The sequence below is a fragment of the Ornithinimicrobium tianjinense genome, assembly GCF_014636495.1.
In the GTDB taxonomy this organism is placed as follows: Bacteria; Actinomycetota; Actinomycetes; order Actinomycetales; family Dermatophilaceae; genus Ornithinicoccus; species Ornithinicoccus tianjinensis.
The window spans coordinates 56518-169518 of the sequence record NZ_BMEM01000003.1 but is presented as its reverse complement, the minus strand read 5'-3'; the positions used below and the strand labels follow the sequence as shown (position 1 = coordinate 169518).

General features: G+C 73.2%; 99 protein-coding genes and 2 tRNA genes (1 of these 101 only partly in view). 50 read left to right on the top strand and 51 right to left on the bottom strand.

The features are described from left to right. Positions 1 to 1914, top strand: the 3' portion of a protein-coding gene (locus IEV65_RS10570) for a cell wall-binding repeat-containing protein (protein ID WP_188430571.1). It extends 93 nt beyond the left edge of the window; only the last 1914 of its 2007 coding nucleotides appear in the window; its start codon lies beyond the left edge, outside the window; the stop codon is at positions 1912 to 1914. Positions 1915 to 1934: 20 nt separating this feature from the next. On the opposite strand, the gene IEV65_RS10565 is transcribed toward IEV65_RS10570, so the two are convergent. The 13 genes from IEV65_RS10565 to dnaA all read right to left on the bottom strand — a co-directional run bounded on the left by IEV65_RS10565 (position 1935) and on the right by dnaA (position 16021). After that, complete coding sequence (locus tag IEV65_RS10565; RefSeq protein WP_188430569.1) at positions 1935 to 2897, bottom strand: L-lactate dehydrogenase; 963 nt, start codon at positions 2895 to 2897, stop codon at positions 1935 to 1937. A 68-nt stretch (positions 2898 to 2965) separates the two neighbouring features. Continuing rightward, positions 2966 to 3038: transfer RNA gene (locus tag IEV65_RS10560), tRNA-Ala, on the bottom strand. 55 nt (positions 3039 to 3093) lie between these two features. Further along, a complete protein-coding gene (locus IEV65_RS15695; RefSeq protein WP_229735179.1) occupies positions 3094 to 3222 on the bottom strand; it encodes a DLW-39 family protein in 129 nt (42 codons plus the stop codon). Between the two features lie 44 nt (positions 3223 to 3266). Next, positions 3267 to 3340: transfer RNA gene (locus IEV65_RS10555), tRNA-Ile, on the bottom strand. Between the two features lie 65 nt (positions 3341 to 3405). Beyond that, on the bottom strand, positions 3406 to 4002 hold the full coding sequence (locus tag IEV65_RS10550) for a helix-turn-helix domain-containing protein (protein ID WP_188430567.1): 597 nt from the start codon (positions 4000 to 4002) through the stop codon (positions 3406 to 3408). 210 nt (positions 4003 to 4212) lie between these two features. After that, on the bottom strand, positions 4213 to 4905 hold the full coding sequence (locus IEV65_RS10545; protein WP_229735178.1) for a DUF3566 domain-containing protein: 693 nt from the start codon (positions 4903 to 4905) through the stop codon (positions 4213 to 4215). After that, on the bottom strand, positions 4902 to 7517 hold the full coding sequence (gyrA, locus tag IEV65_RS10540) for a DNA gyrase subunit A (RefSeq protein WP_188430565.1): 2616 nt from the start codon (positions 7515 to 7517) through the stop codon (positions 4902 to 4904). The genes IEV65_RS10545 and gyrA overlap by 4 nt, the downstream gene beginning before the upstream one ends. A 67-nt stretch (positions 7518 to 7584) precedes the next feature. After that, on the bottom strand, positions 7585 to 9720 hold the full coding sequence (gene gyrB / locus IEV65_RS10535) for a DNA topoisomerase (ATP-hydrolyzing) subunit B (protein ID WP_188430563.1): 2136 nt from the start codon (positions 9718 to 9720) through the stop codon (positions 7585 to 7587). 235 nt (positions 9721 to 9955) lie between these two features. Then, on the bottom strand, positions 9956 to 10471 hold the full coding sequence (locus tag IEV65_RS10530; protein ID WP_188430562.1) for a DciA family protein: 516 nt from the start codon (positions 10469 to 10471) through the stop codon (positions 9956 to 9958). After that, complete coding sequence (locus tag IEV65_RS10525; protein WP_188430560.1) at positions 10468 to 11691, bottom strand: DNA replication/repair protein RecF; 1224 nt, start codon at positions 11689 to 11691, stop codon at positions 10468 to 10470. The genes IEV65_RS10530 and IEV65_RS10525 overlap by 4 nt, the downstream gene beginning before the upstream one ends. A gap of 22 nt (positions 11692 to 11713) precedes the next feature. Continuing rightward, positions 11714 to 12817, bottom strand: coding sequence for a phosphogluconate dehydrogenase (NAD(+)-dependent, decarboxylating) (gene gnd, locus IEV65_RS10520; protein ID WP_188430559.1), 1104 nt, complete (start codon positions 12815 to 12817; stop codon positions 11714 to 11716). Positions 12818 to 12878: 61 nt separating this feature from the next. Beyond that, positions 12879 to 14012: a DNA polymerase III subunit beta gene (gene dnaN, locus IEV65_RS10515; RefSeq protein WP_188430557.1), complete on the bottom strand. Its 1134-nt coding sequence runs from the start codon at positions 14010 to 14012 to the stop codon at positions 12879 to 12881. Between the two features lie 566 nt (positions 14013 to 14578). Next, the gene (gene dnaA / locus IEV65_RS10510) at positions 14579 to 16021 is read right to left on the bottom strand and encodes a chromosomal replication initiator protein DnaA (RefSeq protein ID WP_188430556.1); all 1443 of its coding nucleotides are present in this window, start codon (positions 16019 to 16021) and stop codon (positions 14579 to 14581) included. Between the two features lie 414 nt (positions 16022 to 16435). On the opposite strand from dnaA, the gene rpmH reads away from it, so the two are divergent. Genes rpmH through rsmG form a run of 6 tightly spaced genes read left to right on the top strand, consistent with a single transcriptional unit; the run spans position 16436 to position 19681 of the window. After that, complete coding sequence (rpmH, locus tag IEV65_RS10505) at positions 16436 to 16573, top strand: 50S ribosomal protein L34 (RefSeq protein ID WP_188430554.1); 138 nt, start codon at positions 16436 to 16438, stop codon at positions 16571 to 16573. A 34-nt stretch (positions 16574 to 16607) separates the two neighbouring features. Beyond that, on the top strand, positions 16608 to 16976 hold the full coding sequence (gene rnpA / locus IEV65_RS10500) for a ribonuclease P protein component (RefSeq protein WP_188430552.1): 369 nt from the start codon (positions 16608 to 16610) through the stop codon (positions 16974 to 16976). Continuing rightward, positions 16973 to 17323, top strand: a complete 351-nt coding sequence (yidD, locus tag IEV65_RS10495) for a membrane protein insertion efficiency factor YidD (protein ID WP_229735177.1) — start codon at positions 16973 to 16975, stop codon at positions 17321 to 17323. The genes rnpA and yidD overlap by 4 nt, the downstream gene beginning before the upstream one ends. 7 nt (positions 17324 to 17330) lie before the next feature. After that, a complete protein-coding gene (gene yidC / locus IEV65_RS10490; RefSeq protein ID WP_188430550.1) occupies positions 17331 to 18305 on the top strand; it encodes a membrane protein insertase YidC in 975 nt (324 codons plus the stop codon). A 16-nt stretch (positions 18306 to 18321) separates the two neighbouring features. Continuing rightward, positions 18322 to 18915, top strand: a complete 594-nt coding sequence (locus tag IEV65_RS10485; protein ID WP_188430548.1) for a Jag family protein — start codon at positions 18322 to 18324, stop codon at positions 18913 to 18915. 22 nt (positions 18916 to 18937) lie between these two features. Beyond that, the gene (rsmG, locus tag IEV65_RS10480) at positions 18938 to 19681 is read left to right on the top strand and encodes a 16S rRNA (guanine(527)-N(7))-methyltransferase RsmG (protein ID WP_188430546.1); all 744 of its coding nucleotides are present in this window, start codon (positions 18938 to 18940) and stop codon (positions 19679 to 19681) included. Between the two features lie 71 nt (positions 19682 to 19752). Here the strand turns inward: rsmG and IEV65_RS10475 are convergent, their stop codons facing one another. The 9 genes from IEV65_RS10475 to IEV65_RS10435 form a co-directional block, all read right to left on the bottom strand. Then, complete coding sequence (locus tag IEV65_RS10475; RefSeq protein WP_188430544.1) at positions 19753 to 20835, bottom strand: ParB/RepB/Spo0J family partition protein; 1083 nt, start codon at positions 20833 to 20835, stop codon at positions 19753 to 19755. Then, positions 20832 to 21692: a ParA family protein gene (locus IEV65_RS10470; protein ID WP_308642572.1), complete on the bottom strand. Its 861-nt coding sequence runs from the start codon at positions 21690 to 21692 to the stop codon at positions 20832 to 20834. Before IEV65_RS10470 ends, IEV65_RS10475 begins: the two co-directional genes overlap by 4 nt. A gap of 332 nt (positions 21693 to 22024) precedes the next feature. Further along, positions 22025 to 22348, bottom strand: a complete 324-nt coding sequence (gene trxA / locus IEV65_RS10465; protein WP_188430541.1) for a thioredoxin — start codon at positions 22346 to 22348, stop codon at positions 22025 to 22027. A 48-nt stretch (positions 22349 to 22396) separates the two neighbouring features. Then, positions 22397 to 23428, bottom strand: a complete 1032-nt coding sequence (trxB, locus tag IEV65_RS10460; protein ID WP_188430539.1) for a thioredoxin-disulfide reductase — start codon at positions 23426 to 23428, stop codon at positions 22397 to 22399. Between the two features lie 97 nt (positions 23429 to 23525). Further along, positions 23526 to 24347 (bottom strand): hypothetical protein, encoded by an 822-nt coding sequence (locus tag IEV65_RS10455; RefSeq protein WP_188430537.1) that lies wholly within the window; start codon positions 24345 to 24347, stop codon positions 23526 to 23528. 255 nt (positions 24348 to 24602) lie between these two features. Continuing rightward, on the bottom strand, positions 24603 to 25157 hold the full coding sequence (sigM, locus tag IEV65_RS10450) for an RNA polymerase sigma factor SigM (protein WP_188430535.1): 555 nt from the start codon (positions 25155 to 25157) through the stop codon (positions 24603 to 24605). Positions 25158 to 25162: 5 nt separating this feature from the next. Next, entirely contained in the window at positions 25163 to 28792 is a 3630-nt protein-coding gene (gene murJ, locus IEV65_RS10445) for a murein biosynthesis integral membrane protein MurJ (RefSeq protein WP_188430533.1), read from the bottom strand. Next, complete coding sequence (locus IEV65_RS10440) at positions 28789 to 31203, bottom strand: DUF6049 family protein (RefSeq protein ID WP_188430531.1); 2415 nt, start codon at positions 31201 to 31203, stop codon at positions 28789 to 28791. The genes murJ and IEV65_RS10440 overlap by 4 nt, the downstream gene beginning before the upstream one ends. 7 nt (positions 31204 to 31210) lie before the next feature. Beyond that, positions 31211 to 31693, bottom strand: coding sequence for an NUDIX hydrolase (locus IEV65_RS10435; RefSeq protein WP_188430529.1), 483 nt, complete (start codon positions 31691 to 31693; stop codon positions 31211 to 31213). Between the two features lie 86 nt (positions 31694 to 31779). Between IEV65_RS10435 and IEV65_RS10430 the strand changes: the two genes are divergently transcribed. Genes IEV65_RS10430 through IEV65_RS10420 form a run of 3 tightly spaced genes read left to right on the top strand, consistent with a single transcriptional unit; the run spans position 31780 to position 36087 of the window. After that, a complete protein-coding gene (locus IEV65_RS10430; RefSeq protein ID WP_188430527.1) occupies positions 31780 to 33255 on the top strand; it encodes a CCA tRNA nucleotidyltransferase in 1476 nt (491 codons plus the stop codon). Then, positions 33248 to 33859: a hypothetical protein gene (locus tag IEV65_RS10425; protein ID WP_188430525.1), complete on the top strand. Its 612-nt coding sequence runs from the start codon at positions 33248 to 33250 to the stop codon at positions 33857 to 33859. The genes IEV65_RS10430 and IEV65_RS10425 overlap by 8 nt, the downstream gene beginning before the upstream one ends. Next, entirely contained in the window at positions 33856 to 36087 is a 2232-nt protein-coding gene (locus IEV65_RS10420; protein WP_188430523.1) for an acyltransferase family protein, read from the top strand. The genes IEV65_RS10425 and IEV65_RS10420 overlap by 4 nt, the downstream gene beginning before the upstream one ends. On the opposite strand, the gene IEV65_RS10415 is transcribed toward IEV65_RS10420, so the two are convergent. Next, positions 36084 to 37418: a glycosyltransferase 87 family protein gene (locus IEV65_RS10415; protein WP_188430521.1), complete on the bottom strand. Its 1335-nt coding sequence runs from the start codon at positions 37416 to 37418 to the stop codon at positions 36084 to 36086. The two genes, IEV65_RS10420 and IEV65_RS10415, sit on opposite strands and share 4 nt — an antisense overlap. Before the next feature lie 18 nt (positions 37419 to 37436). After that, positions 37437 to 39629: a transglycosylase domain-containing protein gene (locus IEV65_RS10410; RefSeq protein ID WP_188430519.1), complete on the bottom strand. Its 2193-nt coding sequence runs from the start codon at positions 39627 to 39629 to the stop codon at positions 37437 to 37439. Between the two features lie 126 nt (positions 39630 to 39755). Here IEV65_RS10410 and IEV65_RS10405 point away from each other — a divergent pair, with 126 nt between their 5' ends. Together IEV65_RS10405 and IEV65_RS10400 are read left to right on the top strand one after the other, a co-directional pair. Continuing rightward, a complete protein-coding gene (locus IEV65_RS10405; RefSeq protein WP_188430517.1) occupies positions 39756 to 40823 on the top strand; it encodes an inositol-3-phosphate synthase in 1068 nt (355 codons plus the stop codon). Between the two features lie 21 nt (positions 40824 to 40844). Next, complete coding sequence (locus tag IEV65_RS10400) at positions 40845 to 42914, top strand: glycosyltransferase (RefSeq protein WP_188430516.1); 2070 nt, start codon at positions 40845 to 40847, stop codon at positions 42912 to 42914. On the opposite strand, the gene IEV65_RS10395 is transcribed toward IEV65_RS10400, so the two are convergent. Further along, positions 42911 to 44128 (bottom strand): glycosyltransferase family protein, encoded by a 1218-nt coding sequence (locus IEV65_RS10395; protein ID WP_188430514.1) that lies wholly within the window; start codon positions 44126 to 44128, stop codon positions 42911 to 42913. The two genes, IEV65_RS10400 and IEV65_RS10395, sit on opposite strands and share 4 nt — an antisense overlap. Before the next feature lie 51 nt (positions 44129 to 44179). Here IEV65_RS10395 and IEV65_RS10390 point away from each other — a divergent pair, with 51 nt between their 5' ends. The 3 genes from IEV65_RS10390 to IEV65_RS10380 are packed head-to-tail and all read left to right on the top strand — an operon-like array spanning position 44180 to position 49407. Then, on the top strand, positions 44180 to 46513 hold the full coding sequence (locus IEV65_RS10390) for a glycosyltransferase (protein ID WP_188430512.1): 2334 nt from the start codon (positions 44180 to 44182) through the stop codon (positions 46511 to 46513). 4 nt (positions 46514 to 46517) lie between these two features. Further along, a complete protein-coding gene (locus IEV65_RS10385) occupies positions 46518 to 46877 on the top strand; it encodes a hypothetical protein (protein WP_188430510.1) in 360 nt (119 codons plus the stop codon). Continuing rightward, a complete protein-coding gene (locus IEV65_RS10380; RefSeq protein ID WP_188430508.1) occupies positions 46870 to 49407 on the top strand; it encodes a glycosyltransferase in 2538 nt (845 codons plus the stop codon). The genes IEV65_RS10385 and IEV65_RS10380 overlap by 8 nt, the downstream gene beginning before the upstream one ends. Here the strand turns inward: IEV65_RS10380 and IEV65_RS10375 are convergent. Genes IEV65_RS10375 through IEV65_RS10360 form a run of 4 tightly spaced genes read right to left on the bottom strand, consistent with a single transcriptional unit; the run spans position 49370 to position 54859 of the window. Beyond that, positions 49370 to 52060 (bottom strand): hypothetical protein, encoded by a 2691-nt coding sequence (locus tag IEV65_RS10375; RefSeq protein ID WP_188430506.1) that lies wholly within the window; start codon positions 52058 to 52060, stop codon positions 49370 to 49372. The genes IEV65_RS10380 and IEV65_RS10375 overlap by 38 nt on opposite strands. Further along, positions 52057 to 53163, bottom strand: coding sequence for a non-hydrolyzing UDP-N-acetylglucosamine 2-epimerase (wecB, locus tag IEV65_RS10370; RefSeq protein WP_229735215.1), 1107 nt, complete (start codon positions 53161 to 53163; stop codon positions 52057 to 52059). The genes IEV65_RS10375 and wecB overlap by 4 nt, the downstream gene beginning before the upstream one ends. Positions 53164 to 53168: 5 nt before the next feature. Then, on the bottom strand, positions 53169 to 53795 hold the full coding sequence (locus tag IEV65_RS10365; RefSeq protein WP_188430504.1) for a hypothetical protein: 627 nt from the start codon (positions 53793 to 53795) through the stop codon (positions 53169 to 53171). Continuing rightward, positions 53792 to 54859 carry a glycosyltransferase gene (locus IEV65_RS10360; protein WP_188430502.1) on the bottom strand — a complete coding sequence of 356 codons (1068 nt, stop codon included), beginning with the start codon at positions 54857 to 54859 and terminating at the stop codon, positions 53792 to 53794. Before IEV65_RS10360 ends, IEV65_RS10365 begins: the two co-directional genes overlap by 4 nt. A 116-nt stretch (positions 54860 to 54975) precedes the next feature. On the opposite strand from IEV65_RS10360, the gene IEV65_RS10355 reads away from it, so the two are divergent. Genes IEV65_RS10355 through IEV65_RS10340 form a run of 4 tightly spaced genes read left to right on the top strand, consistent with a single transcriptional unit; the run spans position 54976 to position 59171 of the window. Then, positions 54976 to 56235 (top strand): nucleotide sugar dehydrogenase, encoded by a 1260-nt coding sequence (locus IEV65_RS10355; protein ID WP_188430500.1) that lies wholly within the window; start codon positions 54976 to 54978, stop codon positions 56233 to 56235. Next, positions 56232 to 57146 (top strand): ABC transporter permease, encoded by a 915-nt coding sequence (locus IEV65_RS10350; protein ID WP_188430498.1) that lies wholly within the window; start codon positions 56232 to 56234, stop codon positions 57144 to 57146. Before IEV65_RS10355 ends, IEV65_RS10350 begins: the two co-directional genes overlap by 4 nt. After that, positions 57133 to 58053 carry an ABC transporter ATP-binding protein gene (locus tag IEV65_RS10345; RefSeq protein ID WP_188430496.1) on the top strand — a complete coding sequence of 307 codons (921 nt, stop codon included), beginning with the start codon at positions 57133 to 57135 and terminating at the stop codon, positions 58051 to 58053. Before IEV65_RS10350 ends, IEV65_RS10345 begins: the two co-directional genes overlap by 14 nt. Continuing rightward, positions 58050 to 59171: a glycosyltransferase gene (locus tag IEV65_RS10340; protein WP_188430494.1), complete on the top strand. Its 1122-nt coding sequence runs from the start codon at positions 58050 to 58052 to the stop codon at positions 59169 to 59171. The genes IEV65_RS10345 and IEV65_RS10340 overlap by 4 nt, the downstream gene beginning before the upstream one ends. A gap of 21 nt (positions 59172 to 59192) precedes the next feature. Here the strand turns inward: IEV65_RS10340 and IEV65_RS10335 are convergent, their stop codons facing one another. From IEV65_RS10335 to IEV65_RS10315, 5 genes are all read right to left on the bottom strand, one after another. Beyond that, entirely contained in the window at positions 59193 to 61052 is a 1860-nt protein-coding gene (locus tag IEV65_RS10335; protein ID WP_188430491.1) for an HNH endonuclease signature motif containing protein, read from the bottom strand. A 277-nt stretch (positions 61053 to 61329) separates the two neighbouring features. After that, positions 61330 to 63525 (bottom strand): glycosyltransferase family 4 protein, encoded by a 2196-nt coding sequence (locus tag IEV65_RS10330; RefSeq protein WP_188430489.1) that lies wholly within the window; start codon positions 63523 to 63525, stop codon positions 61330 to 61332. A gap of 17 nt (positions 63526 to 63542) precedes the next feature. Continuing rightward, positions 63543 to 65219, bottom strand: a complete 1677-nt coding sequence (locus IEV65_RS10325) for a glycosyltransferase (protein ID WP_188430487.1) — start codon at positions 65217 to 65219, stop codon at positions 63543 to 63545. A 109-nt stretch (positions 65220 to 65328) separates the two neighbouring features. Beyond that, on the bottom strand, positions 65329 to 67491 hold the full coding sequence (locus tag IEV65_RS10320) for an acyltransferase family protein (protein ID WP_188430485.1): 2163 nt from the start codon (positions 67489 to 67491) through the stop codon (positions 65329 to 65331). Next, positions 67469 to 68635: a nucleotide sugar dehydrogenase gene (locus tag IEV65_RS10315; protein WP_188430484.1), complete on the bottom strand. Its 1167-nt coding sequence runs from the start codon at positions 68633 to 68635 to the stop codon at positions 67469 to 67471. The genes IEV65_RS10320 and IEV65_RS10315 overlap by 23 nt, the downstream gene beginning before the upstream one ends. A gap of 73 nt (positions 68636 to 68708) precedes the next feature. Here IEV65_RS10315 and IEV65_RS10310 point away from each other — a divergent pair, with 73 nt between their 5' ends. The 6 genes from IEV65_RS10310 to IEV65_RS10285 all read left to right on the top strand — a co-directional run bounded on the left by IEV65_RS10310 (position 68709) and on the right by IEV65_RS10285 (position 72292). Then, on the top strand, positions 68709 to 69095 hold the full coding sequence (locus IEV65_RS10310) for a GtrA family protein (protein WP_188430482.1): 387 nt from the start codon (positions 68709 to 68711) through the stop codon (positions 69093 to 69095). Between the two features lie 213 nt (positions 69096 to 69308). Beyond that, positions 69309 to 69596, top strand: coding sequence for a 30S ribosomal protein S6 (rpsF, locus tag IEV65_RS10305; protein ID WP_188430480.1), 288 nt, complete (start codon positions 69309 to 69311; stop codon positions 69594 to 69596). A gap of 40 nt (positions 69597 to 69636) precedes the next feature. After that, on the top strand, positions 69637 to 70257 hold the full coding sequence (locus IEV65_RS10300) for a single-stranded DNA-binding protein (RefSeq protein ID WP_188430478.1): 621 nt from the start codon (positions 69637 to 69639) through the stop codon (positions 70255 to 70257). A 93-nt stretch (positions 70258 to 70350) separates the two neighbouring features. Then, positions 70351 to 70587, top strand: a complete 237-nt coding sequence (rpsR, locus tag IEV65_RS10295) for a 30S ribosomal protein S18 (protein ID WP_097189144.1) — start codon at positions 70351 to 70353, stop codon at positions 70585 to 70587. Between the two features lie 27 nt (positions 70588 to 70614). Beyond that, positions 70615 to 71061 carry a 50S ribosomal protein L9 gene (gene rplI, locus IEV65_RS10290; protein ID WP_188430476.1) on the top strand — a complete coding sequence of 149 codons (447 nt, stop codon included), beginning with the start codon at positions 70615 to 70617 and terminating at the stop codon, positions 71059 to 71061. Between the two features lie 82 nt (positions 71062 to 71143). Next, positions 71144 to 72292, top strand: coding sequence for an ATP-grasp fold amidoligase family protein (locus IEV65_RS10285; RefSeq protein WP_188430474.1), 1149 nt, complete (start codon positions 71144 to 71146; stop codon positions 72290 to 72292). On the opposite strand, the gene IEV65_RS10280 is transcribed toward IEV65_RS10285, so the two are convergent. After that, positions 72289 to 73320, bottom strand: coding sequence for an SGNH hydrolase domain-containing protein (locus IEV65_RS10280; RefSeq protein WP_188430472.1), 1032 nt, complete (start codon positions 73318 to 73320; stop codon positions 72289 to 72291). The genes IEV65_RS10285 and IEV65_RS10280 overlap by 4 nt on opposite strands. A gap of 97 nt (positions 73321 to 73417) precedes the next feature. Between IEV65_RS10280 and IEV65_RS10275 the strand changes: the two genes are divergently transcribed. The 7 genes from IEV65_RS10275 to IEV65_RS10245 all read left to right on the top strand — a co-directional run bounded on the left by IEV65_RS10275 (position 73418) and on the right by IEV65_RS10245 (position 80071). After that, positions 73418 to 76339, top strand: a complete 2922-nt coding sequence (locus tag IEV65_RS10275) for a Na+/H+ antiporter subunit A (protein ID WP_229735175.1) — start codon at positions 73418 to 73420, stop codon at positions 76337 to 76339. Further along, positions 76336 to 76830, top strand: a complete 495-nt coding sequence (locus tag IEV65_RS10270; protein WP_188430470.1) for a Na(+)/H(+) antiporter subunit C — start codon at positions 76336 to 76338, stop codon at positions 76828 to 76830. The genes IEV65_RS10275 and IEV65_RS10270 overlap by 4 nt, the downstream gene beginning before the upstream one ends. After that, entirely contained in the window at positions 76827 to 78377 is a 1551-nt protein-coding gene (locus tag IEV65_RS10265; RefSeq protein ID WP_188430469.1) for a Na+/H+ antiporter subunit D, read from the top strand. Before IEV65_RS10270 ends, IEV65_RS10265 begins: the two co-directional genes overlap by 4 nt. Beyond that, positions 78374 to 78931 (top strand): Na+/H+ antiporter subunit E, encoded by a 558-nt coding sequence (locus IEV65_RS10260; protein ID WP_188430467.1) that lies wholly within the window; start codon positions 78374 to 78376, stop codon positions 78929 to 78931. The genes IEV65_RS10265 and IEV65_RS10260 overlap by 4 nt, the downstream gene beginning before the upstream one ends. Beyond that, positions 78928 to 79248 carry a monovalent cation/H+ antiporter complex subunit F gene (locus IEV65_RS10255; protein ID WP_188430465.1) on the top strand — a complete coding sequence of 107 codons (321 nt, stop codon included), beginning with the start codon at positions 78928 to 78930 and terminating at the stop codon, positions 79246 to 79248. The genes IEV65_RS10260 and IEV65_RS10255 overlap by 4 nt, the downstream gene beginning before the upstream one ends. Beyond that, on the top strand, positions 79245 to 79589 hold the full coding sequence (mnhG, locus tag IEV65_RS10250) for a monovalent cation/H(+) antiporter subunit G (RefSeq protein ID WP_188430464.1): 345 nt from the start codon (positions 79245 to 79247) through the stop codon (positions 79587 to 79589). Before IEV65_RS10255 ends, mnhG begins: the two co-directional genes overlap by 4 nt. 86 nt (positions 79590 to 79675) lie before the next feature. After that, positions 79676 to 80071: an SRPBCC family protein gene (locus tag IEV65_RS10245; RefSeq protein ID WP_188430463.1), complete on the top strand. Its 396-nt coding sequence runs from the start codon at positions 79676 to 79678 to the stop codon at positions 80069 to 80071. Here the strand turns inward: IEV65_RS10245 and IEV65_RS10240 are convergent. Then, positions 80043 to 80576 (bottom strand): OsmC family protein, encoded by a 534-nt coding sequence (locus IEV65_RS10240; RefSeq protein ID WP_229735174.1) that lies wholly within the window; start codon positions 80574 to 80576, stop codon positions 80043 to 80045. The genes IEV65_RS10245 and IEV65_RS10240 overlap by 29 nt on opposite strands. Before the next feature lie 32 nt (positions 80577 to 80608). Next, positions 80609 to 81916 (bottom strand): MATE family efflux transporter, encoded by a 1308-nt coding sequence (locus IEV65_RS10235; RefSeq protein ID WP_188430912.1) that lies wholly within the window; start codon positions 81914 to 81916, stop codon positions 80609 to 80611. A 368-nt stretch (positions 81917 to 82284) separates the two neighbouring features. Here IEV65_RS10235 and dnaB point away from each other — a divergent pair, with 368 nt between their 5' ends. Next, the gene (gene dnaB / locus IEV65_RS10230; protein ID WP_188430461.1) at positions 82285 to 83655 is read left to right on the top strand and encodes a replicative DNA helicase; all 1371 of its coding nucleotides are present in this window, start codon (positions 82285 to 82287) and stop codon (positions 83653 to 83655) included. A gap of 7 nt (positions 83656 to 83662) precedes the next feature. Here dnaB and IEV65_RS10225 read toward each other — a convergent pair whose 3' ends face one another. Beyond that, positions 83663 to 84985 carry a DUF2252 domain-containing protein gene (locus IEV65_RS10225; RefSeq protein ID WP_188430460.1) on the bottom strand — a complete coding sequence of 441 codons (1323 nt, stop codon included), beginning with the start codon at positions 84983 to 84985 and terminating at the stop codon, positions 83663 to 83665. 21 nt (positions 84986 to 85006) lie between these two features. Beyond that, positions 85007 to 85348: a hypothetical protein gene (locus IEV65_RS10220; protein ID WP_188430458.1), complete on the bottom strand. Its 342-nt coding sequence runs from the start codon at positions 85346 to 85348 to the stop codon at positions 85007 to 85009. A 264-nt stretch (positions 85349 to 85612) separates the two neighbouring features. Between IEV65_RS10220 and IEV65_RS10215 the strand changes: the two genes are divergently transcribed. Together IEV65_RS10215 and IEV65_RS10210 are read left to right on the top strand one after the other, a co-directional pair. Beyond that, positions 85613 to 86386, top strand: coding sequence for a histidine phosphatase family protein (locus tag IEV65_RS10215; protein ID WP_188430456.1), 774 nt, complete (start codon positions 85613 to 85615; stop codon positions 86384 to 86386). Next, positions 86383 to 87267 (top strand): NAD(P)H-hydrate dehydratase, encoded by an 885-nt coding sequence (locus IEV65_RS10210; RefSeq protein ID WP_188430454.1) that lies wholly within the window; start codon positions 86383 to 86385, stop codon positions 87265 to 87267. The genes IEV65_RS10215 and IEV65_RS10210 overlap by 4 nt, the downstream gene beginning before the upstream one ends. A gap of 33 nt (positions 87268 to 87300) precedes the next feature. On the opposite strand, the gene IEV65_RS10205 is transcribed toward IEV65_RS10210, so the two are convergent. Beyond that, complete coding sequence (locus IEV65_RS10205) at positions 87301 to 87957, bottom strand: RraA family protein (protein WP_188430452.1); 657 nt, start codon at positions 87955 to 87957, stop codon at positions 87301 to 87303. A 70-nt stretch (positions 87958 to 88027) separates the two neighbouring features. Here IEV65_RS10205 and IEV65_RS10200 point away from each other — a divergent pair, with 70 nt between their 5' ends. Then, positions 88028 to 89782, top strand: a complete 1755-nt coding sequence (locus IEV65_RS10200; RefSeq protein ID WP_188430451.1) for a GMC oxidoreductase — start codon at positions 88028 to 88030, stop codon at positions 89780 to 89782. Further along, positions 89772 to 91439, top strand: coding sequence for an FAD-binding dehydrogenase (locus IEV65_RS10195; protein ID WP_188430449.1), 1668 nt, complete (start codon positions 89772 to 89774; stop codon positions 91437 to 91439). The genes IEV65_RS10200 and IEV65_RS10195 overlap by 11 nt, the downstream gene beginning before the upstream one ends. Positions 91440 to 91565: 126 nt before the next feature. On the opposite strand, the gene IEV65_RS10190 is transcribed toward IEV65_RS10195, so the two are convergent. After that, on the bottom strand, positions 91566 to 92336 hold the full coding sequence (locus tag IEV65_RS10190; RefSeq protein WP_188430447.1) for a maleylpyruvate isomerase family mycothiol-dependent enzyme: 771 nt from the start codon (positions 92334 to 92336) through the stop codon (positions 91566 to 91568). Between the two features lie 66 nt (positions 92337 to 92402). On the opposite strand from IEV65_RS10190, the gene IEV65_RS10185 reads away from it, so the two are divergent. The 3 genes from IEV65_RS10185 to IEV65_RS10175 are packed head-to-tail and all read left to right on the top strand — an operon-like array spanning position 92403 to position 94629. Further along, positions 92403 to 92975: a TetR/AcrR family transcriptional regulator gene (locus tag IEV65_RS10185; protein ID WP_188430445.1), complete on the top strand. Its 573-nt coding sequence runs from the start codon at positions 92403 to 92405 to the stop codon at positions 92973 to 92975. A 27-nt stretch (positions 92976 to 93002) separates the two neighbouring features. Further along, positions 93003 to 94085, top strand: a complete 1083-nt coding sequence (locus tag IEV65_RS10180; RefSeq protein WP_229735172.1) for a DNA glycosylase AlkZ-like family protein — start codon at positions 93003 to 93005, stop codon at positions 94083 to 94085. 43 nt (positions 94086 to 94128) lie between these two features. Beyond that, complete coding sequence (locus IEV65_RS10175; RefSeq protein ID WP_188430442.1) at positions 94129 to 94629, top strand: SRPBCC domain-containing protein; 501 nt, start codon at positions 94129 to 94131, stop codon at positions 94627 to 94629. Here the strand turns inward: IEV65_RS10175 and IEV65_RS10170 are convergent. Next, positions 94613 to 95257 (bottom strand): NAD(P)-dependent oxidoreductase, encoded by a 645-nt coding sequence (locus IEV65_RS10170; RefSeq protein WP_188430440.1) that lies wholly within the window; start codon positions 95255 to 95257, stop codon positions 94613 to 94615. The genes IEV65_RS10175 and IEV65_RS10170 overlap by 17 nt on opposite strands. 106 nt (positions 95258 to 95363) lie before the next feature. Continuing rightward, positions 95364 to 95963: a dihydrofolate reductase family protein gene (locus IEV65_RS10165; protein WP_188430438.1), complete on the bottom strand. Its 600-nt coding sequence runs from the start codon at positions 95961 to 95963 to the stop codon at positions 95364 to 95366. Between the two features lie 67 nt (positions 95964 to 96030). On the opposite strand from IEV65_RS10165, the gene IEV65_RS10160 reads away from it, so the two are divergent. Together IEV65_RS10160 and IEV65_RS10155 are read left to right on the top strand one after the other, a co-directional pair. Then, positions 96031 to 96558 (top strand): putative immunity protein, encoded by a 528-nt coding sequence (locus IEV65_RS10160; RefSeq protein ID WP_188430436.1) that lies wholly within the window; start codon positions 96031 to 96033, stop codon positions 96556 to 96558. Between the two features lie 9 nt (positions 96559 to 96567). Then, positions 96568 to 97644 (top strand): alpha/beta hydrolase, encoded by a 1077-nt coding sequence (locus IEV65_RS10155; RefSeq protein WP_229735168.1) that lies wholly within the window; start codon positions 96568 to 96570, stop codon positions 97642 to 97644. 104 nt (positions 97645 to 97748) lie between these two features. On the opposite strand, the gene IEV65_RS10150 is transcribed toward IEV65_RS10155, so the two are convergent. The 5 genes from IEV65_RS10150 to IEV65_RS10130 form a co-directional block, all read right to left on the bottom strand. Next, positions 97749 to 98369, bottom strand: a complete 621-nt coding sequence (locus IEV65_RS10150; protein WP_188430434.1) for a flavodoxin family protein — start codon at positions 98367 to 98369, stop codon at positions 97749 to 97751. An 82-nt stretch (positions 98370 to 98451) separates the two neighbouring features. After that, positions 98452 to 99465 carry a phosphotransferase enzyme family protein gene (locus IEV65_RS10145; protein ID WP_188430432.1) on the bottom strand — a complete coding sequence of 338 codons (1014 nt, stop codon included), beginning with the start codon at positions 99463 to 99465 and terminating at the stop codon, positions 98452 to 98454. Positions 99466 to 99513: 48 nt separating this feature from the next. Beyond that, positions 99514 to 100725 (bottom strand): winged helix DNA-binding domain-containing protein, encoded by a 1212-nt coding sequence (locus IEV65_RS10140; RefSeq protein WP_229735166.1) that lies wholly within the window; start codon positions 100723 to 100725, stop codon positions 99514 to 99516. Between the two features lie 5 nt (positions 100726 to 100730). Then, complete coding sequence (locus IEV65_RS15905) at positions 100731 to 102008, bottom strand: mycothiol transferase (protein ID WP_188430430.1); 1278 nt, start codon at positions 102006 to 102008, stop codon at positions 100731 to 100733. A 34-nt stretch (positions 102009 to 102042) separates the two neighbouring features. After that, a complete protein-coding gene (locus IEV65_RS10130) occupies positions 102043 to 102921 on the bottom strand; it encodes a GNAT family N-acetyltransferase (protein ID WP_188430428.1) in 879 nt (292 codons plus the stop codon). 106 nt (positions 102922 to 103027) lie between these two features. Here IEV65_RS10130 and IEV65_RS10125 point away from each other — a divergent pair, with 106 nt between their 5' ends. Further along, entirely contained in the window at positions 103028 to 104227 is a 1200-nt protein-coding gene (locus tag IEV65_RS10125; protein WP_188430426.1) for an NAD(P)/FAD-dependent oxidoreductase, read from the top strand. On the opposite strand, the gene IEV65_RS10120 is transcribed toward IEV65_RS10125, so the two are convergent. Next, the gene (locus tag IEV65_RS10120) at positions 104125 to 104718 is read right to left on the bottom strand and encodes an MmcQ/YjbR family DNA-binding protein (protein ID WP_308642571.1); all 594 of its coding nucleotides are present in this window, start codon (positions 104716 to 104718) and stop codon (positions 104125 to 104127) included. The genes IEV65_RS10125 and IEV65_RS10120 overlap by 103 nt on opposite strands. Positions 104719 to 104859: 141 nt before the next feature. On the opposite strand from IEV65_RS10120, the gene IEV65_RS10115 reads away from it, so the two are divergent. Continuing rightward, entirely contained in the window at positions 104860 to 105843 is a 984-nt protein-coding gene (locus IEV65_RS10115) for an NAD-dependent epimerase/dehydratase family protein (RefSeq protein ID WP_188430424.1), read from the top strand. A 1-nt stretch (position 105844) separates the two neighbouring features. Here IEV65_RS10115 and IEV65_RS10110 read toward each other — a convergent pair whose 3' ends face one another. Continuing rightward, a complete protein-coding gene (locus tag IEV65_RS10110) occupies positions 105845 to 106990 on the bottom strand; it encodes a citrate/2-methylcitrate synthase (RefSeq protein WP_188430422.1) in 1146 nt (381 codons plus the stop codon). 53 nt (positions 106991 to 107043) lie between these two features. Between IEV65_RS10110 and IEV65_RS10105 the strand changes: the two genes are divergently transcribed. Continuing rightward, positions 107044 to 108228 (top strand): citrate synthase, encoded by a 1185-nt coding sequence (locus tag IEV65_RS10105; protein ID WP_188430906.1) that lies wholly within the window; start codon positions 107044 to 107046, stop codon positions 108226 to 108228. A 9-nt stretch (positions 108229 to 108237) separates the two neighbouring features. Here the strand turns inward: IEV65_RS10105 and IEV65_RS10100 are convergent, their stop codons facing one another. Continuing rightward, positions 108238 to 108600 carry a DsrE family protein gene (locus IEV65_RS10100; RefSeq protein ID WP_188430420.1) on the bottom strand — a complete coding sequence of 121 codons (363 nt, stop codon included), beginning with the start codon at positions 108598 to 108600 and terminating at the stop codon, positions 108238 to 108240. 89 nt (positions 108601 to 108689) lie between these two features. Between IEV65_RS10100 and IEV65_RS10095 the strand changes: the two genes are divergently transcribed. The 5 genes from IEV65_RS10095 to IEV65_RS10075 are packed head-to-tail and all read left to right on the top strand — an operon-like array spanning position 108690 to position 112867. After that, a complete protein-coding gene (locus tag IEV65_RS10095; protein ID WP_188430418.1) occupies positions 108690 to 109946 on the top strand; it encodes a DUF6986 family protein in 1257 nt (418 codons plus the stop codon). A 53-nt stretch (positions 109947 to 109999) separates the two neighbouring features. Continuing rightward, positions 110000 to 110920, top strand: coding sequence for a factor-independent urate hydroxylase (gene pucL / locus IEV65_RS10090; RefSeq protein ID WP_188430416.1), 921 nt, complete (start codon positions 110000 to 110002; stop codon positions 110918 to 110920). A gap of 35 nt (positions 110921 to 110955) precedes the next feature. Then, positions 110956 to 111420 carry a 2-oxo-4-hydroxy-4-carboxy-5-ureidoimidazoline decarboxylase gene (uraD, locus tag IEV65_RS10085; protein ID WP_188430414.1) on the top strand — a complete coding sequence of 155 codons (465 nt, stop codon included), beginning with the start codon at positions 110956 to 110958 and terminating at the stop codon, positions 111418 to 111420. A gap of 1 nt (position 111421) precedes the next feature. After that, the gene (uraH, locus tag IEV65_RS10080; protein ID WP_188430412.1) at positions 111422 to 111742 is read left to right on the top strand and encodes a hydroxyisourate hydrolase; all 321 of its coding nucleotides are present in this window, start codon (positions 111422 to 111424) and stop codon (positions 111740 to 111742) included. Positions 111743 to 111751: 9 nt separating this feature from the next. Then, positions 111752 to 112867, top strand: coding sequence for a glycerate kinase (locus tag IEV65_RS10075; protein ID WP_229735164.1), 1116 nt, complete (start codon positions 111752 to 111754; stop codon positions 112865 to 112867). The last annotated feature ends 134 nt before the right edge of the window (positions 112868 to 113001 follow it).

The following is a 113001-nucleotide window of genomic DNA, read 5'->3' as shown; positions in this document are numbered from 1 at the left end:
CCACCATCGGCGCCCGACGTGCTGCCGCCCTCGGCCCGCGTGCAGCTGCTCGAGCGAACCCCTGACCACGTCCGCACCCGGCTCGCCCTGAAGCCCACCCGCGCCGACGCCCTGACGGGTTCCCTCACGCTCGAGGACGGCGTGACCGTGGTGGGCGTGAGGTGGGAGGCCGACGGCGACGGCGTCGACGACGCAGCGGCCACCCCGTCGGTCCGCACCCGCACGCCCGGCGGCACGTGGTCGGACTGGGAGCCCATGGCAGCGGTCGAGACGGGCGAGGACGTCGCCACGGAGGGGACGCTGGTCGTCGGGGCGGCCGAGGTCCAGGTGAGGCTGGCGGGCGACGCACCTGCGGCCACGCTGGAGACCTGGACCAGCTATCCGACCCCGCAGGACGCGGAGCAGGCGGTGAGCCTGCCCACCGACGGCCCGCTCGTCGTCGGCACCCGTCACGACTGGGGAGCCGACGAGTCCCTCCGCGGCACCGACCCCGAGAGCCTCATCGCCGAGACGCCGAAGCTCGGCGTCACCATCCACCACACGGCCGGGAGCAACAGCTACACCCGCGACGAGGTGCCGGCCGTGCTGCGGTCGATCTACGGCTACCACGCGCAGACCCTGGGCTGGGGCGACATCGGCTACGGGCTGCTCGTCGACCGGTTCGGCCAGGCGTGGGAGGGGCGGGCCGGCGGCATCGAGAAGAACATCCAGCTCGCCCACGCCCTGGGGATGAACCGCGACTGGCACGGCATCTCCGTCATCGGTGACTACGACGCCGTCGCGGTCCCCGAGGCCACTCTCAGCACCGTCGCCGAGCTCACGGCGATGACCCTCGAGGTCCACGGCGCCGACGCGCAGGGCGAGGTGGAGTACGCCAACCGCACCCTCGGCTGGACGCGCAGGATGCCGGTCGTCCACGGCCACCAGGACGTCATGGCCACGCTGTGCCCCGGGATGCACCTCTACGACCTGCTGCCGCAGATCCGCACGCTCGCGGCCGACCTCCAGGCGCAGGGACTCACCGCGACGCAGCGGGTCGGCGGGGAGCACCGGTATGCCGTCGCTGCCCACCTGGCGCAGGAAGCCTTCCTCTCCGGCACGGGCACGGCATACCTCGCCTCGGGGGAGAGCCTGCCGGACGCGCTCGGCGTCGGTCCGGTGGCGGCCGCGGCGGACGACGCGGTCCTGCTGACCAAGCATGACGTCGTGCCGCAGGCGACGCTCGATGCGCTCGCGCGGCTCGACGTGCAGGAGGTGGTGCTCGTGGGCGGTGAGCTCGCCGTCGGTGAGGCCGTCGTGGAGCAGCTCACGGGGCTCGGGTATGCCGTGCGCCGGGTGAGCGGGCCCGACCGCTACAGCACCGCCGCCACGCTGGCGACGCAGGGACAGGAGAGCGGCGGGACGGTGTACCTCGCCGAGGGGCAGCTGCTCACCGATGCCCTCGGCGGGGCGGCGGCCGCGGCCGAGGCCGACGGGACGATGCTGCTCACCCGGCCCGACGGGCTGCCCCGGGTCACCGCCGAGGCGCTGCGGACGCTGTCGCCCGCGCGGGTGGTCGTCCTCGGTCAGGAGGGCGCGGTCAGCGAGGCGGTCACGCAGCAGCTGGAGACGGTCCTGCCTGGCGTAGCCGTGGAGCGCGTGGGCGGTGCTGACCGCTACGCCACGAGCGCGCTGGTGGCCGGCGACGCCTTCGAGAGCGCGGACAGCGCGGTCGTCGCCTCCGGCACCGCGCCGGCGGACGCGCTCGCAGGAACGCAGCTCGCCGCGAGGCACGACGGACCCGTGCTGCTGTCCAAGCAGGCCTGCCGTCCCCGGTCGGTGGCCGCGGCCTATGACGCGCTGGGGATCACCGTGTCCCGGCTGGCTGGCGGTTCGACGGTGCTGGACTGGACGGCCGGCTCGACGACCTGCTGAGCTCGCGGGCCGTTCGTCGGCTAGACGCCGACCTGCTGGACCGCGGTCCTGATGGAGTGCGCGCTGCGGTGGAGGAGCTCGAGCTCGTCGGCCGACATCGGCACGACGAGCCGTTCCAGAGCACCTCCGGCCCCCACGACCGTTGGCACGGACAGGCACACGTCCCGCAGGCCGTAGTCGCCGTCGAGCAGCGTCGAGACCGGGAGCACGCGGCGCTCGTCGCGCAGGACCGACTCCACGATCTGGCAGCAGGCCAGCGCGACCGCATAGTTGGTGGCGCCCTTGCCAGCGATGATCCGGTAGGCGGCGTGGACCACGTCGTCGGTGATCTCCGCGAGGGCCTGGCCGTCAAGGGCGCCGCCGTGCGTGCGCGACCACTCGCGAAGAGGGACGCCACCGACGCTGGCCGAGCTCCACAGCGGGAACTCGGTGTCGCCGTGCTCGCCGACGACGTAGGCGTGGACGTTCTGCACGGCCACGCCTATCCGGCTGGCGACCGCGTGCCGCAGCCGGGAGGAGTCGAGCACCGTGCCGGACCCGAACAGCTGCTGCGGTGGCAGACCGGTGAGGCGCAACGCGGCGGTGGTGACGACGTCGACCGGATTGGTCACCATGACGTAGGTGGCGTCCGGCGCCACCTCGACCAGGCGGGGCATGATGCTGCGCATGAGGCCGACGGTGCTGGCGGCCAGGTCCATCCGGCTCTGCCCCGGCTTCTGCTTCGCCCCGGCCGTGACCACCACGACCCGCGCACCACGGCAGATCTCGACGTCGTCGCTGCCCTCCACCGATCCCATGGGCGTGAAGGACAGCCCGTGGCTGATGTCGAGCACCTCGGCCTCAAGCTTGGCGCTGTCGATGTCGTGCAGGACGACGCGACGCACGCTCCCGCGCACGAGAGCGGCGTAGGCGATGGTCGCTCCCACGGAGCCCGCCCCGACGACAGCGACGTCCGGGCGGGCAGGGGCATGAAGTTCGGTCATGAGGGTAGTGTGGCGGATCGACGTGACAGAGGCCCTCCCCGCAAAGCGGGAAGGGCCTCTGACCTGGGTGGAGGCGAGGGGACTCGAACCCCTAACCCCCTGCTTGCAAAGCAGGTGCGCTACCAATTGCGCCACGCCCCCGTGAGTGCTCGGTCGTGGACCGGGCGGTCTTCAGTTGTCGCTCAGCCGGGGCAGCTCACTGCCCGGGCGGGGTGACGTCGTCCGTCGCCTCGGCCCACAGATCGCGCTCGGCCTGAGTGTCCTGCATCTTCTTCAGCGCCGCCAGGCCGGCGGCCGCCGCGGCGAGGAGGAGGAATCGCTTCATGCTGTCTCCCTGGGTCGGTTGACGTCATCGCGGAAGGTTCAGGGTGGGCCTAACAGGACTTGAACCTGTGACCTCTTCCTTATCAGGGAAGCGCTCTAACCGACTGAGCTATAGGCCCGTGCACGTGTGTGAGCACGCGAAGATCGAGGATACTGCACGCCTGCCGCGCCGCCAAAATCGACATCACGGGTACTGCCCCGGCCGCCTCTCTCCCGTCCACTGCGGCCCACGGAGCTGGAAGCTCTGACCGCGCTCGGCCATCCACCGCGGCTCACCGCCCAACCGCACGACGGCGGCCGTCGCGGGAAACCTCGCGCCGGCCCGGGTGCGTGGCAGCGCCTCTGCGGCTCTCACGTCCCCCGCCAGAGGTATGCCGTCAGCGTCCACCACGCGCAGTGCGTAACCAGCGCTGCGCAGCAGGGAGACGACGGTGCCGAGCTTGAGCTGCGCCGGGGAGGACTCGGCCCGCGCGAACTGCCCCGGGGGCACGTCCAGCTGCGCTGCGGCTGCCCGCTGCGACATCTGGTGCTCCCTCCGCCAGCGTCGGAGAGCGAGCGGGATCAGCTCCTCGACGTCCTCCGCAGCGCCGACGGCCATCACAGCCTCGGCATGGGTGGCGAAGACACGTCCCGCCCCGGCCACGACCGGTCTGGACGGGCCTTCGCGTCGCTGCTCCACTGCGTAGGTGCTCGCCATCACGCCATAACGGGGCCACGCAGGCGTGCCCTCGGGCGTGGGCTCGGACGTGGGCTGCTCGCTCGCTGGATCCGCTGTCTTCACACGCAGAGCCTGCCTGGGATCTCACAGACGTGCCGACGCCACGTGGGTGCCTGTGGACAACCTGTGGAGCCGCCGCCCGGCTGGGGACGAAAGGATTGCGCTGACTACGGATCTGCGTCCTGTGGGGATGCAGATCCGTAGGGGTCACCGGTCATGGGTGTGGGTCAGGGTCACCGGGACGCGGCGGCCGAGACCGACTCCCCGTGCCGCCTACTCGTCCGACAGCGTGATCTGCGCGCCCCCGACGAGCGCGGCACAGATGTTGTAGAGGAACGCCGTCAGGGTCGCGAGGGCCGTCAGCAGGAAGACGTTGAGGACGCCCACGACGGCGGCCAGGGAGATGACCCGCCCGATGCCGAGGTAGTCCATGAGGTCGAACGAAGGTCCTCCGGACTCGCCGCTCGTGACCTGGACGAAGAAGTCGCTGATGGTGGAGAAGACGTTCATCCCCGACAGCACGGTCCACAGCACGGCGACCATCACGACGCCGGCGATCCCGAGCGCGACCGAGACGAGGAAGCTGATCTTCAGCACCGACCAGGGGTCGATCCGCTGGGCGGTGAGCCGGACCCGGCGCGGACCGCCGCGTCGGGGCGTCGAACGCGGCGCCGCAGCACCGGTGCGGGCCGTGCCCCCGGGTGCGCCGGATCGGAAGGACTGGCCCGACTGGCCCGATCGTCCCGCGGTGGCTCCGGCCGCCGACCCGGCGGCCAGCCCGGCCGTGGCCGTGCGCAGCGCCCGCGCCTTCCGGGCCGCGAGGTCGCGGCCCTGGGCGGTCCGGGCCATGGCGCCGTCCCGCATCTTCGCGGCCGCGGAGGCGGCGTCGCTGGCAGTCACCCGGGCGTGGACCTGGGTCTCGTCTCCGGAGGTCGAGGCACCGAACTGGTTACCCGTGGTGCTCATTCATCGTCTCCCGTGGCGGACTCGTGCTCGTCACCGGCCAGGACGTCCCCGGACGGTTCCTCCGACGGTACTACGACAGCCTCGGCCTCGTCGGTGGCCTCGGGGTTGCGCGCCACGGCCACGATCGAGTCGTTCTTGCCCGGCGTCGCGAACTTCACGCCCTGCGTGTCGCGGCCGGTGACCCGCACGCCGTTCTCCCCGCCGACCCGGGAGCGCACCACGTTGCCACGCTCCATGACCACGAGCACCTCGTCGCTCTCGTCGACGAGGAGCGCCCCGACGACCCGGCCGGCCTTCTCGGTGGCCTTGGCGACCTTGATGCCCAGACCGCCCCGACCCTGCACGCGGTAGGCGTCCACGGGGGTCCGCTTCGCCATACCCGTCTCGAAGACGACGAAGACGAAGGGATCCGTCCCGGCCCGGACCACGGCCATGCCGAGCAGCTGGTCGTCGTCGCGGAACTTCATGCCGGTCACGCCCGAGGTCGCCCGGCCCATGGGCCGCAGCGCCTCGTCGGTGGCGTGGAAGCGCACCGACTGACCGTCGCGCGAGACCAGCAGCACGTCGTCCTCGGCCGAGGCGAGGGCCGCGCCGACGACCTCGTCGCCCTCCCGCAGGTTGATCGCGATCAGACCCCGCGAGAGCTTGGTGTCGTAGTCGGTCAGGCGGGTCTTCTTGACCAGTCCGTTGCGGGTCGCGAGCACGAGGTATGGCGCCTGCTCGTAGTTCTCGATCGTCAGGACCTCACGGATCCGCTCCTCCGGCTGGAAGGCCATCAGGTTGGCCACGTGCTGGCCCTTGCCGGTCGGACCACCCTCGGGGAACTCGTAGGCCTTGGCCCGGTAGACGCGTCCCTCGTTGGTGAAGAAGAGCATCCACTGATGGGTGTTGGTGACGAAGAAGTGCTCGACCACATCGTCGGCCCGCAGCGCTGCCCCCTTGCGACCCTTCCCGCCGCGGTTCTGCGCGCGGTACTCCCGCACCGGGGTGCGCTTGACGTAGCCCCCTCGGGTGATCGTGACGACCACGTCCTCCTCCGGGATGAGGTCCTCCATCGACATGTCGCCGTCGAAGGGCACGATCTTCGTGCGCCGTTCGTCGCCGTACTTGGCGACGATCTCGGCGAGCTCCTCGGAGACGATCTGCCGCTGACGCTCCGGGGAGGCCAGGATCGCCTGGTACTCCTCGATCATCGCCTGCAGCTCGTCGTGCCGCTGCTGGATCTCCTGACGCTCCAGGGCCGCGAGGCGGCGCAGCTGCAGGTCGAGGATGGCGCGCGCCTGGACGTCGTCGATGTCCAGCAGCGCCATCAGGGCCGAGCGGGCCTCCTCGGCGCTGGGGCTGCGGCGGATGAGCGCGATGACCTCGTCGAGCTGGTCCAGGGCCTTGAGGTAGCCCCGGTAGACGTGGATCCGCTCCTCCGCGTCCCGCAGGCGGTAGCGGGTCCGCCGGACGATGACCTCGATCTGGTGGTCCACCCAGTGCCGGATGAACGCCGAGACCGGCAGGGTGCGCGGCACGCCGTCGACCAGCGCCAGCATGTTGGCGCCGAAGTTCTGCTGCAGCTGCGTGTGCTTGTAGAGGTTGTTGAGCACGACCTTGGCGACCGCGTCGCGCTTGAGCACGATGACCAGCCGCTGGCCCGTGCGACCGGAGGTCTCGTCACGCAGGTCGGCGATGCCGGTGATGCGGCCGTCCTTGACCAGCTCGGCGATCTTGCGGGCCAGGCTGTCGGGGTTGACCTGGTAGGGCAGCTCGGTGGCCACGAGGCAGGTGCGGCCCTGGATCTCCTCGACCTCGACGACCGCGCGCATGACGATCGAGCCGCGACCGGTGCGGTAGGCCTCCTCGATGCCCTTGCGCCCCATGACGAGGGCGCCGGTCGGGAAGTCCGGGCCGGGGATGAGCTCGATGAGCTTCTCGAGCAGCTCCTCGCGGCTGACCTCGGGGTTCTCCAGGAGGAACTGCGCCCCGGCCGCGACCTCGCGCAGGTTGTGCGGCGGGATCTGGGTCGCCATCCCGACCGCGATGCCGGCCGAGCCGTTGACCAGCAGGTTGGGGAAGCGGGCCGGCAGGACCGAGGGCTCCTTGTTGCGCCCGTCGTAGTTGTCGACCATGTCGACGGTGTCCTCGCGGATGTCGCGCACCATCTCCATGGCCAGCGTCGCCATCCGCGCCTCGGTGTACCGCGGCGCCGCCGCCCCCTCGTCGCCCGGGGTGCCGAAGTTGCCCTGCCCCTGGATGAGCGGGTAGCGCATCGACCAGGGCTGCACCAGGCGCACCATCGCGTCGTAGATCGCCGAGTCACCGTGCGGGTGGTAGTTACCCATCACGTCGCCGACGACGCGGGCGCACTTGGAGAAGCCGCGGTCGGGCCGGTAGCCGCCGTCGTACATCGCGTAGAGCACGCGGCGGTGCACCGGCTTGAGGCCGTCCCGCACGTCGGGCAGCGCGCGCGCCACGATCACGCTCATGGCGTACTCGATGTAGCTGCGCTGCATCTCGGCGTTGAGGTCGACGATCTCGACCTTGTCGCTCTCGCCGGGGGACCTGTCCACCGGCGCCGTCGTGGGGTCGCTCACGGGCAGGTCCGGGGTCTCGTCGTCAGCCACAGTTCACCTTGGTCTTCGCGTTTTCGGGGTATGTCGATGTGCCGGCCGGGTGCGTCCGTCGCCGGTGTCAGATGTCGAGGAAGCGGACGTCGCGCGCGTTGCGCTGGATGAAGCCGCGCCGGGACTCGACGTCCTCGCCCATGAGGATGGAGAAGATCTCGTCGGCCGCCGCCGCGTCGTCCAGGGACACCTGGAGCAGCACCCGGGTCTCCGGGTCCATCGTCGTCTCCCACAGCTCCTGGGCGTTCATCTCGCCCAGGCCCTTGTAGCGCTGCACGCCGGAGTCCTTGGGCAGGCGCCAGCCACGCGCCATACCCTGCTGGACCAGGCCGTCACGCTCCCGGTCGGAGAAGGCGAACTCGTGGTCGGCGTTGGTCCACTTGATCCGGTAGAGCGGCGGCTGCGCGAGGTAGACGTAGCCGGCCTCGATGAGCGGACGCATGAACCGGAAGAGCAGCGTGAGCAGCAGCGTCCGGATGTGCTGACCGTCGACGTCGGCATCGGCCATGAGCACGATCTTGTGGTAGCGGGCCTTGGCGAGGTCGAACTCCTCGCCGATCCCGGTGCCGAAGGCGCTGATCAGGGCCTGCACCTCGAGGTTGGCGAGGACCTTGTCGATCCGGGCCTTCTCGACGTTGAGGATCTTGCCGCGGATGGGCAGGATCGCCTGGTGGTGCGGGTCGCGGCCGGAGACGGCCGAGCCGCCGGCCGAGTCACCTTCGACGATGAAGACCTCGGACTTGGCGGGGTCCTTGCTCTGGCAGTCCTTGAGCTTGCCGGGCAGGCCGCCGGACTCCAGCAGCCCCTTGCGGCGCGTCGCGTCGCGGGCCTTGCGGGCGGCGATGCGGGCGTGGGCGGCCTGGACGGCCTTGCCGACGATCTCCTTGCCCTCGCGCGGGTGCGCCTCGAGCCAGTGACCGAACTGGTCGGTCATCGCCGACTGCACGAAGCCCTTGACCTCGGAGTTGCCCAGCTTGGTCTTGGTCTGCCCCTCGAACTGCGGCTCGCCGAGCTTGACCGAGATGACCGCGGTCAGACCCTCGCGGATGTCGTCGCCGGTGAGGTTGCCGTCCTTCTCCTTGAGCAGCTTCTGCTCGCGGGCGAAGTCGTTGACGAGGCGGGTCAGCGCCGCACGGAAGCCCTCCTCGTGCGTGCCGCCCTCGTGGGTGTTGACCGCGTTGGCGTAGGTGTGGACCGACTCGGTGTAGGCGCTCGTCCACTGCATGGCGACCTCGAGGGAGAGCATCCGGTCGTCGTCGCGCGTCTCGAAGGCGATGACGTCCTCGTGCACCGGCTCGGAGCGCTTGCTCTTGTTGAGGTGCGTGACGTAGTCGAGCAGGCCGTTGTCGTAGCGGAAGGTGACGCTGCGCGGATTGCCGGCCGCGGGCTCGGCCCCGGCGCCCGGCTCCTCACTCTCGGTGGCGCTCGCCGCCTCGTCGGAGGTGCGGGGCTCCTCGACGTCCTCGTTCTCGTCGCCGAAGTCGGCGATCGCGTCGACCGGCGCGGCCTCACGAGGGCGCTCGTCGGTCAGCGAGATCGTCAGGCCCTTGTTGAGGAAGGCGGTCTGCTGGAAGCGGGCGCGGACCGTGTCGTAGTCGAAGAGGACGGTCTCGAAGATGTCCTGGCTCGGCCAGAACGTGATGGTCGTGCCGGTCTGGCGCTCCTCCTCGGTGGCGGCGTCGCGCTCGGCGAGCGGGGCCTGGGGGACGCCCAGGTGGTAGGTCTGCGTGAAGACCTTGCCCCGCTGGCGCACCTCGACGTCCAGGCGCTCGGACAGCGCGTTGACGACGGAGGAGCCGACGCCGTGCAGGCCGCCGGACACCTTGTAGCCGCCACCGCCGAACTTTCCGCCCGCGTGCAGCTGGGTCAGCACGAGCTCGACGGCCGGCTTCTTCTCGACCGGGTGGATGTCCGTGGGGATGCCGCGGCCGTCGTCGCGCACGCGCACGGCGCCGTCGGGAAGGATCGTGACGTCGATCCGCGTGGCGTAGCCGGCGAGCGCCTCGTCGACGGAGTTGTCGACGATCTCCCAGATCAGGTGGTGCAGGCCACGCTCACCCGTGGACCCGATGTACATACCGGGTCGCTTGCGCACCGCCTCGAGCCCCTCGAGGACCTGGATCGCCGACGCGTCGTAGGCCGGCGCGGTCGCCAGCGAACCGGGGTCCCCTTCCTCCGGGGTGGCCCCGGGCAGCTCCGGCATGGCAGGCTCGTGGGGGAGGGTCGGACCGCTCGTCGGCACGCGTCACTCCTAGCGTCGGGGAAGGCGGAGGTGGCCGGGAGGCAACCTTGTCCATACTACGTGGCGGCCACGGAGAAGCTCGCATCGACGTGCCGAATCCGGCCCGTGGACGGGGATCTGGCCGCAGGGGAGGGGCGCCACCCATCCCCTCCACGTCAACCGGTCCCTCGGTGGCCCTGGTGGGCCTTCCAGCGGATCAGCCGTAGGTGTCGCGCGGACCTCGTCCTCCGGAGGACAACGGGCCCTTGCGCCAGGACGGCCCACCCGGGCCGCGGACCACGATCTCGGTGACGACGCCGGTGCCGACCTCCCCGTCGATCCGCGCCAGCACGGTCGCCGTCAGCAACCGCATCTGCGTCGCCCAGGCGGTCGAGTCCGACCGCACCGTCAGGACCGTCCCCTCGAAGGCGACGACCTCCACGTGGGTCGCCACCTGCTCGCCGACGATCTCGGCCCACCGGCCGATCACGGCACCGACCTGCACCTCCGCGTCCCAGCCGCGGCTGGCCACCAGCCGGTCGATCTCCGCGCCCACGGTGTGCGGGTCCCGGTCGTCCTTGTCGCGCCCCGCCGAGGGGGCCTGCCCGAGCGCCCTCCTGCGCCCCGCGCCGGCAGGGGCGCCCGGGCGCAGCCCGCGCTCCCGGGCCGACCGCCGGGCCCGGGCCAGCGCGTCGTGCGCGGCGTGGAGCGGGTCCGGCTCCTCCTCTGTCATCGCGGCACCACCGAGCCCAGCGTGACGTCCAGGATCTGGCCGCCGTCCTCCAGCAGGCCGGCGGGCACGTCCTCGGCCACCGCCGCCGTCACCAGCACCTGCTCGCAGTCGGCGACGAGCCCGGCCAGCCGCACCCGCCGCCCCGAGTCCAGCTCGGCGAAGACGTCGTCGAGCACCAGCACCGGATCGGTGCCGAGGTCGTGCCGGAGCAGCTGGAAGCCGGCCAGCCGCAGCGCGAGCGCGAGGCTCCACGACTCGCCGTGGCTCGCATAGCCCTTGGCCGGGAGCTCCCCGAGGGTGAGGAGCAGGTCGTCGCGGTGCGGGCCCACGAGGCTGACGCCGCGCTCCTGCTCCTGCGCCCGGACCGCCTCGATCGAGGTGCGCACCGCCTCCACCAGCTCTTCCTGCGTCGGGACCTCGCCGTCGGCGAGGGCGGCGGCGACCGGCTCTGCCAGGCTCGACCGGTATGTCGCGTCCGCGAGGGTCTCGCTGTCGCTGATCGCGCGGTAGGCGTCCTGCAGGTAGGGCCGGAGGTCGCGCAGCAGGCGCAGGCGCGCGTAGAGCAAGGCCCCGGCGATCTGCGCCAGGTGCTCGTCGAAGACGGCCAGCGTCGCCAGCGCACCGTCCCGCGCCTGCTCCAGGCTCTCCCCGGGGGCGAGCCGGGGGCCTGCGCCCCGGCGGGCGCGGGAGCGGCTCGGGTCCCGCCACAGGTGGGCCGCCGAGCGCAGCAGGGCGTTGCGCTGCCGGAGCACCCGGTCGTGGTCGGCCCGGACCGCGGCCCAGCGCGGCTGCCGCGCGACGAGGAGGTCGTCGAGGAAGCGGCGACGCTCCGCGGGGTCGCCCTTGACCAGAGCGAGGTCCTCGGGCGCGAAGAGCACGGTGCGCAGCGTGCCGAGCACCTCCCGCTGCCGCGTCAGGGGAGAGCGGTTGAGCCTGGCCTTGTTGGCCCGGCCGGGCACGATCTCGATCTCCACCAAGGACTCGTGACCGTCCCGCACCACGGTGGCCCGCACGATCGCCGAGTCCGCGCCGGCCCGGACCAGCGGGGCGTCCTGAGCGACGCGATGACTGCCCAGCGTCGCGACATACCCCGCCGCCTCGACCACGTTGGTCTTGCCCTGGCCGTTGCGGCCGAGCAGCACGGTCACCCCGGGGGCGAGGGTGAGGTCCGCCGCGGGATAGCTGCGGAAGTCGGTCAGGGAGAGATGGCTCAGGTGCACGTCGCGGTCGGACGCCCCTGGGTCAGGCGCCGGACGAGGACCGCTCGCCGGCGTCCCCGGTCTCGCCCGTGCCCGAGGTGGGGCCCTGGGCGCCGCCGGTCGAGCCGCCGCCCGAGCTCGGGCCGGCCTCGGCAGCGTCGGCACCCGCGTCGCTCTCGCCGGCACCCGGACGCTCTCCGCCGTCGTGCTTGGGCTCGGCGCCGTGGTGCACCTCGACCTGGCCCTCCTCCTTGCTCGCGGCGTCGTCGAGCAGCTTGACCGCGTGCCCGCCGAACTGCCCCCGGAGCGCGGCGACGGCCTGCATGGCGGGGGAGTTCTCCTGCCGGGAGGCGAAGCGGGCGAACAGGGCGGCGCTGATGACCGGCATCGGGACGGCCATGTTGATGGCCTCCTCGACGGTCCAGCGGCCCTCGCCGGAGTCGGTGGTGTACTCGCTGATGTCCTCGAGGCCGGGGCGCTCGTCCAGCGCCTTGACCAGCAGGTCGAGCAGCCAGGAGCGGACGACGGTGCCGCGGCTCCACGCCTGGAAGCAGCCCTTGACGTCCTTGACGATGTCCTTGGCGGAGAGCAGCTCGTAGCCCTCGGCGTAGGCGTGCATCAGGCCGTACTCGATGCCGTTGTGGACCATCTTGGCGTAGTGGCCGGCGCCGACGTCGCCGGCGTGGACGAAGCCCTCCTCGCGCGGACCCTCGGGCCGGAGGGCGTCGAAGATCGGCATCGCGATCTCGACGTGCTCGGGACGCCCGCCGCACATCAGGCCGTAGCCGTTGTCCAGCCCCCAGATGCCGCCGGAGACGCCGCAGTCGACGTAGCCGATGCCCTTGGGCGCCAGCAGCGCGTCGAGCTCGACGTCCTCGGTGAACTTGCTGTTGCCGCCCTCGACCACCAGGTCGCCCTCGGAGAGGAGCTCACCCAGCTGCTCGACGGTGGAGCGCGTGGGCTTGCCGTGCGGGACCATCACCCAGACCAGGCGCGGCGGCTCCAGCGCGGCGACCAGCTCCTCGAGGGAGGCGACGTCACGCAGGGACTCGTCGAGGTCGAAGCCGACGACCTCGTGCCCCGCCCGGCGGAGCCGCTCCCGCATGTTGCCGCCCATCTTGCCCAGGCCGATCATGCCGATCTTCATGAGTGGTCCCGTCTCCTCGGTGCGTGTCGTGCGGTGTCCTGCGCCCGTATGGCGTCCCGTGTCAGCCCGCGAAGCGGACCGGCATCAGGACGTAACGGTAGGTCTCGTCCGACTCGCCGTCGACCTCAGCCTGGCCCGAGATGACAGCGGGGCGGGAGGGCTGGGTGAACGCCATACGGGCGAACGGGGCGTTGAGGACCCCGAGCCCGTCGAGCAGGAACTGCGGGTTGAAGGCGATCTCGACGTCGGGACCCTGGAGGCTGGCCTCGACCGCCTCGCTGCCCTGTGCGTCGTCGCCGGTGCCCGCCTCGATCGCCACCTGGCCGTCGGTGAAGCGCAGGCGCACCGGGGTGTTGCGCTCGGCCACCAGCGCCACGCGGCGCACGGCCTCGATGAGCGCCTGGGTGTCGACGACCGCGACGGTGTCGACCGAGGTCGGGAAGATCGAGGTGACCTTGGGGTACTCCCCGTCGAGCAGCCGCGTCGTCGTGCGGCGCTGGCCCGCCTCGAAGCCGACGAGCCCGTCGGAGCGCGAGGCGTCGCCGAAGCTGACGTTGACCGAGGCCGACGCGCCCAGCGCCTTGGCGGTCTCCGAGAGGGTGCGCGCGGGGATCAGGCTGACGTGCGTGGTGTCCGAGCTGTTGGGGCTCCACGTCAGCTCGCGCATCGCCAGGCGGTAGCGGTCGGTGGCCAGCATCGTGACCTTCTCGCCGTCGACCTCGACGCGGACGCCGGTGAGGATCGGCAGGGTGTCGCCGCGGTCGGCCGCGACGGAGACCTGGTGGACCGCCTGGGTGAAGACGTCGCCCGCGACGCTGCCGCTGGCCTCGGCCTGGGCGGGCAGCTGGGGGTAGTCGCTCACCGGCATCTGGATGAGCGCGAAGCGGCTGGAGCCGCAGGTGAGCTGGACCTTGGCGCCCTCGGTGGAGATGTCCACCGGCTTGGACGGGAGGTTGCGGGCCAGGTCGGCGAGCAGCTTGCCCAGCACGAGCACCTGGCCGCCCTCGGTGACGTCGGCCTCGACGGTGACGGTGGCCGACACCTCGTAGTCGTAGGCGGACAGGGTCAGGGTGCCTGCCTCGTCGGCGGTGAGGAGGACGCCGGCGAGCACCGGCACGGGGGGACGGCTGCTCAGACCACGGACGACCCAGGCCACGGCCTCGGAGAGGACGTCGCGCTCGACACGGAACTTCACGACACACGGCCTTTCGGCTCAACCGGACACTCGGACTCGGACAGACAGGGCCGCGTCGCCGTCAGGAAATGACAGGGCGCGGGAAGTGCAGCATAGCGCCGCCCCGAGACCCAGGTCGTCCCGGAGCCTGTCGTCCCTCAGCTCGCTCGCGGACCCCAGGGACGTGGGCGCTCGATCTGCCCGGGTATGGAGTTCGTCGTCGTCATAGGGCCTGTGGACACTGTGGATAACCCGGCTTTCACCGTTGTGTTTCCGCACGTCCGCCGTTGTGACGGGCGAGTAGTTCACGGTGTGTACACCGGGTGGAGACGGATGTGGACGCACCACCGGGGGCTGTGGACGGAGGCGGGCCGTCCACACGTCATACCCCGTGGTGCCCCGGCTGTCCCCAGCCTGACCTGCGGTGATCCGCACCCTTTCCACACCCGTGTCCACAGCGCGGACGAGCACGGACGACGGGTTCCGGAGGCGTCGAGGGGACGAAAATGCGGCACGGATGTGACTGCGGTGAACGCTGAGCAACAACTCACAGGGTTATCCACAGGTGTGGACGAACCTTGGCGGAGTCAGCGGGCGGAAGCCTTCCGGATGATGCCGGTGAGCTCGGTGATCTGGTCGTAGAGGGCGCGACGCTCACCGATCTGGTGGCGGATCTTGCGCTCGGCGTGCATGACCGTGGTGTGGTCCCGGCCGCCGAACTCGCGGCCGATCTGGGGCAGGGACAGGTCGGTCAGCTCGCGGCACAGGTACATCGCGACCTGGCGGGCGTTGACGAGCATCCGCGACCGCGACGTGCCGCAGAGCTCCTCGCCGGTGATCTGGAAGTAGTCGGCGACCTCGGTCATGATCGTCTGCACCGAGATCGCGGCCGCCTCGCTGCTGGGGATGATGTCCTTGAGCACGTGCGCGGCCAGGTCGGCGTCGGCGGGCCGGCTGGACAGCGACGCGAAGGCCGTGACGCGGATGAGCGCGCCCTCGAGCTCGCGGATGTTCGAGGTGATCTTGGAGGCGATGAGCTCCAGCACCTCGTCGGGCAGCTGCATCCGCTCCTGCGCCGCCTTGCGCTGGAGGATCGCGATGCGGGTCTCCAGGTCGGGCGGCTGCACGTCGGTGAGCAGGCCCCACTCGAAGCGGCTGCGCAGGCGCTCGGCGAAGCCCGAGAGCTTCTTCGGCGGCTGGTCGGAGGTGATCACGACCTGCTTCTCGCTGTTGTGCAGCGTGTTGAAGGTGTGGAAGAACTCCTCGATCGTCTGTTCCTTGCCCTGCAGGAACTGGATGTCGTCCACGAGGAGGAAGTCGACGCTGCGGTAGCGCTGCTGGAAGGCGCCGGCCTTCTCGTCGCGAATGCTGTTGATGAAGTCGTTGGTGAACTCCTCGGAGTTCACGTAGCGCACCCGGACGCCGGGGTAGAGGCTGCGGGCGTAGTGACCGATCGCGTGCAGCAGGTGCGTCTTGCCCAGCCCGGACTCCCCGTAGATGAAGAGGGGGTTGTAGGCACGGGCCGGCGACTCGGCGACCGCCAACGAGGCGGCGTGCGCGAAGCGGTTGGAGCTGCCCGAGACGAAGGTCTCGAAGGTGTACTTCGGGTTGAGCCGGGCGTCCTCGACGCTGGTCTGCGCGGGACCGGACGGGCTGGTCGGCGCGGGGCGCGAGGGCTGCGTCGGGACGGGCTGAGCCGGAGCTGCCTCGCCGGTGTCCGCCGTGGCGGTGGCCGCAGCCTCGTCCTGCTGCTCCAGCTGGTGACGCAGGTCGTCGTCGACGGTGATCGCGAGCCGGACCTCCTGGCCGAGCTCGGTGGAGAGGGCCTCGACGATCGGCTGGCGCAGCGTCGTCTCGAGGGTGTCCTTGGTGTGCGCGTAGGGAACGGCGAGCAGCGCGGTCCCGTCGAGCAGACCGACGAAGCGGGTGAGCCCGAGGAAGGCGCGGTCACGCGGCGAGAGGATGTCCGCTTCGAGGGTGGAGATGACGCGTTGCCACACGGAGTGAGAGTCCGTCGGCTGCTCGGTCATCGTGGGGTCCATCCTTCTGGTCGGTCGGTCTATCGTATGCGCGACCGTCCACAGAGTTGTCCACAGACTGTGGATACAGGGTGGACACAGGAGCGAGAAGCGCGACGCTAACAACTCCGCCGACGGTTGCGCAACCCGAACTTCGTGTGCAAGGTCGGCCATGCCGGCGTGTCGTCCCCCGTGCCGCGCGCTGGTGTCTCATCATGGCAGGTTGCCCGCCCCCCAGCGCACTGCGGGGTCGAGTTTGACCCGGCACCGACGCCTCCCGTACCGTGGAGTCGGCCGATTCCCGGCCGCTTTCGCCTGCCCATGTGCGCGCGTCACGACGCGCGGTGGGCTTTCGTTGGTGGCCGGCTCGGCACCCAGGACCTGTCCCGGACGTCTCGCACGTCCCCGTTTCACGGAGCACCAGCCATGAGCAAGCGCACGTTCCAGCCCAACAACCGTCGCCGCGCCAAGAAGCACGGTTTCCGCCTGCGTATGCGTACCCGCGCCGGCCGCGCCATCCTCGCCGCGCGCCGCCGCAAGGGCCGCGCCGAGCTCTCGGCCTGAGTCGGCCACCGTCGACCTCGGCGGTTCCGTCTCGATGCTGCCCCGCCACCACCGCCTGACGCACCCGGCCGACTACCGCGCCGTGCTGCGGGGCGGTGACGGTCGGCGTCGGCACCGGGCGGGCACGGACCTGCTGGTCGTGCACCTCGCTTCCGGGGACCACCTGCCCACGCGCCCTCCGCGCGTGGGTTTCGTGGTGTCGAAGGCGGTCGGTTCGTCGGTGGTGCGTCACCGGGTCGTCCGGCGGCTGCGTCACCTCGTCCGGCCCCGCCTGGAGCGGCTGCCCGACGGCTGCGACCTCGTCGTCCGTGCCCAGCCCGCCGCGGCAGCAGCGAGCTCGGTCTCGCTCGGTGCGGCGCTGGACCGGGCCCTCGACCGGGCGCTCACGGGGGTCTCCCGATGACGGGGGACATGCGCGACGTCCACCGCGGCGGCGTGCCGCTGCGGGAGCACCGCAGCGTGCTGGCTCTCCCGCTGGTCTGGCTCGTGCAGCTCTACCAGCGCACGGTGTCGCCGATGCTCGGCCCGGTCTGCCGCTACTACCCCTCCTGCTCCGCGTATGCCGTGACCGCCCTCGAGCGGTTCGGTCCGGTCCGCGGGAGCTGGCTGACCGCGCTGCGGCTGCTTCGGTGCACCCCGCTCGCCCGGGGCGGCGTCGATCACGTGCCGCCACGTCATACCGCCGCCGCCCCACGACCCACGGTCGTGGCGGCGCCCACCACGGTGAGCACCGCTCACCACCGACCCTGAGGACCTCATGGGATTCTTCGACGCGATCCTCTTCCCGTTCATCTGGTTCAACTCGGCCATCCTCGTCGGCTTCGAGTGGCTGCTGACGCGACTCGGTATGCCGACCACGAGCGGGTGGACCTGGGTGCTGGCCATCGTCGGCCTGGTCATCACCCTGCGCGCGCTGCTGACGCCGCTGATGATCCGGCAGATCAAGAGCCAGCGGCGCCTGCAGATGGTGCAGCCTGAGCTGGTCAAGATCCAGGCCAAGTACAAGGGGAAGAAGGACCAGGCCTCGCAGAAGGCCTTCCAGGAGGAGACCTTCGCGCTCTACCGCGAGGCCGGCGCGAACCCCTTCGGTGCCTGCCTGCCGATCCTCATCCAGATGCCGTTCTTCTTCGCGCTGTTCCGCCTGCTCAACACCGCGCAGACGGTGGCCGACGGCAAGCTGGAGCCGCTGGGGCTCTTCACGCGTGAGCTCGCGACGAAGATGGCGAACTCGGAGATCCTCAACGCGGGGCTCACGTCGACGTTCCTGCACGACCAGGACCTATCGGCGAAGATCCTGTCGCTGGTGCTGATCATCATCATGTCGATCACGCAGTTCATCACCAGCCACCAGATCATGCGGCAGAACATGTCGCCGGAGGCGCTCAACAGCCCCATGGCGCGGCAGCAGCAGATGCTGATCTACATCCTGCCGATCATCTTCGCCGTGTCGGGCGTCAACTTCCCCGTGGCGCTGCTCATCTACTGGACCGTGAGCAACTTCTGGACGATGGGCCAGCAGTTCTTCGTGATCCGCAACATGCCGTCGCCCGGGTCGCTCGCCGAGCAGAAGTACCGCGAGCGGATGGCGCGCAAGGGCCGCGAGGCGGTCGGCATCCAGCTCAAGAACCCCAACCTCATCGCTGAGCGCAACCAGGCCCAGACCGACGAGTCGGCTCGTCAGGTCGGCCAGCGCACGCAGCCCAAGAGCAAGAAGCGCGCGAAGAAGCGCTGAGACCCGAGGAGAACGCATGAGCACCATTCCCGAGAGCGCGCCGGAGACCGCCGCCGCCGAGATCACCGAGCCCCAGCAGCCCACGACCGAGGCGACCGCTGCGGAGGCCGAGGAGACCAGCGGTTCCGGTCGCTCCAAGACCGACCAGCTGGTGCGCGAGGGCGAGATCGCCGCCGACTTCCTCGAAGGTCTGCTCGACATCGCCGACCTGTCGGGCGACCTGGAGGTCGACATCGAGGGCAGCCGGGCGGCCATCGCCATCGTGGACTCCGAGGACGGGCCTGCCCCGCGCCGACTGGTCGGGCCCGGCGGGCAGGTGCTCGACGCCCTGCAGGAGCTGACGCGCCTTGCTGTCCAGGCGGAGACCGGGGAGCGCAGCCGGCTCATGCTGGACGTCGCCGGCTACCGCTCGGACCGTCGCTCGGCGCTGGTGCGCACCGCGCGCAGCGTCATCGAGGAGGTCCGGGCGAGCGGAGAGCGCCGTGAGCTCGAGCCGATGACGGCCTTCGAGCGCAAGGTCATCCACGACGAGGTGCTGGCTGCCGGGCTCGTGTCCGAGTCCGAGGGTGTGGAGCCCTCTCGCTACGTCGTCATCCTCCCGTCGGCCTGACCGACGCCTTCCGCGCGCCGGCATGAGCGACATCCCCGCCCCGGTGGCGGCGGCCCCGGAGCCGCCCGCCGAGGCGGTCGTCGTCTTCGGTGACCAGCTTCCGCTGGCCCGCAGGTATGCCGATCTGCTCGCCACCACCGGCATCTCGCACGGCCTCGTCGGTCCGCGCGAGGCGCCGCGGCTCTGGTCGCGGCACCTGGTGAACTGCGCGGTGATGCACCCTCTCCTGCCCGAGGGAGCCACGCTGGTCGACATCGGCTCGGGTGCTGGCCTGCCGGGGCTCGCCCTCGCGGTGGCCCGGCCTGACCTGCGCATCCACCTCGTGGAGCCGCTGTTGCGACGGACGGCCTGGCTGGAGGTCGCGGTCGAGGAGCTGGAGCTGGGTGATCGGGTGACCGTCCACCGCGGTCGGGCGGAGGAGATGAGCCTGACCGCGCCTTTCGTCACCGCACGCGCCGTCGCCTCGCTGGACAAGCTGGTGCGGTGGTCGTTCCCGCTGCTGCAGTCCGAGGGCCGGCTCCTGGCCCTCAAGGGTGAGGCCGCCGCACGCGAGCTCGAGGACGCCAGACCGATGCTGTCGACGCTGGGGGTCGTCCGTGCCCACGTGCATGTCGTCGGTGAGGGCGTGGTGAGCGAGCCGGTGCGCGTCGTCGACATCGAGCGGCCTGCGACGACTGGCCACGGGGCTGGTCACGGGGGGCGCCGGAAGAAGGGTGCGCACGGCCGTTCCGCGCAGGGTCGCAAGAGGGTCGACCCCCGCTCGTGAGAACGCCGGTCCCGTGGGGCGGGACCGGCGCTCGGCGGGGGTGAGGGGAAGAGGCCAGGAGGGCCGAGAGATCAGGAGCGGCTGAGAGCGTCCAGGATGCGCTCCAGGTCCTCCTGGTCGGCGAAGTCCACGGTGAGACGGCCCTTGTTGCGACCCATCATCACCTGCACCCGGGTCTCGAGGCGCTCGGACAACGTCGAGGCGACGCGCTGCAGCTCGGGGCTGGGCTCCTGCCGCTGACGGCTCTTGCGAGACGTGGGCTCGCCGTCCCCGCCCAGCATCACGATCTCCTCCACGCTGCGGACCGACAGCCCCTCGGCGACGATGCGCTGGGCCAGGCGCTCCATGGCCGCGCCGTCGGCGAGCCCCAGCAGGGCCCGGGCATGACCGGCGGAGAGCACCCCGCTCGCCACGCGGCGCTGCACGAGCGGTGGGAGTTTTAGCAGCCGGATCGTGTTCGAGATCTGCGGGCGAGATCGTCCGATGCGGGTGGCGAGGTGCTCGTGCGTGCAGCCGAAGTCCTCGAGCATCTGCTGGTAGGCCGCAGCCTCTTCGAGGGGGTTGAGCTGGGCGCGGTGGAGGTTCTCCAGGAGCGCGTCACGCAGCATGTTCTCGTCGTCGGTGGACCTGACGATCGCGGGGATCGTTTTCTGCCCGGCCTGCTTGGACGCACGCAGACGACGCTCACCCATGACGAGCTCAAAGGCGGCGCCGGCCTCATCGCGGTCGTCGGCCGGCACGGGACGGACCACCACGGGCTGGAGCACGCCGAGCTCGGTGATGCTGGCGACGAGCTCGGCCAGATCGTCCTCGTCGAAGACCTGACGCGGCTGGCGGGGGTTCGGCCTGATCGCGTCGAGGGGGATCTCGGCGAAGTCGGCGCCCGGGACGGGAGCCAGGACTGGTCCGCGCTCTCCTCCGGTCTCGCGGTCCGTGCTGCGATCCGTGCCGTGATCGGTGCCGGTCGGGGTGTCGGCCTCCTCACCGTTTCCCGTGAAACCAGAGCCGATGACCGTCGCGCCGCCGTCGTTGTTTCCCGTGAAACCCTCGTTCACCCGCGGGAAGAAGACATCAGCGGGACGGTCCACCGGTGCCCCGGAGGGAATGAGAGCCCCAAGGCCCTTGCCCAGGCCTCGTCGACGGTCGCTGCTCATGCTGATCCCTTCTGCTGGCGCATCTGCGCCGCCGCTTCGGTGTAGGAGAGTGCCCCAGTGCTGACCGGGTCGTAGGTGATGACGGTCTCGCCGTGGCTCGGCGCCTCGCTGATCCGTACCGATCGCGGGATGGCGACCCGGAGCACGGTCTCACCGAAGTGCTCGCGGACCTGCTCGGCGACATCGGACGCGAGACGGGTACGGGCGTCATACATGGTCAGAAGAATGGTGGTGACGCGTAGTTCGCTGTTGAGGTGCTGCTGGATCAGCTCGACGTTCTTCAGCAGCTGGCTGAGGCCCTCAAGCGCGTAGTACTCGCACTGGATGGGGATAAGGACCTCCCGCGCGGCGACGAACGCGTTGACCGTGAGGAGTCCGAGGCTGGGCGGGCAGTCGATGAGCACCAGGTCAAAGGCGCGGTCGGCCGACTGCTCCTCAAGGAAGGCATGAAGGGCGCGCCGCAGACGATTCTCGCGCGCGACGAGCGGAACGAGCTCGATCTCCGCGCCGGCGAGGTCGATCGTCGCGGGCACGCACCACAGTCCGGCCATGGTCGGACTCTCGCGCACCACCTCGGCCATGGGCGTGCCTTCGACGAGCACGTCGTAGATACCTGCGGTGCCGCTCTGGTGCGGGACGCTGAGTGCCGTGCTGGCGTTGCCCTGCGGGTCCATGTCGAGGACCAGGACACGCAGACCTGCGCGGGCCATCGCGGCAGCGATGTTGACCGTGGTGGTCGTCTTGCCGACCCCACCCTTCTGGTTAGCCACGGTGAGGATCCGTGTCCCGGTCCAGCTGTGCGTCGGTTGGGCCGGCGGGGCGGGCGACGGCGTGACGTCGACGACGGTCTCGGTCAACTCGGGGGCTCCTGTTCGCGGGCGCGGGGTGGTGCTTGGCGATGTTTCACGGGAAACGCTCGTTGTCGAACGATGGGCCTCGGGCCACCCGAGACCGCCGTGGTCTTCGAGGATGTCCTCCTCGGAGGCGGTCTGGACCCTCGAGCGATGAGGCCATCCCAAGGCGCGCTGTGAAGAGGTAGACATGAGGACCCCATCATCGCATGACGGCAGGAGCCCTCTCCGTTGTCCCCAGACACACCACAGCCGTCCACAGGGTTGTGGACAACCCATGTGGACGGCTGTGGACAGACGACCGGTGCGGCCGGGTGGCCGACGTGATCAGGCGGTCATCAGGCGGTGAACTGCTCCATCTCGGCGGCCAGCTTCTTCTTCGGGAGCGCGCCGACCAGGGTCTTGACCACCTCGCCGCCCTGGTAGACGTTCATGGTGGGGATCCCGGTGATGCCGTAGTGGCGGGTGATCTCGGGGTTGTCATCGGTGTTGAGCTTGACGACCTTGAGCTTGTCGCCCCACTCCTCGGAGAGCTCCTCGAGAATGGGCGCGATCATCTTGCAGGGTCCGCACCACGGCGCCCAGAAGTCGACCAGGACGGGTCCGTCGTGCTGGAGCACGTCCTCGGTGAAGGTGGCGTCAGAGGTGGTGGTGATGGCCATGGGGGTGTTCCTTCCGGATCTTCGGGTGGCTCTGGGACAGAGGGTAGGTCAACGGGCTGACAGGACCGACTCGACGTCGACCGCGCCCGGGGCGCTGTCGGCGGCGTCGTCCAGCGCTGCCAGGTAGCGCTCGGCGTCCAGGGCGGCCGCACAGCCGCTGCCGGCCGCGGTGATCGCCTGCCGGTAGGTGTGGTCCACCAGGTCGCCGCAGGCGAAGACGCCCGGGAGGTTCGTCGCCGTGCTCCGACCCTGGACGGTAACGTAACCCGCGGGGTCAAGGTCGACCTGACCGCGCACCAGCTCGTTGCGCGGGTCGTGCCCGATGGCGATGAAGAGACCGGTGGTGGCGAGCTCGCGCTCCTCCCCGGTGAGCGTGTCGCGGAGCGTGACGGAGGAGAGCTTCGGGTGACCGGTCAGGCCGACCACCTCGGAGTTCCAGACGAAGCTGATCTTGGGGTCGTTCTCGGCACGCTCGGCCATGATCTTGCTGGCGCGCAGCTCGCCGCGACGGTGGACCACGGTGACCGTCCTGGCGAAACGGGTCAGGAAGGTCGCCTCCTCCATCGCCGAGTCGCCCCCGCCGACGACCACGATGTCCTGGTCACGGAAGAACGCGCCGTCGCACGTCGCGCACCAGGAGACCCCGTGCCCGCTCAGGGTCCGCTCCTCGGGCAGACCGAGCTCTCGATAGGCCGAGCCCATGGCCAGGACGACCGCCCGGGCCCGGTGGACCGTGCCGTCCGCGTCGGTGACCGTCTTGATCTCTCCGGCGAGGTCCATGGCGGTGACGTCGTCGCGCACGAGGGTCGCACCGAACCGCTCCGCCTGCTCACGCATGTTCATCATGAGCTCGGGGCCCATGATGCCCTCGGGGAAGCCCGGGAAGTTCTCCACGTCGGTGGTGTTCATCAGCGCGCCGCCGGCTGTGACGGACCCCTCGAAGACGAGCGGGGCGAGGTTGGCCCGCGCAGCGTAGACGGCCGCGGTGTAACCGGCAGGACCGGAGCCGACGATGATCACCTCGTGCACCGTGTCCTCGCCTGCGGGGACACTGGGCTCCGGCGTGATGGAGATGGTCATGACGGTCCTTCCTCACGGGGACGCGGGGCGCCCCCGGACGGTCTGGCGGGGTATCACTAGTGCACAACCGATCCTAGGGGCGCGATTGTTCCCCGGATCAGGGCGTGACGGCAGCGTCCGCGAGAGGTCGTGCGGAGCGGTCCGTGACACACTCGCCGGGGACCAGCCAGGTGTGTCCCGACAGGTCAGCGTCCAGGGCCAGCAGGACCACCACGTCGCGACCGTCCTCGGCCGCGGGCGCGGCGCTGCGGGACCACCAGTCAGCCTGGGACCCGACCGTCTCCCAGCACGAGTTCGCCTGTGCTGCAGTGAGTCCCGATCCGGACTCCGCCATCGCGGCGTCCGACGCCAGGCCGGCGAGGATCCGGTCGTCGAAGTCGTCAGCCGTGACCGCGCCGAGGTGGGGCAGAAGGTCGATCGGTGCCTGGGACGCGTGGGCCAGGCTGCTCTCCTCGCTGGCGCCGGCCGGGTCGAGCATCTGCCCTCCGGCCGAGCCCTCGTCGACCGAGCCCGCGCCGGCGGAGTCCGCGGCCCCGCCCTCCTGCCGATCGCCGGTGGTCGGCGCGTAGGCGGCCGAGTCCGCCCCCCCGACCACGCCGGAGTCGAGCAGGTTGCCGACCGCCACGGCAGCGACCAGGAGCCCGGCTGCCGCGCCCGCCACCAGGCTCACCGTCCGCAGGGGGCGGCGCCGGGCGCGCTCCGACGCAAGGTCGACCACGCCGGTGTCCGCACCACGCAGCGGCTCGGGACCCCGACGCAGGGGGACGGCGCTGGCGGATCGACGGGCCTGCTCCTGCCGGAGGGCGGCCTCGATGCGCAGCGCGAGGTGCTCGGGCAGCGGGCCCGGGTCCGGCAGGGAGCGCAACAGCTGCCGGACGCCGGTGGGGTCGACCTCGTCGCCGTCGTCATCGGGCTTCACGTGGTGACCTCCTCACCGTGGGCGCGCTGGGGACCGTGTGGTCGTTGTTCGTGTGGCCGTTGTTCGTGTGGCCGTTGGTCGTGTGGTCCTGGATCTTGTGGTCCAGGATCCTGGGTCGGCTCAAGGAGTACGACGACCGGACGGCCGAGGCGGTTCCCCTCTGTGACCGACAGCACGGCTGCCGCTCACCGCGCCGGGTCCTTGTCCTCGCATCGGTCCTTGTCCTCGCACTCGTCCTCGTCCCCGTCCCGCGGCTCATCGCGCGCCGTCCCCGTCGCTCGGGCCGAGAAGGGCGAGCATCGCCTCGCGACCCCGTGAGCAGCGCGACTTGATCGTCCCCTCGGCGACGTCGAGCACCTGGGCCGCCTCGGCCACGGTGAGGCCATGCATGTCGACCAGGGTCAGGGCCAGCCGTTGGCCCTCCGGCAGCTGAGCCAGGGCCGTCTGCACGTCGAGCCGGACCTCGACGCTGCGATGCCGGTCGCGCGGATCCGCCATCTCGTGGTCGGCGATGTCGGCCGTCGGTCGGACGCGTCGCAGGCGGTCGAGGCAGGCATTGACGGTGATCCGGTGCAGCCAGGTGGTCACCTGGGAGTCGCCGCGGAACGAACCGGCCCGCCGGAAGGCGTTGATGAAGGCGTCCTGGACGGCATCCGCGGCCAGCTCGGGGTCGCGTGTCGTGCGCAGCGCGAGGGCCCACATCCGGTCGCGGTGCCGGCGGAAGATCTCGCCGAAAGCGTCAGGATCGCCCTCCGTGTGGCGTCTCAGGAGGGTCGCGTCGTCGACGTCCGCGAAGCTGTCCACGACCACCGGGACTAGCGGACGGTGATCTCGCGCACGCTCACGACCTCGCCGCCGGGCGAGGTGAACGCGCGGTCGAACCAGACGATGAGGTAGCGCCCCGTCTGGGGAGCCTCCGGGGTGACCGTCCAGGTGCCGCTCGCGGCGTCCTGGGCCCCGAGCTCGACGGCCCCCTCGAGCGCCGGCCGGTCGGAGAGCAGCACCCGGGCCCCCATGTCACCCTCGCCCAGCTCGACGTCGACGCTGCTGACCGTCGCGCCCGCACCCAGGTCGAGGACCAGACCCGTCCCCGACTTCAGTCCGCCCCAGCCGGGGGAGAGGTAGGTGTGCGAGGTCCACTGGGTCGCCGGGTCACCGTCCACCGCGAGCGGCGTGAGGTCGTTGCGCTCGTCGCCGTCGCCCTGGGGGTCGAAGGAGGTGATGCCGAGCACCGGCAGCTGTCCGTCCACCGGTCCTGGAGCGGCCGGCGCCTGGGTGGTGGGCTCGGTCGTCTCCTGAGCGTTGGTGGTCTGACCGGAGTCGGTCGTCGACGTGCTCGCCGCCGGCGCGGTCGCAGCCGGCGGGGACGCGGCGTCGGGCTCGTCGTCGCCGCCCAGACCCCGCAGCACGCTCCAGCCGAGCACGGCCGCCAGACCGAGGATCCCGAGCACGACCAGGAGCACGACGAGCGTCTGCGCGCCGGTGCCGTGCTCCTCGGGCAGTCCCTGGTCGAGCCCACCGTCCCGGGGACCACCGCCCCCCGGACCACGCGTTCCGGGCCTCCCGCTCGCAGTCCCACCGGGACGTGGCGAGATGCGCTCCCCGGTGCTGCGCACCCCCAGCAGGTCAGCGGTGGACGGGCGGGTCGAGTCTGTCACCGCAGTGGGGCCGGTCTGGTCGTCGACCGCACCCGGGAAGAACGGCGCCGGCTCGGTCGCCGGCTCGGTGGCGCGGTAGAACGGCTTCGGCACCAGGGAGGTGACGTCGTCGTCCGCGTGCGCGGGGTGGGCCGCGGTCGCGGCGGCGGACGCCCCAGCAGCACGGCTCAGTGCGCTGGACGCGGGGTCGTCCGTGCCGGGCTCCCCAGGGGTATAGATGGCACCCGGACGGGACCCGCGGACCATCTCGGAGGCCCAGGGCGAGAGCGTGCGGGCCAGCTCGCCCGGGGTGTGCGGCGCACGGGACAGGTCGGCGTCCGGGCCGTGCACCAGGCGGCACAGGGCGTCCAGGTCGCCGGGCACGCCGCTCACGACCTCCGAGGGAGCAGCCACGGAGCCGTCCGCCAGGCGACGGGCCGGGCGCAGACCTGCGGTGTCCTCCCCGGGCCACAGCCCGGTCAGCCCGGTGTAGAGCAGGGAGATGAGGTCGGCGGAGTCGATGATCGAGGCCTCGACCGGCGTGATGTCGTCGGTGCCCTCGAGCGCTGCGGCGACCCCCACGCCGGAGAGCTTCACGGTGCCGTCGCTGGTGCGCAGGACGGAGTGCGGGTTGAGGTAGAGGTGGTGGAGCCCGCGGCGTCGCGCCGACTCCAGGCCCGCCGCCGCCTCCCCGACCATCCGTCGGACCTCCTCCGCCGGCAGGGGCTGCTCGGCGACGAGCGAGGCCAGCGACTCGGCCTCGCTGAGCCCCTCCTCCACGATCCAGCTCAGCCCCTCCTCCGACCCGACGTCCAGGACCCGCACGAGGCGCGGGTCGTCCACGGAGGCCACCCGCCGGGCCGCGTCGACCACGGCCTGGGCCACCTCGGCGTGGTCGCCGGTGCTGGGCAGGACCGTGACGGCCACGAGCCGACCGAGGGTGGTGTCGTGCGCGACCCAGTAGTCGAGCGTCCCTCCCTCACGGCGCGCCAGGAGCTCGTCGAGGGCATAACGGCCACCCAGCTGGCTGCCTACCTCGAGCCGATCCATGTACGGGTCCTTCCGGTCGCCCCCGGTCGGAGGGTTGTCCCAGCGTAGTGTGTCGGCCTCCGGCCGAGGCTGCACCGCCGTGCCCTCGGCGTCGTCGGAGCTGGGCACCAGACCCGCCAGACCGGGCACCCGACGCAGCACCGGGGCCGCCACGGCCGCCACCTCGCGGACCCCCAGGAGGTGGGCGAGGACGGCATACCCGACGAGGAAGACCAGTCCCGCGACCGCGAGGACCACCGCCCCCGCCAGCCACCCGGGCCGGTCGAGGACGCGGACGAGCAGCCAGGTCGGCAGCAGGGCCACGACGGCCGCAGCGGCGGCCCGCAGGAAGGTGCCGCCGACCGGCGCCAGCCGCAGGTCCGGGAGCCTGCGGCGCACGGCGCGCAGGCCCAGGAAGGCCGCGACGAACTGTCCGAAGGCCTGGCCGAGCGCCAGCACGACGGCGACGCGGCCGGCCGGCTGGGTCAGAGACAGCGCCGCGACGACGAGCAGCGTCGTGGTGATCGCGACCTGGAAGAGGAAGGGCGTGCGGGCGTCCTCGAAGGAGTAGAAGACCCGGGCGCAGAGCAGGTAGACGCCGTAGGGCACCAGACCGAGCACGAGCGCGACGAGGATGGCGGCGATGGCGCGGCTCTCGTCGGGGGTGATGCCGGGGTAGAGGAACCGGGCGAGCAGCGGGGCGAGCACCACCATGCCGAGCGCGATCGGGACCATGGCGGTGCCGAGCAGCCGCAGCCCGCGGGTGACGTGGTCGCCCAGCGCGCGCAGGTCGTGGTCGGCGGCGGCCCTGGAGAGCACGGGGTAGATGGCCGTGAGGAGCGAGAGCGCGATGAGGGAGTGCGGGAGGATGAAGATCGAGAAGGCGTAGTCGTAGGACGCCTTGCCCGGCGCGGACGGTATGTCGCGCACCGCCGAGTTGAGCAGGTTGGTGGCGGTGATGACCCCCGTCTGGGACACGCCGACATCCGCCAGCGCCCAGCCCGCCATGACCGAGGCGGTGCCCAGACCCACCCCGCGGAACCCCCACCGGAAACGCCAGCGGAAGCCGGTCGCCCGGACGGCGGGGATGAGGACGAGCGCCTGCAGGACGATGCCCAGCGTCGCCGAGCCGGCCAGCAGCAGGACCATCCCGAGGGTCCACTCGTCGACGGGCAGGGCCGGCCTGACGTCCGGGACGGCGCGGACCTCGGGGTAGAGGCGCGCGAAGAGCAGCAGCCCGGCGATGTTCACGACGTTGGCCAGAGCGGGTGACCAGGCGAACGCGGCGAAACGGTGGTGCGCGGCGAGCACCTGGCCCAGCAGGGTGTGGAGGCCGTAGAACAGCATCTGCGGGATGCACAGGTAGGCGAACATGATCGCCAGGTCGAGCATCGGGTCGCCGCGCGGGAAGCTGAGCATGACCAGCTTGGTCACCAGCGGCGCGGCCAGCACGAAGAGCACGGTCCCGCCCGTGAGGATGACCACGGAGAGCGTGAGGAGCCGGTCGCTGTAGTCCTGGCCCTCCTCGCCCCGCTTCATCGCCCTGGTGAGCTGGGGCAGCAGCAGCACGTTGAGGACACCGGCGGCGAGCAGCAGGTAGATGGTGTTGGGCAGCGTGTTGGCCGTCTGCCAGACGTTGGCCGCGGGTGTCCTCGTGCCGAGCACCCAGGCCAGGATGGCCATCCGCACCACCCCGAGCACGCGGGAGGTGAGGGTGCCGCCGGCCATCACGAGGCTGGAGCGGGCCAGCGAGCTGGTCGAGGAGGCGTCGCGCGTCATACCGGTGTGCTCCCGTCCCCGGGACCCTGGGGGCGCCGGACGCCCGCCAGCACGGCCCGCGGCGTGGCCCGGAGCGCGCGGACGAGCCCGACCGCCAGCACCAGCCCGCCGAGGCTGCCCAGGACCCAGTAGATCCAGACGCCCGGCGGCTGGACGTGCACCTCGACCGCCGCGTCGTCACCGAACGGGGTGCCGTTGGGGGCGGACAGCAGCGCCCTGACCGTGGTGTCGCCGCGGGTGACGGCCCGGACGCCGAAGGTCACGGTCGCCCGGCTGTCCGGGCCGACGGTGATCGGCTCCGGCTGGTCGATGACCTGCAGGACGCCGGAGCCGCTGACGAGCTGGACGCGGACGTTCTCCACGGCGACCGGCAGACTGTTGACGATCGTGACCCGCATCAGGCCCTGCTCGGAGAGGAAGTTGATGGTGCCCGGGTTGACGTGCAGCCCCTGCCGGGACCGCGTGCTCGCCGTGCGCACCGGGCGCCACGACTCCGACCAGACCTCCGGGGCCACGTCGCGCCAGCGCGTGCTGCGCGACGCTGCCAGCGCCTGCTCCCAGCCGCCGACGGTGCGCGACCCCGTCTCGTCGAGCACCTGCCGCAGCCCGAGCAGGTGACGCCGGACCGAGGCGACCGACCGCAGCGCCTGCTCGTCCAGCGGGCTCGCGCCCGCGTCGAGGTATGCCGTGAGCTCGCCCAGGGTTCCTGGCTCGGGCTCGCCCCCGGTCAGCTCGGCCGGGTCCACCGGGCTCCGGGTGGCCTCGTCGAGCAGGACGGACGCGGGGACGGGCGCGATCCAGCCCGCCCGGTCGATCCCGTCGCTGAGCTCGGCCAGCACGGCCGGGTCCGGGCGGGTGCCCCGGGGTGCGGCGACGACCAGCGAGCGGTCCTGCCGCTCGTCCTGCTGCCAGGTGACGAGGCTGTCCGCGAGGAGGTGCTGGGCGGAGGCGCCGGCACCGTGGGCGGCACCCTCGTCAGCCGCGGCCGCGAGCAGGGCGGAGGCGCGCGAGTCGGTGGCCAGCACGCCCAGGCCCTCGGGGACCAGGGTCGTCAGGGCCGCCGTGGACACCGGGGCGCCCGAGTCGATCCCGACCGCCTCCCGCGGCAGGACGACGGCCCCGAGGTCGGCACCGGTCGCCCGCCAGGCGCCGGCCAGCCGGTCCACGGTCGACGCGACCGGGGAGCCGACGGGCCACGCGACATCCCTGCGGCCGCGGTCGAGCAGGGCCCGGGCGGCCTCCGGGTCGGACAGGCGCTGGGCCAGCGCGGCACGCAGCTCGGCGTCCTCGGCGCCTGCCAGCACGGCCTCGAGGTCGGGGTCAGCCACCGGCAGCCACCACAGCGACGCCGGGTCGACGTCCGCGAGCCGTCGGCGGACGGGGTCGACGAGGGCGTCCACGCGCTCGTCGACGGTGGTGGGCACCCCCTCGGAGGGTTGCCCGTCGGTCGGGACACCGCCCCCGGGCTCCTCGGTCGTCGTCGCCCCGTCGGTCGAGGGCGGCGTCACCTCGGGCGCGGTGGTGGCGGTGGCGGTGTCCTCGCTCGGCTCCGCGCTCGTCTGCTCGTCGCTCGTCGTCTCGTCGCTGGGCTCCTCGCCCGGCTCCTCCGGGGCGACCGCGAGCGGCTCCACCCTGGCGGGCGCGACGAGGGCGGGGTCCACGGCCCAGGTGACCCCGGGCACGGTCAGCCCCTCCAGCCAGGTGCGGACCACCGACCCCTCACCGGCCGCCGCGGCCCAGGCGGTCTCCCACCGGGTGTCGTCCGGCGTCACCAGGTCACCGTCCGGCGGCAGGGTGAGCGGCACCACCCACGCCGTGCGCAGCGGCTGGCCGACGGTCGTGCCCCCGCCGACGACGAGCACCGACCGCAGCGTCGCCGGCGCGGTCCCGAAGACCAGCCCGGGCTCCCCGTCGGCCTCGTCGTGCGCGTGCAGCTCCAGGCCGAGCACCCCACGGTCGACGGGGAAGGCGTCCAACGCGTCCTCGTCCAGCCGGATCGTGAACGGCACCTCCGAGCCGGCCGCCACCACCGGCCCGACGGTGTCGCTGCCCAGCAGCCAGTCGGTCGCCAGCCCAGGGTCCCCGTCGAGCCAGTCGTCGAGGCCCGCACGGGTGGTCACCGGGCCCCAGGTCGCCTCCGCGGAGACGTGGCCGATCCGCTGCTGCCGTTCGGAGTCGTTGACGACCCGTCCGCGCAGCGTGACCGGCTCGCCGACCGTGGGCACGGTCGGCTCCACGTCGTCGAGGACGACCCGCAGCCCGGGGACGGGGTCGTGCGCGGCATACCCGGACGGCACCGACGCGCCCGTCGCGGGCAGCCCCGGCGCGGCGAGCGCCGCCGTCAGGCCGACGGCGCAGGCCGCGGCCCTGGTACGGGCCGCCCACGCGGTGCGGCGGGCAGGAGGGAGCACGGTCGCGTCAGGCGGTCCGGGTGAGCCGCGTCCACGCCTCGCGGGCGATGCGTCGCTCGTTGGGGAAGGTCAGCTTGCGGTGCACCTCGTCCAGGGGCACCCAGATGGCGTCGATGGCTTCCTGGTCGGGGTCGTTCTCGATCGTGAGATGACCACCCGTCGCCTCCAGCAGATAGTGGTGCACCATCTTGTGGATGCGGTGCGAGGGCGTGGTGAACCAGTACTCGATCGTGCCGAGGGTGATGAGCACCCGCCCCACGATGCCCGTCTCCTCGGCCACCTCGCGCTCGGCGGTCTGGACGAGGGACTCCCCGGGCTCGACATGGCCCTTGGGCAGGCACCACTCGACCTTGCCCGAACGGTTGCGGCGGGCGATGATCGCGATCCGCGCCCGACCCTCGTGGACGTCGATGACCACACCCCCCGCGGAGGTCTCGCTCACCGACGGCAGGCGTCGCACGGATGCCTGGTGCCGGGAGGTCGTGGTCATCGCCCCACTGTAACCAGACTTCCGTGACCTGCACAGGAGCTCGGCCGGGGCGGCCTGACGCCGCCCGTCCCCTACCCTTGAGAACAATGTCCACCTCCACCACGCCCGAAGGCGCCCTGCTGCTCCAGGCCCTGCGACACCTGTCCCCGAGCCTGCCCCTGCTGACCGACCTCGGCGAGCGCTTCGCCGCCGCCGGGCACGAGCTCGCGCTCGTCGGCGGGCCGGTGCGCGACGCCTTCCTCGGCCGCACCTCCCCGGACCTCGACTTCACCTCCTCGGCCTCGCCGGAGCAGATCGAGCACGTCCTCGAGGCCTGGGCGGACACGACCTGGGACGTGGGCCGGGCCTTCGGCACCATCGGCGCGCGTCGCGGCGACGTCGTCGTGGAGGTCACCACCTACCGCGCCGACGCCTACGACCCCGAGTCGCGCAAGCCGGTCGTCGCCTTCGGCGACAACCTCGAGGAGGACCTGGTCCGCCGCGACTTCACCGTCAACGCGATGGCGCTGCGGCTGCCCGACCTGACCTTCGTCGACCCGCACGGGGGGCTGGAGGACCTGCAGGAGCGCGCGCTGCGCACGCCCCACACCCCGGAGGTCTCCTTCAGCGACGACCCGCTGCGGATGATGCGGGCGGCCCGGTTCGCCGCCCAGCTGCGCCTGGTGCCCGCGCCCGAGGTCCTCACCGCCATGTCCGGTATGGCGTCGCGCCTGTCGATCGTCTCCGCCGAGCGGGTGCGGGACGAGCTGGTCAAGCTGCTCCTCGCCGACGACCCGCGCTCGGGCCTGGAGCTGATGGTCCAGACCGGCCTCGCCGAGGAGGTGCTGCCCGAGCTGCCGGCGCTGCAGCTGGAGGTCGACGAGCACCACCGGCACAAGGACGTCTACGAGCACAGCCTCACCGTGCTCGACCAGGCGATCGCCCTCGAGGACCCGCCGGAGGCGACCGGCGCCGACGAGGTGCCCGGCCCGGACCTGGTGCTGCGCCTGGCGGCGCTCCTGCACGACATCGGCAAGCCGGCGACCCGCCGCTTCGAGCCGGGCGGGGGCGTCAGCTTCCACCACCACGAGCTGGTGGGCGCCCGGATGGCCCGCACCCGCCTGCGTGCGCTGCGCTTCGACAAGGACACGGTCAAGGCGGTCAGCCGGCTGGTCGAGCTGCACCTGCGCTTCCACGGCTACGGCTCGGGGGAGTGGACCGACTCCGCCGTGCGCCGCTACGTCACCGACGCCGGCCCCCTCCTCGGGCGGCTGCACAAGCTCACCCGCTCGGACTCCACCACCCGCAACCGTCGCAAGGCGGCCCGGCTGGCGGCCAGCTACGACGACCTGGAGCGGCGGATCGAGCGCATCCGGGCCGCGGAGGAGCTGGGAGCGGTCCGCCCGGAGCTGGACGGCAACCAGATCGCCGAGATCCTCGGCATCGCCCCGGGCCCCGTCCTCGGCCGCGGCTACAAGCACCTGCTCGCCTTCCGGCTCGACGCCGGCCCCGTCGGCCCGGAGGCCGCGCGGGAGGAGCTGCTGCGGTGGTGGAGCGAGCAGCCGGAGTCGGGGGATGGGTAGGCACCGCGCCCTGGACGCGGCGCCCCGCCCAGGTTCCCGGCGCAGCGGCTCCCGCCACTCGACCGCGGCGCAGCGGCCCTGGGTCCACCGGGTCACCGGTCTGCCCTGGATGATGCTCGTCCTGCTGGGGCTGGTCGTCGTGGTCAGCGTGTCCCTGCTGCGCCCGGACACCTACGCCGCCACCGCCACCCTCACCGCCTCCTCGCCCCGGGCCGCGAGCAGCGGCGCGGTGGCGCTGAGCGGCCGCTACCTGCCCCACCACGTCGAGGAGGCCCTCGAGCTCGACCCCCGGCGGCGGGGCGAGATCCGCGTCGACGTCGACAACGTCGACGGCAGCGAGCTCGCTGTCACGGCCTTCGCCCACGACCCGCGTCTCGCGGCGCTCGCCGCCGACACGGCCTCCGCCCTCGTCATCCGTGAGCACCCGCAGGACCTCTCGCTCCAAACGCCCGCCACCGTGCCGAGCGCGCCCGTCTCGGGCCAGCCCCTGCGGTGGTGGGCCCTGGCCGCCGGCCTCCTCGGCCTCGCCGCGCTGCTCGAGCTCACCCACGAAAGGTGGGAGGTCCGCCATACCCAGCTCCGCCCCGCAGGAGGGCTGAGGTGACGGTCGACGAGGGCGCCGAGGCCCCGGTCTCGCGCGCCCGGCTGCGGGCCCTGCGCGCGGTCCGGCACTCGCTCAAGGTCCCGCCCGTGCCCCGCGACTTCCGCGCGGACATCGAGGGGATGCGCGCGATCGCGGTGCTCGGCGTGCTGCTCTGGCACGCGGGCGTGACCGTGGTGCCGGGCGGCTTCGTCGGGGTCGACGTCTTCTTCGTGGTCAGCGGCTTCCTCATGACGGCCCTGCTGCTGGAGGAGGCGCGCGAGCGCGGCCGCATCGACCTCGGCCGTTTCTACGCCCGTCGCGCGCGCCGGCTGCTGCCGGCCGCCCTGGCCGCACTGGTGGGCACCGCGGTGCTCACGCTGCTCTTCCTGCCGCGCACCCGGTGGTGGGACACCGGCATCGACCTGCTGACCGCCGCCTCCTACGTCGTCAACTGGCGGATGTCCTCGGGCGCGACCGACTACCTCGACGTCTCGCGCGCGCCGAGCCCGGTCCAGCACTACTGGTCGCTGGCGGTCGAGGAGCAGTTCTACGTCGTCTGGCCCGTGCTCCTGCTGGGGCTGCTCGTGCTGGCGCGCGGCCGCGCGCGCGTCTTCCGGGTCACCTCGTGGACGCTCACCCTGGCCCTGCTCGCCGCCTCCCTGGCGGTGTCGCACTGGTGGACGCAGACGTATGCCGCGCAGGCCTACTTCGTCACCCCCACCCGCGTCCACGAGCTGATGATCGGCGCCGTCGTCGCGCTGGGCGCGCGCGGGTGGCCGACGATCCCGCGGCTGCTGTCGGCGGTCCTCGGCTGGCTCGGCCTGGTGATGATCATGGCCTCGCTCTTCGCGATCGACCAGCACACTCCCTTCCCGGGGACGGCGGCGCTGTGGCCCACGGTCGGCACCGCGCTCGTGCTGATCTCCGGGGCGCGCGCCGGCCTGTGGGGGCCAGAGTTCATCCTCCGCGCCCGCTGGATGCAGTGGGTCGGACGGATCAGCTACAGCCTCTACCTCTGGCACTGGCCGTTCGTCGCCGCGGCCGCCTCGATCCTCGCCGTCGGCAGCGGGGGCCCGGTGTCCCTGCCGGTCCAGTGGGGGCTCGTGGCGGTGCTCGTCTCGGTGCTGCCGGCCTGGCTCTCCTTCCGGTATGTCGAGGAGCCCGTCCGCGTGCGCGGTCGCGTCCTCCAGGCGCGGGTCGGCCCGGGGGTGGCGACCTATCGCGCCCTCCGGCTCGGCGCCAGCTGCAGCCTCGCGGGTGCGTTGCTCGGGCTGACGCTCATGTCCGTGGCGCCGCCGCGCGTGGACGGCGAGGCCGTGGCGTGGCGCACCCCGGCGCTGGTCGACGACCTGCGGCAGCCGGTGGGTGCCGGCACCCTCGCCGACGCCCCCGCGCCGGGCGGCGGGTCGGGCACGGAGGAGCAGCTGGCCGCCGCGCCGGAGCGGATGCCCGACACGCTCGGCGAGCTGGCCGTCCCGGTCGAGCAGGTGCCGGCCGACCGCCCGGTGCTCACCCCCGAGGGCTGCTTCCCCGGGCTGACCGAGAGCAAGGTCGGTGTCTGCGAGGCCGGGGATCCCGACGGCCCGGTGACGATCGCGCTGTTCGGCGACAGCCACGCCGCGATGTGGGTGACGGCGCTGGACGAGATCGGTCGCGAGCGCGGCTGGCGGGTGGTCACCGTCGCCAAGTCGTCCTGCCCGCCGGTCGACGAGCTGAGCTTCTCGCGCGGCCAGGCGCCGCAGGGCTACGAGCAGTGCACGGCATACCAGGAGAAGGTGCTCGACCGGCTCGTCGAGCTGGACCCGGACGTCGTGGTGATGTCCTCCGCGAGCTACGGCGCCTCGGACGAGGCGGTGGCCGAGGCGCTGGCGCGGCGGGTCGACCAGCTGCGCGCCGCCGGCATCGAGCCGGTGCTCCTGCGCGACGTGCCGCGGCCGCCGTTCGACGTGCCCGAGTGCCTGGTGGCCAACGAGGACCGCGCGACCCGGTGCGTCTTCGACCGCTCCGAGGGGCTGACCCGCAGCGGCACCGGGCACGCGCTGCTCGCCGAGCTGCGGCCGGACCTGCCCGTGGTGGACCTCACGAAGGCCATCTGCCCCGCGGAGGAGTGCGACCCCGTCGTCGGGGGCGTCGTCGTGTGGCGCGACTCCAACCACGTGTCGGCGACCTATGTCCGCTCCCTGCGCGGCCTGGTCGAGCAGCAGCTGCTCCCCGTCGTGGCGCTCACGCAGCTGCGCACCGGACCCTAGGCGCGCCAGACCCGGCCGCGACGCGCCCGGACGGGGCCGTCGGGCGGCTCCTGCGCGACGCGCCACAGCACCCAGGCCCACGCGGCGACCCGCAGGAGCACGACGAGCGAGTAGGTCGAGGCGGGCAGCCCGCGCCCGGGGTCGCTGGCAAAGGCGATGTGCAACCAGGTCATGACGAAGTGCAGGGTCTCGGCGCCGGCCCACACCAGGTGTTCCCCCCAGGGACGGGAGGACAGCGCCAGGAAGGGCAGCACCCACAGGCCGGACTGCACCGACAATGACGGAGCGGTCAGCACGACGAGGAGCATGACGAGCGCGGCGACCTGGTGGACCGCCAGCACCCGCCGCCACGGCCGCGACACCACCCAGCCGGCGAGGGCGGCTCCCGCCACCCAGCCACCCACCGCCAGACCGACCGTCAGCTCGCTTGGCAGGTGCAGACCGTTGAGCGCGGGGACCATCTGCAGCGCTCCGTAGCCGGCGCCCTGGCTCCACCACCGCTGGGCCCCGGTGAGCGCCTGCGGCTCGACGAGGACGAGCGGCACGACGACGGCCAGGGCGGCGAGCAGCGCCCCGACGACGACCCTCGCGGCGGGCAGGGGCTGCCGCAGCCGCCAGGCGACCAGCACGATCGCGATGACGAAGACGAGCGGGAAGGGTCGGACCAGCGTGGCCAGGCCGAGCAGCGCGCCGCCGGTCCACGCGCGATCCCGCCGCCACGCCCACAGCCCGGCCAGCGTCAGGGCCACCCCGAGCAGGTCGGTCGACACGAGGGCGAGCGTCACCAGGACCGGGCTGACCGCCAGGTGGGCGGCCTGCCAGGGGCGGTGCGGCTGGAGTCCCACCGCGGCGACCACGGCCAGCGCCAGGAGCAGCGTCGCGGCCAGCGCCCACAGCGCGAACACCCACTGCTGGGGGCCCAGCCCCTGGCCGGCGCTGGGGGAGACCTGCGCCACGAGCCACATGGCCAGCCCGGACAACGGCGGCTGGTCGGAGGGCGCCGCTCCCGACCAGGGCAGCGCCCGCTCCGCCAGCGGCGAGCTCACGTGCACGACCGGCAGGTCGGAGTAGCACGCCCGCCAGAACTGGTCGGGCGTGCTCCAGCCCTTCATCAGGCAGTGGCCCTTCTGCCACACGCCGAGGGCGAGGACGGCGGAGCCGAGCAGCACCAGGGTGACGGCGACACCGACGAGACCGCGGGCGCCGACCACGGCATACCTCCCGGTCGGCCCGCCCACCACCGAGGTGGCGAGCCGCACGACGGGGTCGGACCAGGACGGCACGACGTACGGCACGTCGCGGCGGAAGTCCCCGGGTGCCGGTGTCGTCATGCGCCCCAATCTAAGGTGCTAGCCGTTGCCCGGCGGGGCGGGCAGCGTGGGCAGGCTCGGCAGGGGCGACGTCGGCTCCGGGCTGGTCGGCTCCGGGGTGGTGGGCTCGGGTGTCGTCGGCTCCGGCGTGGTCGGCTCCGGCGTGGTCGGCTCCGGGGTGGTGGGCTCCGGCGTCGTCGGCTCCGCGCTCGTCGTCTCGGTCGGCTCCTCGCTGGTCGTGGGCGAGGGGGCCTCGGTCGTCGGCTCCACCTGCGGCGCCTCGGTGGTGTTGAGGAGCTCGCCGACGCCCACCCGCTCCGGGAAGGGCACGACCTCCTCGCCGTCCATCGCGCGCCGCATGAACTCGCCCCAGATCTGCGCGGGGAACGTGCCGCCGGTGACCTGGTCCAGCCCCGCGACGTTCTGCATGGGGACGGTGCCGTCGCCCTTGTACATCACCACGCCCGCGGCGAGCTGGGGCACGAAGCCGTCGAACCAGGCCGAGACGTTGTTCTCGCTCGTGCCCGACTTGCCGGCGCTCGGCCGGCCGATGTCGCCCGCGCCGAGACCCGAGCCCTGCGTCATCACGTAGGTCATCGCGTCCGTGACGTCGACGGCGACGTCGCGGTCGATGCCCTCCTCGGTCTCGGGCTCGGCCTCGTATGTCGTGGCGCCCGTCCGGTCGACCACCTCGGCCACGAGGTAGGTGCTGGAACGCTCGCCCTCCGCCGCGAGGGTGGCGTAGGCGTTGGTCATCTGCACCAGGGTGGGCGAGGCGGTGCCGAGCACGTTGGTCAGGTCGGTGCCCAGGCCCGGGGTGTCCTCGGGCAGCCCGAGGTCGATCGCGGCCTGGACCGTCTTCTCCGGGCCGATCTCCTCGTTGAGCTGGACGTAGATCGTGTTGACCGACTCGGCCAGGGCGACCCGCAGGTCCAGGGTGCCGAAGGAGACGTCGCGGAAGTTGCGCACGTCGACCGTCCCGCCGCCCACGCCGAAGGTCATCGGGCTGGGTCCGGGGAAGGTCGTCAGGGTGTCGACCCCGGCGGCGACCGCGGCGACGAGCGTGACCGGCTTGAACAGCGAGCCCGCCTGCACCCGGGCGTCGGTCGCGGCGTTGAGCTGGGTCTTCTGGTAGTCGGCGCCGCCGTACATCGCGGTGATCGCGCCGTCGGCGGGCCGGACCGCGGTGAGGCCGGCCGACAGGTCGTCGGTGCCCTCGCCGGTCGGCATGAACTCCTTGACCGCGGCCTTGGCGGCGTCCTGGTGCTTCTTGACGATGGTGGTCGTGACGCGCAGCCCGCTGCTGTCGATCGCGGCGTCGTCCAGCTCGAGGCGGTCCCGCAGCTCCGCGCGGACCAGCTGAGCGACATACCCGTCCACGCCCCGTGCCGCGGTGGCGGGCTCGGGCTCGCCGATCTCCGGGAAGGTCGCCGCGTCGCGGGCCGCGGCGTCCAGCCACCCCTGGTCGACCATGCCGTCGAGGACGTAGTCGACCCGCGCCCGGGCCCGCTCCTCGTTGCCGTCGGCGTAGTCGGGGTCGAACAGCGACGGGGCGTTCATCACCGAGGCGAGGAAGGCGCCCTCCTCGACGCTGAGCTCGCTGACGTCCTTGTCGAAGTAGGCCTGGCTCGCGGTCTCGATGCCGTAGGCGCCGCGGCCGAAGTAGATGGTGTTGAGGTAGTTCTCGAGGATCTGGTCCTTGGACTGCTCGTTGTCGATCTTGACCGAGATCACCATCTCCTTGACCTTGCGCGTCAGCGTCTGGTCGGCGGTGAGGTAGTAGTTCTTGACGTACTGCTGGGTGATGGTCGACCCGCTCTGCAGGCCCTGGCCCCGCAGCGAGCGGTAGAGCCCGCGCAACGTGCCGGTGATCGAGACGCCCTCGTTCTCGTAGAAGGACCGGTCCTCGGCAGCGAGCACGGCCTTCTGGACGTGGTCGGGGACCTGGTCGAGGGTGACGTTCTCCCGGTCGTAGCCGCCGGTGAAGCGCGCCAGCTCCGTCTCGCCGTCGGCGTAGTAGAGGATCGTGCTCTGCGCGTCCGCGAAGTCGTTGGGCTCGGGGATCTGCGTCCGCGTGTAGGCGAACGCGAACGCGCCGGCCGCCACGGCCACGCCGAGCAGGCCGAGACCGAGCACCCACAGCAGGACCGTGCGCAGCCGCTGGCCCCGCCGCCGGGGCCGCTTCCGCTGGGCGCGCGCCTCGCGGCGGGTGGAGGGGGTCGAGGGATTCACCCGCCCATTGTGCCCGCCCGAACCTGAGCGGAAGCGGAATGGGCGCGACTGCGAAGATGTTGAGGCTAGGTGGTGCGCGGCCAGCAGGTCGTGGCCCTGTCGACCCCTTTGAGGAGAAGTTTCACAATGGCAGCGGTGCGCGTGGCGATCGTGGGCGTGGGCAACTGTGCCAGCTCGTTGGTCCAGGGTGTCGAGTACTACAAGGACGCCGACCCGGACGCGGCCGTCCCCGGTCTGATGCACGTGCAGTTCGGTGACTACCACGTCCGCGACGTGGAGTTCGTGGCGGCGTTCGACGTCGACGCGAAGAAGGTGGGCTTCGACCTCTCGGAGGCCATCGTGGCCAGCGAGAACAACACGATCAAGATCGCCGACGTCCCCCCGACCGGCGTCACCGTGCAGCGCGGGCCGACCCTCGACGGTCTCGGCAAGTACTACTCCCTGACGATCGAGGAGTCCGACGCCGAGCCGGTCGACGTCGTGCAGGCGCTCAAGGACGCCGAGGTCGACGTGCTCGTGTCCTACCTCCCGGTCGGCAGCGAGGTGGCGGACAAGTTCTACGCGCAGTGCGCCATCGACGCGGGCGTGGCCTTCGTCAACGCCCTGCCGGTCTTCATCGCCTCCGACCCCGCGTGGGCCAAGAAGTTCGAGGACGCCGGCGTCCCGATCGTCGGCGACGACATCAAGAGCCAGGTCGGCGCGACGATCACCCACCGCGTCATGGCCAAGCTCTTCGAGGACCGCGGCGTCGTGCTCGACCGCACCTACCAGCTCAACGTCGGCGGCAACATGGACTTCAAGAACATGCTCGAGCGCGAGCGCCTGGAGTCCAAGAAGATCTCCAAGACGCAGGCCGTGACCTCCAACGTCAGCAAGGACTTCGCCGACCGCGACGTGCACATCGGCCCCTCCGACTACGTCCAGTGGCTCGACGACCGCAAGTGGGCCTACGTCCGCCTCGAGGGGCGCGCCTTCGGCGACGTGCCGCTCAACCTCGAGTACAAGCTCGAGGTCTGGGACTCGCCCAACTCCGCGGGCATCATCATCGACGCGCTCCGGGCCGCCAAGATCGCCAAGGACCGCGGCCAGGGCGGCCCGGTCATCGGCGCCTCGGCCTACCTGATGAAGTCGCCGCCGGTGCAGATGCCCGACGAGGAGGGCCGCGCCGAGGTCGAGGCGTTCATCGCCGGCTGACGAGGTCGTAGGGTCGTCCTCGTGACGACGAAGCACACCCCTTCGCGACGGGTCGTCGCGCTGGCCGCGGACGCGGTCGAGCTCGACGAGATCGCCGAGGCGCTGCGCGGTATGGCGCTCCGTGGCGACCGGGTGGTCCTCATGTGGCGCGACGGTGAGCCGAGCGCGCGGCTGCGGCAGTTCAAGGGACGTCGGCCGGTGCGGCCCGCCGTGCCCCGCCGCCCACGGGCGCTGCTGCGGGTCGCCCGTTCCGGGTCGCCCCGCCGGCTGCTCGCCGACCGGGGCACCCTCCTGGGTGCGCTCCGGCTCGACCCGCTGGCCCAGCGCGAGCTCGAGCAGGCCGACGCGCTGGTGGTCGTCGGCCCCGAAGCGGAGAAGGTCGCCGCCGAGGGCAGGGCCCCCGTGGCGGCACCGCCCCTGGTGACCGCGGAGGAGCTGAGCCGGTGGGCCGAGCTCGCCGGCACGTGGCGGGACGTGGAGTCCTGGCTCGACGACCCGGACACCCTCGGCCGCGAGGAGGGGCGGACGCTGCTCGACCGCGTCGAGCTGGTGGGCGGCCTCGAGCGGCCGGCCCGCCAGGAGGCCCTCGCCCGGCTCGTCGAGGTCCTCCTCGGCCGCAACGAGCACGCGCTCGCGCTGCGCGCCGCACACCTGCTGGAGGTCGACGGCGACGAGGACCCCGACCGGCTGGCCCTCTCCCGCGGGCTGCGGGCGCTCGCCGGCACCGCCGCCTCCGGAGAGGGTGACCCGGACCTGGGCGCCGCGGTCGCCGGGGTGGTCGCCTCGGCCGACCGTGCCCTGGAGGCGGACGACCTCGAGGCGGCTGCCGACCGGGCCACGCTGGCCCTGCGTCTGCTCTTCCACCGCGAGCTGCACGCCGACGCCCTCACCTCGCCGCTCGTCGAGGACCCTGACACCTTCCTGGCCGCCTGGCGCGGGTCCCGGGTCGGCAGCCTGCTGGCGTCACCCACCCCGCAGACCCCCCGGCTGGAGCGCGTCCGCGAGGGCGCGCGACGGCATACCGGAGCCCGGCCGCGGGTGGTGGTGGCGCCGGGCACCTTCCCGCAGTTCTCCCCTCCGGTCGTCGCGGCGCTGGAGGAGGTCGCCGACGTCACCGTCCTGCCGCTCAACGCCCGGCCGGAGCTGCGGTGGCTCGGGACCAGCCGCCCGCTGGTCGACCGGCGGCTCCGGCAGGCGGTCGGCGCTCCCGTCCCGCCCGACCTCGTGCTCCGGGAGGAGCTCGAGGCGGCGGACGCCCTCTTCGTCGACTGGGCCGACCGGGGGGCGCTGGAGACGGTGATGACCGCCCCGGAGGGGCTGCCGGTGACGGTGCGGATCCACAGCATGGACGCGCTGTCCCCCTGGATCCACCTCATCGACTGGAGCCGGGTCGGCGACCTCGTCCTCGTCAGCCCGCACCTGCGGACCCTGGTCGAGCGGCTGCTGGGCGACCGGCTGGCCACCACCCGCGTGCACGTCGTGCCCAACGTGCTGCAGCCGGAGCGCATCCCGACGCACAAGACCGAGGGGCACCGCCGTCGGCTGCTCGTGGTGGGCTGGGGGCAGCGTGTGAAGGACCCGCTCTTCGCGCTGGAGGTCCTGGCTGCGCTGCGGGCGCAGGACCCCGCGTGGCGGCTGTCCCTCGTCGGGGCGGACTTCCTGCTCCACCCCGTGGAGAGCACGCTGGCCTACGCCCGGGAGTTCTGGGCCCGCCTGGTCCGCGAGGACGTGCGGGACTCCGTGGACCTCGTGGCCTGGACCGACGACCTCGCCCCCCACCTCGCCGCGTCCGGCTTCATCCTCAGCACCAGCCGACGCGAGTCGTTCGGGCTGGGCCTGGTCGAGGGCGCCGCCTCCGGGGCCGTGCCGGTCGTGCGCGACTGGCCGGTCTTCGCCTCCCTGGGCGGGGCGCGGTCGCTCTTCCCGGAGGACTGGGTGGTGGACAGCGTCGAGGCGGCGGTGGCCCGGATCCACGGCCTGGCCGAGGAGCCCGCGTGGTCGCAGGCCTCGGCGGCGGCCCGCCAGGTCGTGCAGGAGCGTTTCGCGACCGGCACCACGCAGGAGAGCTTCCGGCGGATCGTGCTGGGCTAGCGTCCCGCCGCCCCCGACGCCCCCGCCGCGATCCGGGCGAGCACCTGCACCGCGGCGGTGACGTGGCCGACCGGGGAACGGTGCGCGAGGTCGAGCGTCGACATCGGCGAACCCTCCTCGACGATGCCCCAGACCGGACGGCCGCTGCCGAGGTAGTCGCTGAGCTTGGACGGCAGGTAGGGGTTGACCTGCAGGTCGGTGCCGCGCGTGACGGCGTCGTTGACGAGCAGCACGTCCATCCGGGTCGAGAGCGCGAGGAAGTCGAGGTAGCCGACGAACGGCCGGGTCCGCACCCACCGGCCCAGCCCGCGCTCGCGCACCTGGGCGTCGAGCTCCTTGCGCGACCCCGCGAAGACGTGCAGGACGAGCCGGTCCCGGAGCGCGTCGGGCAGGCCGCGCAGCGCGTCGAGCACGGTCTCCATGCCGCGCGAGGCGTAGAAGTTGCCGAAGTAGCCCAGGTGCACCCGGTCCGGCTCCAGCTCCAGCTCCGGGCTGGCCATGGCGTAGAACTCCCGCGGCAGCGTGGGGTGCGGGGAGACGGTGGCCCGCTCCAGGATCCGGGCGCGCAGCCGCTCGTCCGCGACCCTGGAGACCATCAGGTCACGCTGACGCTCGTTGGTGAAGACCAGCTCGTGGGCGAGGGCGTAGGGAAGCACCTCCACCCACTCGAAGGCGTTGTTGCTCGTCGGCGGCTCGAACCCCGCAGCCCGCACGCCCTCGGCGAGGCGGCGCAGCAGCACGCCCTCACCGGCGGCCGAGCGCCGCGTCGCCCCGGTGACGTCCAGCGAGAGCGGGTCGGAGAACTCCGCGGTCCACCGCAGGTCGGGCCGCTGCAGGACCAGGCGGGCCGCCAGCAGGTGGCTCGCGACGAACTGCGCCCGGCTGTAGACGCGCTCGTAGCCCTCTCCCTCGCGGTCCCACGCCAGCGCCTGCTGCAGCCCCAGCTCGACGAACCGCGACATCGCGCCCCAGGAGGCGAAGTGGCTGCGCGAGGGCACCTCGTGCCGCCGGACGACGAGGTCGCCGGCGATCCGTTCCAGGCCGGGATCGGTCCGACGCAGCGACCCGAGGGCGTTCTGCAGCACGTCGACCGGGCGTCCGTGCTCGCGCACCCGCTTGGCCGCCACGATCGCGGACGTGTCGACGTAGGGCGGGTAGCAGTAGGCGACCACGAGGTCGCGCGCGACGCCGGGCGCGGGGACGGTGGTGGACATCGCGGCCACTCTAGCCCTGGGCTCGCGGGCGCGTCTGGGAGACTGCGCCCCATGGCGAGCGAGCGGTATGTCGCGGTCGGGGCCCGCGTGGACGACCCCGCGGTCCCGGCCCTGCTCGGTCTCGCGGTGCGGTATGGCGTGCCCGTCCGGGCTGCGGCGCTGCGACCCCCGGCCGACGAGGTGGTGCAGTGGCACCGCCTCACGGCGCCGGTGACGACGTCGAGCGTGGTGGGAGGCCTGGTGCAGAGCCTGGCGCGCCGGGTGCTGCGCGGGACGTCGGCCGAGCTGGGCGACGCGCTCGAGGGGTCGACGTGGCTGGAGGACGCCCTGGCGCAGCCGGCGCCGGACGGCGCGGGCCCGACCTGCCTCGTGGCGACCGACGACGACGCCGCCCAGGCGCTGGCCCGCTGGCGGGCGCGGCGCGGTGCGACGGTGCCGGTGCTGACCTGGGACAAGGCCGCAGAGCGGATCGCCGAGGACGTCGCGACGAGGCGGGTGCAGGGGGAGCCGTCGGCCCCCGCACCCAGGACCGTCCGGGCACCGACGAGCCCCGGCGCCATGCACCGGGTCGTCGTCGCGGTGGGGGACGCCGCGGGGTCGGCGCCACGCTGGCTGCCGTCCGGCACGGCCCCCGCCCTGCGCGCGCGGGTGGAGGTGCTGGCCCCCGGCGCGCCGGTGCCGGACGACGCGGAGGTGCTCGTGCTCGACGGGCTCGGGCCGGTCGTCGCGCAGCTGCCCGGGCTGCCCGAGCGCGTGCGGGTCGTCCATCTGCCGCGGCCGCAGGACCGGTCCAGCCCCTGGCGTCACCTGCTCGACCGCCCCGGGCTCGTCGTCGGCCCGGCCGCCGCGCCGTCGCCGGAGGAGCTCGCCGCGCTCGTGCTGGGCGAGGAGGCTGCCACCCTGGTGCGTCTCGGCCGCGAGCGACGCGACGAGGAGGCGCTGCGGCTCGTCGGTGAGCTGCTCGACGCCCCCGACCCGGTGCTCTTGCGCGAGATGGCCTACCTGACCCGCGTCACCGGGTCGCTCAGCCTGGAGCGCCGGGTGCTGGAGGCGCGGGGCCTGCCGACCGACCGCGTCGACGACCGCCTCCGCGAGACGGACCCCGGCTGGCTGCCCGCGCTGCCGTCCACGCCCGTCGACCCGGTGCCCGGCCGGGTGCTGCACCTGCTCAAGACGACCCTCCCGCAGCGCCAGGCGGGCTACAGCGTCCGGGGGCACCACACGCTGCGGGCCCTGGTCGAGGCAGGCGTCGACGTGGTGGCGCTCGCGGTGCCCGAGCGCGCGGACGAGCCCGCGGACGAGCCGGTGCCGGGTGTCCTGGAGGAGGTCGTCGTCGACGGCGTCCGCCACCTGCTGCCGCCGCCCGTGGTGGCGGCGACGGGCACGGCATACCTCGAGGCGGCGGCAGCCGCGGTGCTCGACCTCGTGGCGCGCGAGCGCCCGGCCGTCCTTCACGTCCACTCCGGGCACCGCGGCTACGACCTCGGCGTGGTCGGGGCGGCGGTCGCGGCCGCGACCGGGCTGCCGTGGGTCTACGAGGTCAGGGGGCTCTTCGAGTCCACGTGGACGCAGGACCAGGTGCGGGCGGAGCGCGGGGAGACGTTCGAGCGGCGGATGGCGCGCGAGGCCGACCTCGCCACGCGGGCGGACGCGACCGTGACCCTGGCCGGCACGATGCGCGACGACCTCGTCGGCCGCGGCGTCCCGGCCGGACGCGTGCACGTCGTGCCCAACGCGGTCGACCCCGACCGGCTCGCCCCCGTCCCGCGGGACGACGCGCTCGCGCGGCGCCACGACGCGGTGGGCCGCTTCACCTTCGGCTACGTCAGCAACCTCGACCACGCCCGCGAGCAGGTCGAGGACCTCGTGCGCGCGGCGGTGCTGCTGCAGGCCCGGGGGCGCCCCACGCTGTGCCTGGTCGTCGGGACGGGCACCGGGGAGGCGGACCTGCGCGCGCTGACCACCGAGCTCGGCGCGGACGGCGTCGTCACCTTCACCGGGCGGGTGCCGCACGAGGAGGTGGCCGCCTCCTACGCGCTGCTCGACGTCCTCGTCGTCCCCCGCAGCGACGAGCGGGCGGCGCGCCTGGTCACCCCGCTCAAGCCGTTCGAGGCGATGGCGATGGGGCTACCGGTCGTGGTCTCCGCCCAGCCCGCGCTGCTGGAGGTGATCGGCGACGGCGAGCGGGGCTGGTCCTACCCGGCTGGCGACGCGGCGGCGCTCGCCGACCTGCTCGAGCGGCTCGCCGAGGACCCCGACGGCCGGGCCACCGTGGCGGCGCGCGCCCGGGAGTGGGTGGTCCGCGAGCGCACCTGGGCCCGCAACGCCGCCCGCTACACCGAGCTCTACCGCTCCCTCACCACCCCCGGCGCCGGGGTAGCGTGACGCCGTGCAGATCCGCGTGACGCCCCAGAAGGTCCTCCTCGCCGGAGCCGCCCTCGGCGCCGCCGCCTGCGTGCTCGCCGTCGTCGGCGCGCTGCTCGGCTGGTGGTGGCTCGTCGCGCTGGTGACGACCGCGCTGCTCACGGCGGTGCTCCTGGTCGCGCTCGACGCTCACAACCGGGTGCGCGCGCTGCGGGCGACCCTGCGCACCGAGCTCGACGCCCAGCGGGGCGCGGGCCGCGCGGCTCCCACCACGGACGACGTCGTCGGCACCGTCCGCGCCCTCCAGGCCCAGTACACCGGCCGCCTCGACCGCCTCCAGGACAGCGTGGACGCGGCGCTGCGCCGGCTCGAGGACCGTGGCTGAGCCCGTCGCCACCCGCGCGGGCGTGACCCGCGACACCGCGCGCAACCAGATCCTGCTCGACCACCCCGACGCGCTGGCGGTCACCGCGTTGCGCACCCGGTCGCTGCACGCCCGGGAGGTGCTCGTCGAGGCCGCCTGGCCCGGTCACTCGGCCGAGGAGGTGGACGCCTGGGCGCAGGAGGTATGCCGTGCCGGCGCGCCCGGGCGGGCCGCCCTGCCCGACGGCGCCGACGCCTTCCACCTCGGCCAGCTGGCCCGGGTGCTGGCCCTGCAGACCCCCGACCCGGCCGACGTCGCGCGTGGGCGCGCGATCCTCGAGGCGCTGGCCCGGGCCGGACGGCTGGACGACCTGCACCCGCAGGCGGTCCTGGTGCTTCTGCACCTGCGCTGCCTCGAGGGCGACGGGGCCGGCTGCGCGGAGCTGCTCGACCACCCGTCGGTCCCCGCCGACGTGGCCGCCGCGGTGCGCGCCGACCTGGCGCGGCCCGACGGCGGGGCGGCCTGGTTGGCCCTCGTCGACGCTGCGCTCCACTCGGAGGCCCTCGCGCCGCTGCGCCTGGACCCGACGCTCGGGGGCACCGCCTTCGACCGGCTCACGACCGACCCGCTCCCGCGCGCCGACCACGACGGCGACCCGCTCGTCACCGTCGCCGTCAGCGCCTACCGCCCCGGCCCACCGCTCCTGACCGCCGTGCGCTCGCTGCTGGCCCAGACCTGGCAGCACCTCGAGATCCTCGTCGTCGACGACGCGTCGGGCCCGGAGGCCGAGGCCTGGCTGCAGCGCGCCGAGGCGCTCGACCCCCGCGTCCGGGTGATCCGCCAGCGCACCAACGGTGGCACCTACCGGGCCCGCAACACCGCGCTCGCCCAGGCCCGCGGGACCTACTTCACCACGCTCGACTCCGACGACTGGCTGCACCCGCAGTCCGTCGCCACGCTCGTGGCGCAGCTCGAGGACGACCCGACGCTGCTGGCCGCGCGCGGGCTCGGCGCGCGCGTCGACGAGGGGCTGGGTCTGGTCCGGCTGGGCTACCGGCACCGGGCGGTCGCCGCGCCGACGCTCCTCTTCCGGGTCGCCCGGGTGCTGGGCCGCGTCGGCTTCCTCGACCCCACCCGCAAGGGCGCCGACACCGAGTACGCCCGACGGATCGAGGCGGCCTTCGGTGCCGGGTCGGTCGTGACCGTCGACGAGTGCCTGCTGCTGCTGCGGTCGGGCCAGACGCTGTCCTCCGACGAGTTCTCCAGGATGTGGCGGCACGGCGCCCGCCACCAGTACAAGGGCCTCTACACGCCCTGGCACGAGGAGATCGCCGCGGGCGCCACGCCATACCTGGACCCGGAGGGCCCGCGCGCCTTCCCCGAGCCGCGCCGCTGGCGCAAGGCGCACGACCCCGGGCCGCCGCCGCCCGCCCACCTCGACCTCGTCCTGGGCGGTGACTGGCGCCGCTACGGCGGGCCGCAGCGCTCGATGATCGAGGAGCTGCGCGCCGCGCGCGAGGCGGGGCTGCGCGTGGGCATCCTGCACCTGGAGGCGCTGCGCTTCGCGACGACCAAGGACCTGCCGCTGTGCGCGCCGGTCGTCGACCTGGTGCGGCGCGGCGAGGTCGAGTGGGTCCAGCTGGACGACGACGTCGAGGTGGACGTGCTCATGGTGCGCTACCCGCTCGTGCTGCAGCACCCGCCGAGCGTGCCGTCCGGTCGGGCTCTCCGCCCGCGGCACCTGCTGGTCATGGCCAACCAGGCGCCGCTGGAGCCGGACGGCACCGACCAGCGCTACGTCGTCGCCGACGTCACCGCGCGGGCCCGCGAGCTGTTCGGCACCGAGCCCGTCTGGGTGCCGCAGGGACCGGTGCTGCGCCAGGTGCTCCTCCAGCAGGACCCCGGCCTGGCCCTCACCCCGTGGGACAACCCGGGGCTCATCGACGTCGACGAGTGGCACGTGCGCGACGACCGGCCGCCCGGTGCCGGCGGTGCCCCGGTGGTCGTCGGGCGCTACTCACGCGACCACCCGCTGAAGTTCCCGCCGACGCACGCGGACCTGCTGGCGGCCTACGACATCGGCCCCGGCTACGTGGTGCGCCTGATGGGCGCGCGGGCGACCTGGAAGAGGTTGTGCCGGGAGGCCGGCCTGCGGGAGGACACCCGGCCCCCGCGCGAGTGGGAGATGCTGCGCGTCGGCTCCGTGGACCCCCGCGAGCTCCTCGCCGGCCTGGACGTCTTCCTCTACCAGGACCATCCCGGCCGGCACGAGGCGTTCGGCCGCGTGCTGCTCGAGGCGGCGGCCTCCGGCGTCCTCGTGGTCGCGCACCCCAAGCACCGGCCGGTCTTCGGCGACGTGCTCGACTACGCCCTGCCCGAGGAGTCTCGCGCGGTCATCGAGTCCTACGTGCGCGACCCCGCGAGGTATGCCGCGCGCGTCGCCCAGGTGCAGGACCTGGTCCGCGAGCGCTACGGCCACGCCTCGTTCGTCGCCCGGCTGCGCCAGCTCGGGGTCAGCGACGGGGCAGGTGGGGCAGCAGCCGGTCGCTGAAGGGCAGCGCGACCCGGCGCACCCCCTGGACCAGCTCCCACGTCCGCGAGCCGGTGCCGGGTAGGTCGCCCAGCCAGAGGACGGCGTCGGCGGGCAGCGCGGCGTCGAGCGCGGAGGAGACGGGCAGCCGGTCCTCGGTCCCCTCGCCCCAGGTGGTGCGCAGCGCCGCCGCAGCCGCGGCGCGGCGGGCGTCGCCGGCCCGGCCACCGTCCGCGTCCTCCCGCAGACCGACCACGCGGTGCTGCACCCCTGCCTCGCGGGCGCGCTCGGACGCGGCGATGACGTCTGCGGCCGCCGCGTCGTCGGCCGTGCGGTCCCACCAGGTGATCGCACCTCCGGCGCTGGCGACGAGGTGCGGCAGCAGCTCGGCTCCCGCCCGGGACGCGGTGAGCCCCAGCCAGGCCGGTCCGCGGTGGCTCAGGATCCGGGTGTGCCGGGCCAGCCGGTCCGCACCGGTCGTCGGGTCCTCCACGTGGCGGGGCAGGGCGAGCGAGGGCAGGTCGACGAGCTGGTCGAGCTCGGTGAGCGTCGGTCCCGCCCCCTCCACGGCGAGCACCTCGTCGGGGCTGAGCGGGAGGGTGTCGCCCACGAGCAGCCGGGCGTGGGACACCAGCCCGGGGCTGTCCGCGGGCAGGTGGGCCCCCAGCGCGGACAGCGGGTCCGTCATGACCAGGGTGCGACGGCGGTCGCCCACCACCACGACATAGCGACCCACCAGCCCCGCGCCCGCCGCCACGACCGCGTCGAGGCCGCGCCCACGATCGTCCGCCAGCAGCTGGGGGCCCTGGGTCCCGCCGACGAGCAGGTCGTGCAGCACCCTGGCGACGACCTGCGGCCCGTCCAGCTCGTGGCGCAGCCAGGCCGGCTCGCCCAGGACCAGCACCCAGCCCGAACCGTCGCCGGCGAAGGCGTGGGGCAGCCGGGGATGGTGGCGCAGCACCATCCCGGCACCGGAGGTCCGGCCGAAGGCTCCCTGCGGCAGGGTGAGCCGTCCCCAGCCGGCCGGCACCCGGGTGCCGTGCGCACCCGGGGGCAGCACGGCATACCCCTGCGCGAAGGCGAGCCGGGAGGTCTCGGCGGCGCGCTCGCGTCGCCCGACGACGGCGTCCAGGCGCCGGGTCGCCCGGCCGGGCAGGAGCCCCGTCACGGAGCGGGCGAGCGAGGCCGGGGCCGCCGGGGTGCGGGGCAGGCGCGCTGCGGGGACGTCCTCCAGCACGCGCGCGAGCAGCATCTTGCTCTCCCGCTGCGGGTAGGGCAGCGCCAGCATCGTCTCGAGCAGCACGCGGTCGTTGAACGGGGCGAGCACGCGGTGCCCGAGGTCGCCGTCGAGGAACTTCTGCCAGCCCCAGCGCCCCATCCGCTGCTCCCAGTAGAAGACGTCGTGGTGGTCGTAGCCGTGGAGGCGGGCCGGCTGCATCTCGGCGTGCTCGAGGTAACCGGTGTACATGCGGCCGGCCAGGTCCTCGAGCCCCTCGGCGGCGTGCATCATCATCCGCGCGAGCCGCAGCGGGGAGAGGGGCTCGTCGGTCCGGCGGCGCAGGAAGGCCGTCCCCGTCTCGGCGCCGTTGGACTGCAGCTGCACGAGGTCGCGCGGCAGGTCGGCCCACATCGCGTGCGCGGCCCCGCGGGAGGGCACGAGCGGGGCGTAGGTGCGGCGGTGCAGCAGGTCGAAGGCCCCGCCCTCCGGCGGCTGGCGCCACCGCAGCACCCGGTGCGGGATGCCGAGCTGCGCGGCCACCGCGCTCGCGCCGGTGACGTCGGCCATGGCCGCGGCGCCGTTGCGCGCGTCGCGCGGGTTGACGTAGGTGAAGGCGAGGCCGCCCCCCGCGCGCACCTGCTCGTGAGCCAGCGCCGCCGTCACGCGGCTGTCACCGCCGGCGGTGAGGCTGAGGGCGGGGACGCCGAGCCCGGCGAGGAGCCGGACGTGCGCGGCGAGGCGCTCGCGGAAACGCTGGTAGACCGCCTCGGTGTCCGTCCGCTCCTCGCGGTCCTGCCACGGCCAGAACCGCCGGTGTTCCACGTGCAACGTCGCGGGGTCGATGCGCAGGAGGCAGTTGGGGACCAGCGGCAGCAGGCCCTCGTAGGGCGTCCGCAGGCCGGGCAGGTAGGTCACGGCCCCGCGGCGCCGCTCGCGGAGCTCGGCCAGCAGGGTCAGCGCGTCCTCGTCGACCGGCAGGTCGAGGGCGGCGGCCGCGAGGGCGGGCGTGCTGGCCAGGGCCAGGTGCCCGCCCGCGGTGGCGTAGAACACGGGTTGGGTGGCGTGGGCGTCGGGGACGACGAGCAGCTCGCCGTGGCGACGGGCGGCCAGGAGGGTCCACCGTCCGCCCAGCCCCGCGGCCTCGCGGACGAGCGCGTCGTCGTCCTGGAGGTCCCAGGTCGCGCAGAGCCGGGTGGCGACCCGGGCGGCGTCGCTGATCCCGGCGTCCACGTCGACGGGGTGGCCCAGGAGCACCACGACGCCGTTCACCCCGGCGGCGTGCCTCACCACGGTGCGGGGGTGGGAGCGCAGGGTGAGCCCGGGCAGGATGTCGTCGTGCGCGGACCAGCCGGTGACGTCCGCGGGCCACGGGCGCGCGGGGACGCCCGGGCGGGCCGCGGTCAGCAGGTAGCCGTGGGCGTGGGCGCCGTCCAGCACGGCGGACATCTTGCTCACAGCCCCAGGTGCCGCGCCAGCACGGCGGCGATGCGAGGACCGGCCTGGCCGTCCCACAGCGGCGGGACGGGGGTGGTGCCCGGCGCGGCGCGGCCGGCCGACAGCACCTCGGCCATCACGGCGGGCAGCTGGGCCCGGGTGACGAGGCGGTTGGTGCCGTGCGTGATCGTCACCGGGCGCTCGGTGCTGGGCCGCAGCGTCAGGCAGGGCACGCCCATGACGGTGGTCTCCTCCTGCACGCCGCCGGAGTCGGTCACGACCCCGACCGACCCCTGGACCAGGGCCAGGAACTCCAGGTAGCCGAGCGGCTCTGCGGCGAGGACCCGCTCGTGGTCCAGGAGCCCGGCCGCCTGGAGGCGCTCGCGGCCCCGGGGATGCAGGGGTATGACGATGCGCACCTGGTCCGCGACGCCGTGGACCGCGGCGACCAGCTCGGCGACGTCGGCCGGGTCGTCGACGTTGCCCGGCCGGTGCAGGGTGGCGACGACGTAGGGCTCCTCGGGGGGCAGGCCCACGAGCGTCCGCGCCGAGTCGACGTCGAGCTCGTCGAGGTGACGCAGCAGGGTGTCGATCATCGGGTTGCCGACGAGGTGGATCCGGTCGGGGTCGACGCCCTCGTTGCCCAGGTGTGCGATGGCGTCGGGGCTGGTGACCAGGAGCAGGTCGGCGAGCCGGTCGGTGACCAGCCGGTTGATCTCCTCGGGCATGGTCAGGTCGAAGCTGCGCAGGCCGGCCTCCACGTGGGCCAGCGGGATCTGCAGCTTGGCCGCGACGAGGGCGGCCGCCACCGTGGAGTTGACGTCGCCGTAGACGACGACGAGGTCCGGCCGCCGCTCGAGGACGAGCTCCTCGAGGCCCACCATGATCGCGGCGGTCTGCGCGCCGTGCGGGCCCGACCCGACGCCCAGGTTGACGTCCGGGGCGGGCAGCCCCAGCTGCCGGAAGAAGACCTCGCTCATCCGCTCGTCGTAGTGCTGCCCGGTGTGGACGAGCAGCTGGCGGACCGGCAGGTCGGCGAGCGCGGCGAGGACGGGCGCGGCCTTCGGGAAGTTGGGGCGGGCGCCGGTGACGTGCATCACCAGGGGCTGGACGTGCTCGGTCATCCCGGTCACCGGTCCTCCTCGACGAGCCGGACGTCCAGGTCCGCGGGGAGGCGGCCGGCGAGGGCGCGCAGCACCGCGAGGTCGAGGGGGTCGAGGCCGTCGGCGCCCGCCCGCGCCAGGTGCAGCACCTGGTAGTGCTCCACGATGCCCGCGACCCGCCGGCCCACGTGCTCCAGCCAGTGCGCCGGGTCGGCCGACCCGCCCGGCATCGCGGCCCAGTCCTCCCGCGGCGTGACGAGCTCGACGACGAACCCGTGGCTGCGCGCCGCCCCCAGCACGGGGCGGTCGAGGATCAGGAGCGGCTTGAACGACCGCTCCTGCGCCTGCAGGTCGGCGACGGTCTGCAGGAGCGTCTGCGCCTGCTCGTCGGTGAGCCCCAGACCGAGCACGGCGACGACCGGCAGGAAGACGACGTCCCGCCCCGCGAGCCGCCGCCCGGGGTGCAGCGCGACCGGTCGGACGCCGAGGGTGGTCTCCGGCACGAAGACCCGCCAGAACAGGTCGGTCAGCGTGGCGTTGCGGCGCACCCGGTGCAGCGCCCGGTCCACCGCCGGGACCAGGCCGGGCGTGCGGCGCGCGAGCCGCGCGACCTGCTGCTGGCGACGGCGCACCGCCGGTGAGGGAGACGTCATACCAGGCCTCCTGCCTCGAGCACCGCACGGGCGGCGTCGCCGGCCCCGTTGCCGGGGTCGGCCTCCTGGGCGGCCCGGGCGAGCTGCTCGCCGTCCTCGAGGAGGCTGGTCACCAGCGCGTCCGCACCCCCGTCGGTGAGGGTGCGGGTGCTCAGCGCCCAGCCCTGGGCGGCCGCGTGCTCGGCGCGCGCCACCTGGTCGTCGAGCGAGGTGTGGTCGTTGGGCACGAAGAGGGTGGGCACGCCGAGCCGGAGCGTCTCGTGGAAGGAGTTGTAGCCGGCCGCCGCGACCGCGCAGTCGAAGGCGGCGAAGTGCTCGGACAGCGGGAAGTGGCTCACCACGTGCAGGTCGTCGTGGCGCACGGCGCGCTCGGCGATCGCGGGCACCGTCACGCACACGCCGACGCCCTGCCGTCGCAGGGCCGCCGCGGCGGCGCCCACCTCGTCGGTGGTGTCGTTGATGTTGCCGGCGCCCAGCGAGACGAGCGCCAGCGGGCCGTCGGGCGGCAGCCCCAGCGCCTCGCGCGCCTGCGCCCGGGTGCTCGTCGCGCCGCGGTCGACCAGCGTGACCGGGTCGACCCGGACGGCGTCGGTCGCAGCAGCGGTCGCGCCCCGGTCCGCGGCCGCGGACAGGTCACCCGGCTCGACGACGGCGTCGAACCAGGCGGCCTTGGCCAGCTGGTCGACGTTGCGCCCCGGCTTCCACATGCCGCGCCGCGACCACACCGAGCGCGTGCCGGGATGGCTGCGCAGCGCGACGTCCAGCCCGCGGTAGGGGTGGGTGCCGTCGAAGACGAGCGCCGCCGGAGCGACGCGGGACAGGACCTCGGCGACGCGGTCGGCGAAGAGCGAGCGCCAGGTGGCCGGGCGCAGGCCCGTCGACCCCTGGCTGGGCAGGTACTCCCAGGTCACGCCCTCGGCCGCGACGACGGGCGCGGCCTGGGACAGGGACACGACGTGGACGCGCACCCCCTCCATCCGCCGTCCGTAGGCCAGCAGGCGCGTCAGGTGCCCCATGCCCGCGCCGTTGCTCGAGAGCAGGAGGACGGTGGGCGGCTCGGACATGGTGCCGATAATCGCACGACCGGCCCGCCTCGGCGGGTCGGGGCGGCGTGCCTGCTCGGTATGATGCCGGGGCGCTCGCGCGGAAGCGGGGGTCGGACGACGGAGGAGAGACGACTGTGGCTGCTGATGCCGTGATCCTTGGGCTGGGCTACGTGGGGCTGCCGCTGGCGCAGGAGGGGACCCGGGCCGGGATGCGGGTCCTGGGGTATGACGTGAACGCCGGGGTGGTGGAGGCGTTGAACGCGGGTCGCAGCCATGTGGACGACCTGTCGGACGCGGACATCGCGCAGATGCGCGCGGGCGGGTTCGAGGCCACGACGGAGGAGTCGCGGATCGCGGAGGCGGACGTGGCGGTGATCTGCGTGCCGACGCCGTTGTCGGAGGACGGGGGTCCGGACCTGCGTGCGGTGGAGTCGGCGGTGGGTGCGGTGGCGCGCAACCTGCGGCCGGGGATGCTGGTGATCCTGGAGTCGACGACCTACCCGGGCACGACGGACGAGGTGGTGCGTCCGGCGCTGGAGGCCGGTGGGCTGGTCGCGGGGCGGGACTTCCATCTGGCGTTCTCCCCGGAGCGGATCGACCCGGGCAACGAGCGGTTCGGGGCGAAGAACACCCCGAAGGTCGTGGGTGGGCACACGCCGGCGTGCACCGAGGCGGCGGCGGCGTTCTACGGGCGGTTCGTGGACACGGTGGTGCGGGCGCGGGGGACCCGGGAGGCGGAGACGGCCAAGCTGCTGGAGAACACCTACCGGCACATCAACATCGCGCTGGTCAACGAGATGGCGAAGTTCTGCCACGAGCTGGGGATCGACCTGTGGGACGTGATCGAGGCGGCCAGCTCCAAGCCGTTCGGTTTCCAGGCGTTCTACCCGGGGCCGGGTGTGGGTGGGCACTGCATCCCGATCGACCCGAACTACCTGTCGCACAACGTGCGGGCCCGGCTCGGTTACCCGTTCCGGTTCGTGGAGCTGGCGCAGGAGATCAACACGAGCATGCCGGCCTACGTGGTGTCGCGGGCGCAGGACCTGCTCAACGAGGCGGGCAAGCCGTTAAAGGGGTCGACGGTGCTGCTGCTGGGGGTGACGTACAAGCCGAACATCGCCGACCAGCGTGAGTCCCCGGCGGTGCCGCTGGCGCGGCAGCTGATGGCCAAGGGTGCCGTGGTGGCCTACCACGACCCGCACGTGGAGGCCTGGCGCGCGGTGCCGGAGGCGTCCCGGGTGGACGACCCGGGCGCGGCGGTCGCGGAGGCGGACCTGACGATCCTGGTGCAGAACCACCGCGACTACGACCTGGACGCCCTCGCCGGCGCGGCCCAGCTCTTCTTCGACACCCGTGGCAAGACCACCCAGGGCGGACGGACCCACCGGCTGTGACCGAGCTGGGCCCTGACCCGCTCCGCCTGCCGGACGCGCTGTCCGACGCCGCGGCGGAGGCGCTCGCGCGTCGTCACGGGCTTCAGCAGGCCTCGGTCCGGCCCGGTCTCGTCGGCTACGCGCGCGAGCTCTGGTCCTACCGCGGCCTGATGTGGGCCCTGGCGCGCGGCGAGTTCGTCACGGCCCACCGCGACAACTACCTGGGTCTGCTCTGGTCGGTCCTCACCCCGTTGCTGCTCGGCGCCTCCTACTACCTCGTCTTCGGGCTGCTGCTGGGCACCTCGCGGGGCATCGAGCACTTCATCACCTTCCTCACCTCCGGGCTCTTCACCTACTCCCTGTTCGCCGTGTCGCTCACGAGCGGCTCCAAGGCGCTGCTCAACAAGCGCGGGATGATGCGCTCGCTGCAGTTCCCGCGGGTGATGCTGCCGATCGTGACGGTGCTGGCCGCCTTCGTCGGACAGCTGCCCGCCTTCGGGGTGCTGCTCGTCCTGGCCTTCTGGGAGCAGGGCTGGACCCTTCCCTGGACGGTGCTCCTGCTGCCGGTCGCGCTGCTCATCGTCACTACGATGGGTCTGGGCCTGGCCATGCTCACCTCCCGGCTGGTCCACGCGGTCCGCGACCTGGCGAACCTCATGCCCCTCGTCGTGCGCCTGCTGCGGTACGTCTCCGGCGTCTTCTTCTCCGTCGAGCTGCAGCTGGAGCGCATCGGCGACGCACCGGCATGGGTCGCGGCCACGCTGACCTACCAGCCGGCGGCCGTGTCGCTCACGATGGTCCGTGAGACGGTGATGACCACCGAGGAGCTCGACCCGACAACCTGGCTCGTCAGCGTGGGCTGGGCGGTCCTCTTCCTCGTGGTCGGGTTCGTGGTGTTCTGGCGCGGGGAGGGCAGCTATGGACGTGCCTGAGGGGGACCGGGTCCCCTCGGTCATCGCCTCCCACCTGGACATCACCTACCGCGTCTACGGCAGCGGCACGGGCTCGGACGCCGGGGGTCCGGGGGACCGCCAGGTCGACAACCTCGACGAGGAGAGCCTGATGCGCCGGCTGCTCGCGCGTGGGCTCGGCACTGTCGGTCGTCGCGAGGTCCAGGCGGTGCGTGACGTGTCGTTCGTGGCCTACCGGGGCGAGTCGATCGGCATCGTCGGGGCCAACGGCTCGGGCAAGTCCACGCTGCTCCGCACCATCGCGGGCCTGGTGCCGCCGACCTCGGGGCGGCTCTGGCTCGGCGGCCGCGCCTCGCTGCTCGGTGTCAACGCCGTCCTCATGCCCAAGCTGTCCGGCCGCGACAACATCTGGATCGGTGCGCAGGCCCTGGGCCTGAGCCCCGCGCAGGTGCGCGCCGCGTTCGACGACATCGTCGAGTTCGCCGACATCGGCGACTTCCTCGACCTGCCCATGTCCACCTACTCCTCCGGTATGGGGTCGCGGCTCCGCTTCGCCATCTCCACCGCGATCACACCGGACATCCTCGTGGTGGACGAAGCGCTCTCCACCGGTGACGCCCATTTCCGGGCGCGCGCGACCGAGCGGATCACGGCGATCCGGGAGAACGCCGGCACCGTCTTCGTGGTGAGCCACAACGACAGCACCATCAAGAAGATGTGCGACCGAGCCCTCTGGATGGACAACGGCAAGCTGCTCGCAGACGGTGAACCGACCCCGGTGCTCGGGCTCTACGGGCGCAAGTACGGTAAGCACCGCGCTGTCTGGCGCCAGCGTTTCGACGAGGCTCACCGCATCGCGGACGCCGAGGGGGCTGAGGCTGCGGCTGAGTACCTCCGACGCTGGGACAAGAACGCGAGCTGGGAGTGAGCCGGGCGCTGGTCGTCACGGTGGTCCACCACCCGGACGACGCTCGCATCAGGCACCGGCAGATCCCGGCCCTGCTCGACCAGGGGTGGCAGGTGACCTACGCGGCTCCGTGGACCGGCTACGGCCTCGACCCGGCATCCGGCCACGTCGAGGGGCTGCGCACCCTCGACGTCCGGCGGTCCCTGGGCCGGGACCGGCTGGGCGCACAGGCGTCCGCCCGCGCCCTGCTCCGTGAGCACGGGCCCGATCACGACGTCGTCCTCCTCCACGACCCCGAGCTGGTGCCCACCACGCTCGGGCTGACGCTGCCGCCGGTGGTGTGGGACGTGCACGAGGACACCGCGGCCGCCATCGCGGTGCGCCCCTGGGTCCCGGACGCACTCCGTCCCCTCCTCTCGAGCGCCATGAGCGCCGTCGAGCGGCTCGCTGAGCGGCGGATGCCCCTGCTGCTCGCCGACGCGCGCTACGCGGAGCGGTTCCGGCTGCCGCACCCGGTGGTGCCCAACACGACCCTTGTCCCCGCCGCCCCCCGGCCCGCCGGCACCGTGGGCGAGGACGGCGTCCAGCGCGTCGTCTACCTCGGCTCGGTGACGATGGAGCGCGGCGCGGCGGAGCTGGTCGAGATCGGCCGCCGGCTCACCGCGGCGACCGACGGTGGCGCGCGCCTCGAGGTGCTCGGGACGGCGCACGGCGAGGCCAAGCCGCTGCTGCGGGCGGCGCAGGATCAGGGTGCCCTGGTGTGGCACGGCTTCGTGCCCAACCCCGAGGCGCTCGCCCGCGTCGAGGGGGCTCTGGCCGGGTTGTCGCCGCTGCACGAGGAGCAGAACTTCCTGCCCAGCATGCCCACGAAGGTCGTCGAGTACCTCGCCCACGCGGTCCCCGTCATCTCCACACCGCTGCCGGTGGCCGCGGACGTCGTGGAGCGCAGCGGGGGCGGGGTCCTCGTGCCCTACCGGGACGTCGACCAGACGGTGGCGCAGCTCCTCCGCTGGTACGCAGACCCCGCCGAGGCCGCCGAGCTCGGTCGGCGCGGTCACGCCTTCGCCCGTGCGGAGCTGGACTGGCGCGTCCACGCGGATGCCTTCGTCGAGGTGATGGAGGGCTTCGCCGCGAGCTAGGTGGGCAGAACAGCTAGGTTCTCAGAACGGGGGAGGGTCATCGTTCCGCCGTGCTGTCTGGCGCGTCTGCTCCGGGGTGGCTGTGTCGTCCTCCCCGGTCAGGATCGTCTCGACCCCCTGAGGCGTCCGGCGTGGCCGGGTGACCCAGATCCAGCCAGCCAGCTCTCCGCCATGGTCGCCGGTCCCCGGTGCGTCGTCCTCACCGGCCAGCGCTGCTCCGGGCTCACGGTGGGCGAGCGCGGCATACAGGGCCTGGTTCAGCACGTCGCGGCGGTCGTCGAGATCGACCCGCTGGGAGGGATGCACCTCGGAGGGTGAGCTGTCGTCCACCGGTGCACGGAGGTCGAGGTACTGCCGGTAGTCGTGCGCCCGTGTCCGCGCCCGCTGTCCGAGCAGCGTGGTCCAGGTCAGATCCCGACGTTCGTTGACCGTGACGATCCAGCGCCTGTCGGTCTTGCGCTGGTGCGCTGTCTTGCCCAGACCGACCAGGTTGGGCTCGGCCGTGTCCCCGCGCGGGGTGCCCCAGGGGACGACGTGGTCGAGCTCCAGGTGCGCGCCCGGTTGTCGGGAGCCAGGGGCCCTGCAGTAGACGTCGGCGGCCAGCACCTGTCGGCGCATCGCCGCATCCGGACGGTAGGTGCTGATGCTGCGCTCGACCAGCCGCCCGTCCGCAGGGTCGGTCAGCAGGCGCACCAGGGTGGCACCCGGCGTCAGGACCAGCTCCCGCGCGTGCCCAGGAGTGGTGAAGGCGGGGAACCGGCCGAGGATCTCGGCCACCCCACCCCGCAAGCGCGAGCCCGCTCCCGGATCAGTCTCGTCGGATGCAGTCACGTCGGATGCAGTCTCGTCGGATGCACTCTCGTCGGATGCCGTTGCGGACGCGTACGCGGACGCGGTTGCGGTTGCGGTTGCGGATGGTGGTGCGGCCTCGTCCTTCTCGCCGCACGGGGGACAGGCCGGTCGCCCTGTCAGCACGTCCCATGGCACCACCACCTGCACCTGGACCTGCGGCTGGGCGTTGACGATGCGGGCGATCTGCGCCAGGTCCGCGGTGGAGAGCTCGTGGTCAGGGTCCGGGTTGGCCGGCTCCTCGTCACTCTGTCCAGGCAGCGGCAGCAGGCCGTGGATCAGCAGCGCCCCTGCTACGTCGACCCGCAGCTGGTCGAGAGTGCGAGGGTCGCCCTGCTTGCGCAGGGATCTCGCCACGGCCTCGATGCGGGCGTGCACGGCGGTCATCATCAGCAGCGGGCCGGTGACCGTCAGCGTCCCCGTGCCGTCGTCATGGACGCTGAGGCCGGCGCGCCGGGCTGCATAGGCCGCCCGACGGCGCTCACGCTCCGCCTTCACGTCCTGCCCCTCGACGCGGGTGGCCTCGCGCTCGAGGGCAGCCCGGTAGGTCGCGTGCGCCCATGGCTCGTCCCGCGGGTTGCCGTCAGGGTCGAGTCGCTCCTTCGCCATGAGCGCGGGGTCGGTCCCGAAGAGGGACTGTGCGACCAGCAGCGCGGACTCGGCCGGCAGTTTCGCGCAGCGGGTCCAGAAGCATCGCACCTGGAACCAGGACACCCAGCCGCGGTCGAGCGCACCGAGGATCAGCTCGCGGACCTGCTCCGGTGCGCACGCCACGCCGACGAGCTGCTGGGCCTCCATCGCCCCCAGGCCAAGACGGACCTCGACCTCGGCGCGAGCCAGCCGTTTCGCTTCGGCCCGCCACTTCTTGCGCTGTCCCTCACTGAGCTCGGTGACGTCGGCGAAGCCCTTCTCCGCCAGCAGCACCCGCCCGGTCAGGGACACCACGAGGATCGCGGCCTCGAGCAGGCGCGCATCGACCCCCGAGCGCGTCGCCGACAGCACCGCCATCGCGTGCAGCACGCCCGCCGGCACCGGCCCTCGTGTGTCTGGTTCTGCTTCTGCTGTCGCTGCCACGGCCCCTCCCCAGGTCGAACAGGTGATCTAAAAGCGACCTTACCCCAGGCGGTGCTATACGAACAGAGTTATCAACAGCGTGTCGTCAACGGGTGACGAAGCCGCAGTCAGGAGAGCCCGATCGGGGACAGGATCCACGGCAGGGAGGCCCTCGGACGAGGACGCACCGCGTGCTGGGATGGTGACACGATCCCGGGCAGGCAGCCCCTCGGACCAGGCCGCGCCGGGCAGCCCCTCAGACCAGGCCGCGCCGGGCCAGGACCTCGTCGTAGATCTCGTCGACGAACGTGGTGATCCGGGCCCAGTCGCGCTCGGCCACCACCCACTCGCGGGCAGCCTGGCCGAGGACCCGACGCTGGGCCGGGTCGTCGACGAGCTCGCCCAGCACGGCCGCCAGGCTCTCGGCGTCACCCTTGCGGAAGAGCCGCCCGGTCCGCCCGTCCTCGACGATCTCGGCCAGCGCAGCGACGTCCGAGGCGACGACCGCCTTGCCCATCGACATCGACTCGAACGGCTTGATCGGTGAGATGAGCTCGCACACCGGCAGCGGCAGCCGCGGGAACGGCGCCACGTCGACGAGCGAGAGGTGCTTCGTGACCTCGGCGTGGGGAACGCGCCCGGTGAAGGTGACGATGTCGAGCACTCCGCCCGCCACGGCGGCCTCACGGACGACACGCTCGTAGGGCCCGTCGCCCACCACGTGGACGCGGAAGTCGTCCGCGGCCCGCGCCGCCCGCAGCTTCGACACCGCGGTCATCAGCAGGTCGACGCCCTCGTAGTCGACCAGCCCGCCGACGTAGCCGATCACGGTCTTGCCCTCGTAGCCGTAGCGCGCCTCGAGCTCGGGGTCGCGCTCCATCGGCAGGAACTGGTGCGTGTGGACCCCGTTGGGGACCACGTGCGCCCGCTCCTCCGCCACACCACGGGCCACCATCTCCTCGCGCAGCGCCTTGGTGATGATCAGGGCGCCGTCCGCCTCGGCTGCCACCTGGGTCTCGACCAGCCGCAGGAACGCCTCGCGCTCGGACCCCTCGAAGTCCGGGTCCCGCGAGACCTTCATCAGTTCCTCGAGCCCGCGCATCTCGTAGAGGAACGGTATGCCGAGCCGGCGCGCGGCGGTGAGCCCCGCCATACCGGCCACGTAGAAGCTCGACGCGTGGATCAGCGCCGCCCGCTGCGCCCTGGCCAGCCGCTCGACACCGTCCGCGGTCTCGCCGACGTAGTCCGCGAGCGGGTGCTGCGGGTAGCGCCGGCGCTGGTCGAGCAGGCGGTGGTAGCGGATGCCGTCGACGAGGTCGCTCTCCGGCACGGTGCGTGTGCTGCCGGACCAGCGGTCGTAGGGGAAGCCGAGCCGGGTCACGGCCTCGATGTGGCGTCCGCGCGCAGCGAGCCCGGTGAGTATGCCGTGCGTGCGGGTGGCGTAGCCCCCCGAGGTGTGCGGCATCGACTGGGACAGGACGGCCAGCGCCGAGCGGGGCTCCACCTCGTAGGCGGGGGCGCCCGCGTCGGTGGGGAACTGCCAGCCGGCGCGGATGATCCGGATCTGGTCGTGCGCGGCGGTGAACGTCTCCTGCGCGGTCCGCGAACGCGGGGTGGCAGCGAGGGCGCGGGCCGCGAGCATGGCGGCCGGCGTCGCGTGGCCGGCGCGCAGGGCGCGGGTCGCCGCGTCGACCACGTCGCGGGTGGGGAAGGTGCCCGAGGCCTGGGGCCCGACGCGCTGGCTCCCGGGGGTGACGCACACGAAGTCCGCCGCCTCCTGCCACGCCCGCTCCCGGGTCAGGGCGCGGGTGACGACGGCGACCGGGTGCGTGCGGGTCGTCAGCACCCGCTCCGTCAGCTCGGCGAACCGTGCCGGGTCGGTGGCGTGGGCGGTGACCAGGGCGTCCTCGTCGAGCAGCTCCTCAGCCGCCTCGACCCCGAGGCGGTCCTCGCCTGCGGCCTCCCGGACGGTCGCGGCATACCGCTCGAGCAGCGCCCGCGGCGCGTGCCTCAGCTCGGCCTGCGCGAGCTCCACCTCCTGCCGGGAGGTCGGGGGGGTGGTGGCCATGAGCTCGAGCGCGGCCGCCGTGTCCTCGACGAACCCGGTGCGGGCGGCGAGCTTCTTGCGCTCCAGGAGCGCGTCGACGCCGTGCCCCTCGACCTCGAGGGCGCGGGCGGCGAGCTCGTTGGCCCGCGCCGTCTCGCCGAGCTGCTCGTGGGCGCGCGCGGCGACGAGCCAGGCCTGCGGCGGCGGGTCGGCCGCCAGCACCGGCGCCAGCAGCACCAGCGCGGCCCGGGGGTCGGGCTCGACGAGCCGCGCCGCCCGACGCACCCGGGTCGCCGTCACGAACTCCGTCCACTGCCGGGGACCGGTGTGGGCCGGGAGCCTGGAGGCCAGGCCGGCGGCGAGGCGCTCGACCTGCTTGCGACCCCGGCTGTTGATGGAAGGCATCGGAAAGGATCTCCCTGCTAGACGGACACGAGCTCGCGCGGGTCGCCGTAGGTGACCACGCGTCCGGCCCCGGTCATGAACACCAGGTCGTCGACCTTCCAGGTGTGGCTGAGCCGGTCGTCGCCGCGGATGCTCACGAAGTTGTAGCGGTCTGCGGAGTAGGTCTGGACGCCCGCGGCCATCGCCCGGTTGAGGAAGTCGGAGTCGACCGCGCGCGGGATGTCGCTGAACCGGATGTCCAGCGCCACGTCGCGCGTCGCCACGATGGACCCGCCCTGGACGAGGCGGTGGTAGGTGTTCTCGTACTTCTCGAAGCGCAGCACCACCGCGCCGGACGAGCGCAGCCACACGTAGTGCGCCCACTTGCCGGTGATCCCGGCGGACGTCGACGCGAACGCGTCGACCAGGTCGCCGAGGAAGTGCCCGCCGTAGAAGTTGTCGTCGTCCATCTTGGCCACGTAGGCACCGCCGGCGACGTCGATGCCGAGGTTGAGGATGGCGCCGAGCGTCTGGTCGGAGGTGGCCGGCACCACCGTCACCTCCCCGACCCCGAGCTCGGCCGCGCGCGCCCGCAGGTCGGCGGCGTCGACGTCGATGCCGTGGGCGACGACGATGAGCTCGACGTCGACCCGCTCCTGCCGCGCGACGTTGGCGAGCACGTTGTCCAGCTCGTGCGGCCGGTTGGTCGGGACCACGACCGACACGGTCCGTGGGGACGGAGAAAGGGACGGGGACATGGCGGGTGCCGCACCCGCCGCCTCGAGCAGGCTGCGGGCCCGGTCGGTGAAGGTGTGGCCGGCGAGCACCGCGCGGAGCCCCTGCTGGGTGGCGCGGTCGCGGTACTCGGCCTGGTTGGCCAGGACCGAGGCGGTGCGGCGGATCTCGTGCGGCTCGGCCACGGCCACGACGGCACGCAGCTCCTCGGGCAGCCCGGCGGCGCGTTCCGGGGTCGTCACCACGGCGGTCCTGCTAGCCAGCGCGTCGAGCACCGGCCAGGTCGCTGCGGGCGCGCGCCGACCCACGTCCGCGAGCACGGCATACTGCGACGAGAGCGCCTGCGTCGACGAGGGCGCGCCGTCGTCCGCGAGGTCCCAGTCGTGGGCGACGAGCCCGACGGCCGACAGGCTCTCGGTCAGGTCGGTCGTGTCGTTCGCCGTCCCTGCCCGGTATGCCGTCCCGCCCGTGCTCTCGTGCCGCACCAGGACCGCCCCGGGACGTTCCTCGCCGGGCGCGCGGTCCGGGGACTGGGTGCGCACGGCGGTGGCGGGCGGCAGCGTGAGGACCCGGTCGAAGCCGTCGACCTCGGCGGCGGGAGGCTCGGCGCCGGTCACCCAGGCGACGCTGGGCACGCCCAGCGCGGAGGCCACGGCGGCCAGGTCGGCGGGCGAGGTGCCCGAGGACCAGCCGGCCACCTGGGCCCCGTCGACCTCGACGACCAGCAGGGCGTGCTCCGGGGTCAGCGCGGTGCGCCAGCGGTCCTCGGGCAGGTCGGTCTGGGGCCACTCCTGGCCCAGCCCGTCACGGACGTGGGTGGAGCCGGCCACCGCGACCGGCGCGTCGGTGAGCGGGACGCGACGGGTGCGACGCGCGGCGTCGAGCTTGCGCAGCACGACCTCGGTGGCGTCGGGCTCCTCCGGGGGTGCCTCGGTCACGGGGGCCGGGCGGAGCACGGCGGTCCGAAGTCTGGAGAGCATGGTGGAGTTCCTCGTGACGGCGTGACGGAGGTGGACGGGTGGGTTCACCGGGAGGCCGGACCGCCCCACGATAACGTCCGGCCGGTCCCGGCCGCGGTCGGCCCGCCGCTCAGTCCTGCTCGGTGGCAGCACCGGGCTGGGCCACCTTCCAGACGATCTCGTCGAGCGGTGTCGTCGCGACGCCGGCACGGACGAGCTCGTGGTGCAGGATCGGCGTCAGGGTGCGGATGTAGGTCGCGGTCAGGTGGCTGCCCTGACGGAAGAGCAGCACCCCGCCGACGACCGGTGGGCAGGCCGGCTCGGGCCCGGCGCCCGGGCAGACCCAGCGGTCCATCGAGATGAACGGCGCGTCCAGCTCCTCGGCGGCGAGCTTCAGCGCCTTCGTGCCGGAGCCCGTGCCGCTGGCGTACGAGCAGACGCTGTAGTCGTCCGGGTTGGCCTCCACGCACTCGTAGGAGGTCATCTCCTCGGAGGGCATGTCCTTGGGGTTCGGCGCGGGGTTGTCGCCGAGGATGACCACCTCGGCGCCCGCGTCGATGGCGGGCTGCAGGTGCGCGACGAGGGAGTCGGCGAGGCTCTGTCCGCCCGACCTGACCATCGAGGTGAAGATCAGGTCAGGGGCGTGCTCGGGCGAGGCGAGCCGCTCGGAGAGCGCCTCGTTGTAGGCGACGCAGTCGGCCTCCATGGCGACGCTGGCGAACCCGCACGCCGACTTGGTGTACAGCTTGATCCGCCAACCCTCCACCTTGGCGATGGGCTCCAGGGCGGAGATCCACTGCAGCGCCTTGGAGTCGCCCACGAGGGCCACGTCGACGTCTCCCTCGAGGTCGCCGAAGAAGCAGGCGTCCTCGTCGGGCAGCTCGGGGTCGCCCGCACGCACCTGGCACCCAGCACCGTAGGCCGCCGACGCGGTGTCCTTGGTGGCCAGGGCCGGGTCGGGCGTGATCGGGCCCGTGGTGGTGAACAGCCGTTCGGGGTCGGGGATCAGGCTCAGCTTCTCGCTGGTCGGGTCGGCCACGAGACCGATCGCGCCCGCGTCCGCGGCGACCGCCTCCAGGTCCGCGGTGTCGAGCCTCGGGGCGGAGAGGATGAGCGCCGCGCCGGCGGCGGCCGAGGCCACCATGCTCGTGGCCCCGTAGAACAGCGCGCGCCGGGTGCTGCGCGCGAGCAGGGGGTGGAAGCGGATCGGGTTCTCGACCAGGCGCAGGCTCAGCCAGGCCAGCACGACCGACAGCGCCGCGACAGCCAGACGGGCCTTGAGCCCCGACCCCGGACGGGCGGCCTCCAGGAGCTGGAGGGCGGGCCAGTGCCACAGGTAGAGGCTGTAGGAGAGCGCGCCGAAGAAGCGCATCGGCCGCACGCCGAGGAGGCGGGCCGGCAGGATGTCGGGGGAGGCGATGCCGGCGGCGATCACGGCGGCCGTGCCGAGCACGGGCAGGGCGGCCGCGCTGCCGGGCCAGGGGGTCTGCGTGCTGATGGAGACGAGGGTCGCGCCGATCATCACGAGGCCGGCCCACGTCAGCAGGGTGGCGACCAGGGAGGGTAGCCGCAGCAGCCACGGGGTGAGCAGGACGAGCAGAGCGCCGATGCCAAGCTCCCAGATCCGGGTGGTCGTCGCGAAGTAGGCGATGCCGGGGGAGCTGGCGGTGGAGACCACGGACCACGCGAAGGACGCGGCCACCACGAGGACGAGGGCGACCGTCAGCACCCGCCGCAGCCGCAGGCGGAGCCGACGGGTCAGCCAGAGCACCAGCAGGATGAGCAGCGGCCAGACGACGTAGAACTGCTCCTCGACGGACAGCGACCAGTAGTGCTGCAGCAGCGAGGGGTCGGCGTCCTCGGCCAGGTAGTCGACCTGACGGAACGCGAGGAGCCAGTTGACGACATACATCGTCGCGCCGACGACGTCGGCGCCCAGGGTGGCGTGCCGGCTCGGCGGGAGGACCAGCCAGCCCGCCACGGCGGTCACCAGCAGCACGAGGGTGGCTGCGGGCAGCAGCCGTCGGGCGCGGCGGGCGTAGAACTTCGGCAGCGAGACGTGGCCGGTCGCCGTCGCCTCCTTCACCAGCTGGCTGGTGATGAGGTAGCCGGAGATGACGAAGAAGACGTCCACCCCGGCGAAGCCGCCGCTGAGCCCCGGCACGCCGGCGTGGTAGAGGAGCACCATGAGGACCGCGATGGCCCGCAGGCCCTCGATGTCCCCGCGCAGGGCCGCCCTCGGCGGGTGCGCAGCCCGGGCGGCAGGCGCCTCAGTCGCGGCCGTAGAGGTCACGGGTGTAGAGCTTGTCGCCGAAGGAGCGGGCGGCGTCGTCGAGACGGTTGGCGATGATCACGTCGGACAGCTCCGTGAACTGGTCGAGGTCGCGGACGACGCGGGCCCCCTGGAAGGTGGCCTCGGTCAGGGCGGGTTCGTGGATGAGGATCTCGGTGCCCCGGGCCTGCAGCCGCGACATGACGCCCTGGATGGAGGAGGCGCGGAAGTTGTCCGAGCCGGCCTTCATGATGAGGCGGTAGATGCCGACCCGGCGGGGGTGCCGCTCGGCGATGTCCGCGGCGATGAAGTCCATCCGGGTGGTGTTGGCGTCGACGATCGCGGTGATGAGCGTCTGGGGGACGTCGCCGTAGTTGGCGAGCAGCTGCCGCGTGTCCTTGGGCAGGCAGTAGCCGCCGTAGCCGAAGGAGGGGTTGTTGTAGTGCGCGCCGATGCGCGGGTCGAGGCCGACGCCCTCGATGATCTGACGCGTGTCGAGCCCGCGGGTGGCGGCGTAGGTGTCCAGCTCGTTGAAGTAGGCGACGCGCATCGCCAGGTAGGTGTTGGCGAAGAGCTTGATGGCCTCGGCCTCGGTGGGGCCGGTCAGCAGGACCGGCACCTCCTTGTCGACGGCGCCCTCCAGGAGCAGGTCCGCCACGAGACGGCCGTGCTCGCCGGTGTCGCCCACGATGATGCGCGAGGGGTGGAGGTTGTCGTAGAGGGCGCGGCCCTCGCGGAGGAACTCCGGGGAGAACAGGACCGTCGCGCCCGGGTGCTCGCCGCGCAGACGCTCGGTGAAACCGACCGGGATGGTGGACTTGATGACCACGACCGCCTCGGGGGCGTGGGCCAGGACGTCGGTGAGGACCTTCTCGACGGAGGAGGTGTCGAAGAAGTTGGTCTCGGTGTCGTAGTCCGTGGGCGTGGCGATGACGACGACGTCGGCGTCCGCGTAGGCGTCGGCGGGGTCGGTGGTGGCGCGCAGGTCCAGGTGGTTGTTCGCGAGGTAGTCCGACAGCTCGGGATCCACGATCGGGGAGACGCGGTCGTTGATCAGCGCGACCTTCTCGGCGTTGATGTCCAGGGCCACGACCTCGTGGTGCTGGGACAGGATCACCGCGTTGGACAGGCCGACGTAACCGGTGCCGGCGATCGCGATCTTCATGAGACTCCTTCGGTCGGGTCGCCGCTCAGTGTAGGCGCGGTGCCTCCGCGACTCTCCCACCTACGCTGGGAGGGTGCGTCGTCTCCTGACCCACCAACCGGTGCGCTACCTCCTCGTCGCCGGGACGACCTCTGTCTTCTACCTGGGGCTGGTCGCCGCCGGGCTCGGCCTCGGGCTGCACTACCTGGTCGCGATCGCGCTGGCGCACGCCGTCGCGATGACCTGCGCGTTCCCGGCATACCGGAGCCTGGTCTTCGAGTCCAGGGGTCGGTGGCCCTCGGACCTGTGGCGCTTCGTGTCGGTGTGGTCCTCGGGGATGGTGGCCGGCTTCGTGGGGACCCCCTTCCTCGTCGAGGTCGTCGGTATGCAGCCCTTCCCCGCCCAGGTGCTCGCCATCGCCGTCATCGCGGTCGGGAGCTACCTGGGTCACCGCTTCTTCTCCTTCCGGCACCGCGCCTGAGGGCGTCGTCGACGGATTGGACCCTGCCCGTGCCGGGCCGGTAAAGTGGCGGGGTTCACTCACACCCGTTCCCGTCGGCACCCACGTGCCTGTGGACAACGCCTGCGGGTCCGGTCCGGACCTGGCAGGGTGGGGGTGGGTGAGCGCACCGTATGTAGCCCTCCTGTCACGGAGAGACCGTGACCGCCAAGACCGAAGGAGGTGGGTTCACGCATGCGTCAGTACGAGCTGATGATCATCCTCGACCCCGAGACCGACGAGCGTAACCTCCAGACCAACCTGGAGAAGCTGCTCGCCGTCGTGCCGAAGGAGGGTGGCTCTGTCGACGAGATCGACGTCATGGGTCGCCGCCGGCTGGCCTACGAGATCAAGAAGCAGGCCGAGGGGATCTACGCGGTGGTCATGATGACCGCCGAGCCCGCGACCGCCCAGGAGCTCGACCGCCAGCTCGGTCTCAACGAGACCGTCCTGCGGACCAAGCTGCTCCGCCGCGACGCCTGAGTCGCACCCCCCACCACGGATCACGGATCAAGGACGACACATGGCCGGAGAGACCCCCATCACCGTCGTCGGCAACCTGACCGCCGACCCCGAGCTGCGCTTCACCCCCAGCGGTGCGGCCGTCGCCAACTTCACGGTGGCGTCCACCCCGCGCACGTTCGACCGTCAGGCCAACGACTTCAAGGACGGCGAGACGCTGTTCATGCGGTGCTCGGTGTGGCGTGAGGCTGCGGAGCACGCGACGGAGTCGCTGCACCGCGGTGACCGCGTCATCGTCACCGGTCGTCTGGTGTCCCGCTCCTGGCAGACGCCGGAGGGCGAGAACCGCACCGTCATGGAGATGCAGGTCGACGAGGTCGGCCCGTCCCTCCGCTACGCCACGGCCCAGGTGACCAAGGCGCAGCGTCAGGGCGGCGGCGACTGGAACCGTCAGGGCGGCCAGCCCGGCGGTGGCCAGAGCCCCCAGGGCAACCAGGGCGGCTGGGGCAACCAGGGCGGTCAGCAGACCGGTGGTCAGCAGGGCGGCGCGCCCGGCGGCCAGCAGTCCGGTCAGCGCGCTCCCGAGTCCGACCCGTGGGCCACCGGTGGCGCGAGCAACGCCGGCGGCGGCCAGGGTGGTGGCTGGGGCGGGGCCCCGTCCTACGACGAGCCCCCGTTCTGATCCACCTGATCTCTCAGCCCTCACCGGGCACACCCAGAAGAACAACCCATCCCGAGCACAGCTCGGGCTCTCACGAAAGGGGAGAGCACCACGATGGCCAAGCCCGTTGTGCGTAAGCCCAAGAAGAAGGCGAACCCGCTGAAGTCCGCCAAGATCGAGGCGATCGACTACAAGGACACCGCGCTGCTGCGCAAGTTCATCTCCGACCGCGGCAAGATCCGCGCTCGTCGCGTGACCGGTGTCTCCGTCCAGGAGCAGCGCCGCATCGCCAACGCCGTGAAGAACGCGCGTGAGATGGCGCTGCTGCCCTACTCCAGCTCGGCTCGCTGAGCCGGATCAGCCGAAAGGACACCAGCCATGAAGCTGATTCTCACCCAGCCCGTCTCGGGTCTCGGCGTCGCCGGTGACGTCGTCGAGGTCAAGGACGGCTATGCCCGCAACTTCCTGCTGCCCCGCAAGGTGGCGACCGCCTGGACCAAGGGCGGCCAGAAGCAGGTCGAGGCGATCACCAAGGGCCGCGAGAAGCGTGCCCTGAAGACCGCCGAGGACGCAGCCGCCGCCAAGGCCTCGCTCGAGGGCACCACCGTCACCGTGCCGGCGCGCGCCGGCCAGGGCGGTCGCCTCTTCGGCGCGGTCACCCCGACGGAGATCGCCGAGGCGATCGTCGCCGCCGGCGGCCCGCAGGTCGACAAGCGCCGCATCGAGGTCACCACCCCGATCCGCACGCTCGGCACCCACACCGTCCACGTGCGCCTGCACGACGACGTGTCCGCCGACGTGAAGGTCGACGTCGTAGCCGCCTGAGCATCACCCTGAGGGCCCCGGTCACCGCCGCACGGTGGCCGGGGCCCTGTGCTGTGCGCCCGGCAGGGTAGGGTCCCGGCGCATGGGGAACGTGCAGAATGGCACGAGCGCGTGGGGAACGCGCCTGAGGACGTGGCGCCTGAGGCCGTGGTGGTCGCGCTCGGGGCAGTCGGAGCGTCGGGTCGCCGAGCTGGAGAAGCAGGTCGACACCCTGCAGCGCAAGCTGACCTACCACCGCAACCTGAGCAAGCAGCGCGCCGCGCAGCTGCAGCTGCTGGCTCCGTCACAGGGATCGGTGCCGGAGGCGGGCTCGGAGCTGACGGAGGAGGCTCGGCGGCTGCTGGGCCTGCCCAGCCACCTCGCGCAGATGGCCATGTGGCGCCGCGACATCAACAGGGCTCGTCAGGCGCGAGACGCCACCGACGTCCGGGTCGGCATGAACCGGAAGCTGGCGATGTACCGCCTGGCCGAGAGCCACGGGCTGAGGGTGCCCCGGATCTACGGTCTCTGGGAGACACCGGAGGAGATCGACTGGGATGCGCTCCCGGACGATGTCGTCCTCAAGAGCGACCGCGGCGCCGCAGGCCGCGGCGTGCTGCCGCTGCGGCGCGAAGGTGACGGATATCGCCTCGTCGGCCAGAAGCGCGCCTACGCCCCCAGGCGCTTCGTCGGCCAGCTCCGCGAGCGTGCGGACGCCGGCTCCCTGGCGGGCCCGTTCTTCGCCGAGGAGCTCATGCCGCTCGAGGGTGAGTCGCTGCCGCACGACATCAAGGTCTACGCCTTCTACGGTGAGGTCGGGCAGGTCCTCGTCAGGGGGGTGCGTCGGCACGGAGACAGCAGGGGTGCCCGTTGGCGATACCTCGACGCCGAGGGGCACGACCTCGGCGCGGTGAGCGCCACGAACGAGGTCGACCCCACCCTGCCCGTCCCGACGCGCCTGCGCGAGTGTGTGGAGGCGGCCCGCGCCCTCTCGGTCGCGGCGCCGGTGCCTTTCGTCCGGGTTGACCTCTACGACCGTCCGGACGGCCTCTGGTTCGGCGAGCTGACGATCACCCCCGGTGGGCCGCAGGTCTACACGGCCGTGCACGACGCAAGGCTGGGTCAGCTCTGGGAGGAGGCGGCCTACCGGCTCCACCGCGACCTCAGGGCAGGTCGTCCGCCGACCTTGACCTACGGTGCGCACGCGATCCGCACCCCGGACGCGGAGTCGGTCGCCCAGCGCTCGCGCTAGTCGCCGAGCCTCACGTCCCAGGCGATCTCCTCGACCGGTGTCCGAGCGATCCCCGCCTCGGCCAGTGCGGCGTGCAGGTAGGGGGTCAGGGTGCGGACGTAGGAGTCGGTCAGGTGGCTGCCCTCGCGCAGCACGAGCACGCCGCCGATGACCAGGGGGCAGCGAGGCTGCTCGTCCGGGGCGCCGGGCACGGCCGTGCCCGGCGGGCAGATCCAGCGGGTGAGGTCGACCAGCGTCGAGCCCTCCAGTTGGGCGTGCGCCTCCTCGATCGAGGCGGTCCCGCGACCCGCGCGCTCGCTGAAGGAGCAGGTGCCGTACTCGTCCGGGTGCTCGGCCACGCAGGTGTACCACGGCTGACCGTCGACCCACTCCTCCTTCTCGCCCACGGGGTTGTCCGCGACGAGGACGACCTGAGCACCCGCGCGCACGGCCGGCGCGAGGTTGTCGGCCAGCTCGGCACCCAGGCTCTCGGCCCGGTCGCCGAGCGAGGTGAGGATGAGGTCGGGCGTGCGCTCCCCGTCGGCCAGGTGCGAGCGCAGCGCGGCGTTGTAGGTCAGGCACTCGTCGTACTGGCCGCTCGTGGTGAAGCCGCAGGCGGACTTGGTGTAGACCTTCACCCGCCAGCCCTCGACCTCGGCCACGGCCTCGACCGCCGAGAACCACTGGAGCATCTTGGAGTCGCCGACCAGGGCCACCTCGACGTCCGAGCCGGGCTCGCCGTAGACGCACTCGTCCTCGGGGGGGACGGTCACCACCTCGGGCGCGACCTGGCACCCGTCCGGGTAGGCGACGGGGGTGTCCTTGGGGGCCCGGGCCGGTGCGGGCACGACAGTGCCGGACGAGGTGTAGGCGGCGGCGGGGTCGTCGAGCAGCTCGGGCTGACCCGTCCCGCGCGAGGCGGGGACCGACAGCGCCACGGCCCCCGGACCGGACGGCGCCGAGGAGCACGCGCCCACCAGGGCGACCACGACGAGGAGCAGCGCCGTCGCGAGCGGGCGCCGGCCCGGGGGTCGGTACGTCGGGGTCACGGCGGGACAGCGTACGCGCCACGGGTGAGGATCACGCCCTCCCTCCGCCCGGTAGGATCGGGGGACCCACGTCAGCGACCACCCGGAGGAGGGCCCCGTGATCGCTGTTCTCGTCCTGGGTCACCTGGTCGCCGCGGTCGCCGCGCCCACCCTCGTGCGTCTCCTCGGCCCCCGGGCCTTCCTGGTCGTCGCCCTCGCGCCCGCCGCCACCGTCGTGTGGGCAGCGGCGCAGCTGAGCGGCGCGACCGACCCCCGGACCGGTGGTCTGGTCCAGAGCGTGACCTGGGTCGACGACCTCGGGATCGACCTGGCGTTCCGCCTCGACACCCTCGCGTGGGTGATGACGCTCGTCGTCGCCGGCGTCGGGGCGCTGGTCCTGGTCTACTGCTCGCACTACGTCGACGACGACGACCACGGTCGGGTGTCCGTGCTCGCGGGCTGTCTCGTCGGTTTCGCCGGCGCCATGCTCGGCGTGGTCACGGCCGACGACCTGCTGATGCTCTACGTCTTCTGGGAGATCACCACCGTCCTGAGCTACCTGCTCATCGGCTACCACTCGACGAGCTCGGCCGCCACGCGCGCCGCCAAGCAGGCGCTCGTCGTCACCACCGCCGGCGGGCTGGCGATGCTCGTCGGCATCGTGCTGCTCGGGCACGCGGGCGGGACCTACCGCGTCAGCGAGCTCCTGGCCGACCCGCCGACCGGGACCGCCGTCACGGTGGGCGTGGTCCTGCTCCTGGCTGGTGCGGTGACCAAGTCGGCGCTCGTGCCCTTCCACTTCTGGCTGCCCGGCGCCATGGTCGCCCCCACCCCCATCAGCGCCTACCTGCACGCGGCCGCGATGGTCAAGGCCGGCGTCTACCTCGTCGCCCGCCTCGCCCCGGGGTATGCCGCCCTGCCGGCCTGGCAGTTCACCGTCCTGGTCCTCGGCGGCGCGACGATGCTGCTGGGAGCCTTCCGCGCGACGCGGCAGACCGACCTCAAGTTGCTCCTGGCCTACGGCACGGTCAGCCAGCTCGGGTTCCTCGTCGTGCTGCTCGGCTACGGCAGCCCGGGCGCGACCCTGGCCGGGCTGACGCTCCTGGTCGCCCACGCCCTCTTCAAGGCCTGCCTCTTCCTCACGGTCGGCACGATCGACCACGCCACCGGCACCCGCGACATCCGACGCCTGGTCGGGATCCGCCAGAAGATGCCCTGGCTGGCGCTCTCCGCCACCCTGGCCGCCATGTCGATGGCCGGGCTGCCCGTGCTGATCGGCTTCGTCGGCAAGGAGGCGGCGATCGCCGCGCTGCTCGACCCGGCCGACGGCTGGTGGTCCCTCCGGGGCGCGGCCGCCGTGGTGGTCGTCCTCGGCTCGGTGATGACGACGGCATACTCCGTGCGGTTCGTCTGGGGGGCCTTCACCGACCGGGCGCGCCCGCCGGTGGGCAAGCCTGGTCCGCCCCGGTGGCACCGGCCGACCTGGGTGCTGGTCGCCGTGCCCGGGCTGCTCTCCGTGCTGGGGATCGTGCTCGGCGTCACCTCGACCACCCTCGAGGGCGTCGTCGAGCCGCACGTCGTGACCGTGTCCCACGTGGCCGACGCGCACCCGGTCCACCTCGGGCTCTGGCACGGGGTGAGCGCGCCGCTGCTGGTGTCGGTCGGGATCTGGCTGGCGGGCGGTCTGTGGTGGTCGGCGCAGGCACGGCGGCCGGTCGAGGTGCCCGTGCCGCTGGTGCCGTTCGACGCCGGCCGGACCTACCACCACCTGATGCGCGGGCTGGACCGGCTCGCCCTCGAGTCGACCGGCTTCCTCCAGCGCGGCTCGCTCCCCGTGCTGCTCGGCACGATCTTCGTCGTCCTGGTGGCGCTGCCCGGCTCGTGGATGCTGCTGGACCGCACGGACCTGCCCGACTCGGTGACGCCGGCCGACGGACCGGCCCAGGTGGCGGCCGGGATCATCGTCGTCGCCGCCGCGGTGCTCGCGGCCCGCGCGCGGCGCCGACTGCGGGCGGTCTTCCTCGTCAGCGTCACCGGCTACGGCACGGCCTACCTCTTCCTCCTGCACGGCGGACCGGACCTGGCCCTCACCCAGGTGCTCGTCGAGACGGTCTCGCTCGTCGTCCTCGTGCTCGTGCTGCGCCGGCTCTCCGGGCGCTTCCCCGACGACCCCACCGTGATGACGCGGCGGCTGCGCGCCCTGCTGGGCGCGGCGGTCGCGGTCGTGCTCGGTGGTGCGACGCTCGTGGCGGCCGGGTCCCGGGTCCACGAGCCGGCGGGTGCCGGGCTGGCGCCCAGGGCGGTCGACTACGGCGGCGGCTACAACATCGTCAACGTGATCCTCGTCGACGTCCGGGCCTGGGACACGATGGGAGAGCTGTCGGTCATCCTCGCGTGCGCTACCGGCGTCGCCAGCCTGATCTTCCTCACCGACGAGAACCTCGAGCGGGTGCGCGTGGGTCTGCGCAAGGTGCGTGGCGAGCGGGGTCGTCCCGTCCGGCGCGAGGGGCAGGAGCCCTCCGGTATGCCGTGGATCCCCGGCGGCGACCTCGTCGACCAGCGGCGCCGGTCCACGATCCTCGAGATCGTCACCCACCTGGTCTTCCACACGATCGTGCTGTGGTCGGTCTACCTGCTCTTCTCCGGGCACAACCTGCCGGGCGGAGGCTTCGCCGCGGGCATCGTCGCCGGGCTGGCGCTGTGCCTGCGCTACCTCGCCGGCTACGGCGCCGAGCTGCGCGCGGCCCTGCCCGTCATGCCTCCGGTCCTGCTGGGCACCGGGCTCTTCATCGCCGGCGGCTCCGCGGTGCTGCCGATGTTCTTCGGGTCGCCGGCGCTGCGGACCTGGATCGCCGACGTGCACGTGCCCCTGCTCGGTGACGTGCACGTGGTGACCTCGCTGCTGTTCGACGTCGGCGTCTACCTCGTCGTCCTGGGCCTCATGCTCGACATCCTGCGCAGCCTGGGATCGGGCGTCGACAGCCAGATCCGGGCCGAGCAGAGCGCCGGCGCCGACCGGACGGAGGAGGTGAGCCGGTGAGCCCCAACCTGACCCTGCTGCTGGTCGCCTGCACGCTCATCGGCACCGGCGTCTACCTGTTCCTCTCGCGCTCCCTGGTCCGGGCGCTGATGGGCTTCCTGCTCATGGGCAACGGCATCAACCTGCTGTTCATCGTGGGTTCCGGTCCCGCCGGGCAGCCCCCGATCGTCGGGCACTCCGAGGGAGTGATGGCCGACCCGGTGCCGCAGGCGCTCGTCCTCACCGCCATCGTCATCACCCTGGGGATGACGGCGTTCGTGCTGGCCCTGGCCCACCGCAGCCGTCAGCTGGACGGCCTCGACCTCGTCCGCGACGACGCCGAGTCCCGCCGCATCCTGGAGTTGGCCGAGACCGACAACCTCGGCTCCGTCCCGACCGCGAGGGAGACCGCCGAGGCGATCCAGGCCGAGGGCGCGCGCACCGAGAGCCGCTTCCACGAGGAGGTGGCGCCCCCGCCGCCGGAGGAGCACGAGAAGGGGGTCGGGCGGTGATCTCGGCATACTCCTGGGTCGTCCCGCTGCTCGTGGTGCTCCCGCTCATCGGGGCCGGCCTGACACTGGCGGCGGCGGGCCGCACGGCGATCCAGCGCGCGGTCAGCCTCACCGTGCTCGGCGCGATGCTCGTGGCCGCCGCGGTCCTGCTCGTCGCGGCCGACCGGATCGGGCCGCAGGTCATGCTCGTCGGCGGGTGGCTGCCGTGGGAGGGCGTGGTCCTGGTCGTCGACCGCCTCGCCGCGCTCATGGTCATCGTGTCCACGACGGTGACGATGGCGGTCCTGGGCTACTCGATCGGCCAGGGGCAGAGCAGCTTCGACGACGAGAGCGACGGGCACTCGCCGCTGCCGGTCTTCCACCCCTCGATCCTCGTCCTCGCCGCGGGTGTCACGACGACGTTCATCTCCGGGGACCTGTTCCACCTCTACGTCGGCTTCGAGATGCTGCTGGCCGCGAGCTTCGTGCTCCTCACCCTCGGCGGCACGCCCGAGCGGGTCCGGGCAGGCACGACATACGTCCTGGTCAGTCTGCTGTCCTCGATGATCTTCCTGGTCTCGATCGGGCTGGTCTACGCCAGCACCGGCACCGTCAACCTGGCCCTGCTCTCCCAGCGGCTTGGCGACATCGACCCGGGCACGGTCGGTCTGCTGCACCTGCTGCTGCTCATCGGCTTCGCCGTCAAGGCGGCGGTCTTCCCGATGTCGGGGTGGCTGCCGGACTCCTACCCGACCGCGCCCGCGCCGGTCACGGCGGTCTTCGCCGGCCTGCTCACCAAGGTCGGCATCTACGCCATCATCCGGACCCAGACGCTGCTCTTCCCGCACTCGCGCTTCGACGACCTGCTGCTGTGGGCGGCGCTGCTGACCATGATCTTCGGCATCCTCGGCGCCATCGCCCAGGACGACATCAAGCGGATGCTGTCCTACACGCTCGTCAGCCACATCGGCTTCATGCTCTTCGGCATCGCCGTCGGCAGCACGGCCGGGCTCGCCGCGGCGATCTTCTACACGTTGCACCACATCCTCGTGCAGACCACCCTGTTCCTCGTCACGGGTCTCGTGGAGCGGGTCGGCGGCTCGACCGACACCGCCCGGCTCGGCGACCTCGCGCGCATCTCGCCGATCGTCGGTGTGCTCTTCTTCATCCCGGCCATGAACCTCGCGGGCATCCCGCCGTTCAGCGGCTTCCTCGGCAAGGTCGGACTCGTCCAGGCGGGCGTCGCGGAGGGGGGCTGGCTGCCGCTGACCGTGGTCGGCGCCTCCGTCCTGACCTCCCTGCTGACCCTGTATGCCGTCGCCCGGGTCTGGGGGCGCGCCTTCTGGTCGGAGAACCCGGAGGGCATCACCGGGCAGGGGCCGCTGCGGGGCGGGCACCACGAGGCGCTCGGGCTGGGCGTGCTCGTCCCGACCATCGCCATCGTCGTCGTCGGGGTGGGGATCACCCTCGCTGCCGGGCCGCTCTACGACGTGACGACCCGGGCGGCGGTCGACCTCGCCCTGCGGGAGCCCTACGTGGTGGCCGTCCTCCAGGGAGGTATGCCGTGACCGCCGCCGGACGCCGGGTCTCCCTGCCCGGGGTGCTCTGGCTCACCCTCGTGTGGGTGCTGCTGTGGGGCAGCTTCTCCCCGCTGACGATCGTCGGCGGTCTGGTGGTGGCCGTGCTGATCCTGCTGGCCTTCCCGCTGCCGCGGGTGACGATCGCGTTGCGGCCACGGCCGTGGCCGCTGGCGGTGCTCGTCCTGCGCTTCCTCCTCGACGTCGTGGTGTCCTCCTTCCACGTGGCCTGGCTGGCGGTGCGGCCGGGGCCGCCGGTGCGCGGTGTCGTCCTCGACATCGAGCTGGCCGGCGACGACGAGCTGCTGCAGACGATGACGGCGGAGATGGTGGCGCTCGTGCCCGGCACGGTGGTCATCGACCTGGATCCGGGGGAGCGGCTGCTGACGTTGCACGCGCTGGGCGTCACCACGCCGCGGCAGGCGCAGCAGGTGCGCTGGCGGGTCCTCGGGCAGGAGGCCCGGGTCCTGCGCGCGCTGCACCCGGACCCCGCCGGTCAGCTCGACCCGCGGCGAGGCCGCGACGAGGGGACGGTGGACGAATGAGCCTGGACCAGCTCGAGGTGGTCCTGTCCTGGGCCGTCGGGATGCTGCTCGCGACCTCCGCGCTGCTCACCCTGGCGCGCATCACGATCGGTCCGAGCGTGCTCGACCGGGTCGTCGCCAGCGACGTGCTCGTCTCGATCGTGCTCTGCGCGCTCGGGGCCCACGCCGCCCTGTCGAGCGGGTCTGCCGCGCTGCCGCTGCTCATCTCGCTCTCCCTGGTGGGTTTCATGGGGTCGGTGGCCGTGGCCCGCTTCGTGGCCCGGGACCGCGACCCCGACGCCTCCGCGCCCTACGACGAGGACGGGACGGGCCGATGAGCTGGACCGACGTCGCTGACCTCCTGGGGCTGGTGTGCCTTTTCCTCGGGGCGCTGCTGTGCCTGGCCGCCTCGATCGGCCTGCTGCGCTTCCCCGACCTGCTGACCCGGATGCACGCCGGCACCAAGCCGCAGGTGCTCGGGGTGCTCCTCGTGATCCTCGGCGTCGGACTGCGCACCCGCAGCGGCCTCGACGTCGGGATGCTGCTCCTCATCGCCCTCTTCCAGCTGCTCACGATCCCCGCCGGCGCGCACATGGTCGGCCGCGCGGGGTTCCGGACCGGGCAGGTCGCCCCGGCAGACATCCACCTCGGGCGGCGGCACCGCAGGCCGGAGGCCTGACGCCACCGTCGCCTGACCTGCCCGTCGCCTCACCTTGCCCGTCGCCACACCTGCCCGTCGCAGCCCATCTGTGGGACGCTGCTGGCATGCGCAGCCGCCACCTCAGCCGGGAGATCGCCGAGAGCCCACGTGAGGTCTACGAGTTCGCCTCCAACCCGGCCAACCTGCCGGCCTGGGCGGCGGGCCTGGCGGCCGGCGACATCGTCCAGGAGGGGGAGGCGCTCCTCGTGGAGTCGCCGATGGGTCAGGTCCGGGTCGTGTTCGTGCCGGACAACGACCTCGGGGTGCTCGACCACGACGTGACCCTGCCCTCGGGACAGACGGTGACCAACCACTTCCGGGTGCTGAGCCACCCGCACGGCGCTGAGGTCGTCTTCACGGTGCGCCAGCTCGACCTCACCGACGAGGACTTCGAGCGCGACTGCGCACGCGTCGAGGCCGACCTGGACCAGCTCAAGGGGCTGCTGGAGTCGACCTTCTGACCGTGAGGGCGGGCGGCTCGGCGAGGGTGCGGGCCACGACGCAGTAGCGCTCCGTCAGCTCGAGGAGCCGGTCGACCTTGTCGGGCGCAGCGTCCGTGTCGAGGTCGAAGACCAGGTCGACGCCGGTCAGCCCGACGGGTGCGTCCCGGTCGACGCCCAGTGTGCCGCGCGCGTCCCATGTGCCGTTCGCCGTGACCGTCGCGAGGCGCAGCTCGATCCCCATGGCGGTCGCGACGGACGAGAGGGTGACGCCGGCGCACGCCACGAGCGCCTGGAGGAGGATGTCGCCGGAGCAGGCCTGCGTGCCGTCCCCGCCGGTCGCCGGGTGCAGCCCGGCCACGACGTCACCGGCCGAGGTCGCCACCGTCGCGGTGAGGGCGGCCTGGTCCACCCTCGCCGTGGCGGTGCTCGGCGTCAGGGCGGAGGCGGGATCCTGCTGGTAACGATCCTTGAGGGGACGCTGGCGGGCGCGGAGGGCGGCGGCGGGGGATTCGGGCTGGCTCACCCGGTGATCGTCGCACTCGCGGGGCATGTGCGTCAGCGGCCCGCGCCGGTGACCAGCCAGGCGTCGCCCCGGGCCCGCCACAGCAGGCCGGCCGCGCGCACGGCCATGAACCCGGTGAACGCCACCCACAGCCACACCAGCCCCGCGACACCGACCACGCCGGAGGACCAGACGCCGAGCACCATCGGCAGGTAGGCGAGCAGGAACAGGGTCTGCGCCACCGCCAGCCAGCGGGCGTCCCCAGCGCCGATGAGCACGCCGTCGAGCACGAACGCCACCCCGGACACCGGCTGCCCCACCGCGACGACGAGCAGGGCCGCCGCCAGGGCCGCCCGGACCTCGGCGTCGGTGGTGAAGCCGTAGGGCAGCACCCGGTGCAGCGCGACGATCAGCGCACCCAGCGCCAGGCCGAACCACACGCCCCAGCGGACCATCATCCAGGTCACCGCCCTGGTCCCGGCGACGTCTCCCGCCCCGAGCGAGCGACCGGTGAGCGCCTGGGCCGCGATCGCCAGCGCGTCGAGTGCGAAGGCCAGCGCGCTCCACACCGTCATCGCGACCTGGTGGGCCGCGAGCTCGGCCACCCCCAGACCGGCCGCGACCCACGTGGTGAGCAGCAGCACCGCGCGCAGCGACAGGGTGCGCACCAGCAGCGGGACGCCGCCGAGCGCGGCGCGCAGCACGCCGGCCGCATGGAAGCGCAGCGAGGCGCCCAGCCCGCGGGCGCCGCCCAGCACGACCAGGACGAGCGCGATCGCCATACCGGACTGCGCGATGACCGTGCCCCACGCCGCCCCCGCGATGCCGAGGCCGACGCCGTGGACGAGCAGGAGGGAGAGGGCCGCGTTGGCGGTGAAGCCGACGACCGCCGCGACGAGCGGCGTGCGGGTGTCCTGCAGTCCTCGGAGCACCCCGGTGGCGGCCAGGACGACCAGCATCGGAGGTATGCCGAGGGTCGAGACCCGCAGGTACGTCACCGCCTCGGTGGTCGCCCCGGGCGTCGCGCCGAAGACCTCGACGAGCGGGTGCGCCCAGAGGGCGACGCCGACGGCTGCGAGGAAGCCGAGGACGAGGGACAGCCACAGGCCGTCGACACCCGCCGAGAGGGCGCCGGCCTGGTCACCGGCCCCGAGGCGGCGGGCGACCACGGCCGTGGTGCCGTAGGCCAGGAAGACGAAGATGTTGACCGCCGTGAGCAGCACCGCGCTGGCGACACCGAGGCCCGCGAGAGAGGTGGTGCCGAGGAAGCCGACGATCGCCGAGTCGGCGAGGAGGAAGAGCGGCTCGGCCACCAGGGCAAGGAAGGCGGGGACCGCGAGGCGGAGCACCTCACGCCGCATCTCCGGGCCGGGTCGGGGCGCGGGAGGCGGAGGTGTGGTCACCGGGCAGAGTCTGCCAAAGAAGTTTTTCTCCACAGGCTGTGGGTGGTGTCGGCGCAGGTCAGCCCGGCTGACGTCGAGGAAATTGGTCCGTCGTCCACAGGGCTGTCGACAGCTGTCCACCGGCAGTGGCCACCCGGTCCACGACGCCTCCACACGTTGTGCACACCTCGTCCACAGGGCACGTTGAGCTGCGGGGGCAGCGGACGTACGGTGTCGCGGATGACATGTCTTCACGCCTTCCTCGGGGGGTCGCACAGAGGTGTGTCGGTGGTCCGTGATGGTCTTGGCCTCGTCGGTTCGGGTCGGTCGAGCAAGCTGGAGGGTGCATGTCGCTGAGCGAGCTCGAGCAGGCGTACGGCGGGGGCTCGGGGACCCCGCCCGAGGAGCGTCTGCCGCCGCAGGACGTCGCCGCGGAGCAGAGCGCGCTCGGCGCGATGCTGCTGTCCAAGGACGCGATCGGGGAGTGCTCGGAGGTCGTCAAGCCGGTCGACTTCTACCGGCCGGCCCACGAGCGCATCTACGAGGCGATCGTCGACCTGTTCGGCCGGGGCGAGCCCGTCGACGCCATCACCGTCTCGGACGAGCTGACCAAGCGCGGTGACCTCGCGAGGGTGGGTGGCACGGCATACCTGCACCAGCTCATCGCCCAGGTGCCGACGGCCGCGAACGCGGCCTACTACGCCGAGATCGTGGCCGAGCGCGCCGTGCTGCGGCGCCTCGTGGAGGCGGGCACGCGGATCGTGCAGATCGGCTACGGCGGGGGAGACGTCGAGGAGATCGTCAACCAGGCCCAGGCCGAGGTGTATGCCGTGGCCGACAAGCGCGGCGGCGAGGACTACCACGCGCTGGGCGACCTGATCCCGGCGGCGACGGACGAGATCGAGCACAACGCGTCGTCGACGGGGGAGATGGTGGGCGTGCCCACCGGCTTCACCGACCTCGACGAGCTCACGAACGGCCTGCACCCGGGGCAGATGATCATCGTGGCGGCGAGGCCGGCCGTGGGAAAATCCACCTTCGCTTTAGACGTTGCTCGGGCGGCTGCCATCAAGCACAAGCTGGCGACCGTCGTCTTCTCCCTGGAGATGAGCCGCACCGAGATCGCGATGCGCCTCCTGTCGGCGGAGTCGGAGATCCCGCTGCAGAACATGCGCAAGGGCAACATGCGCGACCGCGACTGGACCAAGCTCGCGGAGACGCAGGGGCGGATCCACGACGCGCCGCTGTTCATCGACGACTCGCCCAACATGTCGCTGATGGAGATCCGCGCCAAGTGCCGCCGCCTCAAGCAGCGGCACAACCTCAAGATGGTGATCGTCGACTACCTGCAGCTGATGAGCTCGGGCAAGCGCGTCGAGTCACGTCAGCAGGAGGTCGCGGAGTTCTCCCGTGCGCTCAAGCTGCTGGCCAAGGAGCTCGAGGTGCCGCTGATCGCGCTGTCGCAGCTCAACCGTGGTCCTGAGCAGCGTACGGACAAGAAGCCGCAGATGAGCGACCTTCGCGAGTCGGGCTCGATCGAACAAGATGCTGACGTGGTCATCCTGCTGCACCGGGAGTCCCTCTACGAGCGGGAGTCACCACGCGAGGGCGAGGCGGACGTGATCGTGGCCAAGCACCGCAACGGCCCGACCGACACGGTGGTCGTGGCGTTCCAGGGTCACTACAGCCGGTTCACCAACATGGCGAGCAATTTCTGACGATCACTCACACCGCGCCTAGACCGAACCGCCCCGCCCGGAACGCCTCGACGAAGTGCGCGTGGTCGGCGCGCACCTGCGCGGCATACTCCATACCTCTCGCGGCCACCCACTCCATGAACTCGGTCCGCCCGCCCTCGACCGACGCCGCGACAGCCTCCTCGACCTGGAAGTCCACGAGGTCCTGCTCGCTGTCCTCGTCGGAGGCGCAGTGGATCTTGGCCGTGGCCTGCCCGAGCTGCCGCACGACGACGCCGATCTCCTCGGGCTCGGTGAGGTCGGCCCACGGCAGACCCAGCTCGTAGGGCGAGACCTCGGAGACGACGAACCCGACGCCGTCGACTGTCGTGTGCCCGAGCAGTGCGTCGGTGTGGGCCTGGAGGGCCCGCTGGCTGACCACGGTCCGGTGCGCCTCGTGCTCGAACGCACCCTCCACCGCCTCGCTGTCGACGAACCGGCTCAGCGCGGGCACGCTCGCCTGCTTCATCTGCACGACGACGTCGTTCTCGAGGGCCTGGCTGTGGCCCTCCAGCAGCAGGTTGTAGCTCGTCTGACCGGCACTGCCGATGCCGTGCGTCTGCGTGAGCACCACGTCGCGCACGTCGTAGAAGACCGGGATCCGGCTCCGCTTGTCATCGGGGATCGACGGGAGGTAGCGATCGAAGGCGTCGAGGACCTTCGCGCGCTCGTCCTTCCCGAGGTGGCGCCTCCCGCCGCCCTCGGTGAACACGCGTCGGTGGTCCTCGACGACGGTCAGCGAGTCGAGCAGGTCGACGCGACGCGTCTCGCGGGCCTGCTGCAGGACGCCGAGCACCGCCCCCTTGGCGTTGTCGAGACGCAGCGCGAACTCGGTGTCGTCCGGGGTGTCGAGGTAGTGGTTGACCTGCCGAAGGTAGGAGCGCACGTAGGTCTGCACCAGGCCGCTCACCTCCTCGTCCGGAAGCGCCTTCTGCCATCCCAGGAGCGCCAGCGACGTCGCGAACCGCAGCAGGTCCCAGGTGTAGTGCCCGACGTAGGCCTCGTCGAAGTCGTTCACGTCGAAGACCAGGCGCCCGGCCGAGTCGAGGTACGTCCCGAAGTTCTCGACGTGCAGGTCACCGTGCACCCAGATCCGCGAGGAGCGCTCGTCGACCCACGGCGCCTCGAGCCGGACGACGTCACGGTAGAAGAGCGGCGCTGATCCCCGGTAGAAGGAGTGCGGGTCGTGCGCCATGCTGCGGAACTTCGTCCGGTATGCCGCGGGCGCTCCCCTCATCGCCTCGCCGAAGGCGTCGTGGAGCACGTCCACGACGACGCGGCTGCGGGCGCCGTCCGACCGGGTCTGCGACATGAGTGGACCCTAGACCGTGCTCTACGCGGAGGCCGTTCTACCGGCCCCGTCGTCGTCCTGCGCTTCGTCCTGACCGTGCAGCTCCCGGTTCGCCTCCGCCGCGAACCGGACCAGGTCCTCCCGCTCCGGGGCGGTGGGCTCGTGGTCCATCCCGAACTCGGCCCCGATGGGCAGCTGGATCAGGTTCTCGTCGGCCGGATCGCTCCACCCCTCGGCACCTGCGCCCTGGCCGGCGCCCTCAGGCTCGAGCTTGCGCTGGGCCTGGCCCGTCTCGGTGAGGGTGGTCCGGTCGTCATTCGCACCGGTGGAGGAGCCCACGGGCACGTCGTCCTCGTCTCGATCTTCCGGCATGAGCTCTCGCATCTCGTCTCCTCAGCGCGTCGGGTGACAGCCACTCTACGGACGTTCGCCCCGCCGGGCAGGTGCCACGAGCCGATCCGGCAGGACGCCGTCGACCTCATGACCATCGTCCTGGACGCGGCTGGATCGCGCCTTGTGCATCTCTGTCGTGACACATGGGTCGCCAGGGCAACTCTTGTGACACCACAGCACTGCACAAGGCCCGCGCAGAGTCCGCCCCTGCGCGCTCGACCTGCTCCATGCCCGCATTCTTGGCACCATCGCAGCATGACGCCGCGATACGAGTCACTCGACAAGGCCTCCCGGGAGCGGGGTGTCGCCAGCCTCATGCTGGTGCGTCACGGGGAGAGCATGGGCAACCTCGCCGACCGCGCCGCCCTGCAGGCCAAGGAGACGCGCCTGGACCTGGACGTCCGCGACGCGGACGTCCCCCTCTCCGACACCGGCGTGCAGCAGGCCCGTGCGGTCCGCGACTACCTGCGCACCCTCGCCGACGACGCGCGACCGACGGCGGTGGCGAGCTCGCCATACCGAAGGGCCCGGCAGACCGCGGAGATCGCGGTCGAGGGCCTCGACGTGCCGCTCGCGGTCGACGAGCGCCTGCGTGAGCGCGACCTCGGTGCCTTCGACGGCCTGACGTGGATCGGCATCCAGAAGGACTACCCCCAGGAGTCCGAGCGGCGCAGCCGCGTGGGCAAGTTCTACTACCGCCCGCCGGGCGGCGAGAGCTGGGCCGACGTGGCCCTGCGGGTGCGGCAGGTGCTCCTGGAGCTGCAGGAGAGGTATGCCGGGGAGCGGCTCAGCGTGTTCTCCCACCAGGCCACGATCATGGCCTTCAGGGTGGCGATCGAGGGCCTCGAGGAGTCCGAGGTGCTGACCGCCGACAAGAAGACCCCGCTGGCCAACTGCTCGATGACCACCTACGTCCAGAAGGAGGGCGGGCTGGTGCTCGTCTCCTACGGGGACACCACGGCCGTCGACCGCGCCGGCGAGCACGTCACGCACGAGCCCTCCCACGGCACCGAGGAGCGCGAGGAGTGAGCCGGCCCGCCCCAGAGGTCGTCACCCCGCACCTCCTGCGTGCCTGGCCGCTGCCGGCCCTGGGCCGTGACAAGGAGTCGCGCGGTCGTGTGCTCGTGGTGGGCGGCAGCCGGGACACCCCCGGCGCGGTGCGGCTGGCCGCCGAGGCGGCGCTGCGCGTCGGCGCCGGCAAGGTGCAGGTGGTGACCGTGGCGTCGGCCGCGACCGCGCTCGCGGTCGCCATGCCGGAGATGATGGTGCGCGGCGTCGCCGAGGAGGAGGGCGGCGACCTCACGCCCGACGTCGTCCAGGTCGTGGAGCAGCTCGCCCCAGGGTGCGAGGCGGTGCTCGTCGGGCCCGGACTGCAGGATCCCGACACCGCCGCCGACCTGGTCTCCCGGATGCTGCCCGTCCTGAGGATCCCGGTCGTGCTCGACGCGCTCGCGCTCGCCGCGGTCACCGCCGACCCGGCGTGCCTGGAGCACCTGCAGGGGCGGGCCGTGCTCACGCCCAACACCCGCGAGCTCGCCGAGACGCTCGGGTGGGAGCAGGACAAGGTCGACCAGGACGTGCGCGAGGCCGCGCTCCGGCTGGCGGCCCGCACCGGCGTCTGCGTGTGCGCCGGGGGCGACGTCACGTGGACCGCCCACCCGGACGGCCGGTCCTGGCAGGGCTCCGTCGGGGGTCCGGGACTCGGCACCGCCGGCTCGGGCGACGTCCGGGCCGGGCTCGTCGTCGGGCTGCTGGGGCGCGGTGCGCAGCCGTGCCAGGCCGCGGTCTGGGGCGCTCACCTCCACGGGTCCGCCGGGGACCGGCTCACCGCCCGGCTGGGCAGGCAGGGCTTCCTGGCGCGCGAGCTGGGTCCCCAGGTGCCGCTGCTGCTCTCCGAGCTCGAGGAGTGAGCTGCGCGGCCGAGGTCCGGGCTCGGCCGGGCGTCAGCCGAAGGCCAGACCGCCCGGGCGGCCGTCCCGCAGCGCCGCGAGGTGCTCGTCGTAGTTCATGACGTCGAAGAGCGAGGCGCCCTCCAGCATCCGCGCCTGCAGCTGCTTCTCGCGCGCCTCGATCGCCTCGGCCACCTCCACCGCCGCCTCGAGGTCCGCGACCGAGCCCACGACGAGCCCGTCGTCGTCGCCGACGAGCAGCTCCCCGGGGTCGACACGGACCCCGGCCAGGTCGAGGGTGACGCCGGTCTCGGGGAGGGCGCGTGCGGCATACGCGTGAGGGGCGACGCCGGTCGCCCAGACGGGCATCGTCAGCCCGGTCAGGGTGGCGCTGTCACGGCAGCGCCCGAGGATGACGAGCGCCGCCAGCCCGCGGCGCTGGGCCTCGGTGGCGAACAGCTCGCCCGCGACCGCCCGGTCGTCGCCGCCGGCGTCGACCACGAGCACGTCGCCCGGACCCGACTCGCGCAGGCCGTGGATCACCGACATCAGGTCGCGGTTGGCCCGCGCCGTGACCACCCGGCCCACCGCGCGACTGCCCGCGCGCACCGGTCGGACGGTGGTGGGCAGGACGCGCAGCGCGGGGGAGGCGTCCACCAGGCTCGTGGTCGAGAGCCGGCTCAGCCGGTCGAGGAGGGGCTGGGTCGTCATGCCCCCGATCCTCGCACCGGCCCTCGGGCGCCTCTCGACGGTGCCGGTTACCTCACGGTAGGTTTCCGCCATGCCAGCCGACGTCGCCCGTGAGCACCGCGACGTCGTCGTCGTGGGCTCCGGCTTCGGCGGCTCCGTCGCGGCCCTGCGCCTCGCGGAGAAGGGGTATGACGTGCTCGTCCTCGAGGCGGGTGCGCGGTTCGCCGACGAGGACTTCGCGCGCACCTCCTTCGACGTGCGCCGCTACCTCTTCCGGCCTGAACTGGGCTGCTACGGCATACAGCGCATCGACGCCCTCGACGACGCCCTGATCCTCTCCGGCGCCGGGGTCGGCGGCGGCTCCCTCGTCTACGCCAACACGCTCTACGAGCCGCTCGACGACTTCTACGACGACCCGCAGTGGGCGCACATCACGGACTGGAGGGCCGAGCTCGCGCCCTACCTCGACCAGGCGCGGCGGATGCTGGGCGTGGTGACCAACCCGACCCACACCGCCTCCGACGAGGTGCTGCGCGAGGTCGCCGAGCAGATGGGCGTCGGGCACACCTTCCGGCTCGCGCCCGTGGGCGTCCACTTCGGCGACGGGCCGGGCGAGCTGTCGGAGGACCCGTGGTTCGGCGGGGCCGGTCCCGTGCGCGCGGGCTGCACCGGGTGCGGCGAGTGCATGACCGGCTGCCGGCACAACGCCAAGAACACCCTGGTCAAGAACTACCTCCACCTCGCCGAGGGGCTGGGTGTCGAGGTCCGTGCGCTCTCGACGGTGACGCGCGTCCGCCCCGACGCGGAGGTTGGCAGCGGCCCGCGCTACCGGGTCACCGTCAGCGACACCCGCCCCATCCGCCGGGTCAGCTACGAGGTCACGGCCGACCACGTCGTCCTCGCCGCCTCGGCCCTGGGCACCCAGCGTCTGCTGCACCGGATGCGGGCGGACGGCGACCTGCGCGACCTGTCACCGCGGCTCGGGGCGCTGTCCCGCACCAACTCCGAGTCGCTCGTCGGCGCGATCCGCTCCGGCGCCGGGCCCGACTACAGCCGCGGCGTCGCGATCACCTCCTCGATGCACCCGGACCCTCAGACCCACATCGAGCCGGTGCGCTACGGCCACGGCTCCAACCTCATGAACGCCCTCCAGACCGTCCTCACCGACGAGGTCGAGGGCACACCCCGCTGGCGGACCTGGCTGCGCGAGCTCTGGCGGCAGCGGCGCGTCCTGCCCCGCCTCTACGACCCGCGGCACTGGTCGGAGCGGACCGTCATCGCGCTGGTGATGCAGTCCGTCGACAACTCGCTCACGACCTACCTCGGTCGCAGCCGCCTCACCGGGCGGCGCGTGCTGCGCAGCAGGCAGGGCCACGGGGCGCCCAACCCGACGTGGATCCCGGCCGCCAACGAGGCGGTGCGCCGGATGGCCGCGGTCATGGGCGGCCACCCGGGCGGCTCGATCGGCGAGCCGTTCGGCCGCCCGCTCACCGCGCACTTCATCGGCGGGTGCGCGATCGGCGCGACCGCGGAGAGCGGCGTCATCGACCCCTACCACCGCGTCCACGGCTACCCCGGCCTGCACGTCGTCGACGGCTCGGCGCTCTCCGCCAACCTGGGCGTCAATCCGTCGCTGACGATCACCGCCCAGGCCGAGCGCGCGATGGCCCTCTGGCCCAACCGCGGCGAGGCCGACCCGCGTCCGGCCCCGGGCTCGGGGTATGCCGTCACACGCCCGGTCCCGCCCCGCTCGCCCGCGGTGCCGGGCCCCGCGCCCGGCGCCCTGCGGCTCCCGCTCACGCCCGCGCGCACGGCATACCAGCAAGGAGAAGGGGATGGACGCTGACGCCATCGTCGTCGGGGCGGGCCTCGCCGGCCTGGTCGCCGCGAGCGAGCTGGTGGCCCGCGGCCGGAGGGTGCTGGTCCTCGACCAGGAGAACGCGGCCAACCTGGGCGGCCAGGCGTGGTGGTCCTTCGGCGGCCTCTTCCTGGTCGACACGCCCGAGCAGCGCCGGCTCGGCGTGAAGGACTCCGTCGAGCTGGCGTGGCAGGACTGGCAGGGCAGCGCCGGCTGGGACCGGCTCGACGACGAGGACAGCTGGGCGGCGCGGTGGGGCCGCGCCTACGTCGAGTGGGCGGCCGGCGAGAAGCGCGACTGGCTGCGGGGCAAGGGGATCCGGTTCACGCCGGTCGTGGGCTGGGCGGAGCGTGGCGACGGTCGCGCGCACGGGCACGGCAACTCGGTGCCGCGCTTCCACATCGCCTGGGGGACCGGCACGGGCGTGGTGAAGCCGTTCGCCGACGACGTCCTCGAGGGGGCGCGGCAGGGGCGGGTTACCTTCCGCCACCGCCACCGCGTCGACGAGCTGGTCGTCGAGGGTGGGGCCGTGGTGGGCGTCCGCGGCTCGGTGCTGGCCGACGACGGAGCGCCCAGAGGTGCCGCCTCCAGCCGCGAGGTCGTCGGCGGGTTCGAGCTGCGTGCCGGGGCGGTCGTGCTGTCCACCGGCGGGATCGGCGCCAACCACGACCTGGTGCGCGAGCTGTGGCCCGAGGCGCTGGGCCGGCCGCCGCGCCGGATGCTCTCGGGCGTGCCCGCCTACGTCGACGGACGCGGCATCGGCATCGCGCGCGAGGCCGGCGCGCGGCTGGTCAACCAGGACCGGATGTGGCACTACGTCGAGGGGATCCAGAACTGGGCCCCGATCTGGCCGCAGCACGGCATCCGCATCCTCCCGGGTCCGTCGCCGCTGTGGTTCGACGCCCTCGGCCGGCTGCTCCCGGCGCCGTTCCTGCCGGGGGCCGACACGCGCGGGACGCTGCGCCACCTGCGCACGACGCCCGAGCTGGCCGACCACGACCACTCCTGGTTCGTCGTCACGCAGAAGATGATCGAGAAGGAGTTCGCCCTCTCCGGCTCCGAGCAGAACCCCGACATCACCGGCCGCGACCTCAGGCTCATGGTGAGGACGCGGCTCGGCAAGGGCGCGCCCCCACCGGTCGCAGCCTTCATGGAGCGGGGCGCCGACTTCGTCGTCGCCGACCGTCTCCCGGAGCTCGTGGACCAGATGAACGCCCTGACCGACACGCCCCTGCTCGACCCCGCCGAGATCGAGCGGCAGGTGCTGGCGCGCGACCGTGAGCTGGCCAACCCGTTCAGCAAGGACGCGCAGCTGCGCCTCGTCCGCGACGCGCGGCGCTACCGCGGCGACCGGATGGTGCGCGTCGCCACCCCGCACCGGGTGCTCGACCCCGCGGCCGGGCCGCTCATCGGCGTCAAGCTGCACGTCCTGACGCGCAAGACGCTGGGCGCCCTCCAGACCGACCTCTCCTCGCGCGCGCTCGGCCCGGACGGTGCTCCGGTCCCCGGCCTGTATGCCGCAGGCGAGGCCGCAGGGTTCGGTGGCGGCGGGCTGCACGGCTACAGCGCCCTCGAGGGCACCTTCCTCGGCGGCTGCCTCCTCTCCGGCCGGGCCGCCGGTCGCGCAGTCGCCGACGCCCTCTGACCGGACAGGCGTTGTTGCCGGTGGCGGTGGCACTAACGCCTGTCCGGTTGTGCCCTTCGACCGGACAGGCGTTGTTGGCCGGTGTGTTCTGCCGGTGGGGGTGGCACTAACGCCTGTCCGGTGCGGCTAGAAGAAGATTTTCGTCGCCAGCAGGCCCTGGCCGGGGGCGCGGCCGGACAGGACCCGGCAGAACTCGACGGCGTCCATCTCGATGCGGGGGCCGCCTGAGCCCTGGACAAAGGTCCCGCCGGCCGGGCCGGTGAGGTCGACCTCCACCGGTTGCCCGTGACGACCGGCCCACTCCTTGACCGCGTCCTCGACGAGGCGGCGGTCGTTGTCGGTGGGCACCAGGTTCCGACCGACCGCCCGGCTGATGTCCACCCGGTGCATGAAGACGTCGCGGCTGAGGATCACGTCGACGAGGTGGCCGATGTTGATCCGCTTCGGCATGCCGAGGACCATCGACCCGTTGTTCTTCACCGGTGCCGACACGGCGCGCAGGACGCGGGGCGTGCGCATCCGACCGTCCACGGCCGCCGGGAGGAGGTCGCGCAGGGTGGCGACCCGCTCGGCGGGGCGGAGCCCGGCGTGCTCAGCGACCTGCAGGGCGTTGTAGGCGTCCATCGGGTTGCCGTCGTGCTCCCGGGCGTGCCGCACGCCATACAGGTTCTGACGGAGCATCTCCCGCGTCGACGCGCCCGAGCGGGCGTTGCCGATCAGGTGACCCACCATGTCCGACACGCTCCACCCCGGGCACTCCGTCGGCGCGAGCCAGTCCTCGTCGTCGAGGCTCTCCAGCAGCGCGACAAGGTCCTCGTAGGCGCGCGTCGCGACAGCGGCCGCGTCCGAGCGGCGGGTGATCGGAACGACCTGGGTGATGCTCGCGGCGACGGTCATGCGCTCAGCCTAACGCCGTTAGGGCACCGGCGCCAGAACTGTCCCGAACATTGTTAGGATCGCTGCGTGTCCACGTCCTCCCGCACCGAGCGCCACCAGGCCACGCGCGAGGAGATCCTCAGCGTGGCGTGGGCGCTGAGCACCGAGAAGGGTCTGACGGGGTGGTCGCTGCGCGAGCTCGCCGCGGCGGTCGGCATGCGGGCCCCGTCGCTCTACGTCTACTTCGCGGCCAAGGACCACATCTACGACGCGATGTTCCGGCACTCCTACGAGGCGCTGCTCGACGCCGGCACCAGTGCCGACCTGCCCGACGACCCCCGCGCCCGCCTGCGCGCCATCGCCGGGACGTTCTTCGACTTCGCCACGGACAATCCCGCCCGGCTGCAGCTGATGTTCTGGCGCGTGATCCCCGGCTTCACCCCCTCGCCCGAGGCGTATGCCGCGTCCGTCCAGGTGGTCGAGCGCGTGCGGGAGGCGTTCGAGCAGATCGGCATCACCGATCCCGCGGCGCTGGACCTGTGGACCGCGCTGATGTCGGGCCTGGTCACCCAGCAGGTCAGCAACGAGCCCGGTGGCGAGCGGTGGCGACGTCTGCTCGACGACGCGGTCGAGATGTTCGCCAGCGCCCAGGTGCGGTAGCCCACCGCGTTCCCTACCGTGGGGCTGGTGCGGACGACGTGGGCCTCGGCCCTGACCTGGCGGCTGGATCGTCACCTGCTCGGCAGCGGCGACGGGTCCGCCGCTCGCACGGCCGAGGACGTCGTCGCGCGGCTGATCGCCGTCCCGGCCTGGACCGGCGACGCGGACCTCGCGGTCCGGTTGCGTATGGCGTGCGCCTCACCCTCCGCGCCCGCCCCGGGCGTCCTGGCCGAGCCCCTCGCCGACGGGCGGCTGGTCAAGGTCTTCACCTTCCGGGGCGCGACGCACCTCATGACCCCGGCGCTCGCGGCCGACCACCTGGCGCTGCGGGCGGCCGGGCGGATGTGGGAGCGCCGCAGCTGGACCAGCCACTACGGGCTGGAGCCGGAGGAGTGGCCGTCGCTGCGGGCCGTCGTGCGCGACGCCCTGGCCGAGGGGCCGCTCACGCCCGAGGACCTGGGGGAGCGGGTCGCGGAGCGCTCACGGTTCGCCCACCTGCGTGGCCCGCTCTCCACCGTCGGCACCTTCCTCAAGCCGTTCTTCTGGCAGGGCGACGTGTGCTTCGGCCCCTCGCGGGACGGCCGCCCCACGCTGCAGCGGCTCGACGCGAACCCGGGCTGGCCCGGCATACCCGCCCTGGAGGAGGCTGGCCCGCGGGCGGTGTCCGCCTACCTGTCCGCCTACGGACCGGCGACTGCGGCGCACGTGCAGCACTGGCTCGGCGACGGGCTCGGCGCGGGCCGACGGCGCATCGAGCGCTGGCTCGGGGCGCTCGACGGTCTGGTGCGGCTCGAGGTGGACGGCGAGGAGGCCCTGGTCCCGGCCGAGCACGCCGACGCGCTCGCCGCGGCGCGACCGGCGGGTGCCGTGCGGCTGCTGCCGGGCCTGGACCAGTGGGTGCTCGGGCCCGGGACGGCGGACCCGCACGTGGTGCCTCCCGCACGCCGACCGGCCGTGACCCGCGGAGCTGACCTCGTCCTGCTGGACGGCTTGGTGGCGGGGACATGGACCGCCCGGGCGGGGCAGGTCGAGGTCACCAGCTGGGTCGGCAGGCTGCCGGCGGACAACCTGGCCCGCGAGGTCGCGCGGCTGGAGCGGCTGCTCGCCTGAACCCGGCCGACCGCCGCGGAGCGGCGTGCGATAGAACGAGAGGGTGCCTCTCGCCGACCTGACCGTGACCCCGTCCGACCTGACGATCGGCTGGACGCTGCACGCCAGCGCCGCCAGCGTGTGGGCCCACCTCGCGGACCGCGACAAGCTCCCGCAGTGGCTCGGCAAGGTGGTGCAGGGCGACCTGAACCCCGGCGGCACGATCGTCGTCGACCACGGTGGCGGCTACCTGTGCACCAGCATCGTCGCCGAGATGGTGCCCGAGGAGCGCCTAGCCATGAGCTGGGAGTTCCCGGACGAGCAGGAGTCCGCGCTCACCCTCGAGCTCACCCGGGTGGGCGCCGCCGACGAGATCCTGCTGACGCTGGCCCACCGGAGCCTCGGCGAGCTGACGCCGTCCTACGTGCCGGGCTGGCTGGCGCACCTGACCTACCTGGAGGCCTCGCTCGCGGGGCACCCGCTGCCGTGGCTCGAGTACTGGAACCTCACGGCGACCCTGACGGAGCTCTACGCCCACCCCGGCCGGGTCAGTGGCCGACGGTGAAGCGCTGGCGCGGGTGCGCGCCGGACTCGATCTCGTCGACGTAGGCCTTGGCCAGGTCGGTCCCGGAGATCTCTGAGGAGCCGTCCTCCTGGGTGACGAGGACGTCACCGCCCGTGCGGTAGGCGCCCGTCGTCTCGCCGGGCGCGAACGACCCGTAGAGCGCGGCCGGGCTCACGTAGAACCACTCCAGGTCCTCCGGCGCCTCGCGCAGCGCGTCGAGCACCTTCGCGTGGGCGGTCGCCTCGGGCTTCCAGTCGTCCAGGAAGTCCGGCTGGTCGAGGAGGCGGGGGCCGCCCTCGGCGACGAGGGAGGAGCCGGCGCCGCCGACGAAGGACAGGCGGGCGCCGTGGCGGCGGGCGGCCTCGACCAGCGCCGGGGTGCGCTCGACCATCGGGGCGCCGTCGACGTCGACCGCGTGCAGGGCGACGACGAGCTGGTCCGCGCCCTCGGCGGCGGCCTCGACGACGGCCGGGTCGGCCATCGAGCCGGTGCGGTACTCCACGCCCTCGATCGGCTCGGCCGGGGCGTTGCGGCTGTAGGAGACGACCTCGTGGCCGCGGCTCACGGCCTCACGGGCGATGTTGCCGCCGGAGTAGCCGGTGCCGCCGAAGATGACGATGCGTGCCATGGTGGGCCTTTCGCAGAGATAGGTGATACGTCAATCATAGCACTGGGCCGGGCGCCGTCACCGTCCGGGCACCGTCAGCCCCCGCCACCGTCAGCCCCCGGCGCCGTCAGCCCGCCCGCCGCCAGGTCACGTGAGTCACGTGCGGCGTGGTGCGGCTCGACACCGGCACCAGGCGCAGGTCCGGCACGCCGTCGAAGACCCGCAGCCCCTCCCCGTAGGTCAACGGCGCGATGTGCAGCCGCAGCTCGTCGAGCAGCCCCGCCCGCAGGAAGGCGTTGAGCGTCCCTGGCCCTCCCGCCACCGAGACGTCCCGGTCCCCCGCGGCGTCGCGGGCCCGCTCGAGCGCCGCCTCGATCCCGTCCGTGACGAAGTGGAAGGTCGTCCCGCCGGACATGACCAGCGGCTCGCGCGGTCGGGAGCACAGCACGAAGACGGGGGCGTGGTAGGGCGGGTCCTCGCCCCACCAGCCGCGCCAGTCGAGGTCCCAGTCGCCGCGGCCGGGGTCGAACATGTTGCGCCCCATGATGAACGCACCCGCCGCAGTGATGGCGGCGATCTCCGCCGCGTTCTCCTCCGGATGGTCGAACATCCAGGCGTGGATCGCCTGCGCCTGCCCGATCCGGCTGCCGAACGGGTGCTCCAGCGACTGATCCTCCCCGCTCGCGACGAGGTCGAGGGACACGGACATGTCTGCGGTGACGGCCATGGTGGACAGACACGCGTGGTCGCGCGGACTCATCGGTGCCCTGAGATCCGGGTGCAGGATGGTCGCTGTGATCCTCCCGGAGGTCCGCGACCCGCGCCTGGTCACCGTCCGCCGCGGCGGGACCCTCACCGACGACCACCACCGCCTCCTCGCGCTGTGGGCCGCCGACTGCGCCGAGCACGTCCTCGACCTCTTCGAGCGCGAGGCACCGCACGACCGGGGACCCCGCGAGGCCATCGCGGCGGTGCGCGGCTGGGTGCGGGACGAGGTGGCCATGATGGCCTCCCGCGCGGCCGGCGGTCACGCGATGGGCGCGGCCCGTCCCCTCCGCGGGGCGCCCCGTTTCGCTGCGTATGCCGCGGGCCAGGCCGCGTGCGTCCCTCACGTCGCCGAGCACGACCTGGGCGCCGCGGCCTACGCGATCAAGGCGAGGAGCGCGGCATACCCGCAGGACCCGGAGGCGGGCCGGCGCGAGCGGGACCGGCAGCGCGACCGGCTCCCCGCCGCGGTGCGCGACCTGGTGCTCGAGGACCAGGCGCGGCGCGACGCGATCTGCTGGGGAGTCTTCGGCGACGCGGTGCCGGACGTCCCGTAGCCTCGCCGCGTGAACCTCGCACGCACCCGACGACCAGCCAGCACCGCCCGAGGGGTGGGCCTCGCCGTCGGTGCCACCGCGACCGCGGCGGGAGCCCTCGCCCTGGGCCGTCTGGTCCGCCGGGCCGCCGACCTGCGGCCGGCGATGGGGACCGTGCCGGCGGAGTTCCGCAGCCCGGTGTGGTACCTGCTGCACCGCCCCTACGACCCGGCTCCGCCCCGTCGCGGCACGCTCGGGGAGCGGCTGGCGGCGGGCCTGGCACGCCCCGGCCTGGGCCGGCCCACGACCGTGCCGGGCACGGCGGGCGCGGCAGGCGCGGCGGACGTGCCGGTCGTCGTCTACGACCCGCCCGGGCGCACCGCTCCCTCGGGCGCGCTGGTGTGGATCCACGGCGGCGGCATGATCCTGGGCGCGGCCTGGGTCGACCATGCGCTGTGCAACCGGCTGGCGACCGAGCTCGGGCTGCTCGTCGTCAGCGTCGACTACCGGCTCGCCCCGGAGCACCCATTCCCGGCGGGTCCCGACGACTGCTACGCCGCGCTCGCCTGGGTCCACGCCCACGCGCAGGAGCTGGGCGTCGACCCGGGGCGCGTCGGGGTCGCGGGCGCGAGCGCCGGTGGCGGCCTCGCCGCGACGGTCGCCCAGATGGCCCACGACCGGGGGCTGCCGCTGGCGTTCCAGGGGCTGGTCTACCCGATGCTCGACGACCGCACCGCGCTGCGCGACGACCACGGCACCCGCGGCGCGATCGCCTGGACGCCGGAGAAGAACCGGGACGCCTGGGCCTGGTACCTCGGCCACCCGGTGCGCGAGGACGAGGCTCGCCCGTATGCCGCGCCCGCCCGCCGCGCTGACCTCGCCGGCCTGGCACCCGCCTGGGTCGGCGTGGGGGAGGCCGACCTCTTCCTCGACGAGGACGTCGACTACGCGCGTCGGCTCGAGGCGGCCGGCGTGCCGGTCGAGCTCGTGACCGTGCCCGGGATGCCGCACGCCGCCGACATGGTGCGGGGCATCCGTCCTGCCGCGGCCTTCCGCGACAGCTTGGTGGCGGCGGTGGGCCGAGGTCTGGCGCCCCGCCCGAGCTGATCGTCCGGGGCAGGACAAGATTCTGCACCTGGGACCAGCCCGACGACGGTGCATCTGGTGCAGAACCTTGTCTGGCCCCTGGAGGTCAGTGCGCCGCCGCCACCTCAGACGGCGGGGTAGCCCTCGCCACGCAGCAGCCGGGCCAGGTGGGCCGCGTTGGCCGCCGCGGTGGCGGTCGCCGAGTCCGTCTGCTCCGGCGTCTCGTCCAGGTCCTTGAAGTCGACCGTGTGCATGGCCTCGCCGTTCCAGTAGGTGCCGCCCTGCGCCGGGATGGTGAAGCCGACGTCGTTGAGCGCCTGGTAGAGGATCGCCGTGATGTGGTGGGCACCGTCCTCGTTGCCGACGACGACCGCGATCGCCACCTTGCCGAACGTCAGCAGCCGGCCCTCGTCGTCGGTCTCCGACAGCTCGGCGTCCAGCCGCTCCAGCACCCGCTGGGCCACGCTGGAGTGCTGTCCCATCCACGTCGGCGTCGCGAGCACCAGGATGTCGGCGGCCATGACCTTCTCGCGGATGGACGGCCACTCGTCACCCTCACCCATGTCCAGCTCCACCCCGGGTCGCACGTCGTGGTCGACCACGCGGACCTGGCTGCCGGACACGCCGTGCGTGGCCAGCGCGTCGAGCACCTGCTGCCCGAGCTTCTCGGTGCTGGACTCCGTCGGCGAGGGACTCAGCGTGCAGGTGAGGACGAGCGCGGTCAGGTCGCTGCCGTGGTCAGCCATCCAGGCACGGTATGCCGTCGCCGTGCCCCCCGCAGGTCGGACCGCCCGGGCCGCCGCGCGAGCTCGACCCCACCCCCCTCCGTCAGCGGGCGGGAGGCGTCAGCGAGAAGTGCCCCGTCTCCAGCCAGTGCCGGAGCCGGTCCACCGACCTGACCAGGTAGGTCTGCGACTGGGCGCGGAGGGCGGCCGTGCTGCTGCCCAGCAGGTCGTTGCCGAGCAGGAGCTGACGCGAGGCGACCATCGCCTCGAAGTCGTCGCCCGCGGCGTGCGGGAGGGGAGCGACCTCGGCATACCCCGCCCGGACCGACTCCTCGGTGGCGCCGTCCCCGCGGCGGAGGTAGAAGGTGGTCACCGACAGGTCGTAGGCCGGCGTGCCGAGGCCGCAGTCGTCGAAGTCGAAGACGGCGAGGCACCCGTCGTGCCACTTGAGGTTGGCGCCGTGGAGGTCGGCGTGCAGCGGGATGACCGGCCCGGCGGCGTGGTCGCGGGCGAAGGCGGCGGTCGTCCGGGCCATGGCCTCGGCGACGACCTCCCGCTGCTCGGCGTCGAGACCGGCCTCGCCGGTGATGCGGTCCTCGTCGCCGAGGAGGGGCTCGACGAAGGTGCGCAGGTGGGCGAGCCTCGGCAGGTCGAGGGACCGGGCGTGCTCGTGCAGCTGCGCCATCGCCCGCCCCAGCGCCCGGCCGATCTCGGGGGTGAGGTCGTCGGCGTCCGGCCCCTCCAGCCACGACGCGCAGGTCACCAGCGTCTCGCGGCCGAGCGCCCGCGACGCGACCCGGGCGGACCAGGCGCCGTCGGTCGTGGCCCGCGGCACCGCCACCCGCACCGGGGTCTGCTCGGCGATGGCCAGCTGCCACAGCTGCTGGGTGACGATCTCCTCGGCGGAGCTGGAGGAGTTGGTGTTGACCCTCAGCGCGTAGCGCTCGCCCGTGGGGGTCGCCAGGGCGAAGGTCGTGTTGTAGGCGTGGGTGAGGAGGTCGAGGCGCTCGGGCTCGAGACCGAAGGCGGCGGCCGCGTCGAGGGCCACGGGGCGCAGCGCCTCCGCCTGCTCGTCGTCGGTCAGGTCGGCGTAGTCGGTCCCGGGGATCGTGCTCACGCAGGAACAGTAGGTGACCCGACCCGCGCGGCGCCTGCGGATTTCCCGTCAGGCGGGACCGGCGGACCGCATGAGCTGCGAGCGGTAGATGGTGCTCACCACCACCCCGTCGAGCCACGCGGTGAGCCGGTCGGCCTCGGTGGCGAGCGCGTCCCGCGCGACGCGGGGGAGACGGGTGCCCGGCAGGGGCAGGACACGCACCCGGGCGTCGGCGTCCTGCACCCAGGCGCCGACCACGCGGCCGTTCCACCAGGCGGTCGTCCCGCCGTTGCCGTTGCTGTCGAAGAGGTATGGCGTGTTCGCCGGCTCGAGGTAGAAGTCGCGCCCGCGCCAGCCCATGGTCGTGGGGTCGAGCACCGGCAGGAGGGCGGCCCACGGCCCCGGTGCGGCGACGGGCTCGGCATCGTCGGGCAGCAGCCACCCGGTGCCGCCGCCGTCGAGGCTGACGGCCACCGCGTCGACGTCGGCGAGGGCGGTCCGGACGGCCGTCTTGGTGGAGCCGAGCCACCACTGCACGTCCTCGACGGTGCCCGGCCCGAAGGTGCGCAGCCAGCGGCGCACGAGCTCGGCATACCCTTCCCGGGAGGTGAGCGGCTCCACCCGCTCGCCGAGCCAGACCGAGCTGAGCGCCCAGGTGGGTCTGTTGATGCGCCAGTGCCCGGCGTTGGGGCCGCGCACGATCAGGCCGTCGGCGCCGAGAGTGGTCAGCACCCGCGGCGCGAGGTGGGTGGTGCCGCCGTAGCTCTTGTCCGGGCTGACCGTGTAGGTCCCGGCCAGCTCGGGCAGCTGCTCGCGCAGGTCGCGCGCGGAGTGGGCCGACCCGTCCGCCAGTCGGGCGAGGACCGCCCTGCGCGCGGCGTCCAGCCACGCCTCGCCGTCGTCACCGGCGCCGTGGAGCGCTGCGTCGCGGGCGACGAGACGGCGCTGCTCGACGGCGACCCGCGCCGACGCGCTGCCCAGGGCGGCCGGCAGCAGGTCGCGCGTGAAGACGAAGAGGGTCCGCCGCATCGCCAGCTGCTTGACCACGGGCCGGTCGTCGTAGAGGGCGCCTTCGACGTCGGCGGGCGTGGTGCCGTCGGTGCGGGCGGCCACCGCGAGATGCACGCTGGCGGCCTCGGTCGCGTGCAGGACCGTCATCGCCCGGGTGGCGGCGAGGGTGCCGACGACCCGGTGCGCCGGGTGCAGGGCGTGCCGGACCGCGATCCGGGCCCGCCGCTCCTCGTCGTCGACGTGGCGCACCGGCGAGGAACTGGCGCCCACCCGGGTCAGACCTGCTCGGGCGGCAGCGTCTCCGCGTGGCCGGCCGCCCGCGCGGCACCCTCGACGCGCTCGCGGTGGGCGGCCCAGGCCTCGACGCTCTGCTCGGGCAGGTTGCTCACGCCCGGCCGCAGACCGGCCTGGCCGTCGATGAGCTCACGGACGATGTCGGCGTGCCCGGCGTGCCGGTGGGTCTCGGTCGTCAGGTGGACGAGGATCTGCCCCAGCGAGACCTCCGAGTGCTCGCCCCACCACGGCACCTGGCCGCGCGCGTCGAGGTCCAGGGCCGCGACGGTGGCGTCGCCGTGCGCCCAGGCGCGACGGTAGAAGTCGATGATCTCCTCGCTGGTCTCGTCCGCGGTCGCCCACAGGTCGGCGTTGGCCTCGGCGTCGTCGTCGTACCACGGCAGCGGGATGCCGCTCGGTCGGCCGAAGCTGTCGCCCAGATAGCCCAGCTCGACGCTGGCCAGGTGCTTGACCAGGCCGAGCAGGTTGGTGCCGGTCGGGGTGAGCGGTCGGCGAAGGTCGTACTCCGACAGGCCCTCGAGCTTCCACAGCAGCGCGTCCCGGGCGCTCTGCAGGTAGCGCAGCAGCCAGCCCTTGAGGTCGTCCAGCTCCGGCCGGGCCGGTCCGGCCGCCTCGTCGGAGGTCATCGCCACGCGCCGTCCCGTCGCCAGGAAGACCGGGTATGCCGCTCCCTCCTTCTCGATCGAGGTGCAGTCCGCGACGCTCACCTCGGTCAGGCCCACGGCGCGCATCCGCTCGGCGAGCGTGTGGCGATCGAAGCCGTGGTGGCCGTCGAAGTCGTGCACGGAGGCGTGGAAGGAGCCGTCCTCGCTGTCCAGGTCGGCGACGCACAGGTGACCGCCCTCGTCGAGCAGCGAGAGGAGGCCGGTCAGCACCCGGTCGAGGTCGTGGACGTGGTGCAGCACGAGGGAGGCCACGACGAGGTCGTAGCGGTCCGCCGGAGGCTCCTCGTGCTCGAGGTCGAGGTCGACGACGCGGCTGTCCGCGGGCAGCGTGCCGGCCGCGATCTTGGCCTGCATGACCTCGCGCATTCCGGCCGAGCTGTCGACGAGCGTGGCGGAGACGCCCTGGACCCGCCTGCTCAGCGCCTGCGTGACCAGGCCCGTGCCCGCGCCATACTCCAGGAGGCGGAGGCCGCCGTCCTGGCCCGGGACCGCCGCGCCCGCGGCGACGATGCCCCGCGCCACCTCGTCGGCGACCCCCTCCTTGGCAGGGTCGTCATAGGTCGCGGCCCGCGCGTCGAAGTGGTCCTTGCTCATGGGCTCACCCTGTCACGGCACACCGACATGCGGGTCAGCCGCGGCACAGGTCGACGATCTCGGGCTGCGGGACGCAGCCGGCAGCGGCGTAGGTGGCGACCGCGGCGGCGTTGCTGCTCTCCGCGCAGACGAGGGCGCTGGAGGAGCCGAGCTCGCGGAGCGCGGCCGCACCGGCCAGGGTGATCGCGCGCCCGTAGCCCCGACCCCGGTGGTCCGGGTGGACGCCCATCGGCTCGACGAGGCCGGGGAGTCCTGGCCCCGCCGACCACACGGTGATGGCCGCCACCGCAGCACCGGAGGGGTCGCGGGCGAGCAGGCAGCGGGCGGAGTCGTAGGCAGGGCCGGCCGCCATCAGGTGCCAGCGCTCCTCGGTGAAGGTCGACCGCGCGAAGGCCGACCGCTGGACCGCCACCCGGTCAGCCACGTCCCCCGGCCGGTCCGGCCGCACGACGGTGACGGTCACGGCGACCTCCGGGTCCTCCACGGGCCCGCCGAGGTCCCTGCGCAGCGGAGTCCACCTCTCGCCCTCGGACCAGCCGTCCGCCCGCAGCGCGGCTGACACCGCCGAGCCGCTCGGTGCGTCGACGGTCGCCTCGCCCTCGGGCAGCAGGCCCCGGCCGGGGTCCGCGGCGTCGACCGCGACCGCCTGCGCCAGCTCCTCGTCGGCGAAGACGTCGGGGGCGACGTTGACGCGCAGCAGACGCGCGCCGTCGACCAGCCCGACCGCGAGGATCTGGTCGTCCCGCCGCCACAGCCGCACGGACGCCGCCACCGTGCGCTCGCCGAACCGCCAGAACCACCCCACGTCCCCGGGATGGAGCGCGGCGGGGGCCTGGTCGCCCTGCCACCCACGCAGCGCGGCGAGGACGGTCGGCAGCTCCTCGGTGCCCGGGGTGTGCTTCGTGATCGTCATACGACCACCTTCTCCCAGCGGGGTAAGACGGTGGACCCGCGACGACACCCAGGTGTGAGATGGGAGAGTCCGGCCCGGCCGGCGGGTCGCGATCGAGGAGGTCGTCATGCACGTCGTCGTGGTCGGTGGAGGGCTCGCGGGCGCGCGCGCCGTCGAGGAGCTGCGCAAGGCGGGCCACACCGGCGAGATCACCCTGGTGGGTGCGGAGGAGCACCTGCCCTACGAGCGCCCCCCGCTGTCCAAGGACGTGCTCCTGGGCAAGAGCTCCCCGGCGGACGCCGAGGTCCACGACCGGGCCTGGTATGACGAGCGCCGGGTCTCCCTGCGCCTCGGCTCCGAGGCGGTCGCATTGGACCTCGGACGCCAGATGGTCACGCTCGACGGGGGTGAGGAGCTGCACTACGACGCGCTCCTGCTCGCGACCGGCTCCGAGCCGCGGCACCTGCCCGACGCCGAGGGGCTCAGCGTGCCCATGAGCTACCTGCGGACCGTGGAGGACTCCGAGGCCATCGCCGCGCTGTGGGAGGGCGGCGGGCACGCCCGACGCCTGCTCGTGATCGGCGCCGGGTGGATCGGGCTCGAGGTCGCGGCCGCGGCCCGGCAGCACGAGGTCGAGGTCACGGTGGTCGAGCCGGCCGAGCTGCCGCTCGGCCGCGTGCTGGGACCGGAGATGGGGCGGCTCTTCGCTGACCTGCACCGCGAGCACGGGGTGGACCTGCGCCTGTCCACCACGGTGGAGTCGCTCGCCGACGGCCCGGACGAGGACGGTCGGCCCACGGTCGTCGCGAGCCTGAGCGACGGCAGCACCGTCACCGCCGACGCGCTCGTGGTCGGCATCGGCGTGCGGCCCCGCGTCAGGCTCGCGGAGCAGGCGGGCCTCACCATCGCGGAGGACGGCGGCGTCGCGGTGGACGAGACGCTGCGCACGAGCGATCCGCACGTCTGGGCGGCCGGCGACATCGCCTCCGAGGACCATCCCGTGCTCGGCCGGCGCGTGCGCGTCGAGCACTGGGACGTCGCGCGCCAGCAGGGGCGCCACGCCGCGCGGGCGATCCTGGGCGACGACGCGGCATACCGGACGATGCCGTACTTCTACACCGATCAGTACGACCTCGGGATGGAGTACGTCGGCAGCCCCGGTCCCGACGGCTACGACCGCGCGGTCATCGACGGCGACGTGGCCGGGCGGGTGCTGACGGTGCGCTACGTCAAGGACGGCACGGTCGTCGCCGCCATGCAGATCAACGACTGGGACGCGATGGACGGGTTGCGGCAGGCGGTCGGCCGGCCGCTCGAGGAGGGCTGAGCCTGCCTCCGGGCATGGCCGACACTTACGGCAAGGATTCGTTGGTCGTGACCAACGAATCCTTGCTGGAACTGTGCGCTATGACCGGGTGCGGTCGAGCTCGCCCACCAGCCGGGCCGGCGCGGTGAGCCGGTAGACATCTCCACGAGCTCGGCGACCTCCTGCCAGTCGACCTCCGACGGCGAGGTCCCGTGGAAGCTGAGCCCGAGCCAGCCGGACGGCCCGACGTAGGCCGGCACGAAGAACCGTCCGTCGTCGATCAGCGCCTCCCGCTCGGAGGCGTCCGGGAGGAAGAGGAGCGCGTGCCGCACCACCGGTGAGTAGTGGTCACCCCGCAGCGAGCCGCCGTAGGTCGCGAAGACCTTGGTGGTGAAGAAGGTCGGGCGGCCGTGCGAGACCTTCTCCTGCGCCCCCGGCAGCGCCAGGCAGATCTCCCGCACCCTCGCCAGGTGCGGGTCGAGGTCCTCGAACATCCGGGGGTGGCCGGTCACCTGTCGAGTATGCCGTGGTCAGCGCCTGCCGATCCGCGCGGCGAGCGCTGACCCCGCTCCCCGCCGAGCGCGTCACGTGGTTGCTCCCCGGCGGCGCAGCCATTCCGCGCGTTCGGTGGCGAAGGGGGGCAGGCTGGGGCGATGGAGCTCCTCATCCTCGGCGGCACCCGCTTCCTCGGGTATGCCGTGGCCACCGCCGCGCGCGACCGCGGCCATGACGTCACCTGCTTGGCCCGCGGGTCCGGCCCCGTGCCCGACGGCGTCCGCCTGGTGCTGGCCGACCGTGACGACGACGGCGCGCTGGCGCCGGTGTCCGACCGACCCTGGGACGCGGTCGTCGACCTCGCGACCCTGCCCGGGCACGTCCGTCGAGCGGTGCGCGATCTGCATACCTCCCACCGGGTCCAGGTGTCGACCGCCAACGTCTACGCGCGCGCCGACACGCCCGAGCAGGACGAGCAGGCCCCCGTGGTCGACCCGCTGGAGGCGGACGTCATGTCGGGGATGGAGGAGTATGGCGCGGCGAAGGTCGCGTGCGAGGTGGCGGTCCGCCGTGCCCCGGGGACGTCCACGGTGGTCCGGGCGGGGCTGATCGGGGGGCCTGGTGATGCCAGCGGGCGCACGGGCTACTACCCCTGGCGGTTCGCCCACCCGACCGGTCCTGACGTGCTCGTCCCCGACGATCCTGAGCTGCCGGTGTCGCTGATCGACGTCGACGACCTCGCCGCGTGGATCGTGCTCGCCGCCGAGCGGCGGGTGGACGGGACGTTCAACGCGACCGGCCCCACGACCTCGCTCGGCGCGGTGGTCGACGCCGCCCGGCGCGTCGCCGGCAGCGGTGCCGAGGCGCGTCCGGTGGCGTTGGACGTGCTGGCTCGCGAGGGCGTCAACCAGTGGATGGGTCCGAGGTCGTTGCCGCTGTGGATCGCCGAGCCGACGATGCGGTGGTTCTCGACGCTGGACACCTCCGCAGCCCGGCGGGAGGGCCTGGTCACCCGGCCGTTGGAGGAGACCCTGGCGCGGGCGCTGGCCTACGAAGAGACCCGGGACGAGGCCCGGCCGCGGGCCTGCGGGCTCACGGACGAGGAAGAGAGGGCGCTGCGCAGCGCGCTGGCGGGGGAGTAGGTCAGGACGGCAGGGGTGCGGGGGCCTCGGGGCCGACGTAGCGTGCGGACGGCCGGAAGATCTTCGGGCTCTGCGTCTGCTCGATGACGTGCGCGCCCCAGCCGACGACCCGCGCCGTCGCGAAGGTCGGCGTGAACATCTCGCGCGGGATCCCGCACAGCTCCATGACCACGCCCGCGTAGTACTCGACGTTGGTGTGCAGCTCCCGCCCGGGCTTGAGCTCGGCCAGCGCGCTCACGACCTCCTCCTCGACCCGGACCGCGAGGTCCACGAGCGGCCCACCCATCCCGACCGCGATCTCCCGCAGCAGCGCCGCACGGGGGTCCATGGTCCGGTAGACCGCGTGCCCGAAGCCCATGATCCGCTCGCCGGCCGCGACCTTCTCGCGCACCCACTCCCGCGCCCGGTCCGCCGACCCGATCTCGTCGAGCGCATCCAGCGCGCGGTCGGGGGCGCCGCCGTGCAGCGGCCCGGCGAACGTGCCGATCGCCGCGCAGATCGCGGAGGCGACGTCCGAGCCCGCCGAGGTCACCACCCGCGCGGCGAAGGTCGACGCGCTGAAGCCGTGGTCCACCGTCGAGGTCAGGTATGCCGTGATCGCCCGCCTTTCCCTCTCGCCCGGTTCCTCCCCGCCGAGCATCCACAGCCAGCTGCCGGCCGCCCCCAGCTCCGGTCGCGCCGGCAGCGGATCGAGCCCGGCGCGCAGCCGGTGGATCGCGGCCTGGAGCACAGGCACGGTCGCCACCAGCCGGAGCACGTCGGCGCGCACCTGCTCGGCGGGCGCGCCATACGTCGGGGCGAAGCCGTCCAGCGCGCCGAGGTGCGAGACCGCGGTGCGCAGCCGCGAGAGCGAGGCGCGGTCCGGCCCCGACCGGGCGACGTCGGGGAGCAGCCGCAGCAGCTCGGGCGGGAGCACGGCCGCGGCGGCGAGGCGCTCCCGCAGCGCCGCCGACTGCGCCGGCGTGGGCAGGGTCCCCTCGAGCATGAGGTGGCAGACGTCCTCGAAGGACCGTGTCCGCGCGAGCTCGACCGCGGGGTACTGCCGGAAGTGGTAGAAGCCCTCCCGCCCCCTCACGTCCCCGGTGGTGGTGTCCGCGACGACGACGTCCTTGAGCCCGGCGGGGGCGACGATCTGGGTGCTGGTCATGTCAGCGAGCGTGACCTAGGGTTGATCACCGTGTCAACGTTGATCGAGTCAACATGAGCCGTCTCCGGCCGGAGGGCGAGCTCACGTCCGCGCAGGTCGCGGACTACCTCGGCGTGAAGGTGCAGACCGTCTACGCCTACGTCAGCCGGGGCGTCCTGACCCCGCTGCGGCGCGACCCGTCGGCGGGCAGCCTCTTCGCCCTCGCCGACGTGCAGGCGCTCGCCGGGGGTGCGCGCTCGGGGCGTCGCCGCCGGCCTGCCGCGAGCGATGACGTGCGCACGGCGATCACCGAGATCGGCCCGGGACGGCTGGCCTACCGGGGGCGGGACGTCACCGACCTCGCCGGGCACGCCTCCGCCGAGGAGGTCCGTGCCCTCCTCACCGGGGACCTCGTGCCCGGTATGCCGTCGCGAGAGTCGTTCGACCCGCTCCGCGATGCCCTCGCTCCCCTTCTCGCCGCGCTCCCCGACGCCACCGGGCCGCTGGACCGGATGAAGCACGCAGTGCTGGTCGCGGGAGCCACCGACGTCGGCCGGCAGGACCGGCGTCCCGAGGCGTTCGCGCGAGCAGGCGCCCGGGCGGCGACCGCGATGGCCCTCGCCGTGCCAGGGGCGGCGGCGGGCGGGCCGGGCACCCTGGCCGAGCTGCTCGCCATACCCCTGGCGCCGTGCCCGCCCACCCTGATCGACGCCGCGCTCGTGCTGCTGGCCGACCACGACCTCGCGGTGTCGACGACCGCCGTGCGCGTGGCGGTGTCGTCGGGGGCGGATCCCTACAGCGCGCTGCTCGCCGGGCTCGCCGCCGCCGACAGCCCGCAGCACATGACCGCCTCGCTGCGGGCGGTCGACTGGCTGCGCGGGGCCACCGAGGCGCCCCAGGCTGCCCTGGACGCCGCGTTGGCCGGGGACCGACCGCCCGGTTTCGGGCACGTCGTCTACACCGAGCAGGACCCGCGCGCCCAGGTGCTGATCGCGCTCCTGGAGGAGCAGGCGACGGGCGACGCCCTGAGGGCGCTGCGCCACATCGAGGCCGAGCTCCTCGAGCGCCGTGGCTGGCTGGTCAATATCGATGCCGCCCTCGCGCTGCTCGTCATGGCCTACGACCTGCCGCGGTGGGCCGGCGCGGTGATCTTCGCGTGCGCCCGGACCTCCGGCTGGACGGCCCACGCCATCGAGGAGCTCGCGGAGCCGGGCATGCGCTTCCGGCTGCGCGGTGTCTACAGCGGCGCGCGCGGCTGAGGGCGGCCCTCAGAACGAGAAGGTCGTCGCGCCCTCGTCGCCGATCCACTCCCACAGCTGCACGGTGCCCGCGACCTCGGCGTTCGGCAGGAGCGTCGCCGCGTCGATCGCCTTGGCCTTCACGCAGACGCCGCAGGCGATGTAGCGACCGCCGGCCGCGGCGTAACGGTCCATGAGGTCGGACAGCGGCGGGCAGCCGTCGCAGGCGACCGCTCGCGGGAAGCCCTCGACCGCCAGGCGGACGGCCTCCTTGGTGAGGAACATCAACGTCTCGCGGCCGGCCTCGGCGGCACCGACGGCGACCAGGAAGGCGACCGTCACCTTCTCGGCGTCCTCGAGACCGGTCGTCAGGGAGATGGCTGCCTTGCTCATGAGACCCTCCTGGTCCCCGGGGGACCCCGGCGGGGTCCGACCCTGGACAGTCTGCTGGCGGGGGCGGCCTCGTGGCTACAGTTCCCGGCATGTCCTCCGACCAGCTCGCAGACCACCTCACCGCCGAGCTCGACGAGCTGCTCCGGGAGGACGACGCGGCCCTGGTCTCGCGGTTCCCCGGCGACACCGCCTCCCGTCAACCGGTCCACACGGTCTACGTCCCCGCACATGTCTACGACGCCCACCTCGTGCAGCGCTGGGGCGCGCAGGCCCGGGCGGCCCTGACCGAGCACGAGGCCACCCTCGCCGAGCTGCTCGCCAGCCACACGACCGTGCCGGCCGACCAGCTCCTCGGGCTCGTCGCCGCCAAGCTCGACCGCGAGCCGGTCGAGGACCTGCGCATCGACCTCGAGGACGGCTACGGCCGCCACCCCGACGTGGAGGAGGACGCGCACGTCGACGCGGCCGCCGCCGCCCTGGCGCAGACCCAGCGCGACGGCACGGCCCCACCCTTCGCGGGCATCCGGTTCCGGTCCTTCGAGGGCCCGACGCGAGCCCGGGGCGTGCGCACGCTGACCCGCTTCGTCCAGGGCCTGCACGCCGCCGGCGGCTCGTTCGACCGGGTCGCGGTCACGCTGCCCAAGGTCACCAGCGTGGCCCAGGTCGCGGCGATGGTGCGCGTGTGCGAGCGGCTCGAGGGCGCGGTCGGCCTGCCCGACCGCACGCTGCGCTTCGAGATCCAGGTCGAGACCCCGCAGTCGGTCCTCGGCCCCGACGGCACGGCCCTCGTCGCCCGGATGATCCACGCGAGCGACCGCCGGGCCAGCGGCCTGCACTACGGCACCTACGACTACTCCGCCTTCTGCGGCATACCCGCCCCCTTCCAGTCCATGGAGCACCCCGTCGCCGACCACGCCAAGCTCGTCATGCAGGCGGCCGCGGCCGGCACCGGCGTCCGCCTCTCCGACGGCTCGACCAACATCCTGCCCGTCGGCACCGACAGCCAGGTCCGCGACGGCTGGGCGCGGCACCTGCGGCTGGTCCGACGTTCCCTCGAGCGCGGCTACTACCAGGGCTGGGACCTCCACCCCGCCCAGCTGCCGAGCCGGTTCGCCGCCACCTACGCCTTCTACCGCGAGCACCTCCCGGCGGCCGCCCGGCGCCTGCGCGACTACCTCGACCAGGTCGGCGGCACCGTCATGGACGAGCCGGCGACCGCCCGGACCCTCGCCGACCTCGTCGTGAGAGGCCTCGACTGCGGTGCTCTGGGCCCCGAGGAGGTGGAGCGCGCGGTCGGTCTCCCCGCCGCCGAGCTCGAGGCGCTGGCGCGGCCCCGCCGCGCCTGACCCGGCCCACGGCATACCTTGACGGGCTCCCGCCCCGCACCTAGGTTCGGCCCATGACCGACGGGATCGTGCTCGGCGCCAACCAGTACGGCAAGGCGGAGAACCGCGTCGTGCGGATCGTGCGCGACACCCCCCGCCACGAGATCCGCGACCTCAACGTCTCCACCTCGCTGCGCGGCGACTTCTCCCGCGCGCACACCGACGGCGACCAGGCCGACGTGCTGCCCACCGACACGCAGAAGAACACCGCCTTCGCCTACGCCAAGGAGGTCGGGGTCTCCTCCCCGGAGGAGTATGCCGTCGCCCTCGCCTCGCACTTCCTCGACGCCGCCCCGGCCGCGACCGCCGCGCAGGTGCGGGTCGAGGAGCAGGCCTGGGACCGGATCGCGGTGGAGGGCAGCCCGGACGGCCACGACCACAGCTTCGTGAGGCGGGGCACCGAGACCCGCACCTGCGTGGTGACGGTGGCGGGGCGCGGGGCGGAGCAGCGCACCTGGGTGCTGTCGGGGCTGCAGGACCTCGTGGTGCTCAAGTCCACCGGCTCGGAGTTCCGCGGCTTCCTCAAGGACGCCTACACCACGCTCGAGGAGACCGACGACCGCATCATGGCCACCTCGCTCACCGCCCGGTGGCGGTGGTCCGGCACGGAGGGTGTCGACCTCGACGCGGCCTACGCGGAGGTGCGGGCGACCCTGCTGTCGACCTTCGCGACGACCTACAGCCGGGCCCTGCAGGAGACGCTCTACGCGATGGGCCGCGCGGTGCTGGAGACCCAGCCGCAGGTCGCGGAGATCCGCTTCTCGGCGCCCAACAAGCACCACTTCCTCTACGACCTCGGGCGCTTCGGTGTCGAGAACAACGGTGAGGTGTTCATCGCCGCCGACCGTCCCTACGGCCTGATCGAGGCCACCGTCGCGCGCGAGGACGCGGGCGACGCGGGCGAGGCGTGGACCGCCGTCCCGGGGTTCGTGTGAGGCCGGGGGCGACGGGCGCGCTGCCCTTCGACACGATGCCCGACGAGGAGGCGCGGGCCCTGCTGCGCGGCTGCCTCGACGTCGACCGCTGGGTGGAGGAGGTGCTGGCCGGCCGTCCGTACGGCGATCGCGTGGCCCTGGTCCGCACCGCCGACCTCGCCGCCCGCAGCCTCACCGCGGCCGAGCTGGACGCGGCGCTCGCGGGGCACCCCCGCATCGGGGAGCGGGCCGGCGCGGGCCACAACCAGCAGGCCTCCGGCCGCGAGCAGGCGGGCGTGGACAGCGCCGACACGGACCTGGCGACGCGCCTGGCCAGCGGCAACGCGGCATACGAGCAGAGGTTCGACCGGGTCTTCCTCATCCGCGCGGCCGGCCGCGACGGCGAGGAGATCCTGGCCGAGCTGCAGCGACGGCTCGGCAACGACGACGACGCCGAGCGTGCCGAGGTCGTCGACAACCTGCGGCAGATCGCGCTGCTGCGGCTCGAGGAGGCGGTCTGACGTGGCGACCCTGTCGACGCACGTGCTCGACACCGCGCTCGGGCGGCCGGCGGAGGGCGTCGCGGTCACGCTGACCAGCGCGACCGGGGAGCGCCTCGGCGAGGCGAGGACCGACGCCGACGGCCGCGTCCGCCCCCTCGGCCCGGAGCTGCACCCCGGTGTCTACGTCCTGAGCTTCGCCACTGGGGCCTACCATGCGGCCACCGGCCAGGAGAGCTTCTACCCGAGCGTCGGGATCACCTTCACCGTCGGCGACGCGGCGCACTACCACGTGCCGCTGCTGCTCAACCCCTATGGCTACTCGACCTACCGCGGCAGCTAGAACAGGACCATGACGCGCATCCTCCTCGCCCCCGACAAGTTCAAGGGCACCCTCACCGCCGCCCAGGTCTGCGAGCACCTGCGGGCCGGGATCCTGCAGGCCCGCCCCGACGTGGAGGTCGCGACCGCGCCGGTCGCCGACGGCGGCGACGGCCTGCTCGACGCCGCGACCGAGGTCGGCTACACCGACGTGCAGCTCACCGCCTCGGACGCGCTGGGCGTGCCCGCCCCGACCCGGTATGTCGTGCACGGCACCCGAGCCGTCGTCGAGATGGCCGAGGTGTGCGGGCTGGCCCGACTGGGCGACGACCGTGCCCCGCTGGAGGCGACCAGTGCAGGGCTCGGGGAGGCGATCGCCCACGCGCTCGACCGCGGTGCCGAGGAGGTGCTCGTCGGGATCGGCGGGAGCGCGTCGACCGACGGCGGCGCCGGGATGCTCGTGGCGCTCGGCGCGCGGTTGCTCGACGCGGACGGGGCGCCGGTCGGCCCCGGCGGTGGCGGGCTGGCGAGCCTGGAGACCGTCGACCTGTCCGGCCTGCACCCGCGGCTCGCGGAGGTCGAGCTCGTCGTGGCGTGCGACGTCGACAACCCGCTCACCGGCACCAAGGGCGCGGCCGCGGTCTACGGCCCGCAGAAGGGGGCGACCCCCGACCACGTCGAGCAGCTCGACGCCAACCTCGCCCACCTCGCCGACGTCGTCGCCCGCACCACCGGCCAGGACCAGCGCGACGCGGCAGGCGCCGGTGCGGCCGGCGGTGTCGGGTATGCCGCGCTCGCCCTCCTCGGTGCCGCGCTGCGGCCCGGGGTGGACGTCGTGCTGGAGCTGACCGGTTTCCACGACGCGCTGCCGGGCTCCGACCTGGTCGTGACCGGGGAGGGTGCGCTGGACGAGCAGACGCTGCACGGGAAGGCCCCGGCCGGGGTGGCCGCCGAGGCGCGGGAGGCCGGGATCCCGGTCGTCGCCGTGGCCGGGGCGATCCTGCTCACCCCCGAGCGGCTGGCCGAGGCCGGCATCGTGCGCGCCTGGGCCATCGCGGACCTCGCCACGACCCCGCGGGAGTCCTTCGAGCGCCCCGGCCCGCTGCTGGAGGAGGTCGGCCGGCAGCTCGCCGCCCTCCTGCCCTGACCCCACCGGACAGGCGTTAGTGCCACACCCGACCCGACCGGACAGGCGTTCCTGCCACACCGGACAGGCGTTCCTGCCACACCGGACAGGCGTTAGTGCCACACCTGGCCCAACCGGACAGGCGTTCCTGCCGG

What these genes read in the sequence shown, in the direction of transcription:
- rplI (WP_188430476.1), top strand. Translation starts at nt 70,615, where the DNA reads ATGAAGCTGATTCTCACCCAGCCCGTCTCGGGTCTCGGCGTCGCCGGT.
- IEV65_RS10075 (WP_229735164.1), top strand. Translation starts at nt 111,752, where the DNA reads ATGACGCGCATCCTCCTCGCCCCCGACAAGTTCAAGGGCACCCTCACC.
- IEV65_RS10190 (WP_188430447.1), bottom strand. Translation starts at nt 92,336, where the DNA reads ATGACCGTCGCCGCGAGCATCACCCAGGTCGTTCCGATCACCCGCCGC.
- dnaA (WP_188430556.1), bottom strand. Translation starts at nt 16,021, where the DNA reads ATGACCGAGCAGCCGACGGACTCTCACTCCGTGTGGCAACGCGTCATC.
- IEV65_RS10390 (WP_188430512.1), top strand. Translation starts at nt 44,180, where the DNA reads ATGGCGAGCGAGCGGTATGTCGCGGTCGGGGCCCGCGTGGACGACCCC.
- trxB (WP_188430539.1), bottom strand. Translation starts at nt 23,428, where the DNA reads ATGACCATCTCCATCACGCCGGAGCCCAGTGTCCCCGCAGGCGAGGAC.
- IEV65_RS10315 (WP_188430484.1), bottom strand. Translation starts at nt 68,635, where the DNA reads ATGAAGATCGCGATCGCCGGCACCGGTTACGTCGGCCTGTCCAACGCG.
- IEV65_RS15695 (WP_229735179.1), bottom strand. Translation starts at nt 3,222, where the DNA reads ATGAAGCGATTCCTCCTCCTCGCCGCGGCGGCCGCCGGCCTGGCGGCG.
- IEV65_RS10110 (WP_188430422.1), bottom strand. Translation starts at nt 106,990, where the DNA reads ATGACCAGCACCCAGATCGTCGCCCCCGCCGGGCTCAAGGACGTCGTC.
- rnpA (WP_188430552.1), top strand. Translation starts at nt 16,608, where the DNA reads ATGCTGCCCCGCCACCACCGCCTGACGCACCCGGCCGACTACCGCGCC.
- IEV65_RS10330 (WP_188430489.1), bottom strand. Translation starts at nt 63,525, where the DNA reads ATGCCTTCCATCAACAGCCGGGGTCGCAAGCAGGTCGAGCGCCTCGCC.
- IEV65_RS10545 (WP_229735178.1), bottom strand. Translation starts at nt 4,905, where the DNA reads ATGAGCACCACGGGTAACCAGTTCGGTGCCTCGACCTCCGGAGACGAG.
- IEV65_RS10205 (WP_188430452.1), bottom strand. Translation starts at nt 87,957, where the DNA reads ATGACGACCCAGCCCCTCCTCGACCGGCTGAGCCGGCTCTCGACCACG.
- rpsF (WP_188430480.1), top strand. Translation starts at nt 69,309, where the DNA reads ATGCGTCAGTACGAGCTGATGATCATCCTCGACCCCGAGACCGACGAG.
- IEV65_RS10435 (WP_188430529.1), bottom strand. Translation starts at nt 31,693, where the DNA reads ATGACCACGACCTCCCGGCACCAGGCATCCGTGCGACGCCTGCCGTCG.
- IEV65_RS10150 (WP_188430434.1), bottom strand. Translation starts at nt 98,369, where the DNA reads ATGGCTGACCACGGCAGCGACCTGACCGCGCTCGTCCTCACCTGCACG.
- IEV65_RS10200 (WP_188430451.1), top strand. Translation starts at nt 88,028, where the DNA reads ATGCCAGCCGACGTCGCCCGTGAGCACCGCGACGTCGTCGTCGTGGGC.
- IEV65_RS10100 (WP_188430420.1), bottom strand. Translation starts at nt 108,600, where the DNA reads ATGAGCAAGGCAGCCATCTCCCTGACGACCGGTCTCGAGGACGCCGAG.
- IEV65_RS10170 (WP_188430440.1), bottom strand. Translation starts at nt 95,257, where the DNA reads ATGGCACGCATCGTCATCTTCGGCGGCACCGGCTACTCCGGCGGCAAC.
- IEV65_RS10220 (WP_188430458.1), bottom strand. Translation starts at nt 85,348, where the DNA reads ATGCGAGAGCTCATGCCGGAAGATCGAGACGAGGACGACGTGCCCGTG.
- IEV65_RS10530 (WP_188430562.1), bottom strand. Translation starts at nt 10,471, where the DNA reads ATGACAGAGGAGGAGCCGGACCCGCTCCACGCCGCGCACGACGCGCTG.
- IEV65_RS10130 (WP_188430428.1), bottom strand. Translation starts at nt 102,921, where the DNA reads ATGACGATCACGAAGCACACCCCGGGCACCGAGGAGCTGCCGACCGTC.
- IEV65_RS10360 (WP_188430502.1), bottom strand. Translation starts at nt 54,859, where the DNA reads ATGTCCGAGCCGCCCACCGTCCTCCTGCTCTCGAGCAACGGCGCGGGC.
- rsmG (WP_188430546.1), top strand. Translation starts at nt 18,938, where the DNA reads ATGAGCGACATCCCCGCCCCGGTGGCGGCGGCCCCGGAGCCGCCCGCC.
- yidD (WP_229735177.1), top strand. Translation starts at nt 16,973, where the DNA reads ATGACGGGGGACATGCGCGACGTCCACCGCGGCGGCGTGCCGCTGCGG.
- IEV65_RS10325 (WP_188430487.1), bottom strand. Translation starts at nt 65,219, where the DNA reads ATGCTCTCCAGACTTCGGACCGCCGTGCTCCGCCCGGCCCCCGTGACC.
- IEV65_RS10475 (WP_188430544.1), bottom strand. Translation starts at nt 20,835, where the DNA reads ATGAGCAGCGACCGTCGACGAGGCCTGGGCAAGGGCCTTGGGGCTCTC.
- IEV65_RS10415 (WP_188430521.1), bottom strand. Translation starts at nt 37,418, where the DNA reads ATGACGACACCGGCACCCGGGGACTTCCGCCGCGACGTGCCGTACGTC.
- IEV65_RS10115 (WP_188430424.1), top strand. Translation starts at nt 104,860, where the DNA reads ATGGAGCTCCTCATCCTCGGCGGCACCCGCTTCCTCGGGTATGCCGTG.
- IEV65_RS10485 (WP_188430548.1), top strand. Translation starts at nt 18,322, where the DNA reads ATGAGCACCATTCCCGAGAGCGCGCCGGAGACCGCCGCCGCCGAGATC.
- IEV65_RS10215 (WP_188430456.1), top strand. Translation starts at nt 85,613, where the DNA reads ATGACGCCGCGATACGAGTCACTCGACAAGGCCTCCCGGGAGCGGGGT.
- dnaB (WP_188430461.1), top strand. Translation starts at nt 82,285, where the DNA reads ATGTCGCTGAGCGAGCTCGAGCAGGCGTACGGCGGGGGCTCGGGGACC.
- IEV65_RS10285 (WP_188430474.1), top strand. Translation starts at nt 71,144, where the DNA reads ATGGGGAACGTGCAGAATGGCACGAGCGCGTGGGGAACGCGCCTGAGG.
- uraD (WP_188430414.1), top strand. Translation starts at nt 110,956, where the DNA reads ATGCCCGACGAGGAGGCGCGGGCCCTGCTGCGCGGCTGCCTCGACGTC.
- IEV65_RS10345 (WP_188430496.1), top strand. Translation starts at nt 57,133, where the DNA reads ATGGACGTGCCTGAGGGGGACCGGGTCCCCTCGGTCATCGCCTCCCAC.
- IEV65_RS10255 (WP_188430465.1), top strand. Translation starts at nt 78,928, where the DNA reads ATGAGCCTGGACCAGCTCGAGGTGGTCCTGTCCTGGGCCGTCGGGATG.
- gyrB (WP_188430563.1), bottom strand. Translation starts at nt 9,720, where the DNA reads ATGCCGGAGCTGCCCGGGGCCACCCCGGAGGAAGGGGACCCCGGTTCG.
- murJ (WP_188430533.1), bottom strand. Translation starts at nt 28,792, where the DNA reads ATGACGCGCGACGCCTCCTCGACCAGCTCGCTGGCCCGCTCCAGCCTC.
- IEV65_RS10425 (WP_188430525.1), top strand. Translation starts at nt 33,248, where the DNA reads ATGGGTAGGCACCGCGCCCTGGACGCGGCGCCCCGCCCAGGTTCCCGG.
- trxA (WP_188430541.1), bottom strand. Translation starts at nt 22,348, where the DNA reads ATGGCCATCACCACCACCTCTGACGCCACCTTCACCGAGGACGTGCTC.
- gnd (WP_188430559.1), bottom strand. Translation starts at nt 12,817, where the DNA reads ATGAAGATCGGCATGATCGGCCTGGGCAAGATGGGCGGCAACATGCGG.
- IEV65_RS10235 (WP_188430912.1), bottom strand. Translation starts at nt 81,916, where the DNA reads ATGCGGCGTGAGGTGCTCCGCCTCGCGGTCCCCGCCTTCCTTGCCCTG.
- mnhG (WP_188430464.1), top strand. Translation starts at nt 79,245, where the DNA reads ATGAGCTGGACCGACGTCGCTGACCTCCTGGGGCTGGTGTGCCTTTTC.
- IEV65_RS10225 (WP_188430460.1), bottom strand. Translation starts at nt 84,985, where the DNA reads ATGTCGCAGACCCGGTCGGACGGCGCCCGCAGCCGCGTCGTCGTGGAC.
- IEV65_RS10095 (WP_188430418.1), top strand. Translation starts at nt 108,690, where the DNA reads ATGTCCTCCGACCAGCTCGCAGACCACCTCACCGCCGAGCTCGACGAG.
- IEV65_RS10300 (WP_188430478.1), top strand. Translation starts at nt 69,637, where the DNA reads ATGGCCGGAGAGACCCCCATCACCGTCGTCGGCAACCTGACCGCCGAC.
- yidC (WP_188430550.1), top strand. Translation starts at nt 17,331, where the DNA reads ATGGGATTCTTCGACGCGATCCTCTTCCCGTTCATCTGGTTCAACTCG.
- rpsR (WP_097189144.1), top strand. Translation starts at nt 70,351, where the DNA reads ATGGCCAAGCCCGTTGTGCGTAAGCCCAAGAAGAAGGCGAACCCGCTG.
- rpmH (WP_188430554.1), top strand. Translation starts at nt 16,436, where the DNA reads ATGAGCAAGCGCACGTTCCAGCCCAACAACCGTCGCCGCGCCAAGAAG.
- wecB (WP_229735215.1), bottom strand. Translation starts at nt 53,163, where the DNA reads ATGACCGAGCACGTCCAGCCCCTGGTGATGCACGTCACCGGCGCCCGC.
- IEV65_RS10165 (WP_188430438.1), bottom strand. Translation starts at nt 95,963, where the DNA reads ATGGCCGTCACCGCAGACATGTCCGTGTCCCTCGACCTCGTCGCGAGC.
- IEV65_RS10565 (WP_188430569.1), bottom strand. Translation starts at nt 2,897, where the DNA reads ATGACCGAACTTCATGCCCCTGCCCGCCCGGACGTCGCTGTCGTCGGG.
- IEV65_RS10105 (WP_188430906.1), top strand. Translation starts at nt 107,044, where the DNA reads ATGAGCCGTCTCCGGCCGGAGGGCGAGCTCACGTCCGCGCAGGTCGCG.
- IEV65_RS15905 (WP_188430430.1), bottom strand. Translation starts at nt 102,008, where the DNA reads ATGAGCAAGGACCACTTCGACGCGCGGGCCGCGACCTATGACGACCCT.
- IEV65_RS10365 (WP_188430504.1), bottom strand. Translation starts at nt 53,795, where the DNA reads ATGACGTCTCCCTCACCGGCGGTGCGCCGTCGCCAGCAGCAGGTCGCG.
- IEV65_RS10195 (WP_188430449.1), top strand. Translation starts at nt 89,772, where the DNA reads ATGGACGCTGACGCCATCGTCGTCGGGGCGGGCCTCGCCGGCCTGGTC.
- IEV65_RS10245 (WP_188430463.1), top strand. Translation starts at nt 79,676, where the DNA reads ATGCGCAGCCGCCACCTCAGCCGGGAGATCGCCGAGAGCCCACGTGAG.
- IEV65_RS10405 (WP_188430517.1), top strand. Translation starts at nt 39,756, where the DNA reads ATGGCAGCGGTGCGCGTGGCGATCGTGGGCGTGGGCAACTGTGCCAGC.
- IEV65_RS10395 (WP_188430514.1), bottom strand. Translation starts at nt 44,128, where the DNA reads ATGTCCACCACCGTCCCCGCGCCCGGCGTCGCGCGCGACCTCGTGGTC.
- IEV65_RS10430 (WP_188430527.1), top strand. Translation starts at nt 31,780, where the DNA reads ATGTCCACCTCCACCACGCCCGAAGGCGCCCTGCTGCTCCAGGCCCTG.
- pucL (WP_188430416.1), top strand. Translation starts at nt 110,000, where the DNA reads ATGACCGACGGGATCGTGCTCGGCGCCAACCAGTACGGCAAGGCGGAG.
- IEV65_RS10125 (WP_188430426.1), top strand. Translation starts at nt 103,028, where the DNA reads ATGCACGTCGTCGTGGTCGGTGGAGGGCTCGCGGGCGCGCGCGCCGTC.